The following is a 115,343-nucleotide window of genomic DNA, read 5'->3' on the forward strand; positions in this document are numbered from 1 at the left end:
GAATATTTATCTATCAGCTGGTAGCCATACAGGCGCTCCACCCCATCAATTACCGCTTTGATAGTCACGATGCCAGAAGGCGCCTGAGCCAATGCTGTGGTAATGACGTAGCTCTGGGCAAGGTGTTTGCCCACCAGATATTCGTCTTTGAAGGGGCGTCGACTCAGAATCGTGCCGTCCGGCATCGCCAGCACAATGGCACCTGAAGGCCCTAATTCTATGTGCCTGTAGAAATCGAGAAAATACTCCATCCTGACCGTAGCCAGCACTACACCCGCAAAACGCCCTTGTTTGTCGGTAACACGCCGGGATATCGGGATAATCCAATTGCCTGTAGAGCGGGAGTGAATGGCACGGCTAATGAAGGGGTCTTCAGTTGTGTTCTGATTGTGAAATCTAAAGTAGCCTCGGTCTGAGTTCTGACCTTTCCATGGCGTTTCACCTAAAGAGGTTGCCCTCCAATTGCCCTGCTCGTCAAAAACAAACAGGCCCTCGACCTGCTCTAGGGAGCCCGCATATTTCTCAAGCAGCGTATGCAGCGCGTCTGGTTTAAACGATATCTCATTACCCTGCTCCAGCAAGTGCTGAAGGCTCATGAGCGCTACATCCACTTCCTGGAACGAGTCCTCAGCATGTTGGGCCAATGCGCGAGTCAGGTTGAGCGTTGTGCTCTCGGATTGCTGCAGTTGAACGTCTCGCGCATGCCAGCTTTGCCAGAAATCAAACCCTACCAAGGACACAAACACCAGGCCCAGAAAGGCCATCGTTAACGTTTCCAGAGGTAGGCGTTTGAGTTTCTTCGAAACCATTGAATCAGGATGAGACATAAACCTACCTTAGGGCATGGACTGCAACGAGGGCTTACAAACGCCCTTCCATAAAGGGCGCATTTATTACATTCCGTTGCGTTACCTAGCCGAAACGTAGGGCAGAACGATGTCTGTTAATCAGCATCATCCTGCCGGTCGGTCAGACTTTGAACCGGCGAACCATCCCGCTTAGGTCTCCAGCCAGGCGAGAAAGCTCCTGGCTGGCTGTATGGGTCTGTTCTGCACCCGCGGACGTCTGGATAGACAGATCACGAATACGAACCAGATTACGATCCACCTCTCGGGCCACCTGTGCCTGCTCTTCAGCAGCGCTGGCAATGACCAGGTTACGCTCATCGATACCGTTGACTGCATCGTTGATTGTGCCTAGTGCATGACTTGCCGCCTCAGCCTGCTCCTGGGTTTGCCTGGCCTGATCCGCACTGGTCAGCAAGGCGTCTACGGTATGAGTAGTCCCCTGCTGAATGCTACCAATCATGGCCTCGATTTCGCGGGTAGAATCACTGGTCCGGTGTGCCAGTGAGCGTACCTCGTCTGCTACAACAGCAAACCCGCGACCCGCGTCCCCTGCTCTGGCCGCCTCGATTGCAGCGTTCAGCGCCAGCAGGTTGGTCTGCTCCGCTACGGACCGGATGACATCCAGCACCTGGCTGATGTTGCGTGTCTGTTCGGCCAGCTGACGTGCCTGCTCAGAAGCGCTCAGAACGTTGTCCGTCAGGACACCAATAGCACTGAGGGTATCGTTAAGCTGACGCTGCCCTTGGCGCGCGGTTTCGGCTGCTGCCTTGGAGGCGACTGACGTCGACGTCGCGTTACCCGCTACTTCTTCAACGGCCTGGCTCATCTCGGTGACTGCAGTAGCTGCCATCTCAATTTCGCTGTTCTGCTGTTGCAGTCCCTGCGTACTTTCGCTCATGACTGCGCTCATTTCTTCAGTCGCAGCAGCCAGCTGCTCAGCCGACCGGTTGATCTGCTCAAGCGTATCGCGCAGATTGCCCTGCATTTTTCCCATAGCCTTGAGCAGCTGAGCGGCCTCATCTGTACCGGTTGTTTCCAGCCGGTGGGTTAGGTCACCCGACGCGATGGCCTCCGCGGCCTGCACAGCTTCGAGAATAGGCTTGGACAGACTCAAGGTCAGACGCCAAGCCAGCAGAATCGTAAGGCCCAAGGCGCAGCCGATAACCGTCAGGGTAATGGATACGGAGCTGCTATACACCGCTTGTGCATCTTCGCCGAAGGCTTTGGCTGCCTGCTGGTTCAGGGTACGCAATTTCTCGGTCTGCTCGTTCATGCTCAAGCCAAGGCTGGCCATGCCACCCGTGACCTGCTTACGGGCATCATCGATCCGGCCGCTGACCATTAATGATACAAGCTGATCCGTATTGGTCATGTAGTCACGGTAGATAGCCTGCAAATGCTGTAGCGCCTTGCCCTCTTCCGGCGTGCTGACCAGAGGCTCATAGCGCTTGAAGCCAGCGTCAACCAACTGTCCTAGATCCTTAATTTTCTGCTGAGTCTTCCGCAGTATTTCAGCATCTGGCAAGGCAATCAGGCGCAACGCCTCTATACGAATACGGGCCATTTGCAGGGCCAGATTGTCACTTTCAACAATACTGGGCAGTGAGTTCAGTTCCACTTTCCGAGATTGATCCTGGATATGAGACATCTGTGCCAGGCTGAACACCCCCAGCCCGGTCAGGATGACCGCGATAACGCCAAAGCAAAACAGGCTCCGGTATGCAATTTTCAGGGAGCGAAGGCTCATAAACATAACCTTGATAAGGGGGCCAGAGAGGACATGCAAAGTGATACGTATTGAAGCGGCATCAGTGCGGAATTCTTGAGTCAAAAGTTGCCGGATGGTCTGTTGATCCGCCCGGTTGTGCCTCACATCGCCTGCACCGGATTATTTGCTACAGCGGCGAGAACGGAAGCCGATATAAAACAACCTGATAGCAGATTATCGAATCGCCTCCCTGACCATGCCTATTTCTCCGCCCCCGCCAGCCATGAAAAAGGACGAGCCGTTTCGTTCACAAAGCCACACAGAGCTCACCCATCGCTCCGTGCTGATGTTTACCGTCCTGATGTTGAGCCTGTTCGCCCTGGCAGGCGCCGTCACGAGCTATATTGCCTGGTCGTTAGATAATAAGGCCATTACCAGTGGGGAGCAGGCCTTGCGCAATGCTATCGATGCCCGCAAGAAATCCACGGTGGCGACACTCATGGACTATGCCCGTTGGGACGAGAACTTTACCCATCTCTACCCTGCCGTCGATACGAAATGGGCGCGTGAAGAAGATAAGCTGGCCGGCTCGCTGCTGTCGCAATATGGGCTTGACGCCGTCCTGGTTGTCGACGGCTCGCAAAACACTCGTTATGCCTTTTTAAAGGATACGGTCGACCCCAAGGATGCACTCCAGTGGATCGAAGGCGACTTGCCGGCAATGCTGGAGCGACTCCGAGGCGAGCCTCCGCTTACGCATGTTCAGGGCTTTTTTCAGGTGGAGGGTGCACCGGCGATTGTTTCGGCAGCTCTGGTCCAGCCCGCCCAGACGACGTATCTACCCAGGCGAGACCAGCTTCCCATCCTGCTCTTTGTTGAACGGCTGGATCAGCCGAAGCTGGCGTCGATAGGTGCGGCCTCTGGCATTGTCAATCTGAAGGCCGGGCCGGCAGAAAAGGATAGCGCTAGCCTTATCATAAGCGAGAACTATGGCGTTCCTTTTCTGCTCAGCTGGCAGGCAGAGCGTCCTGGCGGTGTACTGCTAAGCGTAATGCTGCCTCTGCTGGTACTTACGGCATTTGCCCTGTATCTGGTTTTAATCAAACTCAAGCGCCGATCACTGCGTGCGGCTGCATTGATCGATAGCAGCCATGAAGCCCTGGAGCATAGCGAGGCCCGTTTTCGGGATGTTGCCGAGGCTTCTTCAAACTGGATCTGGGAGACGAATGCCCGACGTGAGCTGACCTATCTTTCTGACCGGTTCGCAGTTAGCACCGGCTTTAGTGTTCACGAGTGGCTGGGGAAGCCGCTACAGGAGCTTATTGATTTCAGCGAAACGGACTTCCAGGCAAGCGCCCAACAAGATCAGGAATCAGCAGGTACTCCAAAAGCCCTGGAATGCTTTTACATGGACCGCGAAGGACATAAACGTGTGGGGCATCTTTATCTTCGGTCTGTTTGGACGGAGGGCGTCTTATCCGGATATCGCGGGACTCTCAGCGACATTACAGACGAAATGGAAGCTCAGGCCCATTACGAGCATCTGTCCAAGTATGATCCGCTGACGCAGCTTCCCAATCGGACGTACATGTACCGGTATCTCAAGGAGCAATTGGGAAACGGACCTACGCCAGAGAGTCCTTTGACCATCTTTTATCTGGACCTGGATGACTTCAAGCACGTTAACGATACTCAAGGGCACGGCTTTGGTGACAAGGTCCTGATCGAAGTGGCCAACCGGCTCAAACGGTGTATGGATAGCAGCGTATTCATTGCCCGTCAGGGTGGCGATGAGTTTGTCCTTGTGCTTACCGGGCAAATGCAGCCAAACACTCCTGTATTGGCAGAATGTCTGCTGGCCTGCCTTTCTGCTCCGATCATGATTGACGAACTTGAGGTTCGTGTCAGCGCCAGCATTGGTATTGTGCAGGCGCCTGCCCATGGGGTTATCAAGAGCGAGCTGCTTCGGTTTGCGGACATTGCACTTTATGAGGCCAAGGGGGCAGGCCGTAATACGTGGCGGCTGTACGACAGCGCGATGAACGAGCGGCTGCTTCAACGCCAGCAGATCGAGGAAGACCTGCGGGCCGCCCTGCAGCGCGATGAGTTACGACTCGTCTTCCAGCCGCGCTTTAGTATCCAGAACGGGAATATCATTGGCGCAGAGGCGTTGGTACGCTGGAGCCACCCTACCCGCGGTTTGCTGAGTCCTGCTGTATTCATACCGGTGGCCGAGCAGAGCGGGCTTGTAGTGCCTTTGAGCGACTGGGTTTTGCGCAAGGCATGTCGCGAGGCGCTCGAATGGAAAGATCCTATCTTCGTCTCGGTCAATCTTTCCTGTATCGAATTTCAGCGTAATGACCTAGTAGAGCGTATCCGGCAGGTATTGGAAGAAACGCAACTTGAGCCTGCGCGGCTTGAGTTGGAAATTACCGAAAGCGTGATGTTGGATAATGCTGAAAGCGCACTGGCCCTGATGCATGAACTCAAGGCGCTGGGTGTGAAGCTTTCCATGGATGACTTTGGAACAGGCTACTCCTCGCTTAGCTACTTGAGCCAGTATCCATTCGATGGCATCAAGATTGATCGCAGCTTCGTCATGAGCTTAAGCGAGGGTGACGACAGCAATCAGGCCATCATCAAGGCCATTGTTGCACTGGGCAAGGCGCTCTCGATGTCCGTGACCGCAGAAGGTGTCGAAACAGCCGAGCAGCTTAATGCACTAGGTATCCTGAGCTGTGATCAGGCGCAGGGGTTTCTGTTGGGCAGACCGGTTCCGGTGGAACGCCTGGTTGAGCAGTTGAATGAGCAGCTTACCCCGGAGGGCAAATCTCAAAGCTGATGCGATTCCAATCGCGCCTCCAGACGGGCGATCTGCCTGATCAGGTCCTTGCCGGTGGCGCGCTCCAGATCGAGTTGACGGGCCAAGTCATCCAGATGCCGGGCCTGTGTGGTATGCAAGGCCTGGAGTCGCTCATTATCCCGAATCAGCTGGATGTTCTGCTCCCGCAAGGAGGCATTCTCGGCCAGAACCGCTTGATGCTGGTTGCGTAAGTCACTGACGGCGGAATCCGACTGCATCTGATCCTGCAGCCGCTGGCGTTGCATCACTTCCTGATAACCTTCCAACGCATCCCGTGCCGTCTTGAGTTCAGCGCTTAGCGTTTCGATACGCTGGGCACGGGCAGCCGACTCACGCTGGCTATGAGTCAAGTCTACCGCCTGCCTGGCCAGCTCGTTATTGGCTGCGTTGTATCGGTTTGCGTAATCTCCTGCGAGCGCTTCGGCTTTCGCTAGTCTGGCTTCCAAGTCCTTGATACGCTCTTGCTGGGCGTTCGCACGCTCATCGGCAAGTTGGAGCTTTTCATTTATCGACTTCGCCTGAACCGCGAGCGTCTGCTCAGCCTCGTCTATTTCCAGCTGGGCCCTCTCCAGCAACTTGCGTTCGAGTTGTTCGATCAGTGCCAGCATGTCCGCCCTGATCCGTCCGCTCGGTCCTGAAAGGCTTTGCTCGTCAGCTTCGATTTCTTTTTTATAGCGTTGAATAGTTGTAAACGAGCCTCCTGTCAGCGCCCGGATTTCAGGTACAGAGGCAGACCGGCCCGCTTCCTTTAGCTGCCGAATGGCAGTGGCCACCTTCTCCCTGTCTATACCGTTACGGCTCATGGCTACTCGCTTTACGTAAAGAATAAAAATCGTAAGGATAATCGTAGCGCAACTCTGTGCTCATCCCAAGTAGGGGATGGCGTAGCCAGAAAAAGGCAGGACTATATTTAACACTTTGATTTACAGCGCTTTTCGCCAGACGGTGCTCTCCTGCGCATTACGATGTCAGCTATGATGGAGTGAAATCAACTCAGGAGCGCCCATGGCTACCAACATTGAACGGTTCGATAATCTGGTCGGTCGGCTTTTTGGTGAGTTGTACGAGGCCTTCCCTATTCCGCGTAATCTCTTTTGTACCGATATGCAAAAGCACATCGAGGCGGCAGGCCTGAATGAAATAGATGACTTTAATCCCTGTGCGGATGAGGCTCGATTCTTTACCGCCTCGGTCAGATGGCTTGGCAATGCAGGCTTGATCGAACATGGCGATGTAGTGGCTGGAACCGCTCATGATTGTGTCCTCACTGCCAAGGGGCTCGAGATCTTGAAGGCAACGCCTGCATGCCTTGAAGGTGCTCTGGGTGATCGCCTTGTTCAGGCAGCTAAACATGACGCTGACGAGGAGCTTCGCCAACTGAGCGGGCAGGCCTTGAGCTATGGGATATCCCTCGCGCTTCATAAATTCTGACCCATTACAAACCTTTGCACCCTTGCAGATAAACCGCTTTCGCTGTGGTCCAAGTAGTAGCGCGTTTGATAACTGAGAAGCCTTTTAAAGGCAGTGTTCATCCGACGAAAGGTCAGGCAGTTTGGGGCTTTCAGCTTGGTTTTAGCCCGCTTGCCCCCATATAGGATGGACTGCCTGAAACACCTCTTTAAACCCTTCTCATCAGTTCTCGACGTTCACCCCTGTCCCGTCGGTAAGGGGTATGTTGCCTTGGAGATATCTGTATGAAAATGTCAGAAAACATCGACGCCCTTGCCAAGGCCCTGGCCGCCGCACAGGCTGAGATTGAAAACGCCACAAAGGGAAGCATTAATCCGCACTTCAGAAGCAAGTATGCGGATCTGGCTGAAGTATTGAATACAACCCGACCGATTCTGAGTAAGTTCGGCCTTTCGATCGTCCAAATGCCGGGCTTTGAAGATGGTAAGGTCAGTGTCGAAACGGTATTGATGCACGAGTCGGGTCAATGGATCAGCAATACCCTGCTGGGCCCCTGCATGAAAATGGACCCTCAAGGGGTTGGTAGCGCGATTACGTACTATCGCCGTTATTCCCTGGCAGCCTTTGCAGGCATTGCCCAAGAGGATGACGATGCCAATGATGCTTCTCAGACCAATGCCAACCGCCAGCCTGCTGTTTACATTAACAAGAGTCAGCTCAAGCGTATCGAAAATGCGGTAAGCGAGTGCAGCCCGGCCGTTCAGAAGAAGTTTGAAACGGATTACCCGGACGCCAGCAAGATGACCGTTGACGTCTATGACAGCATTGTCAGCAGTCTCGAGTCAGCCGCCAAGAAGTACCAGGAACGCAAGAGTCAGGACAACGCGGCATGATTTCCCTCACCTATCCATTGGCAAGCCTGCAGGGACGCTTGGCTTAGCTCTAACACTAAAAAATAGCAGACTGATTTTTACTAGCCCGCATCAAATGCCCTTTTGGCTATCCAATGAGCCAGCACCGCTTAGACGGTATATGCAGCTTCTACGGTAGCCTGTCCGTTTTCCTTGGTTATAGTGATGCTGTTACGAATCCAATCGCGTAGATCCGTATGGCTGATAACCAGGACCGTTCCCTTGTCATGGGACTTTTCCTCCAGCAAAAACATTAATCGCTCAAGACCGGCCTCATCAAGGGCCTGATCAATCTCGTCTGCCATAAACAACCTGATGGGTTTACTGGCTCGCGATGCGACCAGATCTTGCAGTGCCATGGCGGTTGCTAACCTGACTTTACGCTTTTCTCCTCCTGAGAGACTTTTAAAGGTCTCACCCCCGGTTGCGCTGACCACATCGATAGAGAACTTCTCGCGTAACTCTCCCTTGGCCGTCAATGCAATGGTAGACCACACTGCGGTCACGTTTCCGTCCGTCAATGTAGACAAATAGTGAGCCGTCCGAGCATTCAGGTAGGGGGTTACGTTATCCAGAATATGCGCACGAACGCCTGACGGGCTGAATACCCGGGCGGCTTCTTCCGCCAGTGCAAGCCGTTGCTGCGCTGCGCTCAATGTAGCCGTCAAGGCTTCTTGTCTCACCCTTGCCTGTACCAACTGCTCACGTGCACGCTGTATGGCTGAATCGTGCGGATTCTTTGCTGATTCGAGCTGCGCGATGCGCTCCTTCAGCACCTGTAGCTGCCTGGCCTGTTCCTGCCAGGCGTGCTGTTCAGCCTGGGTTTTTCGTCTTTGCTGCTCAAGCGCTTCCAGGGTTGCACTTTGCTCGGAAACATCAGTCATTTGCTGGCGATAATTCCATAGGCTGTTTTCCAACTGGTCAAGCGCCTCTTTCGCTGTCTTCGCTTGATCTTGTAGCGCAAGTACCTTTTCCTGCTGCGTTTTCACGGATTGCCGGGTCATGTCTCGTGAGGCATCAAGATCCTGTGGTTCGATGACATGACCGCATTGAGAACACGTAGTACCTACTTGATCGTCAATGTGCTCCAACGTGTGAGCGAGCCGCTGGGTCTTGGCTTGTTCACGCTCCAGGGTCTGTTGGATTGCGGCATAAGCAAGCTCCGCCTCCCGAAGCGCCTTGGCATGGATACGCTCCTGCCGGCGTTCCTCATCGGACGCGGTGATCCTGCTACGAACGGCCGCGGCCTGCTCGTCCAGGCTTTTCAAGCGTGCCTGAAGATACTCTCCCAGGCTTGTATCAAACGCATCCCGAACGGCATGGTAGTGCTGGGTAGCGGTCTGGACGGCGGCGCTCTGCTGACGTATCCACGCCTCGCGATCCTGCTCAGCCGCCTCGACATTGGCGGTAAAGGTAGTGATGGCTGTTTCCAAGGCCTTGGCCTGAGTGGTGAGCTCTCCTACCTCGACCTTGCATTGATTAAGTCGGGCCCGAGCGATCTCATAAGCCTGTTGCAACTGATGGATACCTGCGGCCTCCTCTACCAGGAGCTTGAGGTTTCGGTCTGTCATCCCAGGTAGGTCGGGCATAGCCTCCTGACCCAGATAGATCGCGTTAACGAACACTTCGCGCGAACAGCCCATGACCTTATCGACCAGCACCTGGGTCAGCTTATCCGAGCCCTTGGTCAGGTCCTGCCATTCGCCCTCCATGAAATGCTCAAGGCGCAATTGATTCTTGTATTGGCGATGCTTGCGATGACGACTGATGCGATAGCGTGCGCCCGTCTCGTCAAGCAGCTCAAGTCTGACCTCTGTACCCTTTCCTGCGGTACGGTTGATCACCGCATCACCAGACTCCTGACGAGCGGTTTCGCCATACAGGGCCCAGCACAGTGCGTCGGCAATTGACGACTTGCCAGCGCCGTTACTCTTTTGGCTCGTATCATCCAGGTTCTCGCCCTGGATCAGTACCAGACCTTTGTCGCTCAGGGGAAGCGACTCGACATGTCCAATCGCCATGAAGTGAGTAATCGAAAGGCTCTGTATCCTCATGGATCGATCGCCTCGGCTTCGCTGAGTATGTCGTTGCACAGTGCTACCAGCGCGTCACCATGCGTGCTGTTTTCCTCCACCCACCCGCGGATCGATTCGCGTAGTGTCGGTGCGCTGGAGACCGGCGAGCGACGCTGCATAACAGCAGAGCGTGGCAAGGGGATGGCCTGTACCAGGCTTCCCAGCGCACCCCATGTCTTGAGCTGATCACGAAGGTGGGAAATCTCCTCCTCGGTCGCCTCGCCCAGCCGTGCCCGCACATAATTACCTTTGCACTGCTCCCTGGCTTCGTGCTCATCCCAGCGAATATCCAGATCCATGAAGCGGGGCGCAGAAGAGGTACGAAATACCACGTCGGTATCGCTGACCAAGAGATAGCCTGCCCGGGTCCCTATATCGTTCCAAGTCTGATGGGTGGTGGCGCCTACGCTATAGACCTCACCCTTGAAGCGCTTATGGTTATGGTAGTGCCCACTAAAAACGCGCTTGAACCCGTATCGGGCCAACTCTGCTGCGTTAAAGCCATGGTCTGGCAAGCCGGTTAGAACACCATTGACTGGCGCATGAATCATCAGGGTCCATGCGTTGGGGGCTTCCCCTTTTGCATTCAAATCTGTCAGGCAAGCGTCGATATGCCGGCGGACATCATCGAGTCGGTCATACCAAGGCACCATGACAACATGGTCATCCTCGAACAACGTTGGCGTTGAAATCACTTCAATACCAGGAATGGTACGCAAGCTCTCGCAAGCATTGCCCAGCGCGCTACTGTCACGGGACTCAAGGTCATGATTACCTGGTAACACACGAATGTTCAGATCCAGGTCTTTCGTAAGCCGTGTGAACAGGTCGATAGTTGGATTAAGAACCGTGGGCGAAACGGAGCCACGTACATGAAAAAGATCACCTGTAATGTAGAGCGTATGTCCTCCTGCCGCACGAAGGTCATGCGCCGCCACCTGAATCTGATCCAGAATATGACCGAGACGGCTATTGAGCCCATTCTTGTCGACACGGGAAAACGCTGACCAATTATGCAAATGTGCATCCGAGCAGATGCCATAGACGAGGCTCATAGGCTGTCAGATCCTGCTGTAGGCGATAATACGTTTGACGTCGAGAAGAGACAGAGGTTGAACACCTCTACTGTATTACAGCGCCAACGGTGCAACGGCACGCAGCGGTAATGGAATCAAGATGGGGGCAACGGCAAAAAAATAAACGGTAGCAGGTGATCTGATGAGCCTTTAGCGAGACACCTGCCCTACGGGCGTTCCTACCAGGTCGTCTATTTGCAACTGCGCCTTCTGCTTGTTGTGTTTGAGCAGCTCATGCTCTATATCGTCCAGCAGCGTCTGGAACAGCGCACCATTTTTCAAATACCGGGCGGAAAAACGCCAAGTATAAGGCTCGCCTCCATCAAGAGGCTCTGCGGTAATCGTCAGGCTACCCTCTTGGTCGATGATGCCTTTAAGAGCAAATGAGTCAGCAAAAATGTAGGTAAGGCGAGACAGACACTTCATGATGCAAGCAGAACCAGGCAGTAGTGTTTGTTAGAGGCAGCGTTTTGCTATTTATTCGCCACTACAGCGTGCCGTCTGTCTAAAGGGATAAACGGTTAGCAAAAAAATCATCTTTTTTAAAAAGTTGCTCAAGTTATTGATTTGGCAGCCGATGAAATAGGCAGGCAGACAGGATACCCTGCCTAGCTGAGCATGCTGCCCCAGGGACGGGGCCCTTTCTTCCCGCCCAGTCCCTTCATTCCCATGAACATCTTCGGGTTTCGATGTTCAATGTCATCGTGGTGCTATCGCTGCCGTTGCAGTCGATACTGCCTTTTCGGAAAGTCTACCAAGCTAACGCAATGATCTTGGCTACACTTGCCACAAGCCGGAATCGCCCGCTGCGCTGAGGGGCGTCATGGTTGTATCACCTTGTCCCACTGCTACAAGGAAGGCTGTTATGGAATTCAAATGGCTACTCCGTGAGCTACAACGAGATCCCAACGACCAGGACTGGGTCAAAGGCTGGGGAGTTTATCGGAACACTCCATGGCATTTGGCTTGCGTTTACAACAGCGAGGCGGTAGCTGTCTCCGAGGCGGTAAGGCTTGGCCAGGGCTACGCCGTTTCCTGGGGAGCACACAAATTGGGCACCAACCAATTCATTATTACTGAAAAATCCTGATCTCCCTGCCTGGGTGCGATATGGCTCTGCCCAGTCGCACCGATTCATCTGGCAGACACGCGCGTCATAAACCTGCCTATAAATTCCAGATCGTTTCGTGGTGTCATATTTCTGCTACTTGCTACCCGTACAAATATGTAACGAGTTGTTCCGGCTAACCACCTCAGCACGTACAGGGAGCGAACGAGTCATGCCTTCTCTCACCCGCAGAAATCTATTGCAGGCAGCGGCCGTCGGGTCGGCCATCGCCATGCTACCCGCCTCGATCCAACGGGCATTGGCCATTCCCGCCCACAACCGTACCGGTACTATTCAGGACGTCGAGCATGTAGTCATCCTGATGCAGGAGAACCGATCATTCGACCATTATTTCGGAACGCTGCCGGGCGTACGCGGCTTTGCTGACCGGCTGACGATCCCATTGCCGGGCGGACGCACTATCTGGCAGCAGCAAGGTCAAGAGCGCGTTATCCTGCCTTATCACCTCGACAGCCGAAAAGGTAACGCCCAGCGTGTGCATGACACGCCACATTCATGGGCAGACACCCAGGCGGCCTGGGACAGCGGTCGTTTGAGTGCATGGCCAACCTATAAGACGCTGACTTCGATGGGATACTACGAGCGTAACGAGGTGCCCTTTCAGTTTGCCCTGGCCAATACCTTCACGCTGTGTGACGCCTACTATTGCTCGCTGTTAGGTGGAACAGCACCAAATCGCCTGTTTCTTTGGACCGGTACCAACGGCCCCACTGGCTCTAACGTCGCAGCGGTTGTCAACGAGTGGGATGCTCCGGGGCCGCCCGATGAGGGATATGACTGGACGACCTATGCAGAGAGACTTGAGGATGCGGGCGTCTCGTGGAAGGTCTATCAGTACCTGCCGGACAACTTTGGTGATAATGCCTATGCAGGCTTTCGCCAATACCGTGCCGCAAGCGTCAAGGTTGACAACCCCGCCCAGCCCTCTGCAGACTTTAACGACTTCGTCGTCTATCGCGAAGCGTTGGAGGCCGTCGCCCCGTTGTACAAAGGCAACGGTAATACGATGCCAGCAGCGAACAGCAACGACCTTGAAACCATGTTCGAGAGCTTTAGACGCGACATCCGACAAGGCAAGCTGCCTCAAGTGAGCTGGCTGATCGCACCGGCAGAGTATTCGGAGCACCCCGGTCCCTCCAGTCCTGTTCAGGGAGGCTGGTATACCCAGGAGGTCCTTAATGCACTGACTGAAAATCCAGAGATCTGGAGCAAGACGGTACTTCTCGTCAACTATGACGAAAACGATGGCTTCTTCGACCATGTGCCGCCACCTGCCGCTCCTTCCCTACGCGCAGATGGAACACTGGCGGGTAAATCAACCATTGCTTTCGATGCCGAAGTGTTCCAGCACAAAGCACCTCCTGGCTCGAAGGAACAGCCGGCCCCCGATGGACGTGTGTACGGACCAGGGCCCCGTGTCCCGATGTTTGTCATTTCGCCGTGGAGCCGAGGCGGCTGGGTGAATTCGCAGGTCTTTGACCATACTTCGGTACTGCAATTCTTGGAAAAGCGCTTCAACGTAAAAGAGCCCAATATCAGTCCTTGGCGGCGAGCGGTATGCGGAGATCTGACGTCTGCCTTTAACTTTGTCGATCCGAATCAGGAGTTGTTGCCGCCCTTGCAGACTACCTCTCGCCGTGCAGCGGATCAGTTGCGGGAAAAACAGGAGCAGCTACCGCAGGTCCCTGTTCCGCCTACTGACCAACAACAAGTCCCTGTGCAGCGACGTCTAGCTCGCCCTTCCCGAGCATTGCCGTATCGGATCGAGGTCGAAGCGGAAGCCAGTCCGGAGACGCGCCAGCTAACCCTGACCATGCGCAACACAGGCGAGCAAGGTCTCGTGCTGCATGTATACGATCGGCTGCATCTGGAGGATATCCCTCGCCGTTATACCATCGAGGCAGGGAAGCTGTTGAGTGATGTCTGGGTCCCCACTATTACAGATGATGGCACCTACGACCTGTGGTTGTTGGGGCCTAACGGCTTTCATCGAGCACTGCGTGGCAACCTCAAGGCTCCGCAGCCAGAAGTAAGGCTGCAGCGTGACGGTAAAAGCCACAATCTGGTCATGACAATCACCAATACAAGCCTGCAGGCTATGACCGTTCAGATTGATCGGTGTCCCTATACGTTTGAAAAGCCCCACGAGTTTCAGCTTGGTGCGGGTGCCACACATAAACAGCGTATATCGACGCGCGTGAGTGGTGGATGGTACGACATTACGGTTCGGGCTGATCAGGGCAGCTGGGAACGGCGTCTGGCTGGCAGACTTGAAACTGGCCGCCATTCGATTAGCGATCCCTTGATGGGCAATACCTGACCGTCGGAGGTGTCTCACAGGCATCCCTGAGCTGGATGCCTGCCTTCCAAAACCGGTTACGCCTTAAGCTCGGGAGGAACCGTCCCGTCGTGCTCGGCCAGCTTTTGCATAACGGCCTTGTGTAGCCAGTTGTTCATCTGCTCCGAATCTTCAAGCTTATCGGCAGGGCACCCAAGCTCGGCGGCCATCTCCTTGCGTGATTCATAACTGCTGTCCAGATTAAGCACCTTGAGCAGGTCGACGATGGAGGAGCGCCAGTTCAGGTGATCATTATGATTAGCAGCCATTGCATCGAGACGCGCCGAAATATCCATCGAATTTTGCACGCCGGTAGCTGCCGGAGCCTGTAGTTGCTCGGCACGAGCGCTGTGGGCAGCGTTGGTTTCTTCAGAATCGGTAACGATACGTGTAGACGTTTTGCTGGCATCAATGACGCCGACATCAGCCTTTCGCTGCTCTTCGTTACTAACGCCGTCCAAGCCAAGCTTGTCAAGAATCGAGCTAAACAGTCCCATGATTGACCCTCGTGATTAAACCTAGAGTACTTATGGACCCTAAGAGAGGGCCTGTGATTCAACGCTTTATGCAGCTGTAAGCGAGGCGATCACAAAAAACCATTTTTGCAAAATAATCTGTATAAAAATCAATAGCTTGAAAACATAACCTAATGTTGATCACTAATTTTAACGAGAAATCACTTTAACTCTTTGACCTTTTAACGCATTTTCTAAGATGTAGACGGCTTGGCCTCACGATAAATTGAAGGAAGATATCTATCACCTATCAACATAAATTTTTATCTTATAAATCAAGGGCATATAATGCTGTCCTAAGATTTCACTTTTAATGTAATGGTTCAGCTGAGGGTATGGCTGCTGTTCAGCAACGCACCATTACCGTACTTTGACATCGTTGAGTAACAGAGCGGCCTGAGAAGCCTTCCGCCATTATTGCCGCGCTCAATCGCCTACTACTCCGTATCCACTCGGGTGCAGAAGCGCAGCGCGCCTTGCTCGATAATATGGCGCACCCGTTGCGCACCCCGCTTGTCGGCTTGCATATCCAACGCCAATGGTTATGCGAACGATATGTGAGCGCTCTTGATAGCAGTCGCACGTTGAGCCTGCGAGCAGATGATTCACTAGACCAATCAACTACTGACCTTGGCCCGAGCCTCAACCTCCCACTTGCATACGTTCGCCCTCACCCCGCTGCGCCTGGACTAACAGGGCGGCAGATGCTAGACACCTCGATCTGGAGCTTGAGCTGCAGGCTGCCTCAACACAAGGCAATGCCTTTCTGCTGCGTCAATCTTGTCGACAATGCCATCCGCCGTATCCCGCCTGAAGGTTGCACCACAATGCGAGTCAAGCTGTCGGACCAGGCGGTCATCCTAGAAGTAGAAAACAGTGGGCCAGGTATTCCATCGGATGAACGTGAGCGTATCTTCGAGCGATTCTATTGGCTTGAGTGGGGTATGGTACGGGCGTTGGAATTGCCATCATGCGAGACATCGCCCATGCCCGTATTCAGCTGAGGATGGAAAAGGGCTTATGGTTCATCTGATATTTTCCTTCGCTACATATTTCGGATTTCCGTCTACGCTCATAAGGCCAGATAACACCGGCCCTGTAATAGCAAAGCGCGTACAGGTCATTACTAGATCGTAGGGATATCCGTCATGTTCAGGTTGAAACCACTCGCACTGCTTATCGGACTACTCGGCACCACCCATAGTTACGCCGCGTCAAATACGGCCGACTTGACTCAGAGCGGTGTGCAGAATACGGCCGCGCTGACACAAACCGGGCAAGGCAACCACAGCGTTCAGGTCCAGCTGGGCACCGACACCCGTCAAACGGTGCTGCAAACGGGCGAACTCAATGCGGCATCGATCTACCAGGGAGAAAGAACTCGCGGGACTATTGATATCGATCAGAGTGGTGAAAGCCACCTGGTGGAGATTTATCAGGACACTCGAGGATGGTCTACCGTGGCGGTTACACAGCGAGGCAGCGTGAACGAGGCGCGTATCGATCAGGGCAGCAATAACGCCGGGCGTGTCACGAGCTACCAGGAGGGTACTCACAACCTGCACGACTTCCGGTTGGAAAACATGAGTGGGACGCCCAGCCTCAGTGCCCGCACCCTGGGCAATGGCAATACCATGAGGGTTGTGCAGGGCGAGGATGCCCAATACTTCATGGATGCAGACCTTGTGCAAAACGGTGACAACAACCTGATCGACCTGCAACAGCAATGGCGTCGTCAGGAGGCCGAGGTCAATCAGCAGGGTAATGGCAATATCGTTCAGGTGCAGCAGAGCGGCTTGGGGCCTATCGAGGGCGAGCTGAGCGGGTCTCTGACGCAGGCCTCCCAGAATGGGAACGACAACGTTATGAACGTCCGCCAGGGAAGTGACGGCAATAATCTCATCTCCAGCCAGAACGGTGACCGTAATACTCTGGATGTGCAGCAATGGGGGTGGTCTGGCTACCTGACCACCAAGATGACCAACCGCCTGGAAGCTACGGTAAACGGCAACGATAACCGCATGACCGTGGTGCAAATGGGGGGTGCGGGTGCCCATGAGATTACGGCCGAGCAGACCGGTAACAACAGTGAGATGAACTTAAGTCAACGAAACACGACTGACAGCTCCCTGGATATGGCGCAGCGCGGGGATGGGCTGGTCATGACAGTGACTCAAATGAATACTCAGAATGACCATTTCGCGCTAGTGCAGGAAGGCACCAACCACACCCTAAGCCTTGAGCGCTCAGGCATAGGTAATGAAGCGATCGTTTCTCAACTGGGTACAGCCAATATGGCCTCGATGATTCAGCAATGATCGCCTGAGCCAGGCGGGGTATTCTCCCCGCCTTTTGTTTTACAGACCGGATACAGTAGTACCGTCTTTCAACGGATCACGTGGCCTGTTCAACATGAGTTCCTGGTACGAGCGCCGTGTTTTGCCTTATCTGCTCGATATTGCCTGCGGGATTAAACCCGTACGCCTGCAGCGGCAGTCTCTTATCCCTTTGGCGTATGGTCAGGTGCTGGAAATTGGCATCGGGACCGGGCTCAACCTTGAGCACTATGACAGGTCTCGGGTAGCGCGTATCGTTGGGCTGGACCCCTCCCTGGATATGCACCGGCTGGCTCGGTCTCGTGCTCAACGCGCAGGCCTTGACGTCGAGCTGGTTGATCTGTCGGCCGAGCGGATTCCCTTTGAGAATCGCTCCTTCGACACGGTTGTGGTGACCTATTCGCTGTGCACGATTCCAGATCCGGCCGCTGCACTTAAAGAGATGCATCGCGTACTCAAGCCGGAAGGACAGCTCCTGTTCTGCGAGCATGGACAAGCCCCCGATGAAGCGGTGCGTGTATGGCAAGATCGGATGACGCCGCTCTGGTCCCAAGTAGTGGGAGGCTGCCACCTGAACCGGGAAATAAGCAAACTTATCCATGACGCCAAATTCGAAATGATTGAATTCAAAACGTTTTATTTAACGGGCTTACGCCCATTAACGTACCATTATTGGGGCGTTGCCCGTCCCTTAGCCTGAGTCTTACAACGAGAAAACCTGCTGATCGCTACGGCGTTTGAAGAACAGGCCCAAGTAGCCCGGGCCGTTGACTACAATCTGCTCAGCATCCGTGAATTGTCGATACAGACGTCCGCAGGTGCCAACCAGACCACTATGGCCAGCGCGGAACTGCCTCGCCTAGCTGTGGATATGAACCGACTTGTGATGCGGTTTGCGACGCAAAGCCAGATAGAGAAAGCCCCGGAACACCGGGGCTTTTCTTTTTCAGTCCACCAGCACAACCTGAAAATGACGCTTCTTGCCCAGGCTCAATCGGCTGCCCTCCAGCGTGGGAGACAAGGGCTCGTCCGGATTCTGGACCTGCACGTCGTCCAGGCGTAGCCCACCGCCGTCCGCGAGTCGGCGCACGGCACTGCGCGAACCCTGTAGTCCGCTAGCCACCAGAAGATCGGTCAGGGTGAGGCCCGTTTGCAGTGCGGCGCGGCTGGCTTCCACTTTGGGTAGTGTGTCGCTCTGGCTGCCCTCACTGAACAACGCCCGTGCCGCTGTCTCCGCGTCACGCTGGGCCGCTTCGCCATGGCACAAACGGGTCGCCTCGTTGGCCAGAACGATTTTCGCCTCGTTAAGCTCTGCACCCTGCAATGCGCCTAGGCGTCGTACTTCGTCCATAGGCAGTTCGGTAAACAGTGCCAGGAAACGCTGTACGTCCCGATCATCGCAGTTGCGCCAGAATTGCCAGAAATCATAGGCAGAAAGCTTATCGCTGTTGAGCCATACCGCGCCTTGTGCCGACTTGCCCATCTTCTTGCCGTCACTCGTGGTCAACAGCGGCATCGTAAGCCCGTAGAGCTGCGGGCCATTCTGGCGACGTGACAGCTCAACGCCATTGATAATGTTGGCCCACTGGTCAGCGCCGCCCAACTGCAGAGTGCAGCCATACCGATGGGCCAACTCGACGAAATCATAAGCCTGAAGCAAGGTGTAGCCAAATTCCTCGAAGGACAGAGAGTGCTCACGATCCAGGCGATTGCGGATGGCATCGAACGTGAGCAGGCGGTTGATCGAGAAATGCCGTCCTACGGTATTGAGGAAATTCAGGTAACCCAGCCCATCAAGCCACTCGGCATTGTCTACCACCCGGGCTTGCCCGTCCGTATCGCCCACTTCCAGGTAGGTCGTAAATGCCTTGGCAATACCGGACATATTCTGAGCGATCTGGGCGTCGTTCAGCACCGGGCGGCTGCTGTCCCGAAAGCTGGGATCGCCAATGCGCGTCGTGGCGCCACCGATCAAAAGCAGGATCGGATGCCCTGCACGCTGCATCCAGCGCATGAGCATGAGACCTTGCAGATGCCCGACGTGTAGGCTATCAGCCGTTGCGTCAAAGCCTAGGTACGCGGTCACTGGTCCGTTATTGAGCGCTTGGCCAAGACCGTCACGGTCGGTGATCTGATGGACGAAACCACGTTCTTCCAACAGGTGAAGCAGGTCTTGCTGGGGCTTGTTCATTGAGTACGTCTCCTTGGCTTTCTGGCCTGCGGAGACTGGGAGAGGTTGCATTCACCGAGCCGCCACAGGCGGTTCGGAATGCAGCGCAGCACCTACCACCCGAAAGAGTTCAGGTAGTAATAATACGCAGCGATGGGTGTAATAAAGGTATTCATGGGTGACAAAGCTAACCGGTTCAGCAGGAAAGTCAAGCGAAACGGCAAATCACTAGAATTCCTTTCTTTCAACAGCCTATGACTTTTTCTCGTTTGTAGTGAGGGAAGCGGCAGACGCATAGTCTTCGCATCGTGATTAACGGCGAATCCCTCATGCGTATCTTCAACCCTGTCTTCGAGTCGCCACAAGGTTCTCCCATACGTGAGCTGTTCAAGTATCTCTCCGTCCCTGGCATGATTTCACTGGCGGGCGGCTACCCTGCCTCCGATCTGTTTGATGAAGCAGGGCTGGCAGAGGCGATGACAGTGGCCTTTCGCAATCCCGTCGGCTGCCTGCAATATTCCGGCAGTGAAGGTCTGCCGGGACTACGCGAGGCACTGGCCCAGTTGAGCCGCCAGCGCGGTATTCCCTGTAAGGCGGAGGATCTGATCGTCACGTCTGGCTCGCAACAAGGGTTTGATTTGCTGGTTCGTGTCCTGCTGTCGCCGGGTGACGCCGTTCTGGTAGAACAGCCTACCTACCCCGCTACGCTTCAAGCCTTACGGTTGGTTCAAGCACGAATCGAAACCGTTGCCTCGGATCTGGACGGTATCGATCCTACGCAACTGGATAGTCAGCTGGCCCGCTATACGCAGGAGCAACGACCGAAGTTTCTCTATCTCTCCCCCACATTTGCCAACCCTACCGGACTTACGCTTGGTCTGGAACGCCGCCGCGCCTTGCTGGAGGTGGCGATGCGTCATGACCTGCTGATTATTGAAGATGATCCGTATGGTGATCTACGCTTTACCGGTGTTGCCATTCCTACGCTGGCAGAGCTGGCTCGCACGCAGCCGGAAACCCGAGATCAGGTAGTCTATTTGTCCAGCCTTTCAAAAATCGTGGCGCCTGGGGTTCGTATTGGCTGGATGATAGGGCCTGCCGAGGTACTTAAACGCTGTACGATCGCCAAGCAAACCGCTGACCTGTGTACCTCCGGCTGGATGCAATCCATTGCCGAAGCCTACTTGAAGCAGGGTTTACTGGAGCGGCATCTACCGGTGCTTACCGCGGCCTATCATGAGAAGTGCCTGGCGCTAGTGAGTGGTCTACAGACACACCTTGGCCAACGATTCGAATGCCGGATGCCGGCAGGCGGGCTGTTTGTCTGGGGGCGTTGGTCAGAGGGGCTGGATGCCAAGGCGGTCCTTGAGCAGGCTATTGAGCATAAGGTCATGTACGTTCCAGGCAGCGCCTTCTACGCCAAAGCCCCTGACCACTCTACGGTACGGCTGTCGTTTGCTGCGCCATCGCTTGAGCAGATCGACCACGCAGTAGAGCGGTTGGCCTTGGCCGTTCAGTCATTCGGGCGTAAAGGCTAACCGACTATACCCGCCTGCCTCCAGGCGTTGATTCTGGCATCGCCGTGACCCAGAAGATACCGCAACACCTGCTCGGTATGCTCACCGAGCAGCGGTGGAGGACGTCGGTACTCCACGGGCGTTCTGGAAAGACGCATCGGGCTTGCCACCTGCGGAACGGTTTGTCCCAGCGGATGCGCCATCGTAAAGGCCAGATTGCGTGCCGCTACCTGCTTATCGGCAAAAACTTGGGCCACTGAATTGATCGGACCACAGGGCACCCCCACCGCTTCGAGCAGGGCGATCCATTCTTCAGTACGCCTGAAAACGGTAACCTGCCGAATCAGCGGAACCAGTTCCATACGATGGACGACCCTCGCCTGGTTGGTGGCAAAACGAGGATCATTCACCCAATCCAGCCGGTCTGCCACCTCGCAGAACCGGCGGAACTGAGCATCATTGCCAATCGTGAGGATCATATCGCCATCGGCTGTTGGAAAGGCTTGATACGGCACGATGTTGGGATGGGCATTGCCAAGGCGCGTTGGCGACTCACCGGAGACCAGATAATTCATGGCCTGGTTGGCCAAGCAGGCCACTTCAACATCGAGCAGCGCCATGTCGATATGCTGCCCTTCACCGGTCTGAGTCCGATGGTTCAGCGCAGCCAGAACAGCAACCGTGGCATACAGCCCCGTCAGGATATCTACCAGCGCAACCCCTGTCTTGACCGGGCCACCGCCCTCGTCATCATCCGGATGGCCTGTCAGACTCATAAGGCCGCCAAGACCCTGTATCAAGAAGTCATAGCCTGCCCGCTGTGCATAAGGGCCGCTCTGACCAAAACCGGTAATCGAGCAGTAGATCAATTTCGGGTTAAGAGCACTGAGCGAGGCGTAGTCCAGGCCATAGGCTGACAAGCCTTCAACCTTGAAATTTTCTAGCACCACATCGGATTTAACAGCCAGATCCCGAAGGATCTGCTGACCGTCGGGCTGGGTGAAGTCCACGGCTATCGACTGTTTGTTGCGATTGGCTGACAGAAAATAGGCCGACTCGCCCGTGTTCGCCCCTAGCGAGTCTTTTAAAAAGGGCGGCCCCCAATGGCGTGTATCATCTCCTCGCCCGGGGCGCTCGACTTTGATGACTTCTGCCCCCAGGTCCGCCAGGATTTGTCCTGCCCAAGGCCCGGCAAGAACCCGTGACAGGTCCAGGACTCGTAAGCCTGCAAGTGCTCCAGCCATGAGCCAGGCCTCCTTGAGAGTGATCAAAAGAAGGCCTGGATGCCGGTCTGTGCCCGTCCCAGGATGAGCGCGTGCACATCATGGGTTCCCTCGTAGGTATTGACTACCTCGAGATTGACCAGATGCCGCGCAATGCCAAATTCGTCAGAGATACCATTGCCTCCAAGCATGTCCCGGGCCATACGGGCAACGTCCAGTGCCTTGCCACAACTGTTGCGTTTCATGATTGAAGTGATCTCCACAGCGGCCGTCCCCTCGTCCTTCATTCGTCCCAGACGCAGGCAGCCTTGCAGGGCCAACGTGATATCGGTTTGCATGTCGGCCAGCTTCTTTTGAATGAGCTGATTTGCAGCAAGAGGTCGACCAAACTGCTTGCGATCAAGGGTGTATTGTCGAGCGGTGTGCCAGCAGAACTCGGCCGCACCCAATGCGCCCCAGCTGATCCCGTACCGGGCGGAATTGAGGCAGGTAAACGGACCTTTCAGGCCGCGTATTTCTGGAAATCGGTTTTCCTCAGGGACAAAGACGTTATCCATTACGATTTCACCCGTTACCGAGGCACGCAGCCCCACCTTGCCGTGAATGGCAGGTGCGGTGAGACCTTTCCAGCCTTTTTCCAGAATGAATCCGCGGATATCACCGGCCTCATCCTTGGCCCATACAACAAACACATCGGCAATCGGACTGTTGGTAATCCAGGTCTTGCTACCGGTGAGGCGATAGCCGCCTTCTACCTTTTTTGCGCGGCTGGCCATTGATCCTGGGTCGGAGCCATGATCCGGCTCTGTCAGCCCAAAGCAACCAATCCATTCGCCTGAGGCCAACCTTGGCAGGTATTTCTGGCGTTGTGCCTGAGTACCAAATTCATAGATAGGCACCATGACCAGAGACGACTGGACACTCATCATGGAGCGGTATCCTGAGTCGATCCGTTCTACCTCACGGGCGATCAAGCCGTAACACACATAATTAAGTCCACTGCCGCCGTATTCACTAGGGATTGTGGCGCCAAGCAAGCCTGCCTCCCCCATTTTGCGGAAAATCGAAGGGTCGGTCTGCTCATGCCGGAACGCCTCCAGGACACGAGGTGCCAGTTGGGCCTGTGCAAATTGCGCGGCGCTGTTGCGTACCATCCGCTCTTCATCGCTGAGCTGTTGCTCAAGCAGGAGAGGATCTTCCCAATTGAACGGTGCATTGGCTGCCATTGCAGGTCACTCCGGTGATCTTGTTGTGAAGCAAGCCTAGAAGACGCCCAACTGTGCTGCAATCGAGCAATGTGCACAGGGTTGTGCGTAAAACTCACTTCACGCCATGATAATTACCGCTGCTGTAGGCATTTGTCTGTGAGCAAGAGGTACATGTGAGAAGAAAAATACCCAGTACGGCTGCGCTGATTGCCTTTGAGGCTGCTGCCAGACACCAGAGTTTTACCCGGGCCGCAGATGAGTTGGCTCTGACACAAAGTGCGGTATGCCGGCAGATTGCAGGTTTGGAAAGCTTTCTGGGCATTGAGCTGTTTCGCCGTACTCGCCGGGGTGTTCTACTTACTGAAGCGGGATTATCCTATAGCCGGCAGGTAGCCCAGCACCTGGATGCAGCCGAGCGGGACGCGCTGGCTGTTATGGGTAAGCATGGCTCAGGCCGGCTCGAACTCGCAGTAGTACCCACCTTTGGTACACAATGGCTCCTGCCACGCCTTAAGCGGTTTCAAGTACTTCATCCAGACATAACGGTCAATCTGACCAACCGTACCCGCCCTTTTCTCTTTGCCGACACTGACTTCGATGCCGCGCTTTATTGTGGAGACGGTGAGTGGTCAGGCACACAAACCCATTTTCTCATGCACGAATACCCGGTGCCGGTGTGCAGTCCGGCACTGGTCGATTACAAGGATGGCATTACCGCTCAGGCTGTTGCAGCGCTTCCGCTACTGCAACAGACCACACGGCCTTATGCCTGGCGACAATGGTTTAATGCGCAGGGCCTGTCATTCCCCCATGACCTGCATGGTCCGCGTTACGAGCTGTTTTCCATGTTGGCTCAGGCCGCCATCCATGAAATGGGGGTTGCGCTGATTCCGCCGTTCCTTATCCAGAACGAGCTGGAGCAGGAGCGGCTTATCATCTTGAATACCTCTAGCTACCGCAGTGACCGTGCGTATTATCTTGCTATCCCCGAGCGTACGACCACATCTCAAGCATTACAGTCCTTTCGCGACTGGCTGCTTGGCGAGGCACAGGAGTACCGCACGGGCAGCTTATTATCAGAACACGGCATGGAAGAGCCAGTACAGCAACCCTGAAAGCATCATCGCGGCGGGTAAGGTAAATACCCAGGCCAGGGCCAGGTTGCGTACCGTAGACATCTGCAGGCCACTGCCATTGGCTGCCATGGTTCCCGCTACACCCGAGGACAAGACATGCGTGGTCGAGACAGGCAGGCCATACAGGTCGGCTGCGCCAATAGTAGCCATAGCGACCAGCTCGGCACTGGCGCCTTGAGCATAGGTCAGGTGCGTCTTACCAATGCGCTCGCCCACGGTAATGACGATCCGTCGCCACCCAACCAGGGTGCCCATACCCAGCGCAATGGCCACTGCCACCTTTACCCAAAGCGGAATGAACCGTGTCGCCTCATCGATCTGGCGCTTGAATTCATTGAGATTGTTGCGCGTGTCGTCGGAAAAGGTATCGAGCTTTTGTTTCTTGAGCAGGCTGATGCTTTCTGAAGTCAGGTACATGTCGTTACGCACGTTCATCATGGCCTGGGCAGGTACGTTGGCCAGCGTGCCGTAACTTTTCACCTCATCGGCGATCAACCCGGTCACTGCACCCAACGCCGGAATGACCTCCTCCGTGGACTTGCGGGTACGTACATATTCCAGAAGTACGCCACGTGGATCGGCCGGTGCAGCGCCAGGTACGTCCTTTACAATTCCTTGTTGAGTCACCTGAGCTACAGCAACGAACTGCGGCGTTTGCGTGGCGGGCACTGCACGGTTCAGCGCATAGGCCATTGGCAAGGTACCTACCAGGATCAGCATGATGAGCCCCATTCCCTTCTGACCGTCATTGGAGCCGTGGGCAAACGACACGCCGGTGCAGGTAAGGATCAACATCCCCCGAATCCAGAACGGGGGCGGTTGAGTGCCTTTGGGCTCCTGATAGAGTGCCTTTTGCTTGACCAGCATGCGCAATGTCAGCAGCAGGAGCGCCGCACAGATAAATCCTACCAGGGGTGAGAAAAGAAGCGCATAACCCACCTTCAGCGCCTGGCTCCAATCTACCCCGCTGCTGCCGTCTCGCCCTTCCAGCCAGGCATTGGTCAGTCCGACGCCCAGAATCGAACCAATCAAGGTATGGGATGACGACGCTGGCAACCCAAGCCACCACGTTCCCAAATTCCAGACAATGGCGGCAATTAGCAAAGCAAAGATCATTGCAAAGCCATTGCTGGAGCCGACCTGCAAGATGAGGTCAACCGGCAACAGTGCAATGATGCCGAATGCCACGGCGCCGCTGGAAAGCATCACACCCATGAAATTCCAAAAACCGGACCACACGACAGCGACCTGGGCAGGCAGTGAATGCGTATAGATAACGGTAGCAACTGCATTGGCCGTATCGTGGAACCCATTGACGAATTCGAATCCAAGCGCAATGACTAGAGCCAGGCCCAGCAATGCGAACGGCAACCAAGTGGTGGCTACCGATCCGGCTTCACGGACGTCGCTGACGATACCGTAGGAGCTGATGAGAATGCCGGCAAAAAGCAATGAGAAAAATAGGAAAACACTTCGGCGACTGAACGTCTTGTCCAGCCGGGGACGCGTGGCTGCGGGGGCCGCATCATGAGCCTGGATCGTCGACATACGAGGGGACCTTATAGGACTGTTCACCTCACGCTATGCCCTCTTTGTGACATTTTGTATGCAAATATCGACCGTTTGTCCTTAAAGCGTCATCTTGTCATGAATGTTTCTTCTAGACATTTTGGGTACTGCTCAGACCCGCCGCCAATGATCGAAACCTAGTGTCAGGTCTTCAGACGCCATTTATTGCAAAAGACGCTAGCCACTTATAAGTCAGGCCTTTCATCAGTAGTGCGTCTGGTAAACCAGGCGGGTCGCTGATCTCAAGCGACCCGCCTTGCCGGCTTATCCAGCCGGCAGCTGTTTAGAAGATACTGATTGGGTAGTCGATGAAGATACGCACTTCGTTACCGTCATCGTTGTAGGAGCGGACATTGTTTGACGTGCGCAGGATGGAGTTACGCAGACGTACCGAAAGGTCCTTGGCCGGACCGTTCTGAACAACGTATTTCACCTGATTGAACAGCTCGCGCTCCTTGCCACGTCCATCTCCGGCATCGATATGATCACCGCGAACATAAGCCAGCTGATAGCTCAGGCCCGGAACCCCATAAGTGGAAAAATCCAGCCCATAGCCCAACTGCCAGGAACGCTCGTCCTTAGCGTTGAAGTCCGACCAGTAGGAGTTGGCAAGAAAGATCGTCATGCCACCGTCACCTATGCCGCCCGCGTTCTGATACCAGCCGTAGGGATAGCCAATATCACCCGTGCTGCGCTGGTGCGCCAGAGTGAAGGAGTGAGGCCCTACCGAGTAGGTAGCCGCCAGACTCCAGATCTTGTTGTCGCGGGCATTGGCATCACCTGAATAAGTCTGGGCAAAGCTCTTGTCCAACCGCGTCTTATAGCCATTGAAGTCAAACGTCAGAGACTGGTCCTTATCGATGGGCAGGACGTAGTTCAGGTTGATGTACTGCTTTTTCAGGACGTCTTTGACATCGGACGCATAAAGCGATGCCATGAACTGATCTGTGAACTTGTAGCTGCCACCGATGACATCGATCTTTTTCAGCCCACCGCTATCACGTCCTTCGGCACTCTTGCGGGACTCCTCGGTGAAGCGCCCTACGTTGAGGACAAGCCCATCGATTTCTTTCGAGGTAATCAGCGTACCGGTATAACTTTCCGGCAGTAGGCGTGAGGTGTCCGAGTTCAGGACCGGCAGCGCCGGCATCTGATCACCGTAGGTGATGGTCGTGTTGGAGAAACGTGCCTTGATCGAGGCGCCGCCCTTGGCGATATCGCTGGCCGCCTCACCGCTGTCGCCCTGTTTGAAGAAATCGATACCGCCAGCACCCGAGCGGCCCTTGCCACCGTCCAGGCGCAGACCGTACAAAGCAAATGCGTCGACGCCAAACCCTACGGTACCTTGTGTAAATCCAGATGCAAAATTGGCCGTTACGCCCTGCCCCCACTCCGCCTTGTCTTGATTACCGTGCTTATAGTCACGGTTCATGTAGGCGTTGCGCAGGAACAGTTTGAGGCTGCTGTCCTCAATGAACCCGTTGGAGGTCTGGGTTTCAGCCGCCAATGCCTGGGTAGCACTCAATACGCCACAAGCAATCAAGGTAATCCGTTTGTTTAACATCTACTGCCGTTCCTTTCTGACTAATACGGTGTGACGATCAGGCTTGTTTCTATAGGTCTTTCCTGACGGACTGGAAGGATTCCCGCACACGTGAGTGACAGGAATGCTCATGGCTTACCGGTTGGGTGTCGCCTCGGCGGGTAAGCCTACGCGAGCGCTCCAAAAGCCTCATAAGGCCTGGCAAATCATGAGCTCTCTCGTGAAAGGGTATGTACGAGAGCAGCCACCTCGCACCCGCAAGAAAACAGGTGCCTGTTCTTCTCTACTGGTGATCGCAAAGCGATAGGCCATTGTACTGCCATATCAGGGGGTTATGTAACTGTAAGAAAAGGTTGCCGAACATGAATAGGTTTCAGGTTAACGCCGACGCCAAACGTGCTTGCCGACGCGTTTGGCCCGGCCATATCAAGCCGTATAAACGGCCCGGTTAGTGCAGCAAGCGTGGAATGTGAATCCTCCTGTGCCAAAAGATGTCTATACCTCATCAAGGGCGCCTGTTCGCGCTTGGAGTTTGGCAATCTAATTATCACGGGAGATACGATGACGGCACATCCAGCACCGGGCATCCTCAATACAATAGAAGGTCAGCGGCTTTCCGGCGTCGATGCCGAGCACTGGCGGAAATGGGGTCCCTACCTGAGTGAACGCCAATGGGCAACGGTGCGTGAGGACTATAGTGCCGATGGCAACGCCTGGAGCTATTTCCCGCACGAACATGCACGCAGCCGTGCTTATCGCTGGGGCGAGGACGGGCTGGCCGGTTTCTCCGATGTAGCCCAGCAGTGGTGTCTGGCGCTAGGGCTCTGGAATGAGCGCGACCCTTTTATCAAGGAACGTCTGTTCGGCCTGACGAACGCCGAAGGCAACCATGGCGAAGACGTCAAAGAGCTGTACTTCTATCTGGATGGCGTTCCAAGCCACTCCTACATGCGCATGCTCTACAAGTATCCTCACGCCGAGTTTCCTTACGCTGACCTCGTAGAAGAAAACGGTCGCCGTGGGCTGGGAGATGCAGAGTACGAAATTCTCGATACGGGTGTCTTCAACGACAACCGCTATTTCGATGTAACCGTTGAATACGCCAAGAACACGCCGGACGATGTGCTGATGCGTGTCACGGTGGTAAACCGCTCTACCGAGGCGGCACGCCTACATGTCATGCCCCACCTGTGGACACGCAACACCTGGGTATGGACCGGAGCGCCGCAGCGACCGCTGCTATCCATCATGGACGATGGAAAAGTCAAGGCAACTAACTACAACTGGGCGGATTATGTCGCTACTGCATGGGGTGACGTCACGCCCGAATGGATCTTCTGTAACAACGAAACCAACAAACCAAAACTGGAAAGCGTTGAAGCATCCGGTCCGTTCAAGGATGGTATCAACGATTATGTGGTGAGTGGTGACGAGCAGGCGATTCGCCGAGACTCCGGCAGCAAGGTGGCTGCACGGTTCGTCCTGGATATGCAGGGAAATAGCCGGTCGGTCATCTATCTGCGATTCGCACCAGAAACCGCTGACCCTCATCTCGATGTAAAAGCGGTCTTCGCCAAACGCCGTGCTGAAGCAGACGCGTTTTACGCAGAGTTGCAACACAACATCATTGATGAGGACGCCCGCAACGTACAGCGGCAGGCCATTGCCGGCCTGCTCTGGTCCAAACAGCTCTACTATTTTGAAGTCAACCGCTGGATTGATGGTGATCCCAATCGTCCTGCCCCGCCCCAGGAACGCAAGAGCGGTCGCAATACTCAGTGGCGGCATCTCGTCAATTTCGACATCGTATCGATGCCAGACAAGTGGGAATACCCTTGGTATGCGTCATGGGACCTTGCGTTCCAGGCGGTGGCCTATGCCATGATCGATCCGGGTTTTGCCAAACAGCAACTTCTTCTGTTAGTCAAAGACCGCTTCATGCACCCCAACGGGCAGCTACCGGCCTACGAATGGAACTTCGAGGATGCCAATCCTCCCGTACACGCCTGGGCCTGCTGGCATGTTTATCAGCAAGAAAAGGCATTGACGGGACACGGTGATCGCGAGTTCCTGGAGCGCGTTTTCCATAAGCTTTTGCTCAACTTTTCCTGGTGGGTCAATCGCAAGGATGCCGAAGGCCGCAATCTCTTCCAGGGGGGCTTCCTGGGCCTGGATAACATCGGCATTTTTGACCGTTCCGCCGTCTTGCCGCCCGGCTCTCACTTGGATCAGGCCGATGGAACTGCGTGGATGGCTGCCTACGCGCTTGACCTGATGCGCATTGCACTGGAGCTGGCCAAGGAAAACCCGGTATATGTCGACATTGGCGTGAAGTTCTTTGAGCACTTCCTGCATATTGCCGGCGCGATCAACGCGGGTGAAGAGCGCCATGATGGACTCTGGGATGAGCAGGACGAATTCTTCTATGATGTGCTGCACCGTGGCGATGGCACCTGTGAGCCGATGCGGCTGCGCTCGATCGTAGGACTCATCCCGCTGTTCGCCGTACAGGTTTTAGAGTCCAAGGAATATGAAGGCCTACCTGGGGTGCGGGATCGTCTGAAGGAGTTCGTACGGCAACGTCCTGATTTGGCACGACTGGTTTCCCGTTGGACCGAGCCCGGTCAGGGCAACCGATTCCTGCTGGCGCTGCTGCGTGGCCAGCGGACCAAGAGTCTCCTGGCGCGAATGCTGGATGAGAAGGAGTTTCTGTCACCATTCGGCATCCGCTCACTGTCCAAGGTACATGCCGAGGCCCCCTTCGAGATGCGGCAGGAAGACGGCTCCATGCTTAGTGCACGTTATCAACCCGCCGAATCTGACTCCCGGCTGTATGGTGGTAACTCCAATTGGCGGGGGCCGCTGTGGATGCCGATCAACTATATGTTGATCGAATCGCTGCACGAGTTCTATCTGTATTACTCGGACAACTTCTCGGTGGAGTATCCGACTGGATCCGGCTACCTCGCCTCCCTGGAAGAGGTCGCCAGCGGCCTGAGCGAACGTCTGACGCGGATGTTCCTCAAGGATGAAAACGGCCACCGTCCCAGCATGATGGCCTATCCACAGCTTCAGAATGATCCGGACTGTGCAGACCTTGTGCTTTTCCATGAGTACTTCCATGGTGAGAACGGGCGCGGTCTTGGAGCTTCCCACCAGACCGGCTGGAGTGCACTGGTCGCGCTGCTGCTTCAGCCTCGTTGATAGCGGTGCATGAAAGGCCGGACCTCGTCCGGCCTTTTTACAACCGGCATTTCAATGCAACCCAGCAGCCTTTAGTATCCATAGCGATGTGCACGCGCGGTTCCACCGGTTCAATGTGCTACGCCTTATAACAATCCCAACAAGGAGACCTTGATGTTCGCCCGATGGACATTGCCATTTGCTGCAGCGGTATCACTTTCCATCTCCATGCTTCTGTCACCTGCACTTACGTTTGCGGCCTCAAGCCCTGCCGTGGAGGCCAGGCATGGAATGGTCGTCTCGTCGCAACAGCTGGCTTCCCAGGTAGGCGTGGATATTCTCAAGAAAGGGGGTAACGCCATCGACGCCGCCGTTGCTGTCGGTTATGCGCAGGCCGTGGTCAATCCCTGTTGCGGCAATATCGGTGGCGGTGGCTTCATGACAATCCACTTGGCGGATGGCAAAGATACCTTTATCGACTTTCGCGAAAAGGCGCCTGCTGCCGCCAGTGCAGATATGTATCTCGATAGCAACGGCAAGGTCCGTAAAGACGCCAGCCTATATGGCTATCTGGCCGCTGGCGTGCCCGGTACGGTATTGGGCCTGGACACCGCTCACCAGCGGTACGGCAAGCTAACCCGAGAGCAGGTCATGGCGCCGGCGATCCGGCTGGCACGGGAAGGCTTTGTATTGACCCGGGCGGATACCGATATCCTCGACACTACCGTTGAACGCTTCAAGCATGATCCGGAAGCCGCACGACTTTTCCTGCGCAAGGACGGCTCTCCACTTCAGCCGGGTGACCGTCTGATACAGACCGACCTTGCCAACACCCTCGCTGCCATCGCCAAAGAGGGACCGAACGCCTTCTACCAGGGACGCATTCCCCAGGCTGTCGAAAAGGCGGCCAAGGCAGGGGGCGGCATCCTGACGGCAGAGGATTTTGCGCGTTACACCATCAACGAAACCGCACCGCTTACCTGTACCTACCGAGGCTACACCTTTGTGTCTGCCCCACCGCCCAGCTCGGGAGGTGTGACCTTGTGCGAAACCCTCAATATTCTTGAAGGTTATGACCTGAAAAGCATGGGCTTCAATTCGGCGGATTATATCCATACCCTGACCGAAGCCATGCGGCAGGCCTATCTGGACCGCAACACGTCCCTGGGCGATCCGGCCTTTGTCGATAACCCCATCGAGCAGCTCACCAGCAAGGACTACGCCGCCCAGGTACGCAACCGGATTATTCCCAACAAGGCCACCCCGTCGGCGCAGGTCATTCCAGGCATGGAAACACGAGAAAAGCCAGAGACCACGCACTATTCCATCATGGATGAACACGGAAATGCCGTTTCCACGACCTATACCATCAATGGCCGATTCGGATCAGTCGTTATTGCGCCCGGAACTGGGTTCTTTTTGAATAATGAGATGGATGATTTTACCGTGAAGGTGGGTGAGCAGAACCTGTATGGTCTTGTTCAAGGCACAGCCAATGCGATAGCTCCTGGCAAGCGGCCGCTGTCGTCGATGACGCCCACCCTGATCAACAAAGATGGCAAAACCTTCATGGTCCTGGGCTCACCCGGTGGTTCGCGCATCATCTCCATCACGTTGCAGACCGCCCTTAACGTCATTGATCACGGAATGCCGCCTCAGGAAGCAGTCGATGCGCCACGAATTCATCATCAATGGATGCCGGATGAGGTGTATTACGAGCAACGCGGTGTATCAGCCGACAGCCTCAAGCTCTTGCAGGACATGGGCTATACCATGGTGCAGCAAACGCCATGGGGCGCAGCCGAGCTGATCATGGTGGGCCTGCCGGGTGCGCCTGGCGTCACGGCAGATGACTCCGGCAACGACTCGGCAGTATCCGGGCGGGTGCGGGAAGGCTTTCTTTACGGCTCCAACGATGTACGCCGTCCCGCAGGCGCCGCAATCGGCTATTGAGCCCTCCAGGCGGCGCTACCAGTCGCCGCCTGCCTCTGGCATCTCGTATTCCCGGTACTGGGTTACTGCCATGCCGATCTCCGGATCGTCATGGAGGGTTGGCTCCTGACTCAGTCGTTCGACCAGAAAGTCGATAAACACCTTGAGCTTGGGTTGCAGGTGCCTGGTTGCTGGATAGAGCAGCCAGGCTCCTCCGCAGTATTGCGTCTGGAATGACCACTCAGGCAGCACTTGAACAATCAGACCCTTGCGTAAGGCGTAGCGCGCAGTGAAATAGGGAAGACTGCCGATACCGATATGGTGCAGCACAGCGTCCAGTCGCGCACCAGTATGATTGGCGGCATAACGGCCGCGAACGTTGACGCTCACGCTCTTGTTGCCTTTTCTGAACCGCCAACGTGAATCGGCCGGCTCCTGCCCAAGGTAAATGCAGCTGTGCGTTGTCAGCTCCCGAGGGTGCTCCGGCGTGCCATGCTCTGCCAGATAATGGGGTGTCGCCGCCAGTAGATGGTCGATCTGCACCAGTTCTCGCCCCATCAGACCGGGCGGTGGCTGATCGGTAATGCGGATAGCCAGGTCCACATCACCATCGATGAGATCAACATAGTGGTCGCTCAGATTCATCTGCACATCCACATGCGGGTAGAGCCGCAAAAATTCGGGCAGGTGCGGATGAATCAGAAATCGCCCTACTGCCTTCGGCACACTCAGGCGGATAACACCCTCTGGCGTCTGGCTGAACTGCCCGCTGACCTCCATGACGGCGCGCGCAGCGTTCACCATGTCGACACAGCGCCGATAGACCTCTTCTCCGCTTTCGCTCAGACGAAGCTTGCGTGTCGTCCGGTTGAGCAGGCGTGTCGCCAGGGCCTTTTCAAGCCGAGCTACACTTCGGCTGGTGGAGGACGGTGTCGTGCCCAGCTGACGTGCAGCCTCGGAGAAGCTTCCAGTTTCGACGACCTTGACGAAAACAACCATCTCGCCCATTAGCATGATTGATAGATTTGTGCTCACCGCGCAAAAGTCCTTTGGAATGCAGGCGGATTATCACAATATCACCCCTTCCCTAGAATGGGGCAGGCATCTGCTTTGCAAAGGGCTTTAGACATGACTCAGCGTCTGTATTATTCGAGTGACATTCTGGTCATGGAGGTTGAAGTTACCGCCTGTGCCCCTTGGGAAGATCTCTATGCGGTGGAGTTGGCCGCCACGCCCTTCCATCCCCAGGGCGGCGGGCAACCCAGCGATACCGGCTGGCTGGGCGACACAGAGGTCGTCATGATCAAACAGGACGGCGAGCGTATCGTCCACTACACACGAGAGCCTGTAACACTGGGCTCCGTGCAAGCCCGTGTCGATGAGAACCGACGTCGACTGCATACACACTTGCACTCGGCCGGTCATCTGATCGGTCATATCGGAGAGGCGTTTGGCTGGCGACCCGTCAAGGCACACCATTGGCCAGGAGAAGGCCGTATTGAATTCATGCCTGGTCAGGAGGCTCGGCCTCTGGATGCAGAGCAGCTGGAATCCTATTTCGACCAGTACGTGCAACAGGATCTACCGGTCAGCATCACCCTCGATGGCGAAGGCCAGCGTAGAGTTGGCTTTGGCGATTTTACGCCTTACGGCTGTGGCGGCACGCATGTTCGCTCCTCGCGGGAGCTTAACGGACTGAAGGATCTCCTGCTCAAGGAAAAGAAAGGAAAACTCTCCGTTCATTACGATGTGACTTCCCCATGACGTGATCACACAATGGTCAGGGTCTGCGGCGTGTAACAACCATACGAGCACACCAGGAAGTCACCCTATCACCCAAGGAACCTGCTCATGATGCTTGAAAAGCAGCGTCTCGAGACGTCGTCCATCAACGCTCTCGCTAACGAAGAGGTCATGGCGATCCACGTCAGGCAGTTCATTCCTCAGGAACTGGCGTCGAAGATAGCTCAGCAAATTCTCGGACAGGGTTTCGAAAGCTACCTTAACGCACCCAGTATCGGCCGTATCGGCATGGCCTTTTACGAGGCTGAAAATCAGCCGCCCCGGCTGGCGGACTATTTTGAAAGCGTCTACGAAAACATCGAAGAACTGCGACGGCGTTGCCAGCCGTATCTGTCCCCTATCGATCTGCTGCGCTGCACGCTCGATGAAGTCTGGCCTGCGGGCGCCCGGCTGCAAATCCTGTATGGACGCAAGATGTATGTAGGGCTTTCCCGCGTCGTCAAACCGGGCGTTCGCTTCCTTGCCCATCACGACATCTTTGCCAAGGATGCTCCGCAGAGCACCGAGGCCATGAGCCTTGAGGCCCAGATGGCCTGCAACGTTTACCTGAACATGCCAAGCGAGGGCGGCGCCCTGCAGCTCTGGCGAACCGAGCTTACGCCCGATCAGTTCGACGCCCTGCGTGGCACAAGCTATGGGATAGACCCCACCCTGCTGGGACCACCCGATGTTGAAATCCGACCGGAGCCGGGTGACCTCATTCTCTTCAACTCAAGAAAGATGCATGCGGTCACTCCCGGTTCGGACCATTTACGCCTCAGCCTGTCGTGTTTTGTTGGATACCGAGGCGCTGGCAGTCCGTTGACCTTCTGGAGTTGAAATTGACGTCCTCTTACTTCACCGAATTTTTAAGCCTTGCGATCATCCATTTTCTGGCGGTGGTCGCACCAGGACCCGATTTTGCCATCACGGTACGCCAGAGCGTTCGCTACGGACGTCTGGTCGGGCTGTTTACGGCGTTGGGCATCGGAGCAGGCATTTCGGTACATGTGCTCTATACGCTGCTGGGCATCGGTGCCCTGATGCACGCCACTCCCTGGCTGCTCAGTGTTGCAAAAGTGGTTGGGGGCGCCTACATCCTTTATCTAGGCATCAGCCTGCTCAAAAGCAAGCCGACCCAAGCATTGGATGAAGTGCAAGGCGGCACGGTGGCTATGGATGAGCAAACCATTGGCAAGGCATTCCGTATTGGGTTCCTCACCAATGCTACCAATCCCAAGGCAACCCTGTTTTTTCTGGCGATCTTTACTACCGTGGTGAGCGCACAAACCCCAATGAAAATCCAGGCGCTGTATGGCTTGTGGATGTGTTGTGTGAACGCAGCCTGGTTCATGATCGTCAGCTTTCTGTTTTCGAGCCCTCGTGTGCGACAACTGTTCCTGCGCATGGGGCACTGGTTCGAACGTACGATGGGGCTAGTGCTGGTGTTCTTCGCCGGCCGGTTGTTGCTGTCGATCATCTAAGTGTTTCACGGCTCGATAGCCACAAGCTGCCGGGCCGTGTCGAAACCTGGCTGGAGCGGTTCACTGCACAGCTGTTTGTCCCTACCCCAGCACGGAGCTGAATAGACTCATGCCACAAGCCATTCGATCCTACTCGACCCGTACCGCCGAAAAATTCGTCCTCCGGCTGCCTGAAGGCATGCGTGAGCGTATTGCAGAGGTTGCTCGCAACCACCACCGCAGCATGAACTCCGAAATCATCTCGTACCTGGAGCATAGTCTGGTGCAGGACGGCCTTCTGGAAGCTGATCCCGACATGCGCATGGACAGCCCGACCCTGAGTCTGCACGAACGGGAACTGCTCCAGCGCTTCCGCCAGCTTTCCGGTCGACAGCAGAATGCACTTATCTCCCTGATCGCCGACGACCTTGAACGCGTAGGCGAGCACTGAATCAAGGTTCTCCCTCCAGGGCTCCCGACTGCTTTACCAGGCTGCCCAACACCACCGGGCCAGCCAGGGGCACGCGACTATCCGGCCACCCAATCGTGCTCCAGAGGATATGGAGATGCGCCTGGCGACAGCATAAAAAGCTGTCGCTTTCTTTAATGTAAGGCCCGCGCTGGCGGGCTTTGCTCTACGCGCAGAAACCTTGCCTGAAAAGCCAGAAACCCATTCAGGCGAAGGCCATGGCCTCATGATGGATTCTCTTTTCCTTCCCGGACAGGCTGGGTACTGTAGCCATGGGTGAGGAATCGCCTGAACCGATCCATACAATTCATGTTACAACCCGCTACGCCCTGATCCGAACATCTGCAAACCTCATGGGGTCGGACCCCAAGGACCGGCCGTAGGCCAGCATGTATCTGGATCATTAGGACGACTTATGCCGTTGTTGAAGCTGCTGCATTTTCTGGGATTGATTGGGTGGTGCGGCAGCCTGCTCTATCTACCGGGCCTGTTGATGGCCCAGGTTCATGACATACACAAGGCCGACAGACCTTATCGGTCTGGTACAGGCGACATTACTTCAGAGCTAGACGCTCCCGTTCCGGCCCTACAGCTGCTAAGGCCTGAGCTGCTGCGCTATGTATTCACGCTCATTGCCACCCCTTGTGCGTTGGTAGCGATTATCAGCGGAACACTTCTGTTCATCCGTCACAGCCTTTTCGATCCCTGGTTGATCCTGAAGCTCAGCCTGGTAGCCGTCATGGTAGTAGGTCACGCCTTATGTGGTGCGCTGATTCTGAAAAGCGATAACCTGGCGCCCAGGACCATACGGGCATGGAGCATAGGCCTGGCGGTTGCGCTCAGTCTGGCTATCGGGGGCACGCTGTATCTTGTCCTGGCCAAGCCAGGTTGGAGCGGCGCATGACTAACCGATCAGCTTTCCACGTCCACCCCAACCGCATGCTCGTAGACCAGACGGCCTCCCAGATAGCTGGCAAGGGAAATCAGTACAGCGGTAACGCCGGTCAGGTAAAAGCTCCAGAGCACGAGCTCTTCACCCCCCTGATACCGCACCATCCAGTTGAGCGAAGCCAGGGACAACATCATTACGGCCAGAATGGCATGACACCATGCTGTAATACGTCGGCGTATATCCGCCACGGTAGTAATGTCGATCAGTCCGGCGATACTGGCTACCCAACCACCCGCAGCCCCTACACCTGCCAACCACAGTCCGGCTCGTGCCCAGAACTCATCACCCGTCCACCAGAAGCCGAAATCGGCACCCACCAGTGCGATCAGTGCCGCGACGGGAAAGTGAATCAGCATGGGATGAATCGGGTGGCCCGCTACGGCGGCGCGGCTTTCGATGTTGTCGGTCGCAGGCATGCAGGACTCTCCAGTCGATGGCAGACCTTTAAATGGACCGCATGGGGACTGACAGTTCCCTTGGTAAGCGGCTGTAGCGGTACACAGTCCATGCTCGACCCCTATGGCCCAGCAGCCCGGGCCGTCGCCTGGACCTGGTGGGCCATGTTTGGTTTCTCCGCCGTCGTCCTGATAGGTGTAGTAGCGCTCTGGTTGATCGGAATGCGTCGCCCGCCGGCAGCTGTACCGGAGGAAAAGGTTGCGCGCTACAACCGCCGCTGGATTGTCTGGGGAGGCATTGTGCTGCCTTGCGTCAGTATCGTGCTATTGCTCAGCTTTGGCATTCCTCAGGGTAAACGCATGCTGCCGCTGCCAGTGGAAGGCGTACAGCCGCTCAAAGTTGAGGTGATCGGTCATCAGTGGTGGTGGGAAGTGCGCTATCCCGAAAGCGGCGTGGTAACGGCCAACCAGATGAACCTTCCGGCCGGTCGCCCGCTGGATATTCACGTCAGCAGCGCGGACGTGATCCACTCCTTCTGGATTCCGCGCCTGGGCGGCAAGATCGACATGATTCCCGGCCGCACAAACGTCATCCGTCTGGAAGCGGACCGACCAGCGACACACCGCGGGCAATGCAGCGAATTCTGCGGCATGCAGCACACCCACATGATTCTCTACAGCGAGGTCCAGACAGCTGAGGATTTCGAAACCTGGATCCAGGCGCGACAGCAATGGCAGGCGCCTGCGCCAAAGCCCGAAGCCAGAGGCCTCTTTGAGCGCGAGTGTGCCGCCTGTCATCAGGTCAGCGGACTTGAGTCGCCGCTTGGAGGGATCACAGGCGAAACGTTGCTGATAGGGCCGGATCTGGGCGACGTAGGTAGCCGCAGCCACCTGGGCGCCGGAGTGCTCAAAAATGAACCAGGCGCCATTCGCCGCTGGCTTTCAGAGCATCAGACCCTCAAGCCGGAAAACCGTATGCCGCCGCTGGATCACCTGGGGAATACGGAACTCGATGTACTTGCCGACTGGCTGGAGACTCTCACCCCATGAGCGACATGACCACCCATACCCACGGTGAGCAGGCCGAACAGGATCGTCTTCACCAGGATCTTGATCAGGTCTGGGGTAATCCCCGTGGCTGGCGCGCACTCAGTATCGTCAACCACACCACCATTGGGGTGCGTTTTTTGGTGACGGGCCTATTTTTCTTTCTGGTTGGACTGCTTCTGGCCATGCTGATTCGCACCCAGCTGGCCATCCCGGGCAATACATTTCTGGGACCGGACGAATACAACCAGGTCTTCACCATGCACGGCACGGTCATGATGTTTCTGTTTGCCGTACCGATTCTGGAAGGTCTCGCCATCTACCTGCTACCCAAGATGCTGGGCGCACGCGATATGCTATTCCCACGCCTTTCATCCCTTGGCTACTGGTGCTACCTGTTCGGTGGATTGATCCTGCTGTCGAGCCTGCTATTGGATGTAGCTCCCAATGCCGGCTGGTTCATGTACACGCCCCTGTCGGACCGGGTGTACTCACCGGGACTTAACTCGGACTTCTGGCTGATCGGAATTACCTTTGTCGAGATCTCCGCTATCTCGGCAGGCGTCGAGATCGTCGTATCCATTCTTCGAGCGCGCGCCCCTGGCATGGGACTACACCAGATGCCCATCTTCGCCTGGTACATGCTCGTGGTGGCCATGATGATCCTGATCGGCTTTCCGCCCATGATACTGGCAAGCCTGATGCTGGAGATTTCCCGTGCCGCCGATCTGCCCTTCTTCGATGTGGCCCGCGGGGGCGACCCTGTGCTGTGGCAGCATCTGTTCTGGCTGTTCGGCCACCCTGAGGTTTACATCATCTTTTTACCGGCCGCCGGTATCGTTTCGACCATTCTCCCGGTGTTCTGCGGGCGTCCGCTGGTAGGTTACCGCTGGGTTGTACTGGGTGTGCTAACGACTGGTTTCATCAGCTTTGGTCTATGGGTACACCATATGTTTACCATCGGCATTCCCCAACTGGCGCAACTGTTCTTTTCGGCGGCCAGCATGCTGGTGGCAGTGCCAACAGGGATTCAGGTGTTTTCCTGGATTGCGACCCTGTGGCTGGGTAAGCCTCGATTCGAGCTGCCCATGCTCTGGCTGGTAGGGTTTATCGTCATCTTTGTTGCAGGTGGGCTAACAGGCGTGATGCTCTCTCTCGTGCCGTTCGACTGGCAGGTGCATGACACCTACTTTGTCGTCGCCCACTTCCATTATGTGCTGGTAGGCGGCATGTTCTTCCCGCTAATGGCCGGCATCTACTACTGGCTACCGCATTTCTCAGGCCGGATGCCCTCCATGACGCTTGGGCGGTGGGGCTTCTGGCTGACTTTCATCGGCTTCAACATGACCTTTCTGATCATGCACTGGACGGGCCTTATGGGTATGCCACGGCGGGTCTATACCTATGAAAGCGGCCTGGGCTGGGATTTGCCCAACCTGATCTCCTCGATTGGCGGCTTCATCATGGCCTTTGGTGTTGCGACGTTTCTGCTCGACCTGTTCCTGCATTTTCGCTTTGGCGAGAAGGCCGGTGAGAATCCGTGGAAGGCGGATACGCTGGAATGGGCAACGCAATTGCCACCCACTGCCTATAACTTCATCAGCTTGCCGGAAGTGACGACCCGCCATCCCTTGTGGGACCAGCCGCATCTGCCGGAAGCGATCGCCAATGGCGAATATGGCCTTTCGGTCAGTAGTCATGGTCGCCGGGAAACTTGGGGTGTCGATCCGGTTACCGGACGGGTACGCCATGTGATTCACCTACCCGGCAATTCGATGTGGCCCTTTGTGCTTTCGGCTGTACTGGCTGTGATGTGCATCTGCCTGTTAGTCAGTGCCTATACGTTAGCGGGTCTGGGTGCGCTGGCGGCGCTGATCATCTGTCTGCGCTGGAGCTGGGAAAACGGCGCTCATCCCAAGGCAGCGCCTGATGCGCATACCCAGCCGGATGAGCCTCCCTTGCACTCCCGTACGTTTGACGGTCCGGGCCTCTGGGGCATGGGAACCACATTGATTTCCAACGGCTCCCTTTACCTCTCGCTATTGTTCGGCTGGTTCTACCTGTGGAGCGTGTCGCCCAATTGGCAGATTCCTTCGCAGAACCCACTCAACCATGGACTTATGTTGGCCGCGTTGCTGCCGGCATTCATCGTCACCGGCTGGCTGCGCCGTGTCGTGAATCAGCTTAGGGAGAAGCACATTACGCACCTAGGGCCTCAACTGGCAGGTATCACTGTGCTTGGCCTGGTGCATACGCTGCTGCTGGTCTTGGTAATCATTGAAGCGCCTTTGAAGCCTACCGCAACAACCCACGATGCCGTGCTGCTGACCATGCTGGGTTACAGCCTACTCCACGCCGTGGTAGGTATCCTGGCTACTGCACTTCAGGCCTTGCGGGTGCATTGGGGGTATGTCGGGATCAATGCACCTTATGAGCCCAAGATCGTGCTGCAGTGGTGGGTTTATACCACAACGGTAGTTACCATCAGCTACATCGCCACGGTGCTGTTTCCCCTGACCTGGAATCCTTACTGATGCGTCCAGCCCATCCCTTGCAGTTGGTTGCAGGCCTTGTTGTCTGGAGCTTGTGGTTTATTACTATTTACGGGGGGCTTACAGTAGCCTGCCAGATCGCGCCGCCCGCTGCAGAAGCTGGTGCCCTCAATCGTATAAACCTCATGCTGGGTTTGCTTACGCTCGCCACACTGATTTTTTTGCTGTGGAATGCGCGGCGCTGCTGGCAGGCTATTGGCCTCGGCGATTCCGAGGAGGCGCGTCGGCAACGCTTCCTGGCAACGCTGGGCGCCGGACTGCACCTGGTCAGCGCAATCGCCACGCTGTTTGTGGGTATTCCCATTCTGTTGATGCCGCCATGCCTCTAGCCCTGATAATCCTGCTGGGTATTGCACCTTCGGCCTATGGTCATGGGTTACTAGAGGGTCATCTGACCGAACGTCTACCTATATGGGGCTGCGCTGTACTGCTGGCTGCCATGTGGGGGCTCTATTACATAGGGCAGCGCCGGGTTCCGCCTCATCGAGGCGAGGCGCTCTGGTTTCATGCCGGCATGGTCGTCGCAGCCCTGGCAACGTTTGGCCCGTTCGATGGCTGGGCGGAAACCAGTACAGCCATGCATATGGTCCAGCATATGCTCTATATGATTATCGTTGCGCCCCTGTGGGCGCTTGCCAGACCACTGCCCCAGTGGCAGGCTGCGTTACGTGGACGCGGCCGACGCATCTGGCATCCTATCCTGAAGGCCGGTCGCTATCCAACGGCTGCAGCCCTGCTCCATGCGCTGGCGATCTGGGGCTGGCATGCCCCTAAACCTTACCAGCTCGCCCTGGATAACCTCTGGTGGCATGTCACCGAACACATCTGCTTTCTATTTACCGGTTGGTTATTGTGGTGGTCGTGCCTGCATGCCAGTCATGCGCGTGTTCCTCAGGCGTTGCTTGCGCTTCTGCTCACACTCATGCATACCGGATTACTGGGCGCGCTTCTCACCTTCAGTACCCAAACGCTTTACCACGAATCAGGCGACCTGCCTGACCAACAGTTGGCAGGCCTCATCATGTGGGTGCCTGGCAGCCTCGCCTATATGCTGGGTCTGGGCTGGATTGCCTGGCGATGGCTGAGCCGTCAATGGCGACGGACGTCGGAGCGGGCCACTTGAGAGCCTGCCGTCAAGATTGACAGGCTTTCAGGTGCTCACGGCAAGGCGAGCCGTACGGAATGCCGCTTGTTTCCTGAGTGGTGTTGACAATAGCCATGGGCGGAGGCGGGCTCGCCATGTCTCACATCAACGATGCGGGCTACTGGATCTTCACTAAACTGGCTGGGCTGAACGTGGGCGACGGCCTGCGAACCTGGACCGTACTGACCACACTGCTGGGCTCCCTGGGGTTTATCTTGACCCTGTTGCTCTGGCCCTTTGTCTGAACACTCGAAGGAGAGACCATGCCCCGCTTCGCTGCAAACCTGAGCATGCTATATCCCGAACACGACTTTCTCGACCGCTTTGCTGCGGCCGCGGCCGATGGCTTCAAGGCAGTCGAGTACCTGTTTCCTTACGACTACCCAGCTGCCGAGCTCAAGGCACGGCTCGACGACTACGGACTTGTCCAGGTGCTGTTCAACGCACCGCCTGGGAATTGGGCGACCGGGGAGCGCGGTCTCGCCTCCCTCCCCGGCCGCGAAGCTGAATTTCGGGATAGCATCGCCCGTGCGCTGGACTATGCTGCCGCTCTGGGTAATGACCGCTTTCATGTTATGGCCGGGCTGCTGCCGGCAGGCGCAGATCGCGCAACACACCGTGAGGTATACCTGCAAAACCTCACCTATGCGACACAGGAAGCGGCCAAGAGTGGCCTGACGGTAGTCATTGAGCCTATCAATACGCGTGATATGCCCGGTTTCTTCCTGAACCGGCAGGATGAGGCTCAGGCCATCTGTTCAGAAGTGGGTGCTGCCAACCTCAAGGTCCAATTTGATTGCTACCACTGCCAAATCGTAGAAGGAGATATCTCTGCAAAACTACGTCGTTACATAGCAGGTATTGGGCATATCCAGATTGCTGGCGTACCGGACCGCCACGAACCAGACAGCGGCGAAATCAATTATCCCTATCTGTTCCAGCTGATTGATGAATTGGGATACACCGGTTGGATCGGTTGTGAATACCGTCCCCGTGGAAATACATCTGAAGGCCTGGCATGGATGCGTCATCTGAGCGCTTAGGTCCTTTCTTCATGTCGGCGGGCGTTTCTGCGTCCGCCTCCTCTCATTACGCGTTACGCTTGCTCGGTTGCATTGGGCCGACTCCTACAGACCGCTTACGTTCCTGTAAATCTTCTGGTTTTAGACACAGCTCTCAAGCAGTCTAGAACCGGCCCTACCGCTCGTAAGTTTCTCTGAACGAACCGTTCGTGACTCACTCCATTTTCACGAAGGGCATGAAAACACCCAGCTAAATCAACAGCAGGATAGACGGATGAACAACGACCAGTCTGATAGGCAAGCAACCGAAACGATACCTATCGTTGAAGAGCGTGCTGAGCTTCATAAAGAGACTGTCGAATCCGGCCGCGTCCAGATCAACAAGACCGTCGAGTCTAAGGAATACACCGTTTCTGACGCCTTGCGGTATGAGGAAACGGTTATCGAACGGGTTAAATTCGACACGCCAGTCGACCCCGCTCACCTTCCACAGGTGCGACAGGACGGTGATGTCACCATCATCCCTGTTTTCGAAGAAGTTCTGGTTGTTGAAAAACGCTTGATGTTGAAGGAAGAACTTCATGTCCAACGCGTCACTCGTGAAGCACAACGTACCGTGCCGGTCACATTGAAACGCGAAAACGTGACTGTGGAACGCAGCCACTCTCATCCGGAGTCAGATCACTCCGGTTCCGCGCGGTAATCGCAGTCTGCACCGCCCAATCGAATCGCAGCACAGCTGCCGAAGAGAACGAAAGGTGACCTTATGAAACAGCACATTCTAGTTGCAGCATTTGACCACGTTAACGAAGCAGAACAGGTTAAGCGTGAGCTTTTGTCCAAAGGCGTATCCCAAACGAACATCCGCATGGCCGCCTCTAACGAATCCCCCGTGCTCGACGGCACGACAGATACTTCCATGCGGTCCGACACCCGTACTCACGACGATGAATCGATGACCGACAAGATCGGCGGCTTCTTCCGCTCAATCTTCAGCGACAGCGACACCCATAATAGCCGCTACGCCGATACCTATCCTGAAGCGGTACGCCGTGGATCCACTGTAGTGACTGTTACCGTCAATGACGACGCACAAGTAGGTGTCGTTGAAGAAATCATGGAGCGCAATGGCGCAATTGATATCGACGAGCGCAGCGCCAATTGGAGCAACCAGGGTGCGATCGGCTCTTCAGCGACCACCATGGGCACCAGCGCCGCTACCGGGCCGGTATCGAGTGACTACCCCAACACAGCTTCTACACTGGGTGCATGGTCCACTACCCTCGCTGACCAGACGCCTACTGAAGCGACTGACCGCACGGCCATTCCAGTCATGGAAGAAGAGCTGAAGGTCGGCAAACGTGAAAACAGCCTGGGCCGTGTACGAGTGGTATCACGTATGAGTGAGCGTCCCGTTGAAGAAACGGTCAACCTCAGCGAACAGCATGCCGTTATCGAACGTCGCCCTGTCGACCGCCCAGTCTCCACTGACGATCTTTCTGCCTTCAAATCTGGAACGGTAGAGATCCAGGAAACGGCAGAAGAAGCCGTTGTTGAGAAAACCGCTCGTGTTGTGGAAGAAGTCATGGTAGGTAAGGAAACGACTCATCATAACGAAACGGTTCGTGACACAGTACGCCGTACCGATGTAGACATCGAAAATGACAATGTCGCAACCCGGGCTGGCATGCGTGGCACCGATCATATGGACGATGTCGATCCTACCACCCGCACCAAACGCTAATCGTCTGTTTAGCGAAAAGGCCACCTAATGGTGGCCTTTTTGTTTTTACGTCTCTGATTACTTGGTTATGTGCATGGGTTTGGTAGTTTTCTTAAACCATTAATAGGGCTGGTATTATTGCGTAATTCCATTATTTGTTTTAAGGAGCAACAACAACCGCGCCCCATTTATGAGTGATAGCCGTCACAATTTATGGGCAATCTGGTAAAGACTCATTAACAGAACATTAATAAACGGCGCTTTTCTTTCCACATAAAGCAAACTAGATCACACAAATAAGCAAATCTTCCGCTTGAAGCGGCGAGCTTTTTTGGCAAGCGCTAAGCATAGGTGCTACACGGAGATATAGGATTTTTCTGTGGCCGAGCGCACAAACGTTCTGGATCAAAATCCCCGTACGCGACGGTGAAAGGCACTTATGCGCGGTCGGTAGTAGATGGCCGCGGTGGATATCAGTGATAGCCATTCATGATGCAGTGCCAAGGAAACCACCCCGCTCTGGCTTGTCGCCGGGCGAGCCCTTGGCCATGGAACGGCGTTGTTAAGAGGATCAGGACGATGCTTTTTAACTCGTTTGCGTTTATAGCCGGATTTCTTCCAGTCGTACTGTTAGGCTTTTTTGTATTGGGTGGGACGGGTCGACAACGCCTGGCGATCGTCTGGCTGACACTCGCCTCCCTGGTATTTTATGGTTGGTGGAACCCAGCCAACGTTCCGCTGTTGGCCGCAAGCATGATCTTTAATTACCTGCTGGGTGGCTATCTACTTCGCAACCCTTCCCGCTGGGCCCTGACCCTAGGTATTACTGCCAACCTGGCACTGCTGGGGTACTACAAATACACCGGTTTTCTGCTCGGTACGCTTGACGATGTGCTCGATACAGGCTGGACGGTCAGTGACATCATTCTACCCTTGGCCATTTCGTTCTTCACGTTCCAGCAAATTGCCTATTTGGTCGATGCACACGACGGTGAAGTTGTTGAACATGATTTTCTCAACTACTGCCTTTTCATTACCTTCTTTCCGCACCTGATCGCCGGACCGATTACCCATCACCGTGAGATGCTGGAGCAGTTTCGCGAACGCAACAACTTCAAACCCCGCCTGGATAATCTCACTATTGGCACCACTATCTTCCTGCTGGGGCTATTCAAGAAGGTTGTTATCGCCGACCCGCTGGGTGAAAAAGCTTCGCCGGTGTTTGCATTGGCAGCCGACGGCGTGACGCCCTCTTTCTTCGACGCATGGACCGGCGCGCTTACGTACACCCTCCAGATCTATTTTGATTTTTCCGGCTATAGCGACATGGCGATCGGCCTGGGGCTTCTTTTTGGAATAAGCCTACCGGCCAACTTCAACAGCCCGTTCAAGGCACGCAACGTGATCGACTACTGGTCTCGCTGGCACATGACGCTGACACGCTTTCTGACCGCCTATACCTACAATCCCATCGTCATGCGGATTACCCGTGCACGGCTGGCTGCCGGTAAGCCCCTGCCCAAGCGCGGAAAAATGTCGCTTGGTACCTTTGTAGCGCTGGTGGCCTACCCTACCCTTTTCACCATGTTCATTTCCGGCGTCTGGCATGGGGCCGGCTGGCAATTCGTAGCGTTCGGGCTACTCCACGGTTTTTACCTTGTGGTCGCCCATGGCTGGCGCGCCTATAAGGTCAGTAAAGGCTGGAAGCTCGACAGTGACAACCGAATCCATCAAGTCGCTGCATTGCTGCTCACCTTCACCTGTGTGGTGGTGGCCATGGTGTTCTTCCGAGCCGAAAGCGTGTCCGCTGCCATGGCAATCCTCACCGGCATGGTGGGCCTGAGCGACGTCTCGACCAAGCTCGACAAGTCCGATTTCCTGGCCATCGCTATGTTGCTGGCCTTTGTCTGGACCATGCCCAATATCGGCCAGTGGATGCATCACTTCCGCACTGCCCTGAACTTTCGGCCAAAGGAAAACTGGATCGAACACTGGTTCCCCTTCGTGGCGTGGCGACCTACGCCGGTGCTAGGCGCTGCCTTGGGTGTACTGGGTTTTTTTGCGTTGGCCTCTGCGTTCTCTGCGGCCCCGACCGAGTTTCTTTACTTCCAGTTCTAAGTGTCGAAACAGGAGCATTCCATGATGGACCTATTACCCTGGCTTCCCCCTCATCCAGATCTCGGCGCAGCGATCAGCGAGGCCAAGCGAGAGGCAGACCCTGCCAAGCGGCTCAGTCAGGCGGCTTATTTATCCGGATTTCGACGCGACTTCACCCTTACCGCCCGACTGGATAAACTTGCCGCAGAAGGACTGAGTGATCTCACCACAGCAGGAGATCTGGCAGCACTGGGTTGGCGTCCCTTGCGCATCGCCCTGCTTTCCTCCCATACCGTGGATCATCTCGTTCCTGCCATTCGGATCGCAGGTCTCTCCCGGCGTCTGGCCTTGTCCGTGTATGTTGCCCCGTATGGCATGTATCGACAGGCCTTACTAATGGACGACCCTGCGCTATCGTCCTTTGCCCCTCAGGTGATTCTGTTGGCCGTGGATGCAAAAGACACTGCCCTGCAGCTGCCCCTGGATGCATCAGAGGCGCAGGTTTCAAGCGCCGTTGAGACGCGTATCGAGGAGTTACGCCACCTCTGGCGCCTCGCCCGGGAACGTTACGCAGCGCAGGTTATTCAGCAAACGCTTGTCACTACAGAACCCTTGCTCTTCGGCTCATTCGAAGCCCATGTTCCAGCCGCGCCCTTTGCCGTAATCGAGCGGCTCAATACCGCCATCCGTGCAGCGGCAAGGGAAGAAGGTGTACTGCTGATGGACCTGGCGTGGCAAGCTGCACAAGGGATGTATGGCACCGGTCTGGCTGAGCCTGTGCGGTGGCACCAAGCCAAACAGCTGGTCAGCCCAACGCTGGCCCCCCTTTATGGCGATCAGCTGGCAAGGGTTGCTGCCGCTGGGGTTGGTCTCTCACGCAAATGCCTGGTCCTGGACCTTGATAACACTCTGTGGGGCGGCGTGATTGGCGACGATGGTGTTCATGGCATCCAGATAGGCCAGGGATCGCCGGCAGGTGAAGCATTTCTGGCATTCCAGCATTACGCAGGGAATCTGGCCAAACGAGGCATCATTCTCGCGGTCTGTAGCAAGAACGATCTGGCAGTAGCTGAAGCGGCGTTCGACCACCCGGAAATGGGTCTCAAGCGCTCCGATATCGCCGCCTTTGTCGCCAACTGGGAAGACAAGGCCGGCAACCTGCGGCGTATCGCCTCCATGCTCAATATCGGCCTCGACAGCCTGGTCTTTGTCGACGACAACCCGGCCGAGCGTGACATTGTTCGCCGTGAGCTACCCGAGGTGGCGGTGCCGGAACTTCCCGAGGATGTAGCCGACTACCCTACCCGCGTAGCGGCTGCCGGTTATTTCGAGACAGTCTCGTTCACCACAGACGACACTGCACGCAGCCGTCACTATGCCCTTAACGCCGAACGCAAGGGTGCCATGAGCCAGGCAACCGACATGGAAGGTTACCTACGCGGTCTGCAGATGGTTCTTACCGCTACCACTATCGGTCCGGCAGAGTTGATCCGTACTACGCAGCTGATTAACAAGACCAATCAGTTCAACCTTACGACGCGCCGCTACAGCGAAGTGGAGGTCGAACGCCTTGCAGCAGATAATCGTGCAGTTGCCCTTGCGGCGCGCCTGAGCGACAAGTTTGGTGATAACGGCCTGATCAGTGTGGTCCTTGCACGCGCAGATACCGCATGGGCTCAGGATGAACTTCTTATCGATACCTGGCTGATGAGCTGCCGCGTCCTGGGCCGTCAGGTAGAAGAGGCCGTCCTCGACGTACTGATCAAACGCGCGACGGCAGCTGGCTGGGCAGCGCTCATCGGCGAATATCGCCCTACCGACCGGAACGGCATGGTTGCCGAGCATTATGCAGCGCTGGGCTTCGATCATTGCCCAGCACCTGAAGGCGCCATCCCCAACGCCAGCTTCTGGCGTTATGACCTGCTCTCACCCCGTACTTCCCGCCACTTCATCGAGGTTACTGACGTATGAACGATAAGGACATTCTCAACGCACTGACCCAGGTCTTCCGCGACGTGTTCGATGACGACGACATTGTGCTTGCCCCAGACATGACCGCTGACAACATCGACGGCTGGGACAGCCAGACGCATGTCATCCTGATCGTGGCGGCAGAGCAGCGTTTTGGTATCAAGTTCAGGACCGCAGAGCTTGAGTCACTCAAGAATGTAGGCCATTTCGCTCAGATGATCCAATCCAAACTCGAAGGAGCGGCGGTGTCATGAAGACTTCAGCAGCGGATGACAAGCCCACCTCCAGTTCCGGCAGCAGGATTTCTGCCGGCTACCTGCTGGCACTATTTGGCGGAATGGCGGGTGCCCTCGCGGCGTTCTGGATGCTGCTGCTCGGCCTGCGCGGCACAGATAACCTGCCCCCACCGGCATTCTCCAATAGCCTGTGCGTTGATGAGAAACTCAGCTTTCTACGTGAAAACCCCATCGAATCGCCAGACCTGCTGGTGATAGGGTCATCTGTAGCCTGGCGGCATATCGATGGTGATGCCATCGTCAGGCATTCCCCAGGTACGCGCCCGCTGAACGGCGCCTTCTGTGGTCTGCATGCCAATCAATCGGTATACGTTGCCAACTGGCTACTTGACCGGGAACCTACCGTCAGGCATGTCCTGATGGTAGTCGACCCCCAGGACTTTGCGGGTTGCTGGCGTGTTTCGGCTGCCGTATTCAATCGCAACGATGTTGATCAGTACGTGTATGAGAAAACGTCACCCTGGCTTTACTACATGCACTATTTCTCCCCCGGCTCGCTGATGCGCAATGCCTTGAAGGTAAAAGATCAGCGCGCCAACCGTATCGAGTTCGATCCCTTGGTGTTCAATCGCTACGGGGACGGCCCGCTCAATACGGTGAACAGTCGTGAATTGCTTTATGGCCGCCCGGAAGCGCTGGATTCAACCTGTTTCAATGCCCTGCAAACTCTGGCTACCCGTTTGTACCAGGAGGGACGGCAATTAACGGTCGTATCCACGCCATTACATCCTGACTGGAAAGCCCAGCAAGATCCAACAGGTGTATTTCTGGCTAATTTCGACCAGCAGCTTGCTACCGCCCTGGCGCCAACCAAGGCCCAGTATTGGAATGGTGACAAGGAATGGATTACCGCCAAGACATCCTTCATCGATGCAATCCATCTGCGCTGGTCAGCCGCCCAGAAGTTCTCCGAGGCCATGGTGCAAGAAATCCGAATCGCCAGAAATGACGTCGCGCCTGGAACCTGAGCGTTCTGAAATACGCCGACACGGAGGTCGGCAAGTCTCATGCTCACCACCTTACAGCCATCTGCGATATACACTATGTCTTGATACTGGTGCGGCACCAATAAATAGAGGCATTTGTGGATTTACTATTTCTGGGCACGTCCGCCGGCGTACCGACCAAGAAACGCAACGTGACCGGGCTTGCCCTACAGGAAGAGATGGGCAGTGACTGGTTTCTGATTGATTGCGGCGAGGCCACTCAGCACCGGCTACTGCGTACACGTCTGTCGATGCACGACCTGCAGGCCATCTTCATCACTCACGTCCATGGTGACCACTGTTATGGCTTGCCAGGCCTCCTGGCCAGCGCAGGCATGTCAGGCCGAAAGAAGCCACTTCCCATCATTGCCCCGGCGGGCATTGCCGAATGGTTTAACGCGACTCGACAATTCACCCAGCTGTACCTGCCCTTTGACGTAGAGTTTCTGCCGGCTGAGGCGCTGGGGCAGTGGGCATTTCCACGATGGACGGTCGATGCTACGCCCCTCTCCCATCGCGTGCCCTCTTTCGGCTATCGGTTTACCGAAACAGCCCGTGAACCTCATCTAAACACTGAAAAATTGAATGCCGAAGGTATTGCACGCGGCCCAATCTGGGGACAGCTGCGTAAAGGCATTGATGTGGTACATGAAGGCCAAACGTTTAAAAGCGCCGATTATGTGTACTACCCCCATGCGGCTCGCTGCCTGGTCGTCTGCGGTGACAACGATCAGCCCGAGCTGTTGCGGACCTTTTGCCAGCCAGCTCAGGTGCTTGTTCATGAGTCGACATATACACAAGATATTGCAGACAGGGCTGGCGATACATTCGGACATAGCTCAGCGGCCGGGATTGCGAGCTTTGCCCAATCCAGCGGGCTGCCCAATCTTGTCCTGACGCACTTTAGCGCCCGCTATCAAGCCAATCCGGAGCAGTCTCCCTCCATTGAGGATATCCGTAGTGAGGCTGCACACCATTACCAGGGCTCGCTGTTTCTGGCAGAAGACCTTGCTCGATATCGGCTAGCCAAAACAGGGGTACTAAGCCTTGTTTCTGTGTGATTACTAGGTAGATGAGACCGGTAGCATCGTATGTCCTTGAACGCTCACGCCATTGGCTCACTGCTTACCTCCAGCGTCGGCAGAAAGTAGCAGCCGTAATCCGGAATTAAAGCTTATCTGTTTCAGCTACGTAGTCGTATATAAAGATTGATGAATGTTTCAAGATATTACAGGATTAAGACCTAACAGATAGGTCCATAGTTATACACGTACAATTTTCATGTAGAAGATTAAAAAGCAAATCTGCACAATTGCGACGTTCCAACGAAGCGCTATCTTAATCAGCGTCTGGTATCTACTTAGCAAAACTTGTATTTGAATAAAGTTCAAAGAATTTAATAACTTAGCAATTCTGCAACTTATCTTTTACCCAGCTTTCCATTGAATACAGGTTGTATTTGAACCTGTTCTGTAGTGATGTCATAGCTCATGAAGTGTGCTCCTCTGTATCGCCGCGTTTAGTGTGTTGGCGAAGTTGTTGTACTCGCGGCGATACAGTTTTTTATTCCCGTTGTTTTTCCGTCTGTACGCAGCCGCATACGGAGCGTGAGGGCAGTAAGCCGGAGTTACCTTTTCATCAGGACATGCTTTCACAGCGTTTTGCATGAGAAGTTTAAGATGAGCTCAATCAACAACATTGTAGTTATTACCTCCCCCCTTCCTGGTCTTAGAGCCTTATGCCAGCTCGCCAGCACGTTTCCTTCCCGTCTGGAAACCTGTGTCGTTGTGATGCTTCGTGTAGCAACCGACAGCCCTGTAGAGGCGCTCGTAATGCTTATGGGACGCTATACCTTCCTTCCCGTAAAAGTATGCACACCCGGCGAGCTACTCGTGTCGGGCTGCGTCTATCTCACTCCGCCTGGGTATCAAGTCACTATAGAGCCCAAGGGCATGATCAGGCTTAAACGGCTTGATTCCGAAAGGCATGAGCATGCCTCAGCAGATGAACTGTTCACGTCTGCAGCCAAGGTATTTGGGCCGTGTACAATAGGCGCGGTGTTATCAGCATCGGGACGAGACGGCGTCGAGGGCTTGCGCGCCATCAAAGGCGCCAGGGGGATCTGCATTGTAGAGGATCAAAGACAGGCTATTAGCTCGACCACGGCTATTCATGAACTTAGCGCCTGTAACCCGAACTACTGCGTGCCGGTAAAAGAAATGGGGCTTTTGCTTGCCCAACTAACGACTCAGCACTAACCCGCTTCATGTGACATCGCGACGGATCGTATTTAACCGTTTTTGCTTAATGATCAATGCTGCAAGAGGTATCTTATGTCCGTGCCTGAGTTTTCTGACAAGGAAATCCTCACCTACACACTGGATGTCTTGAGAGAGCAGATTTGCCTGTATCGCGAACAGGTACCTGCCCCACTGCTTAACAATATCGAACAGGTTCTGGGTAGGCCGGTATGCAAGCCAGCCGAAGAACTCGAACAGCTGCGTTTCAACCAGTGGCTAGCATTGCACGCGTTCGATGCTCCTCTGGATGTTCATGAGAGAAAATGGTTATGGAAGGGCTGGCTGGCTCGAGCCAAATATCCTGAAAGTACTACATGAAGACAGCCATAGTTAGGCCAGGCAGTTGTCTGGCCTAACTATGGGACAAACATCAAAGCAGGCTCAGCCAAGCCGATCCCAATAACAGCAGGCCCATGAGACGGTTGAAGTATCTGACACGGGTGGCAGAATCGAGCCAGCGCGAAACGCTTGCGCCTAGCACTGCCCATGCCGTCAGACACGGAATCGATATCGCAAAGAATACAGATGTCAGCTGTACCACCTGCGCGGCCTTGTCTGACCCGGCTTGCGTAAATACGCTGATAACGGCGATCGCCATCATCCAGGTCTTTGGATTTATCAGCTGCAACCCGGCCGCGCCGCCAAACCCGACGCGCTTGTCATTGGCCATGGACTCACTCATCTCATTCAATGGCGTGGCTGGGCTGCTAAAGATCTGCCAGGCCAGATAACTTAACCACAGCACGCCGGCCGTGCTCATCACGAGCTGGATCAACGGGTAGCTCGTCAGGCTTTCGCCAATCCCCACGCCTGTTACCAGCACGATACCGGCCGCGCCCGCACACCCGCCCAGCACAATAGGTAATGCTTTCCAGAATCCATAGCGGGCACTGTGACTTAGCACCAGGATGTTGGTAGGCCCTGGAGTGATGGAGGCTACCAGAGAGAACAGAATGAACGGCACAGAAATCATCATATCGACTCCACAGTTATACGGCTGAAGTCGATTGTGGTGTTAGCTGCGTGAGGCGTCTGGAAGATTTGAGCAACGCTTGCGGTAGCTGGCTGGAGTCAGCCCATAGGCGCGGCGGAACCAACGGCCCATGTGGCTCTGATCCGCAAAACCGAGTCTCATGGCAACCTCGGCCGGTTGATCGCCTTTCGCCAACATAAAACGAGCCTTGGCGAGTCGCAGCTGGATGAGGTAAGCATGCGGTGCCAAACCAAAGGCGGCCTTGAAGGCTCGGGTCAAGCGAAATCGATCCACACCTACGGTATTAGCAAGCTCATCCAGGCCTACATCGTCCTGCATGTGAGCGTGAAGATAATCTCGAACGCGATAAGCCACCAACGGAAGTCTGGGATCATAAGCTCCCCGCATTCGCCATTTCACATGGTCGGTCAGCTTGATCAGCAATTGATCCAGCGCGGTCTGCCTTACTATTCTCAACTCATTGTATTCGAGCGCCTTGAACGCATCGGCAATAGCGATCATGAGTTCGGTCTGATCGGTCAGTGTCGCGCCAAAACTGGGAAGGCATTGTACAGGCGCATCCTCATGCAACATCCTCAGCTCACGCTCGATCCACTGCGGCTCCAGATAAAGCATGGAGTAGGTAAACCCACCCTCTGCCGGCGCATGGCCATCGTGAATCTCACCCGGCTCAAGCATGAAGACCTTACCAGGGGTGCTGACGTGCAGCGCATTCCGGCAGCTGAACTGCTGCACGCCTTGCTCGGTAAACCCTACAAGATAGCTGTCATGCCAATGGGGATCATAGGCATGACCCTCAAAATGAGCACGAATGGTCTCGATACCGGTTTCGGCGTCCTGGTTCAGGTGAACCCAGCTTTTCCTGTCGTCTGTCATAGTTAGGACTTTCGCCTTGATATCATGGACGGCAACAAACAGATCGTCTTGGGATCGTATCAGCCTCTTTCCCATTGAATCTGGAACATTTGTGCAGTCATATTGAGCGTTGACTTAATTGGCGCAGCCAGGACCAACCCAGGAATCTGTTCAAACGACATGCGTGCAGACCAACATCCCGCTTGTTTCTTGGAACAGTAACGGTTAGATCTCGAAGCGATCTAACCCGGTTTCTCGAGCCAGTCTTTCCGTCTGGAAAGAGTACCATCGAAAAACACGGGACGTATTGGTGCTTACGCCTAATAGCCGTAGTGTGCGATTTCTTGCTCTCCGTGAATAAACAGTAAAGTAAATTCTATGTTTGACAGACGATTGTTAACGGCGGTTAAAAGCGAAAAGTGCATGCGTCTGCAGCTAAATTTCCTTTGCAGACTTAGCGCCGCTTGTTGGGGCCGGAACAGCCCTTATATAGGAATGTGTAATGAGCGATACTTGGGAAATTATCAAGGCCACTCTATGTGAGGAGTTCGCCGACTTTCTTGATCCTGCGCAGACAACACGTCTTGTGCTTCGCCTAACGCTGGCAGCCTTTTTAGGAGGGCTACTGGGTTTAGAGCGTGAACAATCTGGCAAGGCGGCAGGTATTCGTACCCATATGCTAGTTGCCTTGGGTTCAGCCCTCTTTGTCCTCATTCCTTCGATGATGGGAGTTGGTAGTACCGACCTTAGTCGTGTCATACAGGGACTGGTTACAGGAATAGGCTTCCTTGGCGCAGGCACAATAATAAAAGGCCACGACTTGAATCATGTGAAGGGCCTGACGACCGCTGCCGGGATCTGGTTGACCGCTGCGATCGGCATGGCGGCGGGTTCGGGCCGGGAAATGGCAGCTATCTTTTGTACCCTCCTAGCACTAAGCATTTTTTTCCTGCTACCGCGGATACTCCCACTAAATGACCAACCCTCCACCAAGTCAGACGATATCTAATCCTATGGGCTTAAAGCCTGCCTGAGGTGATAAACCCCGCGGGATGGCTTACTGCTTCCGGCTTGCCAAAACCTGCATGCATGAGCATTAGGGACGGGATATCGGCCGCTTATGGAAAGGCGCCTCTCAAGGAATCTTCACGCGTCTAAGTACGTCAGTATAGAAGTAGGTAAGCACTCGGAGCGCTGAGTAGACAGCATTATCCAGTTTCCGACTGTTTTGATTTAGGCGTTGTCAGGAGTTTTCATGAGAGAGGATTCGTATCGTCAGTACGTCCTGACGCTAACGGTTGTATTTGGAGCGATCTGGGTTTTACTGGCGATTTCTCCCGTTAAACGGGGGGATTGGCTGATGGAAAATCTGCTTGTCGTGCTGTTTGTGTTGGTTCTAGCGATTAGCCACCGGAAATTCATGTTTTCACGTACCTCATTCAGCCTGGTTTTTCTGTTTCTCTGCATTCATGAGGTAGGTGCTCACTATACATATGCTCAGGTGCCATACAATGCCTGGTGGCAGGCATTAACTGGCCAGACGCTTGATGAGGCCATGGGGTTTCAACGTAATCAGTTCGACCGCTTGGTGCACTTTAGTTATGGTTTGCTGCTGGCTTACCCTATCCGCGAGGGTTTACTGCGACTAGTCCCGGTGCGTGGTTTTCTAAGCTACTTCCTGACGCTCAATCTCATACTCTCGTCGTCGGCCGTGTACGAGCTTATCGAATGGATCGGAGGTGCCTATCTGGGTGGCGATGCCGCTAAGGCATTTGTAGGCGCCCAGCAGGACCCATGGGACTCGCAAAAAGACATGGCAATGGCGACGGTAGGAGCGATTGTCATGCTCTTAGGTGCTGCGACAGTCAATGCATTTCACCGACAAGATTTTGCCCTGCAGTGGGCAAACCGCTTCAAGCAACGGTAGAGCTGCTTGATATAGGGGCTCTCTTTGCACCACAGGTAGCCGAAGGACATGGCTACGGGCGGTACAAAATTTTCACATCGCTTCCTTGATCCCCCGCTTGATCAACCAGGCATTAACCGGATAACTCACACAGAACCCTACCAGCATGGCGATCTGCATCATGAACCAGAACGCGGGCTCATGCTTGGGAAGCGCTTCTTGACTGAACACGGCAAACAGGCAGATCGCCATCCATCCATACATCCCAACTTGCCAGGCAATTAGTGAAAGCGTGTCAGCTTTAACAGCAGCGACCAATCCTTGCTTAGGGCTTAATTCGCGCATCGGCTTGATGCTGAAGTATTGAAAAATAATGCCAATAAGAAAAGCCAGAATAAAATCGATAATCCAAGTAGCGAAAACAGGACTACCAAGAACGGTGACAGGAATAGCGATAGTAAGCGTCTCGGCAATCAAATCCCCCAATGTGCAACCACTTCCACAATGACTTGCTCCTAAGGCGACGCGTTGCCTGAAGGATCGTTGTTCATGGTTTCGCTGGTGACTCATCTTTACCCGGCCTACAGTGAGATAGCCCCACAAACCCAAAGGGCCAGCCCACAACATAGTGATGGGCCAGACGACGTTCATGATTCTCATATGCTGTGGATGATGGTAAATATCAAACACAACCCACAGGGCACATACCACCGCCACAATAAGCGAAACTGCCGAAACACAATGCAACCAGTCCGGTACGGACATAAAAGCTCCTGCTGATAAAACAGCTATTTAGTTTCAACAACCAGCCATAAAGACTGGTTATCAAGCGTTGCTCAGCGTACTGCTGAGCTTTTATATGGATATCGTGATCACGCGACGGGCACTTCCAGTAAGGAAGAAAGAGTCTTCGACAGGTGTTCCAAGGCTATATGTAGTCTTTCTATTAGGTACTGCTCACCCTCAAGGTGTGCCCGCAGCCCTCGCGAAATCAGACCAATGGCGTCTGTGTGGCTGAGCATTAAGGTCGGAAGTCCTTTCCAATTAATACAACTTATCTACTCGCCATGTGAGGTAGTCATGACCAATGAACGTAATCAGCCAGTACACCAAAGCCCACGCGGAACGCCTGATACACCGGCTGGCGATACGGCTGATACCGATGATGATCGGGTTGGGCCGGCGCCTATTCCAGGAGGCTGCGACATGACTGAAAAAAACAGTTAGCCTTATAGATAGGCGCATATCTTAGCTATCGCTTGTATGCACCTGGTTCTTTGGCCTGATCTTTCCACGAAAAACCCAGAAGCCAAAGGTGCTATACACCAGCGTAACGGGTATCAGAATAGCAAAGCCTCCTAGCACAAGCATTTGGCTCAAAGGGGCCGAGGAGGCCTGCGAAATTGTGAGAGTGGGCGGTATAACCAAAGGGTACAACGCAACGATCATTGCCCCATAAGCCACTATGAACCAACCGAGTACAGCAAATAGGGGTAGAAAATGATGCGTCCAAGAGAAAGCGCGCCAAAAGACGATCATCAGCCCTACCAGCAACAGCGTAATTGGTCCTCCAATTGACGGCTCCAGCCAGCGCTCCTCATTTACCGTATTCAAGCCAAACGTCCAGGTGACAATACCGGCAAGCAAAACCAATGTGGCCGGGGCAAGGATTCGTGCCTGACGACGCGACCTCAGCTGGAGATCATCTGCGGTGCGCCAGTACAACCAGCAAGCCCCCAGCAATGCATAGCCCACAACAAGCACGAAACCGCAAAAGAAAGCGAAACCACTGCACCATTCCCAACCGTTGCCACTGTATTGTCCCTTTTCGTGGGGAATGCCCTGAATTAGCCCGCCGAGTACAATGCCTTGGCAAAAGGACGCTACAAGAGAGCCGCCCATAAACGCCATATCATGCAGTCGTTGCCTTCGCTCTGTCTTGGCACGGTCACGAAACTCGAGTGCAACGCCTCTAAATATCAGCGCCAGCAGCATCAGGATAATGGGCGCATACATCGCAGATAAAAATATGCTGTAGGCCGCAGGAAACATAGCGAGCAACCCACCACCTCCCAAGACCAACCAGGTTTCGTTACCGTCCCAGATTGGCAGGATAGAGAACGCCATGACATGGCGATGCCTTGCCTTGCGATTGGCCGCAAATAAAATTCCAACGCCCAGGTCAGTGCCATCCAGAATAACGTACGTCAGTATGGAGAACGCCAGGGCGCCTGCAGATAACAGATGTATAAGCTCATCAGACAACGGCATATAGGCCCCTTTGAAAGCATATGCTTAGTTGCTTGTATTACTGCCCGTCTCGTTTGCCAACTCAGGCTCCGGTCCTGGTTCGTCCCGTTTCGGCTCTCTTGCAATGGCGCGCATCAGGTATACGAGTCCGATGCCAAATACCAATAGGTAGACGGCGATGATGCTAATGAACGAAGTAGTTACAAACGATAAAGACACGGGAGAGCTACTTTCAACGGTACGGAGCATCCCATAAACCGTAAAAGGTTGCCTTCCTACTTCGGTAACTACCCAGCCACAAAGCATGGCTACAAAGCCTGCCGGAGCCATCATCAATACAAGGTTATGCAGCCATCGTGCACTGTATAAATGACCGCGCTTGCGTACCACAAGACTGGCGACACCAACACCTGCCATTAAAAATCCCAGCCCAACCATAATGCGAAAAGCAAAAAACACGATAGGAACCGGGGGGATATCCGCAGGCGGAAATTCGTTGAGACTTTTGATCGTGCCCGTCCAGTTATGACGCAGGTATAACGAGCCGATATGAGGAATAGCTATCTCATAGTGATTGCGCTTTTCATCCATATCAGGAATAGCAAACAACCTTAAAGGCTCACCTTTTCCTGTCACAGGCCTGTCCCATGAGCCCTCCATGGCCGCTACCTTTTGTGGCTGATGCTCAAGCGTATTTTCGCCATGCAAATCACCTGCGATGAGCTGCATGGGTCCTACGATAGCGGCAACCCACATCGCCATAGAAAACATGATGCGGGCACGAGCGTTACGTGAATTCCTCAACAAATGCCAGGCTCCGGCAGCGCCTACCAAGAACGCAGTTCCTAAAAATGCAGCAAGGGTCATGTGAGCCAGACGATAGGGAAAAGATGGATTGAAGATGATTTCAAACCAGTTCTCAGGCAGAAATCGACCATCTGGGGCGATGACGTAGCCAACCGGGGTATGTAGCCAGGAGTTAGCCGACAATATCCAGAAAGCGCTGAACAGCGAGCCCAATGCCACAGCACAGGTGGAAAAGAAATGCAGCTTTGGGCCAACTTTTTTCAGGCCAAACAGCATGATGCCGAGAAAGCCTGCTTCCAGAAAGAAAGCCACCATGACTTCAAAAAACATGAGCGGCCCAATAACTGAGCCGGCCTTGCTGGAAAGCCTGCTCCAGTTGGTTCTAAACTCAAACTCCATGACCAGGCCTGAAGCAGTTCCTACTGCCACGTTCAGTGCGAAGATTTTCAGCCAGAACTTGTACACATCCATGTAAGCCGAATTTTTCTTCCACAGCCAGAGCGCCTCGAGCGCCATGAGAAAGTTCGCCAAACCTATGGAGAATGCTGCCAGCACGATATGAAAACCAATCGTGACGCCAAACTGAGCTCTAGCGACCAGCAATGTTGGGTCAGAAGGGTCCATCAGCTACTCTATATCCAGACATGAATACTTGGTAATGCCCGCCTCATAAGTACCGCGGGCGGGCTTGCCATGAATGAAAGCTATGCACTGCTAGGCTTTCCCGTAAACTCGGAGATGGGCTTGTCTACATCCTTGTCCAGCCGCTCGGCAAAGACCTTGAGCCCTTCGATAATAGGCGTGATGGCCTGCCACAACGCGTCATCATGCAGCATCTTGTAGGCTCCCGTGACGCCGGGCGCTTCGGTCTCGCCCTCTCCGGACTTGTAGCCACTGACATGGGTGAAGGCATCTTTGAAAGCGAATGTCACCTTATAGAACTGCTCGGGCGGGATGCGAGACAATGCCATGGCCAGAATCGACATGTTTTGAATGGCATTAAGCGTACCCTCCTTGTTAAGACCATCCACCAACACCTTGGCTACCTGCGTATTGGCTGCTATCAGGTCGTTGGCAAAACGTAAGACCCCATGCTCGTGCATCGTCTGAAGCAGACGTTCCAACTCTTCGTGAGCATCGGGGCCGATCTTGGGTGGTTTAACATCGTGACTGATACGTTCGGCCATTAGAATCTCTCCGGGTGAGGGGCTTGTTCGAGCGGCGAAACATAATCATCTCGCGCCCACTTAACCTGAACGACCTGTGTGGGTACCCCCTCAAGTGGGGTACGATTGCCGTGCCGGAAATTTCCATGAGGAATCGGCTGGTTGAATTTCTCTTTCGGGAGAACCTCCAGCCTGACTGCCGTCTCCTTGTACGCCGGTGTATTAACGTCGGGATCATGATGTTCACCGGTCAGTTTGTTGAGACCAGGCTTACCCTGGTGAATCGGCATAAAAAGCACGTGCCCTTTTACTCGATTCGTTACCACAACAGGTACTTCAACCGATCCGCGACGTGAAATAAGACGTACCCAGGAACCCTCTTCAAGACCGCGTTCGGCAGCCAGTTCAGGGCTGACTTCTACAAACCAGTTTGGAGAGAGTGAAGTGACCCGCTTCCCCTTGTCGGTCTGGTTCATGCTCTGAAAGTGCTCAAGCATGCGCCCGTTATCAAGTATCAGGTCGTACTCGCTGTCAGTGTCTTCCTCAGGTGCTTTCCATTCCAGCGGGTATAACACCGCCTTACCATCATCGGTATGAAAGCCATCAGTGTAGAGAAGCGGCGTGTCGGTCCCGTCCGGCTTCATTGGCCACAGTAACGACTTCCAACCTTCAAGCCGCTCATAACTAATCCCGTTGAAAATAGTTGCAATGCCGGACACTTCATCCATGATCTGAGAGGGATGGGTATAACCCCAGTCATGTCCCATACGTGCAGCCAGATCAGTCAAGATACGCCAGTCAGGGCGACTGTCACCCAACGGAGGCATAACTTCATAGAAGCGTTGAATACGTCGCTCGGTATTCACAAAGGTGCCGTCTTTTTCGATGCTCGGACAGCCTGGCAGTACCACGTCGGCGAACTCGGCTGTGCGACTCAGAAAAATATCCTGAACGACGAAAAAGTCCAGCTTGGTAAAGGCCTCATGGACATTCTTGGAATCGGCATCGGAAAACGCCGTCTCCTCGCCAATGATATACATCGCCTTGATCTTGCCCTCATCGGCATCCTGTACCATCAGAAAGTTGTCCTGACCAACCTTGTTGGACAGTTTGTCCGGTGGCACTCCCCAGGCCTTGGCCCATTTGGCACGTGCCTTCTCGTCTGACACTTTCTCGTAGCCGGGATACATGTTTTTCAGGCAACCGAAGTCACTGGCACCCTGTACATTATTATGCCCCCGCATCGGATAGCCACCGGTGCCTGGCTTGCCATAGTTGCCAGTCACCAGCAGCAGGTTGGATAGGGCTGTACTGGTATCGGCACCATGGCTGTGCTGGGTAATACCCATTGCCCAACAGATGCAGACCGACTTGGCCGTACCGATCATTTCAGCGGCCTCGATCAGTTGTGACTGGGAAATGCCTGTCATCCGCTCGGCAAACTCCAGGGTAAAGGGCTCCAGCGAATGACGATACTCATCCACTTGATTGACTTGACTCGTCAAAAAGGCCATATCGGCATAGCCATGTTCGAACATATAGCGAGACATGGCCGAAGCCCAGATAAGGTCGGTGCTCGGCTTTATGCGCAGGAAAATGTTTGCACGTTCAGCCATCTCATGCTGACGTGGATCAACCACGATCAGTTTTTGACCGTGATGCTTTTGAGCGGCCTTGATCTTCGAGGCAATGACCGGATGATTCTCCGACATATTGCTGCCCACAATGATGACCAACTCGGCCTTTTGCAAATCTTCAATGGTGCCCGAGTCACCACCATGTCCAACGGTACGGAATAATCCCTTAGTGGCTGGGTTCTGACAGTAGCGTGAAGAGTTGTCTACACTGTTGGTGCCGATAATCAGACGGGCAATCTTTTGGGTTAGATAGGCCTCTTCATTACTGGCCTTGCTGGAGCCAATAAAACCTATGCTGTCCGATCCATAAGTATTACGGATTTCCAATAGACGACGAGCAACCAGATCCAGTGCCTCGTCCCAACTGGCTTCACGAAAACGGCCATTTTCACGGATGAGGGGCATCGTGAGGCGTTTGGGATCGTTGACGAAGTCCCAGGCAAATTTACCTTTGACGCATGTGGAAATACCATTGGCCGGTGCGTCGACCACAGGCTGCACCTTGAGAATATTACGGTCCCGTGTCCACATCTCGAAGGAGCACCCTACGCCACAGTAGGTGCAAACCGTTTTGGTGCGCTTTATTTCCGGCTGCCGCCATTTCATATCCATGACCGAAATGGCCGTAATGGGCGGCGCGCCAATGGTATTTTCAAGTGTCTTGATCGCATCGATCATGGGCCGCTTAAGCTCTTGCGGCATTGAAGTAAACGGTCCGGCATTGGGCTGCATGGTTTTTTCCAACAGCGCATTGCAGGGGCAAACCGTGACGCAGTGGCCGCAGCTTACACAGCTTGACCCCTCGATTTGTTCACCGCCATCCCAGAGCACCCGGGGATGCTCCATGGAAAAATCTATGCTTAACGTCTCGTTGACTTCGACATTCTGGCAAGCCTCCACACAGCGCCCACACAGAATGCATTGATCGGGATCATAAGTGTAAAAAGGATTGGAGTGGTCCTTGTCGTAAGGCTTACGCTGAAACTTGTAGCGCTGAATTGGAAGATGCATGTCCGCTACAGTGTTATGCAACGTGCAATCGCCCGTATTGTGTTCGCAGACAGTGCAGTAGAGTTCGTGCTTGGCCAGAATGCGATCCATTCCCTCATGCTGCGCCTTACGTGCCTCACCCTGGCTGGATAGCGTCATTCCATCAGCGGTGCGGATTGTGCAACCACGTACCAGCTCGCCATCCTGTTCCACCCAGCATACATCACAGGTCTTCAATGGCCCCAGCGCACGGTGATAGCACACATGAGACAAATGAATATCGTGCTCAGCCAGAAAATCAATCAGAGGGATGTCTGCTTTTCCAGTCAGTAATTGCCCGTCATAGGTGATGGTGCATTCGGTTGTATCGCTATTCATCAGGATTGCCCTGTCGCTGAAGCTCGGTGGGTTAGCGCACTTTTTGGTGCAAGCATCACGGTTAGCAGCCCTCACGACGTTGCTAATACACTAAAGACGGAACTGCCTGGGTATTAGCAATTGAAAAGCCACTATTGTTGTAAGTGTTTCTTACAGACGCCCTTGTTTAAGGAATTGTTCCAACAACTTTGGCTTATCAGACCCAAGGTGATGACATGTGAGGGTACCGTCCCCATACGGTTGAATCATGGGCATCAGATCATTACCCGGAGCTCTTTTCTGTTACATGTCTTACCAGCCGACCAATGGTGAGCCCTTGAATCAGGATTGAGAACAGAACAATCAGGTAGGTTAGATTCAGCACCAGATTACGTTCGTCGCCTGCTGGCAATGACAACGCCAACGCCACTGATATACCGCCGCGTAAGCCACCCCATGTCAGTACCTGAGCCGATCCTTTAGGCATTTCCTCACGCCAAAACCTGACTAGCAGAAGCGGAGGTGCCACAGTCATGAAGCGCACCGCAAGGATGGTTAGCATCAAACAGAGGGCAATGAATAGATATAACCAGTCGAACGGACGCAGGATCAATTCCAGCCCAATCAGTACAAACAGCACAGCATTGAGACTCTCATCTATCAGCGTCCAGAAAGTGTCAAGGTTGCGTCGGGTCTTGTCTGACATGGCCATGGCGCGGCCATGATTGCCGATAATCAGCCCAGCGATGACCATTGTGATAGGGCCCGAAAGCTGGAGATGGGTGGCCAGTGTGTAGCCCCCGATGACGAGTGCCAGCGTTAGCAATACTTCAACCTGATATTCATCGATGCTTTTTAGCATCCAGAAAACCAGGCCCCCAAGTATCCCGCCAAAGAGGATACCTCCTCCGGCCTCTTCGGCGAACAACCATAGTGCCTCACCAAACCCAGGCACCTTGTCTGCCTGCAGCACGCCTACCAAGACGGTAAACACAACTACCGCCACGCCGTCGTTAAAGAGCGACTCTCCGACAATGGTGATTTCCAGGCTTTTGGGCGCGCCTGCCGATCGCATGATGCCCAATACGGCAATCGGGTCCGTAGGCGCGATCAACGCACCAAAGACAAGGCAATAGATAAGCGAAAGGTCCATCTCGAAGGCCTGGAGTATCCACCTGGAGGCCAAGCCGATCGTCAATGTAGAAATGATGACGCCTATTGTTGCCAGCAGACCAATGGCCCATCGGCGCTGGTGCAACTCACCCAGGTCAACATGCAGGGCACCGGCAAACAGGATAAAGGAAAGCATGCCATCCATTAGCAATCGGTTGAAGTCGACGCGGGACATTACGTCCTCGACCCGTTCTTCCAGACCAGGCATCCCAGCAAGGCTTAAACCATGCAGCAGAAGCGAGCAGGCCAGTGCAATAGTCATCACGCCAATAGTGGGCGGCAATCCTACAAAGCGATAATTCAAATAGGCAAACAGTGCCGTGAAACTGACAAAAATAGCGGCCAGCTCAAGCATGATGATGTCCTTGCGCGTTCGGCCTAGCTTCGACGTCAATACAGAGAAATACTAGGTAATGCGATGGCTGATCACTATCCAAAAACAATGACCAGCCCAAGGGAAAAGTAGCTTATTGTGGCAACAACTCCACCTTGATCCACCCCTCTTTGCGCTTGTCGAAAGTTTTGAAAGCGCTCAAGGCATCCGTCAGGTGCTGGTGTTGGGTAATAATCTTGGACGGGTCGATTCGGCCTGACAACGTGAGGTCAATCAGCTTGGGAATATATTTGCGGTGATGGCAATTGCCCATGTTGATCGTCAGGTTCTTGTTCATCGCCGCGCCAATAGGGAATCCACGAAACTCGGGCGGATATACTCCGATGATCGAAAGCGTACCGGCCTTGGCCAATCCTTCCACAGCCCATTGCAGTGCCTGGCTAGGTGCATTACCAGGAACCCAATTACCATTCTGCGGGTTCTGCTCAGGTGCATTAGCTTTAGCCTCCTGCTCCTGCCCTTCTATGTCGCTACTTTCGACGGCTTTTCCACTGTGTGCATGGACGGCATCGATGCCAACTGCATCAATTGCGCGATCGGCACCGATTCCTCCGGTTAGCCGCACCAGGGTCTGTACTGGATCTTCCTTGTCGAAATTGATGCATTCAGCACCCAACTCGCGCGCCTTTTCCAAACGGTCCTCAAGACAATCGATTGCAAAGACACGCCCGGCGCCCAGCAGCTTGGCGCTAGCAACAGCAAAAAGGCCTACGGGACCACAGCCGTACACCGCCACGGTGTCACCATCCTTGATTTCAGCCATCTCGGCTCCAAAGTAGCCGGTCGGGAAGATATCCGACATGGCAATCGCCTGCTCATCGTTAATTTCGTCAGGGATCTTGATCAAGCCAATGTTGGCGTAGGGAATACGAGCCTTTTCTGCCTGCAGCCCATTGAAAGGACCAGTAGCTGCCGGACCGCCAAAAAATGACGTACCTGCCTGGTTGCCATTTGGATTGGCCACATCACACTGAGCAAAATAGCCGGCCCTGCAATAGGAACAGCTTCCACAGGCTATGGTGGAAGGAATGATCACCCGATCACCGACCTTCAGGTTTCGTACATCGCTGCCCAGCGCTTCAACAACGCCAACGCCTTCATGTCCAAGAATGGTGCCCTCTTTCATGCCGGAAAAGCTGCCGCGTATGAAGTGCAAATCAGTGCCACAGATGGCTGAAGCCGTCAGCCTGACAATGGCATCCGTCGGCTCCTGAATGTTGGGTTCGGGCACATCATCAACCCGGATATCACCGATACCATGAAATACGACAGCTTTCATTTTGCCTCCTGATCTAAGGGGGATGGAATGCCAGGGCTCTAACGATCCACGAGGCACACGGCGCCATCATGATCGAAACCGGTTCATATGCCAGCAGCTATGCCGTGGATACTGTAGAACTTGCGACTCCCAGGATTTCAGAGGCGTTCCCTGATTACATATATTTCAGACATGCGTAGACGTTCGTTACGTTTGAGAATTAACGTCTGGTACACCAGAAAGGTGGTTTGCAAAAAAGCCGGAAATTTTGCGGGCTGACACGTCCTTAACGAATCCGTTGAAGAACCTCGTGTTCCTCTACAGCGGCGCTAAGGCCCTTATCCTCCTGCTACACCTGTAATCGCTAAATAGAACGCTATCAGCGAAACAGCCATACCTAACAGGACGACTACGCCATCCTTTGCTGTCAACCCAAGACCAAAAAGACAAATAGCCGAGAATGGAGCCAGACTAGCAAATGGTATGAACTCCAGAGGCGGTACAGAGGTTGTCAATATCAGGCATATTGCCGCAATAAGACGAACAAAGGTTTTCTGCGTAGCCCAGCCGAGGCGCGGCCGGATGACCTTGTCCAGCCCTCGTATGACTTTACGAACCTTGTTCAGGCCTGACTCGATCTTCTGACTTTTAACAGAACGTTTAGCCAGGAACCGAGGCATCCAGAAATGATTACGTCCAAACAGCATCTGAAGTGCGAAGACCGCAACGATCAGCGCAAAGAAAGTCGATGCGCCCGGTACGCCGCCTACCGGACTGATTTCGATGATAGACGGGACGAATAAAAAAGGACCATAACTACGCTGCCCTATCTCACGTTTGATATCACCAACCGATACCTTATCTTTCTCTTTACCCAGCTCAATAACACCATCGATTACGTCTTCCAGGCATTCCGATTTTGCAGTGTTGTTTCCGTTTGACATCTATCCCCCCATGGCTCTCTGGCACAGACTCACTTTTTAAATATTAGTGTCTTGGGACAGCAGTACGGGTCAGCGTTGATCACGCACAGTGTCTTCAGCTAGATGAGGTTCAGGGGTAGAAGCATGTATCGGCGGGGCACTGGTCATGAAAGTCTCCAGATTCAAGTGTTGAAAGGCTTGGCTTGAGGTGCTGTTCAGACCATTGCGGCAGTAACATCAGCACCCATTGCTAAATGGCCCAGCTGCGGCTAGGCCATTTAGCATCCCATCAACAACTCATCAGCGTTTTGTACCTTCCTCATGAGGTGGTGCTGAGAAGTCATCATTGGCAATAGCGTCACCGTCTGGATCAACCTCGTCTCCAGGTGCCAACGGATCCGAACCCTGTGCTTTCGAAATGTCTTGGCCGTCGGTATTCATATGCCTGTCTCCCCTATTCATTGTTTATGCCTAAGGTTAGAGACCATGACCCTAGGGCTGTTCAACTTCTGCCATACCGGCGGTCTTACTGTTCGAATTCAATATCAAGCCATGGGTTATCCGACCAAGAGGTACTCAAGCGCTGATCTAAGCGAATGCGCCGAGCTGGTCCTCACTAACCTGGACGTTAGTGAATGATTAAGGTTTGGCAATTGCCTAAACGCTCAAAGAGTCGTTTTGACTTTTCCTACCTTATTAGCGAGAAAATAAAAAGGCTGCACCAGATCAGGCAAAGCCTGCAGCCGGAGGGCTCTTTTACCTGTGTCTCAAGCGGATCGCTCAAATCGGTACACATCCATCGCCAGTATTTGATGGTTTATCTCGCTGATCCATACGCGTGCCTCGCTTTGCTCACCCGCTGCACCCAATGCAACGAAAAGAGGTAACAAGTGCTCATCACTCGGGTGAGCCTGGACGCCCTCCAGTGACTGCTCACGGTAGCCCAGCAGAGCGGCTATATCTCGAGCCTTCAAGCGGTCTTGCATCCATGCCTGAAAGTCTGTGACGTAGCGGGGAACGGACCGGTGCGGCCTGCGAAAATCGCCCAGGTTATGTGTCAGACTGCCTGACGCGATAAGAAGTACGTCGTCAGCCAATGATGACGCTAATGCCTGACCGAGCTGGTAGTGATAGGCAGGGCCCTTGTTTTCATCAATGGACAGGTTGACGACTGGAACATCGGCATCAGGATACATGTAACGCAGTGGCACCCACGCGCCATGATCCAGCCCGCGATTAGGATCAGTACGTACCGGCAACCCTTGAGCCTGCAACGCCTCTGCCAGCTGAAAAGCCAGGTCAGGTTCACCCGGCGCGTTGTAGCGCAGCGCATAAAGCGCCTGAGGAAAGCCATAAAAGTCATGGATGGTGTCATGCTGCGCGGTCGTTCCGAGCACTGGATATGGCGCCGAAAAATGAGCAGATACCATCACAATAGCTCGCGGACGTGGTAACGCCGCGGCAAGCTCCGTCCAGGCCTGCCCTGCCCGCCCTGCATCCAATGCCTCCATTGGCGAACCGTGGGATATGAAAATCGTGGGAAGTCGGCTCATGGTGTTCGCCTCAAGGGTGCAGCGCGGTTTAGAACCTTAATCCTTACGAAGCGATGGCTTCAGAGCCAAGGCACCGGGCCCCAGGAGTGCCAACGCAGCGGCCGTGACCGCCAGAAAAACAGGATATTCCCAGCCGCCATCAGCTGCGGTAAATGACCAGCCGTTTCCAAAGTGTACGGAAGAGGCTGCCAGTAATTGTACCGCCGCAACGGCTGCAACCCAGCGAGGCAGGATGCCCAGTATCAGCATTGCACCCGCCAGAATTTCGAAGAACGTAACCGGATAGGCCAGCACGCCTGGAAAACCAACCGATTCAAAGAACTGTGCGGTACCCGGCAAGGTAAAAACGAACAGCTTTGTAAGGCCGTGGGCCAGAAACATGATACCTAGCGCTAAGCGCAACAGGAGCGCGGCATAGGGAGCGGTACGAGTATCCATCGTTAAATCCTTAGAAAAGGGTGTGATCGGTCAGATACCGCTATTCTTTGTATTTCCCTTTTAGAGATAAATAGGGTAAATAAAAATGAATTATTTACATTTTGGAAATCGATATGGATACGCTTTCTGCGCTATCTGCCTTCGTCAAAGTAGTGGAACTAGGGTCATTCGCTGCGGCCGCTGATCGACTTGAACTGTCCCGCTCGGGACTTACGAAACTGATCGCCTTTCTTGAGCGTAAATACGATTCGAGACTGCTTAACCGGACGACACGCAAGCTAAGCCTTACCGATGCGGGTCGTGCACTCTATGAGCGCATTCTTCCGTTGCTGGCCGAGTTTGATGACCTGGAAACAGCCCTGCAGTCTGATGTCCAGCATCCGCGGGGACGGCTACGGGTCAATGCCCCGTTCTCCTTTGGCATCCTGCAGCTGGCCCCGGTAATTGCCCGATACATGGAGCAATACCCAGAGGTATATGTTGATCTTGAACTGAATGACCGAGTCGTTGACCTTGTAGAGGAAGGTTTCGATCTGGCAGTACGTATTGGCCAGCTCGACGACTCCAGCTTGGTCGCACGTCAACTGGCCGTACTCGACGTAGTGGTGTGTGCCTCACCGCTCTACCTGAAACAGCATGGAACGCCAGCGCATCCACTGGAACTCAGACAACACCGCTGCCTCAACTATACTTACGCGCGCCAGGGTAATGAATGGCTCTTTCAACGCGACGAAGAAGAAGTACGAGTCAAGGTATCCGGGATGTTTCGGGCCAATAACGGCGATGTTTTGCGAACTGCAGCCTTGGCAGGTCATGGAATTATTCTGCAGCCAAGCTTCATCATTGGCGATGACATAAAAGCTGGCCGCCTGGTACCGCTACTGCAAGCGTGGAAGACCAGCTACACCCCCATTCTCTATGCTGTTTACCCTCACCGCCGCTTCCTTTCAGCCAAAGTGAGGACATTTATCGAGCATCTGCAACATAGTCTAGGAGGCGGTTTGCCTACAGGTTAGCGATGGATTTCACGATACTGGTCTCTGCAGGTGCAGCGGGTTCTACACGCACTGTTCGGATAGCTTCTACCAGATCCTCCTCCGCTACATGCGCTGCCGTTTCCTGGAGCAAAGAACGCAGATTCTTTTCAATCGTTGTGCACAGACTATCCATGGCGATCTGGTGCTGGCTGTCGGCAAAAGGTGCCTGAAGCTCGGTTCCTATTCGCTCTAATGCGAGCAGCATGAAACCTACCACAGAGGAAACAACAGGGGTGTACCAGCCTAATGTACTGACTAGCCCCATGGGCATGATGATGCAAAAGAGCGTTGTAAAAAGTCTTGGAAAATAGACATAGGGATAAGGTAATGGCGTGTTGTTAATGCGTTCCATGCCGCCCTGGCAGTTGGACATATCCACGAGAGTCGATTCAATTCGTGCCAACCGGATACTATCGAGGCGACCCTGGTTTAGCTCTATAACCAATAGTTGTGCGGTGCCGTTGAGTATGTCATTGGGGAAATTGCTGCTGCCTTCAGCCATTGATAACTCGTGCCGGGCCAGGTAGGGTCCCGCAGCTTCTGCGCATGAGGTACCCTTCAGATGTGCGCGCAGTGCATTGATATAGGCCATATGACGTAGCAGAAGAACCATCTTTACTCGATTACGCCCTATGCCCACATCATCAATAAGTGTCATCACCTGCCGGCCGAAACTGCGAGAGCTATTGACCATTGCGCCCCACAAGGTACGCGCTTCCCACCAGCGGTTATAGGCACTGCTATTACGAAAGCTGATCAGCACTACCAATGCTGAACAAAGCAATGTCAGGGGCGTGAGTGGCAAGTCAATCGGGTCTTTTACGTACAGCATGGCCTCTGCTGTGACGGCTATGTCCCACACAAGCAGCCAGAACAAAGACCAACCTACATAAAAGAAAGTCTTGCGTAACAAGGCGACTTTCTTATGGATCGACCTGGACATCGGAACACCTTTAGCAGCGCAATGAATGGTTGCCTATCTCTACTGGCTCGCCGCGGACTTGCCGTAAAAGAGTTTTCGAATCAGCAACCTGTTCTATTCAGAACGTGTCGGCCATCTGATTCATAACCTTTGGCAAGGCTCGACGGGTGGTTAGGCTAACTAGCGCGCTAAAAGCGTTTTATAAGGTCTAGCCAGGGCAACGGACCGCCTATCGATTTCTCTCAGCTTTCTGATTCATCAGTAATATTCAACCGATAAAACTCATGCAGCTTTTCCTGCAGTAGTTTCTTGTCGGGCAAATGGGTCTGGTATTCCGCTACAAGCGCAGGCGACAAAGATCGATTCAACGCGTACTCAACGACTTCATCATCCTTGCTGGCACAGAGCAGAACACCAATTGCCGGATTTTCATGCGCCTTGCGTACGGTGCGGTCCAGCGCCTCAAGATAGAACTCGAGTTTACCCAGATATTCCGGCTCGAATCGGCCTACCTTGAGCTCGATGGCCACCAAGCAGTTCAGGCCCCGATGGAAGAACAGCAGGTCCAACGCGAAATCCCGTCCACCCACCTGTAAGGGATACTCGGAGCCGACGAAGCAGAAATCCCGCCCGAGTTCGATCAGAAAATCCTTAAGTCGCTGCAGCAGTCCGTGGTGCAAATCAGCCTCTGCATGTCCCTCCGGAAGCCCAAGAAATTCGACCATATAGGCATCCCTGAACACACTCAGCGCCTCAGGATGACTTTGTCTCAGCGCTGCCGAGACTTTTGCAGGTTGCGTAACGGAGCGCTCAAAAAGTGCAGACTTGAACTGCCGCTCCAACTCACGGCTGGGCCACCGTTCCTGCATGGCCAGCCGTAAATAGAACTCACGCTCTTCGGGGCGCTTGCTCTGACTGAGAATAATGAGGTTGTGGGTCCATGGTAACTGCCGTACCAGAGCGGCTAGTGATGGTTCGTTACGGTACGCTTCATAGAACTGGCGCATTCTGAACAGATTGGCGCGAGTGAAACCCCGCAAGCCGGGTTGAGTCTGTGCAAGATAGCGCGCCAACTGATCAACGACCCCGTCTCCCCACTCCGCGGTTTCAAGCTTGGCGCTGATATACGCCCCTACCCGCCAATACAAATCGATCAACTCGATGTTGACGGCCTGAACCGCTCGCTGGCGAGCGGTTGAAATAAGACTGGCTACCTCAGCAAAACGCTTGTCATCCAGAGGCAGATTAGGCGTGGTCTGATCAGACATACCGTGGAGAACGTCCAGGATAATTATTGGAAACGGCCGATTTAAAGTGACTCTTTAGGTTATCTCGACCTGGTAACGAAAGCCTTCTGCCGCACCTCGAGACACTCTGTACTCGATGGGAAGCCGGTCATAGCCCAGCGCGATACGCTCGATCACGACAACCGGTTTGCCCTCCTCGATTTCCAGAATCCGAGCCGTTTCAGCCGAAGCCGATTCCACCGTCAGCGTTTCCTGCGCTGATGCGACATGCTGGCCGCATTGCTGCTCGTAAAAAGGATAAAGCAGATTGCCGAACCTGCCCGGGTCTACGTCTAGAAGCCTGGAAAACTTCGAGCCGGGAAGCCAGATATCCTCATAGAATTTCCGCTGCCCCTCGATGACACGGACGCGCTCCAGATGTACTACCTGCTCATGCTTCTTGAGGATTAGTGCATGGATCACGGCCTGAGGAGGCTGCTCGAGCGTGCGGCTGAGTACCTGACTGGTCGGCACAGCCTGGCTACCGGACGAATCTATCTGGCGAAAAAAACGAAAGAATGAGGCATTGAAGCTTGGCCGACGAACAAACGTCCCCCTGCCCTGGCTCCGTTCGAGCAAGCCCTCGCTCACCAGCGTATCCACTGCCTTTCTCACCGTCCCGATGGCAACACCATAGAGCTTGGTCAGTTCAGCCTCGGTGGGAATCGACTGGCCTGGCAACCATTCACCTGACGCAATCCTGGCCAGTATTTCATCACTCAACCGTTGATAGAGCGGTAAACGCTCATCCTGTCCCAGCTTTGCGTTGTTCATATCGTCATCCAAACGACTGGTAGACCTACTTTACCACGAGCACCGTCGGGTGATGCATTGACAGCTAACACGCATCGCTATACGTTCCTCTATTCATATAGATGAATATATGTTTTATGGGCAAGGGCGGTGGTGACCTTTGCCAAAAACACACAACAAGGGTAGTGCCCATGTCTCAGCCATATACGCCCATCACGGGTATCGATACCCATGCACATATTTTTTCTCGTGACCTTCCCCTGACCGAAAACCGCCGCTACAGCCCTGACTACGATGCCCTTGTGGAAAGCTATCTGGCTCATCTGGAGCATTGCGGGCTTTCCCATGGCGTGTTGGTACAGCCCAGCTTCCTGGGGACCAACAATAACTTCATGGTAGGTGCGCTGCGGGTCTATCCGGAACGGTTACGTGGGACAGCGGTAGTCGATCCCGAAGTCAGTGACGCCGAACTCAATGAATTGGAAAAGGCAGGAGTAGTGGGTGTAAGACTGAACCTGGTCGGGCTTCCGCTGGAAGATTACTCACAGCCACGGTGGCAAACTTTTTTCAAGAAGATGGCCGACCGAAACTGGTCGGTCGAAATCCAGCGTGCCATGGAAGACCTCTGCCTTATCGTTCCAACACTATTGGATGCAGGGGTCAATGTTGTCATCGACCACTTCGGCTTGCCCGCCGGCTGTATAGATCCTGAAACGCCAGAGCATCAGGCCTTCCTGTCGCTCCTGCCTGACTCGGCTATATGGGTCAAGCTGTCCGCCACCTATCGAAGCAAGGCCAGTCTAGAGCAAGCCACCCAGATGGTTGATATATTGCGCAACGCCTATGGGCACTCTAATCAACTGTTATGGGGTAGCGATTGGCCTCATACCCGCTTCGAGGACCAGACCGATTATGATGCCCAGTTTTCAATAATGACCTCCCTCCTCCCGGATGCGCTGGAAAGAAGGAAAGTGCTGGTGGACAACCCGGCCAGACTGTTCAAGTTCAAGCCCTGAAAACCAGACAATAACAACAAGGAAAGACAATTATGATGAGTCTGTTCGTCGTGACGGCGATTGCCGTTGCCATTGTTCTCGGGTACAAGACCCGGATCAATATCGGCCTGTTTGCTATCGCCTTCGCTTACCTGATCGGCTCGTTTGTGATGGGTATGAGTCCGTCGAAGGTCATCAACCTCTGGCCACTCAAAATCTTCTTTATCATTTTCTCGGTATGCCTGTTCTACAGTTTTGCCATCGTTAACGGCACCTTGGAAAAACTGTCGGAGCATTTGCTGTACAGCTGCAGAAAAGTACCCTATCTGCTGCCCTACGCCGTCTTTGTTACTGCCGCCCTGATTGCTGCCTTAGGCGCGGGTTACTATACCGTACTGGCCTTCATGGCGCCGATCACGTTGCTGTTGTGTGAACGTACGGGCATGAGTCTCATCGTGGGCGCGATGGCAGTGAACTACGGAGCCCTCGGAGGGGCCAATTTTGTTTCCAGCCAAAGCGGGATCATTTTCCGCAGCCTGATGGTGAATGCGGGAATTCCGGAAGAAACCGCCTTTATAAACAGCTTTGGTATTTTCGCCAGTACGATCGTGATTCCTTTGCTGGTCATCACCGGGTTTCTCTTGTTCAGCGGGCACAAACAATCCATGCGGGAGGCTGCGTTCAACATCAGTGCACCTACGCCGTTCACGAAAGATCAGAAAACCACGCTGTGGTTGACCCTTCTAATGATGGGGCTTGTCTTGCTGGCTCCTATCGCCCACCTTGTCTTCCCGCAGAATGACACGATCAGCTTTATCAACTCGAAGATGGATATTGGTCTGATCGCCAGTGTTTTCTCCGTGATTGCACTGCTGCTCAAGCTGGGCGATGAGCGCAAGGTCATGGCTACGCTCCCCTGGTCTACCATCATCATGATCTGTGGCGTAGGTATGCTAATCTCGGTTGCGATCAAGGCCGGCACGGTTGATCTCCTGGCGTCCTGGATCAGCGCCAATATACCGGCCGTCCTGGTACCTGTTGCTTTTGGTGTGGTCGCGGCGCTGATGTCCTTGTTCTCAAGTACATTGGGCGTGGTAACACCTGCGCTCTTCCCGATCGTGCCTGCAATTGCCGCTAATCTGTCCATTGATCCGATGATCATTTTCATCTGCATCGTGGCGGGGGCACAGGCAACCTCTATTTCGCCTTTCTCTTCCGGTGGAAGCCTGCTGCTGGGCTCATGCCCCACTGAACAAAGCCGCTCTGCTCTCTTTCCCAAGCTCCTGTTCAAGGCAGCGCCACTCGGCTTCATCGCCGCCCTGGTGTTCAACTTTGTTTTAACATTCTGCTTGTAACATTGGCGTGTTCGCTAAGCCCCGGGTTAAACACCCAGGGCTTTTTCGTCTTGATTACAGAAGTGTCATGGTAGTTTGGTTGTTTTATAATGGGCTGGTATTACTAAGAAAAATAAGCATTTAATGCAAAACGAAGGCACCAGGGTTGATTCAGTGGTTTAGACGCTTCACTCTAACGTCGAGCCTGTACTCGAGCGGTGAGTCCACTGTCTAACGTCAATTCTTCTCGCGCCCTACGCTGGTTTCGGCGTTTAGGCTGGGCCAGTGTAGTTTTCCTGTTATTGCTGGCATCCGGTTCGCTCGGCTTTGCGTTGTTGATTCGCTCGCTGGGTATTACACACTGGAATCTACAAGGGCTGTATCTGAATACTCACTCGATAGGGTTACAGAGCCTATCGCTTGTCCAAGCCGATAAAGATGGTACAGAGCAGTCACTCAACACCGGGCCACTGATGTTTGAGTGGACCGGGCGTCATCTCAGGATCGATCACGTTGAGCTCGCGCTGGCTGCTATTCCAAACGGTACCAGCGGTGAGCCTATTGGCCCTCTGCACCTTGACACTCCTCTCGCCATACCGACATGGCTACCCGATCGTCTGGATGCACCTGATTTCACGTTGTCTCTGCCCTGCGCACAAGGCCAATGCAGGTTAGAGGGCTCCTTGAGTGCAAGCCAGGCAAACAACCAGGCCTTGCCCCTCAGCCTGGAGCTCACGCTTCGTCATGAGGGGCGCACATTACAAACCCTGGCCTTGCTTGAGGGCACACCGGAGGCACCGCGCCTGACAGCCAACCTTGCCATTGATGATCAGCCAAGGCTTGTGTTACGGACTGCGCTAACGCCCCACGGCGACGGAGTGGCTTGGGGCGGTGACCTCCTGATCCCTGCCTTTAATGAAGGCTCCTGGGTTCTGGACTGGATCAACCAGTGGTGGCCAATGCCTGCCGTGAACGTTGAATCCCTGCCGGGTGCTCTTCGAGTACAAGGTGACTGGCAGTTGTCCCTACCTAACACAATTGACGACCTCCAATCCCTGCTTAATGCACAAGGTAGTATTCGGCTTGATGCGCATTTACCCCAAGCCTGGCCATTGCCAGGACTGGGATCACTTCAAGGCGATGCCAGCGTGGATGCTACAGTGGATCACGGCTATGTAATGCCTCGAGCCCTGCAAGCCGATCTGCAACTTGCAATAAGGAACCAACCTTGGCAGCTCCAACTCCCGCAGGGTATACGACCCGACCAACTCCATATCCGGGCGCAGACACCTGCATCTATTGATCAGCCGGACGTGCTGCTCCCCCTCGACTTTACCCTAGCCTCTCGTGGCGAAGCAGCTCTGGACCTGAAAGGACGCCTTAAGGTTGCTACTCAGGCCCCTTGGCGCCTCCGGGTGGATGGGCTTGATCTGCATGGAACCGTTCCAAACTTTAAGCAATCCAGCGTTGCCGTTCACACTCTCGACGTCAAACTAAAGGCGCAAGGGAAGATGGATCAGCGCAGTGCTGAGCTGACCTTCTCCAATATCATGCTAGGTGCGCGCCAGCTGGACATCGGTAGCGGTACTTCGGGGACACGCCTGGACAACGTATCTGCAACTTCGCCTGAGCTCAACCTGATGGGGCGGCTGGACGATCAGCAGGACGTGCATTTTACATTGAAGGGCAACACTCAGCTCAAGACCAAGCGCATTGCTCACCCGCAGCTCAAGGCTGCCAAATGGAACTGGGATGGACAGCTTGAGTTGACGGATCGGGCGCTAGGTTTAAATGGTACACTTAAGACCGATACAGGCCTCAGCCTCAAGACCCGGCTTCATCAGTCTCCTGATCAGTCGTTCGTCCTGGAAGGCACACTGGACACATTATTCATGCGGGCTGGAAATCCCTTTGCAGCCACATTTACCGCCTGGCCGGCCTTGCTGGAATTCAATACGGGACGTCTTGACGGCCAGCTTGCCCTTCGTATCCCTCAACAAGGCGACATGAACCTGCATATTGATCTGGATGCTCAAGGTCTGGGCGGCATTTACGATCGTCTGGAAATGAATGGCGTTGGTGCAAAGGTTGCGCTTGATTTGAATAACGATCAGCTGAGCGTAGCATTGCCTGCGTTCAAAGCCGATAGCCTTAACCCAGGGTTTACTCTAGGTCCTCTTGAATTGAGCGGCGCCTATCGCGCTCGGCTGGATGATCCACTGGCCGGCACGCTGTCCTGGCAACAGGCTCAAACGGCCATATTGGGAGGTCGCCTGTGGATACCGCCAGGCCAAGGCAACCTGGGCGACTTCACGCTTGCGCTGCCGGTGCATCTCTCAGGCCTGCAAGTCGCTTCACTATTGGAAGCCTACCCGACCGAGGGGCTCAGCGGCGAAGGTATAATTGACGGGCAGTTACCCCTGCACTGGACGCGCCAGGGTATTCGCGTCGAGCAAGGCGTTGTCGGCGCACGTGGAGCAGGCGTGCTACGCTTCCGCTCGGATCGAATCAAAGCGCTGGGGCGGAGCAACCCCGGGATGAAACTGGTAGCCGATGCGCTCGACGATTTCCATTACGAGGTACTGCGTAGCGGCGTTGATTACCGTGAAGACGGTACACTGATGCTTTCACTCCGCCTGGAGGGCCGCAACCCTGATATTGAAAAGGGACGAGCGTTCAACTTTGGAATCAACCTTGAAGAAAATATTCCGCAACTACTGACCAGCCTGCAACTGACTGACCGGGTCAGCGACACCATTCAACGTCGTGTGCAGGAACGCCTGCGTCGTGATCAAACTGGCCCCAAAACCGAGGAGAAGCCCTGATGGGGTTGCGCCCACTATTCGGCATATTGCTTTTATGCCTTCTGACAGCAGCCTGTACACCTACCGTACAGGTCGCGGTTCCAAACGAGCCGATCAACATCAACCTGAACGTAAAAATCCAGCATGAAATCTACATCAAAGTAGACAAGGCACTGGATAACGTTCTCAGCGAAAACAGCGGTCTATTCTAAGGAGCCAGCCATGCGAATCCGTGTTGCCAGTTTGATGCTGGCCTTGCTTTTCACCAGTCCCGCCTGGGCCATGGGCCTCAACGAGGCGATGGCCACCCTGAGCCATGCCAAGGCAAGTGGCCAGGTGGGCGAACAACCCAATGGCTACTTGGGCGCGGTTGACGGGAGCAGCCAAGGCACCGAAATTGCCAATCTGATCAATCAGGCCCGCCGCGATGAGTACCAGCGTCTGGCTCAGCAAAATGGCATCCAGCTGGGTGATGTAGAAGCCATCGCCGGCAAGAAGGCGATCGAGAAGACACCCGCGGGGCAATACATCCAGCTCAATGGAAAGTGGGTCAGAAAATAAACGGTACCTGCATGAAAAGCCAGCATCTTGCTGGCTTTTCTACATCTGTTTACTTGTAAGCTACTCGTCCAGATCCAAGCCTAACGCTTTGCCCAAGCCTGTACGGATACAACAAATTCGCCAATATCATGACTCCGGCTGGCACTTAATCACTCTCTTTGTGTCCATTTCTTCGAACCACATAGGGAATACGCCGAGTCCTCCGAGTACATCCGTTTGACGACGGCTTCTGGCAGATATCTGGAAAAGCACTGACATATGTATAGTCAACAATCGACACAAGGTACCAACCGCACCCCCTCCACTGTTCTCGTTGTAGAAGATGAGGAAGTGATCCGGGAATTCGTCCGTGAGCTTCTGGATGGTGAGGGTTTCAACGTCATGACCGCAGAGTCGGCCGACGTGGCTCATGCCCTTCTGCAGGACAAGGCGGCAGATATCGACCTGCTGATCACCGACATCCGTATGCCAGGCTCGATGGACGGTGCCCAACTTGCCAATCATGTAGGCGCTACATGGCCTCATATTCCCATCATCGTAATGTCCGGTTATGACACGCCAGCCACTGCCAGCATCAAGTACAAGGTCAGGTTTCTGCCCAAACCGTGGTCGATCGGCCAGCTAATCGATATGGTTACGGGTGTTGCGTACTCTGCAACTCCCAGTACCTGACCTTTCTTCAACGGGTTGAACAACACCTCTAGTTGATCAACCCGCTGCGGCACACGATTAAACCACTATCCATGAAGCATGCTCTGTGTTCGCCATAGCTCAGCTTGCTCTGCTGTTTTCCTAGCGCCTTTCGGGCAAATACGCCTGCTCGCTCAACGCTCTAAACAATCTTCACGGGCATATATGCGGACCTATGAGTATTGATACGCCTCCCTACCCCGTTACGCCTGATGGCCGCTATTTCGTGGTACGTGGTCAACTCTGGCGATGCACCAATCCTGCACTTCCAGAGGCGCAACGCAAGGTGCTTACCCACGAGTTGATGACGGCGCGCAGAGAGGTGGGCCAAGCGAAGCGCAACCACGACAAAGCGGCTGAACAGCAGGCGCGCCACCGGGTCGATGAAGCCAAGCGCGCTTTAGGTGAGCGTGGGCCCGTGTGGTGGACAGACGGAGCGCCCGACTATAACCGCCGACAAGTTGCCAACACGCCCTATGCAGGCTGGTTTGAAACATTGACGTCCTGAGAAATACCCAACCATTTCAGGCAATGGGTAGAATCAGCAGTAACCTCTAAAGGGGAATACTATGCTGACGGTTCTGGGAAAGGCGACATCGATCAATGTTCGCAAGGTCATGTGGACGTGCGAAGAGCTTGGCATTCCCTTCACTCTTGAAGAGTGGGGCACAGGGTTCAGGCCAACGGATGATCCGAACTTTCTAACTCTGAATCCCAACGCCCTTGTCCCGGTTGTCCAGGACAAGGGGTTCGTCTTGTGGGAATCGAATTCAATCATTCGCTATCTGGCGAACCACTATAATGGAGAGGCTCTATATCCGGTGGAGAATAAGGCTCGCGCCATCATTGATCAGTGGATCGACTGGCAGGCCTCTACGCTGAACCCCTCCTGGAGCTATGCCTTCCAAGCGCTGGTAAGGCGGTTATCCAGCCATCAGGATCCAGAACAAATCAGCCAGAGTCATCGCCAATGGTCAGCATGTATGGCCATACTTGACGCCCAGCTTCAGAAAACCAAGGGTTATGTAGCAGGTGAAGTCTTTTCGCTTGCGGACATTCCGATCGGTCTTTCTGTGAACCGATGGTTCGAAACGCCTGTAACACATCCCCACCTACCCGCCTTGAACACTTATTATGATCGGCTGGCTGAGCGCTCCGGTTTTCTGGTCTATGGTAGGAATGGCATACCGTAATGCAGCAAGGACCTCATAACTGTAATGTCCAATCTGCTGCGTTCTGTATATGGTTGTCTCTGGAGGCATACCGTTAAGGTTACGTTGATTCTCTGACGGAGCCTTGCGCATGTACCTTCCGCCCCCCTTCAAGGAAACGGACCCAGCCGTTCTGCATCGCTTCGTCAAGGAGCACCCGTTGGGTGCCTTGGTTATACAGGGAAGTCATGGTTTGTCTGCCGAACATCTTCCGTTTTTGCTGGAAAGCGAGGAGACGGGTCTAGGCATTCTCAAGGCTCATGTGGCGCGTGCCAGCCAGCTCTGGCAGGAAGCGCTTAATGGCCATGACGAAACGCTTGTCATCTTCCAGGGGCCAAGCGCCTATATTTCACCTTCCTGGTATGCCAGTAAACTTGAAACGCACCGGGTCGTGCCGACTTATAACTATGCCACCGTACATGCCTACGGACGGATCAAGGTCAGAGACGATGCCCAATGGGTCAGAGGCGTTGTGGCTCGCCTGACCCGTGCACATGAGGCTACTCAGGACACGCCCTGGAGAATGACCGATGCGCCAGCCGACTTCATTGACGAGCAACTGTCTCGAATTGTCGGTATAGAAATCCACGTTTCCCGCTTGGAAGGAAAATGGAAGATGAGCCAGAACCGCAGCGAAGCGGACCGTAAAGGCGTACTTCAAGGCCTACACCGTGAATCTACACCTCAGACCACCGAAGCAGCAGCCGAAATGCTCCGCACCTCACCAGAATAAGCTTAACCCCCCCCTAAAAAGCGGCAGGTTACGTCTGCAGACGATACCCCTTTAGAAAGAAGGCTACCGCCCTTTGCACGGCGGGGCCGATCAGGCTCGGGTCAATGGCGGGCTCTAATGCCAGCATAGCCTGCTCATGGAACTCGGCCTCCAGCAAAGCCTTGAGATGTAGCGCCGCTACCCAAGGATCAGAAGGTTCCAATACACCGTTATCCATGGCGTTACGGAGCACCTCTGCCATTCGAGACCAGCCAATCCTGGGTCCGTTCTCATAGTAGATAAGCCCTACCTGGCTGTTTCCGGCACTCGATTGCACCAGGCGTCGGCCCTGCATGATTTCGGGTCGAATAATGGTCTGGACATATTCATTACCAAACCGCTCCAGCATCTCGGGCAAATCGTCGTCTAGCGGAAGGTGCGCAAATATTGGCTCAAAATGCTTGGCAGCATTGGCGCGGATACATTCGGCAAACAGCTCTTCCTTGGAGCTGAAATAGTTGTAGAGCGTCGCTTTTGAACCGCCTACGCGGCTGGCAATTTCAGACATGGATGCCTGATCAAAGCCCAACTCCATAAAAACCGTCGAGGCAACGTCCACTATTTCGCGGCGTTTGCTTGGGCTTTTCGTTCTCATCCTGCGTCCATGATCACCAACATAATCCTGCCATGCTAAGGCAGATCGTTACACCAGGAAACTTAATAGCGTTTTAATACTCATAGGCCACCAGATAAAAGCAAAGTAATAGCGCTTTGCTTTCAAAAGTGTGAACTTGTCCAATAACTAAACTGAACAGTACGGTTATTTTAAGCGCCCTTCATATTCCAAATATGATCAGCCTCACGCTGATTATGTAAATCCTAGGATGGACCCCCACCAACATGCAGAAACCTACTCGTGTTTTTCCTGTGGCCAGCAGATCCTTGCTAGCCGTAGCCTTGGCAAGTGCCAGCTGCGCCTGGGCTGCCCCCCTCAAGCAAGGTCCGGAAGTCGAAAGCAGAGTCGAGTCGATCCTGTCCCAGATGTCCCTGTCGGACAAAATCAGCTACATCAATATCGATAACGGCTACATGATGCGTGCCATGCCCAAGTTTGGCTTGCCGGGCACTCTAGCCCGCGATTCCTCTCTTGGCGTAACCGTTGAAGGCACCATGTTCGGGGTGCAGTACCCTGCCCAGTCCGCGCTGGCAGCAACCTGGAGCGTGGACCTAGCCAAAACCTACGGTCTGGCTATTGGCTACGACACTCGCGCATCGGGCGGACAGCAACTGCTCTCTCCCGGCCTCAACATGTACCGTACGCCTTACAATGGCCGCTCTGCTGAGCACCTGACCGGCGAAGATCCCTTCCTGGGTGCCGTGCTGGCGCCTGCTGTCGCCAATGGCATCGAAGCTCAAGGTATCTGGACAGGTGCCAAGCATTTTGTCGCGAACGAGCAGGAGGCCAACCGCCATTACCTGAATGTGAAGGTCGACAATCGCACCCTGCGTGAAATCTACCTGCCCGGCTTCGAGTCTCTGGTCAAGAATGCCAACCCTGCGTCGATCATGTGCGGTTTCAACAAGATCAACGGCGATTATGCCTGCGAAAGCCACAGCATGATCGCCGACATGCTCAAGGGCGAATGGGGTTTCAAAGGTTTCGTTGTCAGCGACTTCAACTCCATCCAGAACGGCTACAAGGCGGCGATGGCTGGTGCTGATCTAGACATGCCCAGCGGCCTACAGATGAACGAATCCGTTCTGATGCCGTACGTGTGGAGTGGTCAGTTGCCGGTGTCAGTGATCGACGAGAAGGTCCGTCGTAACCTGCGCGCCATGATTGGCTTTGGCTTTGACAAAGGCCTGCCGACCGCATCGCACATAGGTAACGATCCGCGCAGTCTGAGCACGTCCCTTGATATGGCCCGGCAGGGCATCGTTCTGCTACAGAACGAGAAAGCAAAAGGCTCTTCCAATAACCTGCTGCCGCTGCCTAAAACCGCACGCATTGCTGTGATTGGTGATATCGCAAAGCAGCGTCCACCCTACCCCTTCGGTACCGGTTGGTCTGCCGCCAATACCTATACCACCGAGCTGCAAGGCCTGCAGCAACTGGCTCAGGATAAAAGCCAGATCACCTATATCCAGGCACTGTCTCTCGATCCGCAAACGTCGGAGTGGTACACCTCCAATGACAGCACCGGCTCCACCGAGACCGTAGCAGGTCTGACAGCTGAATACTTCAACAATCCAAACTTCTCGGGCGAGCCCGCCGTCAAGCGTATTGAACCCGGTATAAACTGGGATTTCCTGAAGGCACAGAACGTCACGGCCAATGGCGTCACTACCATTGATGGCTTCAGCCCGGACCAGGATAATTTCTCGGCCCGCTTTACCGGCAAAATCAAACCGACCGTCAATGGCGACCAGGTATTCAAGGTACGTGGTGATGGCGCTTACAAGCTATGGGTAGACAACAAGCTGGTCATCGACTTCGATGGCAAACCATTGTCCAACGACCTGGCGGACTCAATCTCTCACTCGGGCAAGGCATATAACCTCAAAGCCGGCCAGACCTACGACATCAAGCTCGAATATAGCCGCGTCAACGATCACTATATTCCAACGTCGGGTAGCCTGTATGGTCTGCAGATGAGCTGGGCGTCGCTGGCTGCGCCTAAAGACCTGAGCCAATATGACGCTGTCATGGTAGCCGTAGGCTTCAACAGCGAGTACGAAGGCGAAGCATCGGATCATGGATTCGATCTGCCTGAGTACCAGAGCGATCTTATCCAGAATGTCATCAAGGCCAACCGCAACACTATCGTTGTGCTGCATGGCGGTGGCGGCATGAACCTTGAGCCCTGGGTGAAGAAGTCCAAGGCCGTATTACATGCCTGGTATCCTGGTCAGTTGGGCGGTCAGGCCCTGGCGGAAATCTTGTTTGGCGATACCAACCCCTCTGCCAAGCTGCCGATCTCGATCGAAAAGCGTATCCAGGATAACCCTGCCTATGCCAGTTACCCGAATCCGGATTTGTACGTGGGTGACAATGCCCAGACCGAGATGACATATTCGGAAGGTGTATACATGGGATATCGTGGGTTGGATAAGCAGCGTACCAAGCCACTCTTCCCGTTTGGTTTCGGTCTGTCATATACCACGTTCAGCTTCTCTGACCTGAAGATTGGTCCGAAGTCGCTTACACCTGGTTCAACCATCGACGTCACCTTTACCGTCACCAACACCGGCAATAAGGATGGTTATGAAACAGCCCAGGTTTATGTCAGCCCCAAAAAGGCAATGATCGACCGTCCGAAGAAAGAGCTAAAAGGCTTTACTAAAGTGTTCCTGAAAGCCGGCCAGTCCAAGCAGGTCACCGTTCAGCTGGACGCGCGTTCGCTGGCCTACTTCGATGTGAACACATGGAATTGGCTTGCTGATGCTGGTCGTTACATGATCTCTGTAGGCGACTCTTCGGATAACCTGCCGCTGGAAGGTATGCTGACCAACCTGTACCAACAGTCACTGCCAACCAATACTAGCAACCCGCTGCCACCGAAGATGCAGAAGGCCGTACAGGTCGATACCTCACAGGCGTATTGAGTTAATCCCGCAACAGGAAAAAGGCGCCGCACGGGCGCCTTTTTTCATTGACGATGGAATCTCAATCATAAGGCCTATCGATATAAAAGAGGTTGGGCGGCCTCAAGAAAACAATATTTCGGGTAGCCTACCTGCTGTCATGAACGCTCAAGGATTGCCCAAGAATGCCGATCTGCTTATTAGGCAGTAGCCGCTGCCAATATCGCAGACCCAATCCTTGAGTCGTACCCATCATGACCACACACGTTATCAATTTCACTGGCCCCATCAACTCAACCACGTGTGGTCAGCTGATCGAGAAATGCTCCAATGCCTTGCAGCAGGACGCCTCTAGCCTGCTCATAAAGATTGCGACCATGGGTGGCGACTGCAGCTACGGCTTCTCAATGTACAATTTCCTGGTATCGCTTCCGATTCCGGTCCATACGCACAACCTCGGGACCGTCGAGTCCATGGGTAACATTCTGTTCCTGGCGGGACGCCACCGCACAGCCTGTCGCCACAGCAAGTTTCTGATTCATCCATTTCACTGGAGCTTGCATGGGGCAATTGACCATGCGCGGATGTCTGAATATGCCATGAGTCTGGATTATGACCTGGACCTCTATGCCGAGATCGTCATGGAGCGCACTGCGGGTGCGAGCGAGCGAATGGACATTCGTAATTATCTGAAGGCCTCTCCCCGAATCCTTAACCCCGAAGCAGCGTTGGCTACAGGCATGATCCACGCCGTGGATGACGTCGCCATGCCTGTTGAAGCCGTGCACAGCTGTATTCATCTATAAGAGGTTTCACTGCATGCAACCAGGCGCGGTTCAATAGATCGCTCCTGGTTACCACAAGAGGACGATCAGACACGTTTTTTGCGCTTTTCGTTAGTGGAACAGAACAGGTCCAGCGTCTCGCATGAAGATTTCCAACGTCTTTGGCCCGACGCCCTTGAAGGCTAACAGGCGCTTTTCGAAATCCGAACGACTTCCGCTTTGATTTTTGATATCCATGATGCTGCCACCGTATTCAGCTTGAAGTATCTGGCATACCTCCAGTAGCCGCGTGGCGGTAGACTCGTCATAGCGCGTGTAACGCCCCTCCCGTAACAGCCTTACCAAGCCGTGCCAACCACACGCCAACACTTTTAGCGGCGTATCATGGCCGTGAGACTTGAACATCAAACGCCATGTCTGAGCGGCAATCGTTTGCGAAATACGCTTGCCAAACAGGTAACTGGCCAGAAACCAGCCAAACAGCGCTTTCTCATCTCCACTATATAGATCCAGTCCCAACTCCTGAGCTGAAATCTCGCTTTTCATCTCGACGCCTTTTTCAGCCTTACCTTCTTGCGACTGGCATCAGACAGGTACGGTTCATCATAGAGGCCTTATACGGTCAATATCGAGACACGTTTTTACAAGTGTTTTCATGGATCTGCTTGGGATTGGGAACAACTCGATTGGGATGTCAGTCACAACCAGTAGGCTATATAAGCCCAGCATCATCGGAGATGAGACTAATTGCTAGTGCTGCCTCGCCAGGCACACCAAGCGATCCGGTGTTTTTTAAAGCTAGATCAGGAGAATCACCATGAGCCCAGCACTGCCTAAAAAATTTGCCTTCACGTGCGCCCTTTTGCTGTCAATGGGCACGGCGACTGCCTTTGCCCAAAACGCTACCCATGCTGATAGCGCACACGGCACTTCCGGCCATGCACAGTCGGCCAATGCTAACCAAGCTGAAGCCATGTCGCCTGAAGACTTCATTAACGATGCATCGGCAAAAGGCATTGCTGAGATAGAAACGGCCAAGCTTGCGCTTGAAAAGAGCCAGTCCCAAGACGTCAAGACCTTTGCACAGTCAATGATCGATGACCATACCAAGATGAATGAGCAACTTCAGCAACTGGCCCAGCAGAAAAAGCTGGAAGTTGCTGATAATGCGATGCTGATGGACATGGCCAAGAAGATGATCCTTCAAGTACGCGATGAGTCGTTCGATGCTGCCTATGCCAACAACCAGGTCGTCGCCCACGAGCAGACTATTGAAATCTTCCGTAACGAAGCCAATACCAGCAAGGATCCGGAGCTGAAAGCGCTGGCGCAGGCTGCACTGCCTAAACTGGAAGCGCACCTTGAGCATGCCAAAACGCTACAGAGCAAATATGCCGAAAAGAAATAATGGCATACGCTAACAAAAGGCAGCCCTAGGGCTGCCTTTTTTATTCTTGAGCATGTCCCATAGCTGTTGGCTACAACACCGACTCTCTGAGGAATGTAATTGTGCAGCCCGGCTGGTCTTCTTAAAACGATGTGAATGCACAATCAGGAAGCATTACTGTAAGGGGCTTCTCAGTACCATAGGTAACCATCTTTTAGCCTGCAACAGCAATGCAGAGCAAAACGTATCAGGCAAACATGATAACTGTTAGCAAAGCGCCTCTAATGCAGCGCCAGGGCAATGCCACGGAAGAAGGGATTCTACTTAAGGTGTTATGGATAACCAGGAGCACATGCAGGCCAAACATGCACTTAAGTAGGGCGCTCTGAATAGCGCGAAGACAACATCAATAAAGACGCAAAGGCCAGTCTACTAGGCTTGCATAGCTGCAATCAGGCGCGAGGTCTTACTGATTACACAGGCCCTTCGTGATCAGATCAACTCGCCTAGCGCCTCCTTCAATAAGGCAATGCTTGCCTCGTTACGCTTGTAGTATGTCCAGGGACCTATACGCTGAGAGGTAACCAGCTGGGCGCGCTGCAAGGTGCTCAAGTACAGCGAAACCGTAGGTTGGGAAAGCCCAGCTTTGTCCTGGATAATACTTACACATACCCCAGTGGTTTCAGGATCAACTTCCTGGCTTGGAAAGTGCCGGCGAGGCTCTTTCAACCAATTCAGGATCTTGAGACGGGTAGGATTATCGAGCGCTTTAAGCGCCAAGCTGACATCGATACTCATTGCTGGTATCCGGTAACGGTTCCTTTATAGTAAACAGCCAGTTAATGTTATCACAGCGGAACCCCTTGGCATTTTTACCAAGGGGTATTTGAACAATTTCTCAGGACTCGTATCGAGAATAGTCGATGTAGCCGACCTCTGTGCCCCCATACATCGTGGCAGGATCCACTGGAGTCCACGGCCAATCATTGGCAATCCGTTCAGGCAGATCGGGGTTGGCAATAAAAGGACGGCCAAACGCAATCAGATCGCCCCACCCGGCCTTTAGCACTCGCTCCGCACGCTCCAATGTATAGCGTCCCGCATAGATGATACGGCCCTTAAACGTGTTGCGGACCGCCTTGCGGAAATCATCGGGAAGCTCTGGTGCGTTATCCCAGTCTGCCTCGGCAATTGACAGGTAGGCTATTCCTACATCTTGAAGCACTTTAATGGCTTCCAGGTAGGTTTCCTGAGGATTTTCCTCAACCAGCCCCAGATACACCCGCGCCTCATCCGTTGTCTCAAAGAGCGGAGCAAAACGTACGCCCATTCGATCCTTGCCAACCACTGCAGCAACTGCTTCGGTAACTTCCCGCAGGAAACGCAAACGATTGTGCAGCGAACCGCCATACTCATCGGTACGCTGGTTACTGTGCGCCGAGATAAACTGATTGATCAGATATCCATTGGCGGCGTGTATTTCAACTCCGTCGAAACCAGCGTCCAATGCATTACGGGCTGCCTGCGCGTAAAACTGGACCAGCTCTTTTACCTCAGCCGTACTGAGCTCACGAGGCGTTGAAGGTGCACTGAGGACTCCAGTCCCAGGACCGGTTTCGATGAATACGCTGACGTTCTTAGCGGCTATGGCTGAGGGCGCAACAGGCGCGGCCCCCTCTGGCTGCAACGATGTATGCGATACACGGCCTACATGCCAGAGCTGAGCGAAGATAATACCGCCTGCCTTATGCACCGCGTCGGTTACCAGTCGCCATCCCTCGATCTGCTCAGGTGAGTATATGCCCGGCGTCCAGGCATAACCTTGGCCACGAGGCTCGATCTGTGTTCCCTCAGTGACCATGAACCCTGCGCTAGCCCGCTGCTGGTAATAGGTTGCCATTAGCGTGTTGGGTATGTTGCCTGGCTGGGTGCTACGCGAACGAGTCAATGGCGGTAATACAATGCGACTCTTAAGTGCATAAGGGCCTAGCGTGGTAGTTTGCAGTATGGATTTGCTCATTTAAATACTTCAATATCAACGAATAAATGTGACGCTTCGTCAAAAGCCTAAGCTCACGGCTGCCCAAGTGAATCTACAGAATGGCAACCATGAGCAAATGAAGTAACTACTTTACGCATCGCATTTATAACTTTCAATATCAGGATGTCTAGTACGCTGGTTTTACTCCTTGAATAATTACTCTAGGCTCTATACGAAAAGTACCTGCGCTCGGTGATGCTTGGTTAAAAAACCGATTTGGAATGCTCATTTACAACACGTAAACTCTGCTTCCTTACCGATCCTTGCCTCGCCTGACCTTCGCTCGAAGACTTTTCGTACAGAGCTTAGCGCCTTAACCTGCTTACTATACTAACGATGAAAAGCCCCGCGCCAATGACACAACGCGGGGTGGTCCATAAATCTTTCCTAAAGCTGAGCCTCTTGAGCCCAGCCTCATGTTGATGCGCTATTTTTGACAGTTGGCTCGGGCTGCTGACTGTTGCATTGTTCATTGAACAGTTTTTGTAGCTTCAACATACAAACCTGCGCATCCTGGGCGTTGTCACAAAGCTTTGCTACCTGAGGTGCAGAATGCATGACGCACTGTTCTACCGCATTGGATGAAATAGGTACCTTTTGATTTGGGGACGATCCGCGTGTAGCAAGGCCTACCAGACCGCCCATAACAATAAAGGCAGCAGTAATCAGGATCAGTCGAATGACTTTAGAAAAATCGTTGCGTCGCCAGTAAGCAACCAGCGCATCGAATGGGGTACTCCCGGCTGGCAGGCGTACAAAGCAGGCGCAAGTTACTAGCCCCATGATTCCAAGTGCAATAAGCCCGGCCTTTTGCCCCATAAATAAGGCCATAACGGCTAGGGGAATACCGTTGCGTAGTAGCGTCCAGCGCAAGGCTTCTGGGTTGAATAACCGCCCAGGTAGCACCTTATAGGTGAGGATCAAATCAAACGGTTCTAGCCATTTGGCTGCTGGCCGCCACAAGCGCGTGAGTAATTTGGTTACCCATACGGCAATAAGCGGCCAAAGCGTCAAGGAATAGAACAAGGTAAATACGTCAAGACGCCCTTCCTGCCACCGCTGTGGCAAGGTATAAAGAAGTGCAAATAGAGCAGCGCCTGCCCATACCCAGCCATATGAAAGTGGCTTGCCTTCTTTAGGTTCTACGTTGACAAACGCATCGAGTCGCGCATCTGGAAAACGCTGTTTCAAACCAGGGTAGCGATGATTCAGACTATCCCTTAGGGTCTCACGCGCCACGCTGTCTTCTGGCTTGAAAGCCTTGGCGAGACGGATCTGCTCGGAATGAGAGATAGGCCCCAGCAACAGATGAGCAGCCCGTCCCTCAGGGGTTGTCGGCTCTGCATTAAGGAGCTGTTGCAGGCGGAGGGCATAAGCCTCCTGCTCACAGCGCTCTACCAGGGCACACCATGTCTCGTACGGCGCAGGTACAATGCCCTTACGGTCATCCCAGCCAAACAGGCAACATACGCCCTCGAACAATGAAGGGGTAAGATAGTCGGCCTCGTCCAGCATCTCCAGCACCCAACCCTGCAGTTGTTGCTGTCTGTCGAATGAATTCGCCCAGGGTTGCTTACTCAGTACCCTGAGCTGCGCTAGAAAGCCTAGCTCGTTACCTGCTTCGCCAAGGTCATCGAGATGCTCACGCTGATGTCCCAGAAGCTCTGCAGTCAGATAGGCTTCCTGACCGGCGCTGAGCACGACACTCTGCCAAGGTGTCAGCCACTGCAGCAGTTCAACCGCAGCGAGCAGAAGCGCGGTTTCATCATGCCTAAGACAGCGTTCGAGCAGTCCCGCCTGGAATGGAGCTGCGCAATTCAACTCCTGTGCCTGAGCCCATTGCTGACGTAGGTTCTCGGCAACAGTTTCCTCCAGCAGACGCTTGGCATGATGTCCTGCCAAGGCTTCGGCATTCAGAGCCGGTTCGGGATAATCAGGCGCTGGGCGAGGCCGAGGTGCATCACCCGGAAAGAATGCCGGCTCTTCAACCTCGTCCGAGCCATGAGCCTGGGTTGCTTGTAGCCAGACACTATTGTCTTCAGGCAGCACGGGCTCAACGGCCGCACCGGAAAAGGTTTCTGGCGTGCGTATGGAGGGCCAAGGGGCATCCTCGACCTCCTCGACGGTTCGCTCTCTGGCCCAGCTCAGGGCTTCCTCATAAGCTTCGCGCAGCCGCTGAAACGCCTCGGCATCATCATCGGGGCGATGCACTTTGAGCAGCTTGGCGTACTGCCGCTTGATAGTACGCTCATCGGCCTCATCATCGAGACCCAGAATTTCCCAGCAGTCCATAGGGCTTACCATGTCCCCCGCTCAAGCCTGTCGAGCTGCTCTGCAATCTGCTTGCGCACTTCACTGATCTTGCGCTCGTCCTGCGTTTCCAGGATCTGTTGAAACTGGGTAGCCAGATACCCCGCGGTCTCGCGCTCGTCGCCCAACAACTCTTGGTACAGACGTTCCAGACGCGCCACCATATGGGTATTTACCTGCTGGTCGCGCGGGTGAATCTTGAGTTTTTCCAGGGCTTTGAGACGCTCTTGAATCTCATCGGGGCTCAGAACGCCGGGGTTGTTTTCAATGACCAGCCGATGGTTGGCACCCGTCAACGGAATGGTGACATCGGTTTCCAGAATACCGTTGTTATCGTAGGTAAAACGCACGTCAATGCTGACCTCGCCTGCCTTGCGAGGAGGAACATCAATCTCGAGTTCGCCCAACTTGATATTGTCCTTCACCAGTCGGCTCTCGCCCTGAAAGATCCTGAACAGGACCTTGCTCTGGTTGTCATGGAGCGTTTGTACCGACCTGACACGGCTGACAGGCACTACGCTGTTGCGCTCGATAATCGGCAGGTAATGCCCGCTTTCACTCTGCTGACCAAACGTGATTGAGGTTTCGATGCCAAGCGTATAGGGACAGACATCGGTCAGGACAACCTCCTCAAGGGCTGCGTCACGACTTTTGAGGGCCGCCTGAACGGCTGCTCCCTGAGCAACGACCTCATCAGGGTTGAGGCTGATGGAGGGGAAACGGCCAAACAGCCCTGCTGCCAGCTTGCGTACCAAGGGCATGCGGGTCGTACCGCCAACCAGCAGCACTTCATCAAGATCAGCCACCCGGATTCGCGCATCCCGCAGTGCACGCTCAATCGGGCCCCGCAGGCGCTCCAGCAGCGGAGCGAAGAGCTCGGCAAGCTGTGCCTGAGTAAACGTCTGGCGCCACTCCTGCTCGTTATACCGCAGGACAAATTCGCTACTGGATTCCTGCGCCAAGGCTTTACGTACGCGCTCCGCCTCACGGCGCAGCGGCTGGCGGACCTGCTCCAGAGCAGGAAAGCCGCTCTGCTGGCCTTGAAGCGCGACGAAACGTTCCATGAGCATGAGATCGAAGTCTTCTCCACCCAGGAAGTTATCGCCTGCACTGGCGCGTACTTCCATGACTCCGTCGTATAACTCAAGAATGGAGACATCAAAGGTGCCGCCGCCGAGGTCAAAGATCAGAAATGAGGTTTCGCTATCTTTCTGGTGAAGCCCATACGCCAAGGCCGCGGCTGTCGGCTCGTTGATCAACTTTTCGACCTTGAGCCCTGCCAGCTCGCCCGCGATACGGGTAGCCTTGCGCTGTGCATCGCTGAAATAGGCCGGAACACTGATGACCGCTTCGGTCACCGGCTCGCCGTATTGACGCTCGACGTCAGCCTTCAGGCTTTTAAGCACCAGTGCGGACAGCTCTTCCGGCCGGAAGGTGCGCTCACCCAGGCGAACCTCCTGCGCGCTTCCCATGTACCGTTTGAACAAGGCGGCCGTTCGTGCGGGGTGGGTATGCAGCCGCTCACGTGCTGTCTTACCCACCAGTATCTGCCCCTCATCGTCGAGGCCGACTACACTGGGCGTCAGCGTATCTCCCAACGCATTCCTGACCAGCTCCGGCGCACCCTCACGCCAGACGGCGACCAGACTATTGGTGGTTCCCAGGTCTATACCAACGATCATACCAAGCGAGCTCCCTGCTAGAGGCCCTTTCCCTTGCGTAGCCGAAGCGTCGGCACTCAGGAGACAAGACCCAAGACACTATCCCTATAAATGGGCGTATTGAAATGAGTGGCTATTGTAGCGAGACCACTGCGCGCAGGCATCTCTTTGATACAGAGATCAACCAGGGCGTGACAGACGCACACAATCGGATAGTCACCCTGGCTGTAAAGCCAACAGCGCTGAGCTGGATCTGTCCGCTTGGAGAGTCAGTGCACGGCGAGTACCGTGCACTGAAGAGAGGATCAGACGCGGAAGCGGCTGACCATGGATTGCAGCTCATTACCCAGGCGCGCCAGCTCAACGCTGGAGGCCGCGGTTTCTTCGCTTGCCGCCGCCGTCTGCTCAGACACATCGCGAACATTGACGATGCTGCGATTGATCTCGTCAGCCACGGCGCTCTGCTGTTCAGCCGCCGCCGCAATCTGCAGGTTCATCGACTGGATGTTGGATACCATCTGAGTGATGTTTTCCAGCGAGCCGCCTGCCTTGCGGGCAAGCTCGACGCTGCTGTCAGTCAGCTTGCGGCTATCGTTCATCATAGACGCGACCTGTTGCGTACCAACCTGCAATCCAGCCACCAGCCCTTCGATTTCCTCTGTAGACTTCTGAGTACGCTGAGCCAAACCGCGAACCTCATCCGCCACCACCGCAAATCCACGACCGGCTTCACCAGCACGCGCGGCCTCAATGGCAGCGTTAAGCGCCAGCAGGTTGGTCTGCTCAGCGACAGACTTGATGACATCCATCACACTGCCGATCTTGTCACTTTCCTTCTGCAGATTGGTCATGGCCTCGGAAGAACGGTTTACTTCAGAAGCCAGACGCTCGATTTGTACAATCGCCTCGTTGACCACCTTGTCACCCATGCGGGCCTGCTTGTCCGCCTCGCTAGCAGCCGTGGACGCATCACCGGCATTACGGGCTACTTCCTGTACGGTCGCGGCCATTTCATGCATGGCGGTAGCCACCTGATCAGTTTCGCTCTTCTGGCCGTTTACACCTGCGCTGGTCTGCTCGGTCACGGCGGAAAGCTCTTCGGCAGCACTGGCGATCTGGGTCACACCATCGCGGATACCGGTAATCAGCTCACGCAGTGTATTGCCCATGCTCTGGATACCCTGCTGAAGAACACCCAGCTCATCGCGGCGGGTAACACGGGCAGAAGCCGTCAGGTCACCCGAGGCAATACGCTGAACTTCACCCAGTGTTTCTTTCAACGGCTGGGTAATCTGGCGGGTAATCACCCAGGCAGCCAGTACACCCAACAGCAGAGCCAGAATCGTGCTGCCGATCTGCAGCTGACGCGCATGGCTGCTTTCAATTGCCAGACGATCCAGCTGGAACTGATACAACTCCTCACTGATCTTGACGATCTCATTGCCCTGATCGGTCATTTCCTTACGAGCCTGAGCAATATCCGCATTGGCCTTCTTGTAGCCGGCGACAGCCGTGCTATAGCGATTCAGCGAGTCCTTTACCTGCTGGGCCGTATAACTTAGCTCATCCTTGAACACGGACATCATGTGATCAATGCCCTTGCCCGTTGTCTCGATCTGGGCAAGCAGTGCCTGTTCATTCTCGGACGTTGAATTAGCGGCATAGACACTGACCAGGAACTGCGTTTTCAGCAAGTCTTCCTTGGTCTTTGAGATAGTCTGAAACTGGGAGAAGCGACGGTCATCATAGCTGGGAAGCAGCAGGACGCTATTGGTCATCTTGTCGATCAGCTTGGCCGCGTCAGCCGACTCGCTCTTGATGGTCTCACGAGCCGAATTCGCAACCTTGTATGCGTCACGCATGTTGCCCAGGGACTTCTGATAATCGCCGTTGATGCCGTCCTGCTTTTTCAGCAGCACAACATTGGCCGGGTTGGTAAAGCTACCCAAGAGCTTCTTTTGCTGCTCAAGGTAGATACCCAAGTTCTTCTGCAACCGCTCGGTGCTGGTTTCATCCCCATTCGCCAGCATGAACTGCAGGCGTGCGATACGCAGGTCTGTCAGCGTTCTGTTCAGCTTGGAAATCTCCGTCATCCAGAGGCTTCGCTGAATGACGCTTCCCAAACCACTCCAGCCGCTCCAGGCAAGAAACAGCGTCAATGCCAGTACCACACCGAACCCCAGCGTAAGCTTGCGCGTAACGCTGATATTCCCAAACCAGCTATTCATAAGTCCTTCCGTCAAATGTCGTTTTGAGTCATTCAGCTGGTGTGTTTGTTCTTTTTTGGGCCAGCCTATCTATCTATGCGGAAGGGCTATCGGCAGATGCCGGGATAACTGAAGAAGGAGATATCACAAAAATCTGACAAAATGCACCAGGGGCAATGCCTGCAGTGATATTTCGACACTGACGCTTGGCGGTCGCCTGCTCAGCTGCACGCCCTTTAGGTCGACACCGGGTGCCAGAAGCATGTGTCAAGCAATCACTTGCCTGCCGAGTTCTTGAGGGAATAACCCAAAAGCACTCTGGCCATAAGGCCTCTGCACTGCAGACAGGCGCTAAAAGAAATTAGTTTTAATACGCCTACTGTTTACTACTTAATTGAGCAAGAACATAAATCAGTTACGACAGCATAAATTCATTCATCAAGTTGCATTTCTTCTACCTATACAAAACTATCTTTTATAACGAGCATTACACGCTGCCTTGCTTGGCGCCCTTTCAATTTATTTTTTATTCATTAAGTGACCACTCAGTCATCTGAATATAATCCAAACCAAGTCAAAAGATATTGAAAAGAATTAATGCCGTTTATCGGATTTTTTAGCCATACGTTATACTGATCCATTCATACAAGAGAGCCAATAAAATTATAAATCCATTATTTATCAATAACTTATAATTAACATAACATGCGCTCATGCCATCATATTTTTTCATTTTGAATCTCAATTCAATATCACAAGAATGGCATTTAAAGAGACACCTCAAGCAAACAGTCAATACACCTGATTTAAAAAACGAGACGTTAATTCTATATTCGTATCAGGAAAAACGAATCTGGGCGTATCGTTAATCCTGCCTGGCTAAATCTCTAGATAAAGCGAAGGACCGGAATAATGCTCTCATCCAAACAACCTATTTTTTTATTAGTTTCGCTTTTTGCAGGGGGAGTCTGCGGTATTGCATACGCTGCCGAAGACACTGCATCGTCACAAGCCGCACAAAATGTTCAGAATGGCAGCGACCCACTGTTCATTTACCAGTGGCATTTACGCAATAGAGGGCAAAAGGTAATCGGTGATGTCACGCCACTTGCCGGCGTGGATCTGCGGATGGGTGTATTGCATGAGCTGGGTATACGAGGGAAGAACGTCATTGTTGGGGTAGTGGATGATGGCTTGGAAATACGTCATGAAGACTTGTCAGGTAACGTCGTGCCAAATGGCTCGAAGAACTTCGTAAACGGATCAAACGATCCGACGCCGAGTGTCGATACCGATGAACACGGCACCTCGGTGGCAGGCATCATTGCCGAAATGGGATGGAACGGAAAAGGAGGACGAGGCATCGCACCCGAGGCGAAGCTGAAGGGCTTTAACTTCCTGGCCAGCGATGCAGACCCGGCAAGCCAGGATGCAAACATTCTGTACGCCTGGGGCAGCGTCAACGAATCCAAGGATGTAGCCGTCTTCAATAATAGTTGGGGCAGCAGTACACCTTACTATCCTGCATTTTCTACTAGCGAGCAGGCCGCCTGGGAGCGTTTGATGCAGTCCACGCGTAATGGCAAGGGCGGAATTTATGTCAAGTCGGCCGGCAACTCCTTCAAGGAGTTCTTTACCTATACTGCGTTTGGCCGAGTCAATATCTGTTCTGAAAAGGCAGCCGAGCTAAATGTGACTTGCGCGTCTTCAACGGTTGATCCCAACAACAACCTGATCACGATTATTACCGCCGCCGCCGTGAATGCTCGAGGGCTCCGCTCGTCTTACTCCACAGCCGGATCGTCGGTGTGGATCTCAGGCTTTGGGGGCGAATTTGGCAATCAGAGGGCCTATAACCCGGACCTTACCAATGTACGGGAAGCGATCAGGCCGACCTACTATTCCCCTGCCATCGTAACCACTGATCTAATGGGCTGTTCCCGGGGAGCCAATACCGCGAATACTGTTTCCAATGCCTTGGAAGGCAGTCAGTCGCCTATCGACAACTCCTGCAATTACTGGGGACGCATGAACGGCACCTCTTCTGCCGCGCCCACGGTGTCGGGTGTGGTTAGCCTGATGTTGGGCGCTAATCCCAAGCTGACTCAGCGCGACGTGAAATATATCCTGGCCAGCACCGCGCGACCGCTTGATCCTTATCAGCCGGTAGTGAGCTACGGCGGCACAGTGATCGAGCCGGGATGGATCACCAACGCGGCAGGCCATCACTTCAGCAACTGGTATGGGTTTGGATTGGTGGATGCAACCGCGGCCGTCAATAAAGCCATGAGCTTCAAGCTACTGCCAGCGATGAAAGATACGCAGTGGAAAGCCTCCGGTGATCCTGCCAGCCCGATTGGCGGTGTGAATGCTCCGGCAACATTGCGCGTGCGGATCAATCAGAGCATCAAGGTTGAAGCGGTACAGCTCAGCTTCCAGACCAGCCATATGAAGCCATCAAACCTGAAGGCCGTTCTAACCTCGCCAAGCGGTACCAAAAGCTATGTCATGACGCCTTTCTCGACGCTATCGGATGTTACGTCCGGGACCGGGTTCACCGTTTCACTGGCGGCGAGCAACGCGTTTCTGGATGAGCCGGCGACGGGTGACTGGACGCTTTCGTTAACGGATGTGGTTGATGCGGGGGGTAATGCCGCCAAGCTGCAAGACTTCAAACTTCGCGTGGTGGGGCACTGATCATGAAAATAGCCACTTTATTCTTCTTAACCGTTACCCTGGCTGCAACATCTCTGGTACAGGCGCAGACCACAAACGCGGCGCGCCTTCAGCAAGCGGCAACCGGGGCCAGCTTCAATGTCGGAAACACCCCGTTTCGCCTCGTGCCCAACGCAACGGTTCAGCGTATCGACTCCACTGCCTCTGCTCAAACGCCGTCAACCACGCAAAGCCAGAGCCGCCAGCAGACGCTACAGGCAGACAGCAATGTGGTGGGACAGATAGGGCCTTATGCGATCAGGCTGCCGCAGAACAATCAGGCTCAGCTCAGATCGCAATCCGCAACGGCAGCCAGCACTGCCTCAGGTCCGAGCGAGATGGGCGTCGCAGTGAACCTGACCTCCGGGCAAGCCGTGCTCGTGCCTCCGCGCCTGAAGGTATTTGTACAGGATGCGGCTGTTATGGAGCGGGTTGCAAAAGCTACTGGCGGTACGATGGTGCAAGCCTCTTCGGCGGCAGGCATGGGCGTCATCCATTACAGTTCGGTAGACGCTGCTCAGACAGCCCTGAGCAAGGTGAAGGGCATGCAGGGTGTGAACGACGTGTCACTGGACATCATCCAGGGCTTCATTCAAAAGCAGTAAGTCCATGATAAACACCGCGCTGTCGTCGAGAGACGTTCAGCGCGGCATTTATTTTCATGGTTAAACGTTACTGCTGGGTAATTGTTGCGTGGTTTGCCGTACCTGTTTGCGTAATGCCTGCAGTGTTGCCATAGAAGGTATCGCCACCCTGAGTAATCAGCGCCCGGTTGGCGATGCCGTTCTGGGTAAGCGACACTGAGTTTTGTGTCTGATATCCCACCTGATCGATCTGGGCGATATTCAGATCCCCGGTTTGGCTGTAGTTGATAGTGCTGGTGTCACTGTACTGGTTGATTTCAACGTCGTTATCATTGCCAACAGTGGAGCCAGAAAGGTTGGAGCCTCGTGTCCCTTGCACGACATAAAGCTCGTTATTCGAGCCTTCTTGTGAGACACCCAGGCCGCCAAACATATTGCTCTGTCTGACAGAGGCAAAATTGTTATCACCCGACTGAGATATCCCACCGTTGGCGAACTCACGCGTGGACTGTTCCAGCGAAGCGCTGTTGCCATTGCCATATTGGCTAATGCCAGCACCACCACCGCCTGACTGTCTGAAGTAAGCCGTATTGTTATCGCCTTCCTGCGTAACACTGCCTGATGTGGTGCCGCCGTACTGCACAGCTTCGACCCAGTTGTTATTGCCACGAGAAGTAATACCGAGCACCGTATCAAACCCGTTTTGGGTTACGTGCATAGTATTGCCTGTTCCTTCCTGGGTGGCTCGCAAATCAGCGACTTGCGCTATTCCGCTACCCTGATTCAGGGTAGCCAGGTTCGAATCGCCCCGCTGCTCAAGCGCCACACTGTTATCTTGGCCGCCGCCCCCCTGGTAGATCTGCCCTTCGTTGGCAGTACCCTCCTGAGTAATTGATACCTGACCGTTATTGACCTGTTGCTGTTGGATAACCCCGATATGACTGCTTCCCAGCTGATTGATAGAGGCCTGGCTATTGATAGCGGTACCAGCCTGCTCAAGGGTTGCCGTGTTGTTTTCTCCGTCCTGCATAACGTCGGCAGTATTCATTTCAGCCCAAGAGGGCATGGCGAAGGCCAGCAGGATGGCAGCAGCGAGTGGTTTCAAGCGGGACATACGATTTCCTTTCCTTGTATCCATAGGGGTCGCTACCTGGCGACCCGGTAATCGACCAGATCAGCACCGGATGGCGTGCTGAAGAACGGCGTGTTCCTGGCTATCCGTAACGCGGTATTGCCCTGCGGTAGATGAACCTTGTGCATGGCTTCCACCTGCGAGTGCATCACCAAGACGCCGGTCGATTCTTCAAGGAAAAGGCTAAATATAAAATCGATCCAAAGGATGTAAACGAACCGCTTTTGAGCCTTCTGGTATTAATTCCTGTTACCGAACCTTTGAGATGCATGGCTATTTGAGGCTTTCAAACAGAACATGCATCTCGATAGGTGACTGTGTCGTCCAAGGGACCACGGCAGGCTATTGGCGATTACGCAACGGTGGCGCTAGGTTGATAGCTGAGTCGCCGTGGCATAAAGCCGAACTCCAGCCGCGAAGGCTCTTTGAACATGGAGGCCAGGTTCTTTTCGATATTGCTGCACAGCGAGTTCATCTGGATCTGGTGCTGGCTGTTGGCAAACGGGGTTTGCAGATCGGTCCCGATCCGCTCGATCGCCAGCAACATGAAGCCTACGACGGTAGAAACCAGTGGCGTATACCACCCCATAGACGACACCAGGCCAACTGGAACAATCAGGCAGAACAGCGAAATGAACAGCCGCGGGAAATACACATAGGGAAAGGGTAATGGCGTGTTGGCAATACGCTCCATTCCACCCTGATGGTTCGAAATTTCCACGAGGGTAGATTCCATACGGGCCAGACGTATGCTGTCTAACCTACCCGCCTGGTACTCCTGCGCCACAATCGCTGCGGAGGCGTTCAGGATATCGTTGGGAAAGTTATTGGTGTCATGTCGGCGGGCAAACTCATCGGCAGGTAGTAGCGTCGCGACATCCGCTGGGCAAGCTTGGCCTTTGAGGTGAGCGGAGAGCGCCTTGAGGTAGGCCACGTGACGGCGAAACAGCAGCGCTTTGATTGGATTACGCCTGTCGTCTTGATCATCGATCAAGGTCAGTACCTGGCGACCAAAACTCCGTGAACTGTTTACCATGGCACCCCATAAGGTACGCGCTTCCCACCACCGGTTATAGGCGCTTGTATTGCGAAAGCTGATCAGGACGACCAGTGCTGAACAGAGCAGCGTCAGCGGCATAAGAGGCAGGTTTAGCCGGTTGTTCATCAGCAACATCGAATCGGCCGTAACGATGACATCCCAGATAAACAACCAGAACAGCGGCCAACCGACGTAGGAAAAAACCTTGTGCATCCAGGTCAGCGTTCTCGAAATCCGAGCAATCATGAAACGACTCCCTTGTTGACAGTCTGGAGATCAGTGGCTGTATATCGTTCAGATCGGTGTTAACACAGCTGCTGCCGGGTCTTCCGCGTGTCGTCAGCAAAAGCCAGGACCCAGGTTGTCCAGATAGATATAGGTGATCTCATGTGATGCATCCTCAATGCGGCTTTTGATGTGATCACGCTAACGGGGCTGGCTTAATTCTTCCTTAAAGGTTGCAAAATGTTTTAAATCAGGAGGAGTAGTCGTTGCCCAATGGACATAAGAGGCATGCATCCCCATGGCGCCCACTGCGTTCTTGAACGGCCTGAACTTCTTTCTTGCGGATGTTCGTGACGGGCTCGGCCCGTTCCTTGGAATCTTTCTTCAGCAACAGGGCTGGACCGCGGACCGAATAGGACTGGTCATGACACTAGGCGGGTTAGCCGGTTTGCTCCTGACCACACCGCTGGGAATGCTGGTGGACGCACTACAGGCCAAGCGCGGTATGGTTGCATGGGCTGCCTTGTGCATTCTTGTGGCCTGCGCCCTCAATTATTTTCTACCTACTTTTCTCTTTACCAGCATCGCGCAGATGGTTGCCGGTATCGCCGGTGCCGCTATTCCACCCGCCATTGCAGGACTTACCCTGGGCCTTGTAGGAACACGAGGGTTCGACCATCAGCTAGGTCGAAATGAAGCATTCAACCATGGTGGTAATGCCTTTGCTGCAATCGGCGCTGGCGTATTCGGCTACTGGTTTGGTCTGGGCGCTGTATTCGTCCTGATGGGCATTCTGACACTAGCCGCCTTGTGCATGCTAGCAAGGATACGGGCTGACCAGATTGATCACGAGGCAGCCCGCGCTGGCTCGCCGGATCATGCGCAAAAGCTTTCCTGGTCAGCCCTTTTCCGCAACCGCCCCCTTCTAACCGTGGCAGTTACAGTGCTGCTCTTTCACCTTGGCAATGCGGCAATGCTCCCGCTGCTGGGCCAGGCAATGGTAGCGCGCGGCACCGCTGGCGACCCCAGTGCCTATACCGCGGCTACGGTAATCGTGGCTCAGGCCACCATGATCGTCATGGCACTGCTGGCGGCCAGATTGGCCCAGACCAAGGGCTATTACATCGTGTTTATACTGGCACTGTTGGCCTTGCCTCTTCGCGGCCTGCTGGCCTCATTCATCCAGGCACCCTGGGTTCTGATCCCTGTCCAGTTGCTCGACGGTATTGGTACGGGCTTGCTGGGCGTAGCCGTACCGGGGTTGGTAGCCCGCATTCTGGATGGTTCCGGGCGATTCAACACCGGCCTTGCTGCCGTCATGACAGTACAGGGCATCGGTGCTGCCTTGAGTACCAGCCTGGGCGGATTTTTCGCAGCCCGTTACGGCTATGCTGAAGCGTTTAAAATACTGGCGCTGGTCGCCAGCGCAGGTGTGCTGTTGTGGCTCTGTGCGTCTTCCTGGATGTACCCTCTCTGCACGCAGCAAATAGCGCCTCGTGGTGCCAGGCAATGAGTCCGTCCGGCTGCTCAATCAGAGGGGTCATAACGTGTTTCACATTCGCAAGGCAAACCGCGCAGACACGGCGGACACCTGGACAGTCCGCTGTGAGGCCATTCGTCATCAATGCCCATCGTCCTACAGTGACGAGCAGATCCGGATCTGGACCAGTGGCACCTTTACGCAAAGCTATGAAAATGATGTCGAGGACCATTTCCATGTCCTGGTCTCGGATGAGCGCATCATCGGAACAGGTATGGTTGACCTGACATCCGGCAAGATCGACGCAATCTTTGTATTACCCCACTACATGGGACAAGGGGCTGCGCGCCAGATGCTGGAGCATCTCGAAACGCTTGCCGTTCAGGCAGACCTGGACTACCTTCACCTGGACGCAACCCTTAACGCGGCGCCGTTCTATCGAAAGTGTGGTTTTGTAGGTGAAAAGGTATCCACTTACCATTCGCCTCGTGGTCTTACGCTGAACTGTATACCGATGTACAAGATGCTTCGGCCAACCGGAGATATCCCTCGGTAAGGCCACAGATAAAGTCTGCCAACGCACCACAACAGAGATCGTCCACGCATGTTAACCGTTCGACGTGCACAACCTGACGATGCCAGCTACCTCCAACGGCTATACAGCCAACTTGTGGACAGTGCGTTCATTACTGTGCTTCCGGCTCGTCTGGAGGAACTTCAACATGATCCTGTCCATGAGCTTTTAGTGGCCGAATATGGCGGCACCGTTATCGCCAGCGCGTTGCTGATCTTCTGCAAGGATGCAATGTTTGGTTTTCAACCGTTTGCGGTGGTAGAGAATGTAATCGTTGACGAGGCGCAACGCGGAACGGGCGTCGGCAGGCAGCTGATCAGGGCCATCGAGCAACGCTGTATCGACAAGGACTGCTCCAAGATCATGTTATTGAGTTCAGCCCACCGGACTCAGGCCCACGCCTTCTTCGAGCGGGCAGGCTTCAAGGGTGACAGCAAGCGCGGCTTCGTCAAATATCGGCGAGACTTGCTGGCATCTGGCTTGCCACCTGACTAGTCAAGCCAGACGCAGAATCATTGCCCCGATAGCCATGACACATACCGCTGCAATTCGACCCCGACTCATGCGCTCTTTCAGAACAAGCACGGAGATGAGCGCCGCAAATATAATCGAGGTCTCTCGCAAGGCAGCGATAACGGCCACAGGCGCCAGGGTCATCGCCCAAAGCGCCAAGCCATAAGAAGCCAATGTTCCAGCTCCCCCTACCAGTCCCACCAGCCATTGAATGCGGAAAAATGATACGAAGGCATGGGCATTGCGCCAAAGCATCCAGACCGTCATAACCGCGCCTGTCAGAAGAAAAATCCATAAGGTATAGGCCAGCGGTGCGCCCGATACTCTGACGCCCGCCCCGTCTACCAACGTATAAGTAGCAATAACCAGGGCGTTAAGTAGCGCCAGACCAACCCCTGCCCCGCGCCTGGATGCACGTTGGCGCGCCATCAATAAGATACCCAGACAAAGCGTGCCGATACCCACCCAGGCCGTCGTGCTCAGATGCGCGCCTAATCCCACCGTGCTGATGACCGCTACCAGCAGCGGCGCCGTTCCCCGCATCAACGGGTATGTCAGGTTCATTTCAGCGACGCGATAAGTCTGTGCCACCAGGTTGTAATACACCACCTGCAGTACAGCAGATGCTCCAATGAAAGCCCAGCTGGGCGCTGCCGGCGGAGGGACAAATGGCAGGATCAAGGCTGCTATCAATGCCGCTGCAGCGGTAATCACTGCAGTGATAAGGATCTTGTCGCTTCCACTTTTGACGATTGCATTCCAAGTGGCATGCAAGGCCGCCGCGAACAAGACGACACCATAAACGGTTACAAGCATCTGTACCTCTGCAGGGTGATTGGGCCTGTTGCACCAACGACTCAACCGCTTCAGGCGTAACGTTCACGCGCGGCGCTTTTGATTGCCTCCAGAAATGCGCGCACTCGCTGGGGCAGCTGGGTACTGGCATAAACGGCATGTATCTGTGGGTCATGCCCGGTTGAGGAAGTCAGTCGATAATGGCTGCATACCCGGACTAAACGTCCCGCCTGCACCGCCGGTTCTGCAAGCCAGTCTGCCAGCCGGCAGATACCAAGACCTTGGACAGCAGCGTTATATAACGCTACGCCTGAACTGAGACGGTAACGGGGCTGGGCCTTGTAACGGACCTGAGCATCGCCCTGCCTGAAATACCAATCCTTGAGAATTCTTGGGGAGGTATGCATCAGCAGGTCATGCTCGACAAGCGCCTCGGGCGCTTCAGGCACGCCACGTATGGCGAGATACGCCGGACTTGCATAGAGGTAACGCCGATAGCTCCACAATGGCGCGCCGATCAGCTCGCTGGGATAGGCAAAGCCACCACGAATAGCAAAATCCAGTTTGTCTGCAATGGGATCATGCGCCGCATCGCTTACCTGTATATCGATGCTGATCTGGGGGTTCCGCCGCCCAAACTCCGCCATGACGCTGGGCAAGAAATCCATCATCAGGCTTTCAGGGGCGGAGCAGCGAATCCACCCTTGCGCCAACGTACCCTGTACCGAGAGTGATTCCTCTGCCTCGGCCTGCAGCGACAGCATCTGCCTGGCGTAGCCATAATACGCCTCCCCCGCCTCGGTCAATCGGACCTGCTTTTGTGAGCGCTGCAAAAGCTCATGCCCCAGCTGTGCCTCAAGGCTCTGTATGGCCCGCGTCACTGTACTGGGAGAGCGTCCCAGCAGGCGCGCCGCACTCACGAAACTATGGCGATCCACTACTGCGCAAAAGGCTTGTAGCTCCCATAACTGAGCCAGTGACATACCGCCTTCCTTGTTGCGATTTCTGCAATACCACATTGCAACACAAAACCCGGCATTGCTCTATCGTATCCGTCTCGCGTCATCAAAGGATGTTGAAATGGATGTAGTGTTAGATCCCACCTTTCTGCTATTACTCGGGCTGGTTGCCTTTGCGGCAGGCTTTATCGATACGCTGGCAGGTGGCGGCGGGCTGATTACCGTGCCTACCCTGATGCTGGCTCAGATCCCACCGGTACAAGCCATTGCAACCAATAAACTCCAGAGCACCTTTGGGGCGCTAATCGCCACATTGACCCTGCTTCGTAAACGCAAGATCGCCTGGGCAGATGTCAAAAAGCCCTTCTTGACCTCCTTTATTGGCGCAGCCGTGGGCGCCGTGGTTATTCAGCGTGTAGATGCCTCCGCTCTTGAAGTCCTGGTGCCTTTCATATTGGGTGGTATTGCGTTGTACTTTCTGCTTGCGCCAGGCGCAGGTACTGTTGAGCGCAAGCCGCGCATGGGGGAGCGGCTGCACCGTCTCCTGGTTGTCCCCCTTATCGGGTTTTACGACGGTTTTTTCGGCCCTGGCACGGGCTCGTTCTTTTCACTCAGCGAGGTAGCCTTACGGGGCCGCGACCTTATTACCGCTACGGCAACTGCCAAGTCCCTTAACCTGGCGAGCAACCTTGCATCCCTTGCAATCTTCATCGTGGGCGGCAAGGTACTTTGGCTGGTAGGTGGCATCATGGCAGTCGGACAGCTTGCGGGTGCCTATCTGGGCTCACTGGCCGTTATCGGTGGCGGTGCCCGACTGATCAGGCCTCTCATCGTAGCCATCTGCTTTGTAATGATTGGCCGTTACCTTTATCAAAACGGTTACCTGTCTTTTATAGCGCATGTATAAGATCGCACTCAGAGACCATGCAGAGCGAGCCCAGCCATGATGAGCAACAGGATTCCGCACAGGGCATGGCTGGCTCTATGCCAGTTTGGCGAGCTGGCACGCCGGAATCCCTCAACAAGCGCTGCCGTCAGAAAGCAGCACAAAATGGAGGCACTCATGACTCCGCTAAAGAACATCGCTGTGTTTGCAATACTGGGAGTGTCGCCTGTTATACCCGACAAGGCGCTTCCCAACGCACCCCAATACACAATGTTTTTTGGATTAGTCAACGAGATGGCAGCACCCGCCATCAAGGCGCCCTGCTGCGGTTGACCTGATTCACCTGTACCGACCGGCAGGCGCCACGCATCCTTGAGACTCTGAACGCCTAGCCAGGCCAGATAAACCGCACAGAGTAGCGTTAGGGGTATGCGAATCGGCTCATGGCCCAGCAGGACTGACAGCCCTACCAACCCTAATACAGCCCACACGGCGTCGCCCAGCAAAGATCCTACCTGAACCATTAGGGCCGGCCTGAAACCATTGGACAAGCCACGACGCAACGTTTCAGCCAGGACAGGCCCGGGCGACAGGCAGAACGCAGCGCCAAACAAAAAGGCCGATAAGAAGATTGTCAGCATATCAGGCGTCTCGAAAAGAAAGGGCGATCAGTATGGGTTGCCCCTGCTCAATAATCTTGAACAGGATTGCAGGACTTGTAGAGGCGTTGATATTGGCCAGGCGGTATTCCATAAGCCGAACGAAAGTGGCGGCTCAAGTGGCTCTGATCAGCAAAGCCAAGCGTATAAGCAACATCCGTGGCGGGCATACCCTGCCGCAGTAGTCCCCGTGCTCGCCGCGTTCTCAGCTGCATGGCCCATTGATGTGGGCTTAACCCCGTTTCCTTTTGAAATGCTCTCAGCAATTGATACTTGGATCGCTGGGTCAAAAGGGCTAGTTCGTCCAAAGTAGGCACTTGCGCCAAGGAGCCGGCAAGACACTCCTGAATACGAAGAACCACCTCTGGCTCGGCTGAATGCGTGGTCAGTGCAACACCACTCAGTTCCGTGATCTCTGCGAGTAACAGGACCAACGCCTGATGAACGTGTGGGTTGCTCATGGAGCTACCTTGTAACGCCATTTGCACCACGCAGGCAAAGCGGTTTGCAATGTCTGGCTGATAGAGCAAAGGACGCTCGAACTCAACTTGATTGACCCCAAGGCTTTGGGCCAGCCAGTCCGCCGATACATAAAGCCCTACGTAGCGCCAGAAGGCTCCCTCATGGGCCCCGCCGCCTTGTATTTGGCCGGGGTTATACAGGGTGATGGATCCCTTGCCGGCATTGAACATCCTGCCATCCAACCAGATGTGCTCCTCGCCTTCCAAATTAACGCCAATTACACACTCATCATGGCTGTGCTTGGCGAATCGGTGACCCGTACCGCTGGCATCCACCAGCTCAACGGGACCTGACCAGGCATGCCGCAGGGTAAGCACGTTTTATAGCCTCTCATCCGATTTGAAGAGACTACAGCTTAAGCCAAACGAACGTACGATAGGTTGATTGGATACCCGCTCGCGTTCGGACCTACTGTTTCAGCTGATGTTCGGGGTTCTCGCTTTCTGCCTGCTCACCCTCGGTTGCATTGAACGTATCCCAGTCCTCACCAAACAGTTCAACCGGATGCATGGTACGGCTGGCGCCATTACCGCAGGCTAACGAGTTTGCAGGACAATACATATCGCACCCCCAACAGATGCGCTCCGGATGCTTAGGCTGCAGAGGAAATTTCTTGGCCATCCGAGACTCCTGAACATATGAGGTGAACCCTTAACGTATCGAAATCTGGATAAACGCTTTTGATCTCGCTCAAGTGTTACGACGATTATAGCGATGTTGATACCCACCCAATGACATAACCCTACTGTGTGATTTGTAGCAGCTTGGCATGCTACGACTGTCTAAGGACTCATCGCACCCAGCGAACAGCCATGCATTTTGTTCGATAGAAGTCGATGCTGACGATGTATCAATGGATTTAAACGTTAAGACAATGGGTTTGCACGAGGGAATGCATACGTGCCCATTTCATAGGCAAACGTGGTTTATCAAATGCAACCACAAACTATGTAGTGATCGTTTTGAGGGCCAGAATTTGGTTATGAGGCCACACGCTAGGAAACCTTTAAAGGTAACGTTAACCCGTTATCATCCCGAACGGTTTGCCAGAATTATTACACAACTGTCTGACTTTTAGTCTGGTTGAGTCGGTAGCATGTACGATAAATCCATGCCTTCCGGTATACCCAACCAAGCAATAGCGGCTATCTCAATGCTCAGGTTGCCAAACCTTAAAGATACGCCAACCATGGCACCTCACTGATTCAATACCTTCGACGTAGCTAAGTGATTGAAAAGCTGAATTTTCCAACTATTACACACTGGTCACCTATCTGGAATGAATGATAGCGCTTTTACTGTAGCGTCAAGTTGACTTCATCTGTAAACTTACCGCCCACCTTGAAGCTATGGACTGGCTTCTGTGAAAGATTATGGATGATCTGGGAAAGATTTCTCTTGCATTGCTTGCTCTCATGGCAAATAGCAGCTCTGTGCAATCATCTATTCTTTTACTGATTCCCTATCCTGAACTTCATTGTTTTTTAGGATGCTGGCGTTTTATGCCTGGCTTGTATAAGGAAGATGTAACACATGGAATGGTATCTCTCGGTAGTCAGTAACTACATTAAGTTTTATGGCCGTGCTCGGCGGAAAGAATATTGGATGTTCGCCCTGTTCAGCGCGATCATTACCGTTATTCTTGCCGTTGTAGATGGAGTAATTGGCTGGGGCCCTTGGTTATGTGGTGTCTATACCCTGGCTATGATTCTTCCAAATGTGGCCGTCACTATCCGACGCCTTCATGATACCAACCGAAGCGGTTGGTGGGCTCTTATCAGTGGCGTTCCAGCAGTAGGCGGAATCATTTTCCTGGTGCTTATGTGCCTGGAAGGAGATCTTGTCGATAACCGCTTCGGGCAGAACCCTAAAAACGTCTAAGCTAATATAGGGTTATGCAATTGAAGTTTTGAAAACCGCTCATTGCGTACCAGATCGGACATGAATTGATCATGTCCGATTATGCTCCATCTACTTTTCTTGATTGCTCGTCAAAAATATTCCCTGCTAAATAACAGGCCCCTCATGCGCAGATAAGAACAGTCTTATCTTCCAGGGTTATTTAATTCACGAGTAGCAACAGTGTTGAAAACGATAGCGCTTACACTAATGGGTGCGTCTTGATAGGCAGGCTTGTTGGTGGTGCGTTTCTATGGGTTGGACGCCAGCCCAGGGTATCGGCGGTAAACATTCAAACCCCAGGCGGCCAGTTAGATATAAGCCGAGATTACGCTTACTTAAACTCCACGACGATTATTGATTGCCGTCAGCCCTTTCACGATTCGATAAATCGTCCAGATTGCCCAGCCAAGCAGCACGAACCATCCGATGATAAGCAGGGTTGAAGCAAACCCCAGTACAAGCCACAGAAGCCCCCACCAGAATGTACGAATCTGATAATCCAGGTGCGAACGAGAAATCGGATCTGCCGTATCTCTGTTGACATAGGCCAGGATAAGTCCAATCAGCGCGGTAACGCCGTTGAAGAAACCTACGATGTACAGAACATAGACGATGCCAGCCATATTCGAATTGCTGACAATCGGCTGCTGCAATGGAGCAGGCTGGACGGTTTGATTGATATCGGTCATGGCTAAGTCCTTTTAATGATCAGGTGAAACGCGCACTCCAAATGCGCCTGTGCACATGATAATACGTTATAGGACATCAAACTACCCTGGCCTCTGTATTAGCAACCTGAAGAGTTGTTCTCGGAACATTTGACGGCCGTATTGAGGCGTTTTGACAAGCGATGGCGTCAGCCGGAATGCTTACCCTTTACCGAAAGGCTGAACCTAAAACGGCAATGTCATTGATCTTGGTCCGGGCTTGACAGTAGCGCATGTACCTTTCGTACGACTCAATGTTCTTTGGCTCCCTATGTGTTCTTTAAACGGTAAATAGACACCCCTAAGCGCAAATAACCACACAAAAAAAGTGTGTAATTACAAGAGCCTAGACGTATCTATCTTCCAACGTCCTCAAGTGCATGCTCGCCACAAAACGTGCCAACTTGCTTCGCTCGACCAATACCGCTTATCGGAATTAAACACTCCTATTCGCGAAGCAAAATAGTCGTTGCTAGGCTCGAAAGGACCGAGACAAGGGAGCCGACGTTTTGAGCCAGTTTGTTGATCGACTACTGTTCTTCAAAAAGTACAAGGGATCTTTCTCGGAAGGTCATGGAGTAACCACTGACGAAAATCGCGCCTGGGAGGACAATTATCGGTCCCGCTGGCAAAGCGAGAAGATTGTGCGATCTACCCATGGCGTCAATTGCACAGGCAGCTGTAGCTGGAAGATCTATGTCAAAAATGGATTGGTGACCTGGGAAACTCAGCAGACCGACTACCCGCGGACCCGTCCTGATCTTCCCAACCATGAGCCGCGTGGCTGTCCTCGTGGCGCCAGTTATTCCTGGTATCTCTACAGCAGCAACCGCATCAAATATCCGATGGTACGCGGTCGCCTTCTTGCGCTTTGGCGCGAAGCACGCAAGACGCTTTCCCCTGTTCAGGCCTGGGAATCCATCCAGAGCGATGCTGCCAAACGGCGGAGTTACCAGGAAGTGCGGGGCTTGGGTGGCTTCGTACGAGTGGATTGGGATGAGATCAACGAGCTTATCGCCGCTGCCAACATTCACACAATCAAGGCCTGGGGGCCTGATCGGGTGGTCGGGTTTTCACCAATTCCCGCCATGTCGATGATCAGCTATGCGGCCGGTACACGCTATCTCAGCCTGATCGGAGGCACGTGCCTGTCCTTTTACGACTGGTACTGCGACCTGCCGCCCTCATCACCTCAGACCTTTGGCGAGCAGACAGACGTTCCGGAAAGCGCAGACTGGTATAACTCTGGCTATCTGCTGCTCTGGGGCTCCAATGTGTCCATGACACGGACGCCCGATGCTCACTTCTACACCGAAGCCCGGTATCGCGGGGCCAAAAGTGTGGTGATCGCGCCAGACTTCATCGAGGTGGCCCGCTTCGCCGACTTGTGGCTACATCCCAAGCAGGGTACCGACGCGGCCCTTGCCCTGGCCATGTGTCATGTAATCCTCAAGGAGTTCTTCGTCGACCGGCAAGTGCCTTACTTTCAGGAGTACGTCCGTCAATACTCAGACCTGCCCTTCCTGATTGTGCTCGAACCTCATCCCGAAGGGCTCGTTGCTGGCCGCATGCTTCGTGCCGCCGACTTTGCCGATAACCTCGGCCAGGACAACAATCCCGACTGGAAACCCGTTGTGATTGACGAAACGACCGACGCTATCGTAGCGCCACAGGGCAGCGCCGGGTTCCGCTGGGGTCAGAAAGGCAAGTGGAATCTGGAACCCAAGGATGGCGCCAGCGGAGCAGAGATCTCCCCGCGCCTAACGCTGCTAGGCGAGGCGACTGCAACCGTTGCTTTCCCCTACTTTGGCAGCGAAGGCAAGTTTGGTCTTACTGACCATGCCCCTATTCAGAAACGCCGGATACCTGTACGTCGTGTGACGCTCAAGGACGGACGCGAGGTCGAAATCACGACTGTGTTCGACCTGATGCTTGGCAGCTATGGCGTCAGTCGCGGACTGGGCGAGGACGGCGCAAGCAGTTTTGACGAAAATATTCCAGGAACGCCCGCCTGGCAGGAGTCGATCACAGGCGTTCCGCGGGATCGTTGCATTGCCATAGCTCGTGGTTTTGCAGCCAATGCCGAAGCGACCCAAGGACGTTCCATGGTGATCCTCGGTGCGGGCTTGAACCACTGGTACAACATGGACATGACCTACCGCGGCATCATGTCGATGCTCATCCTGTGTGGTTGCGTAGGGAAGTCCGGAGGCGGCTGGGCGCATTACGTCGGGCAGGAAAAGCTGCGGCCTCAAGCCGGCTGGCTGCCGGTCGCGTTTGCGACAGACTGGTCGCGTCCCCCACGACAGATGAACGGGACGAGTTTTTTCTATGCCCACACTGATCAGTGGCGCTATGAGCGTATGGAGTTACGCGAGCAGATCTCGCCACTGGCAGATCCCACGGCGTGGCCTGGAACCATGCTCGACTGCAATGTTCGAGCCGAGCGCATGGGGTGGCTGCCCAGTGCGCCGCAGCTCAAGACCAATCCCTTGCACGTGGCGCGTGCCGCACGCGCTTCAGGCCAAGACCCGGCTGCGTACGTGGCCGACGCCCTTCATGCAGGCTCCCTGCAAATGGCCTGCGAAGATCCAGACGCGCCCGAGAATTGGCCACGCAACCTGTTCGTCTGGCGCTCCAATCTGCTCGGCGCTAGCGGCAAAGGTCATGAGTATTTTCTGAAACACCTGTTAGGTGCGCGCAACAATGTACTTAACGAGGAGAGTGATCAGCGGCCGGAAGAAGTGGTTTACCGAGAGCAGGCTCCCGAGGGCAAGCTTGACCTGTTGGTTACCATCGATTTTCGCATGAATACCACCACGCTCTTCAGCGATGTGGTCCTGCCAACTGCCACCTGGTACGAAAAGGCTGACCTCAACACCTCCGACATGCATCCTTTTATCCATCCACTGCAAGCCGCGGTGGACCCGGTTTGGGGCGCACGCACGGATTGGGCCATTTTTCGAGAACTGGCGAATACATTCCAGCGGCTTGCGCCTGGTCAACTGGGCGTTGAGGAAGACGTAGTGCTGACCCCAACCCTGAAAGATACGCCATCCGAACTGTCCCAGCCTTATGGAGGGCAAGACTGGAAGCAGGGAGGAACGGTTGGCATTCCAGGGCGCACCATGCCTGCTATTACCCTGGTTACCCGCGACTATCCCGCGACTTACGACCGCTTTGTCAGCGTGGGTCCCCTGCTTGAGGAACGCGGGAACGGTACCAAGGGCATGGTGTGGGATACGAAGGCGGAGGTGGCACACTTGCGTGACGTCAATCTACCTGACCCCGGCGCAAACAATCGCCCACGCATGCGGTCGGATCTCGACGCGATCGAAACGGTGCTGGCGCTGGCACCCGAAACCAACGGACAGGTAGCCTATAAAGCCTGGCAGGTCCTCTCGGAGGTAACCGGCCGTGATCACACTCACCTGATTGAACGACGTGTCGGTGAAAAGATCGAGTTTCGCGACATCGCTGCCCAGCCTCGCCCCATCTTGACATCACCGGTCTGGTCGGGCATCGAAAGCCATGAGATCTCCTACAACGCTGGCTGGACGAACGTGCACGAGCTGATCCCATGGCGAACACTAACCGGACGCCAACAGCTCTATCAGGACCACCCCTGGATGCGGGATTTCGGCGAAGGCTTCGCCACGTATCGCCCTCCGATCGATACGCGCTCGGCGTCTCTTGAGCTTGCTCAGGCGCATGACAACGGCAATCCGCCGCTTGCCCTCAACCTCCTCACACCTCACCAGAAATGGGGCATCCATAGTACCTATACCGAAAATCTGATCATGCTGACCTTGGCGCGGGGTGGGCCAATCGTCTGGATCAGCGAGCGTGATGCCGCCAAGGCAGACATTGAAGATAACGACTGGATTGAAGCATTCAACCGCAATGGTGCACTGGTCGCACGCGCGGTCGTCAGCCAACGCATACCTGAAGGGGCCGCGTTCATGTACCACGCGGCCGAGCGTACGGCAAATGTGCCGGGCAGCGAGGTTACGCAGAATCGCGGCGGTATACACAACTCCGTCACCCGTGTTGTGCTTAAGCCCACGCATATGATTGGCGGCTATGCCCAACTGTCCTGGGGATTCAACTATTACGGCACCGTTGGATCGAACCGGGACGAGTTTATCGTGCTGCGCAAGATGAGAAACGTCGACTGGCGCGACCGACCGCTGTCCGAAAAGATCGCCGTGATGAAAACCGAAGAGGAATCTCGCGTGGAAGGGCAGCGGACATGAAAGTCAGGGCGCAGATCGGCAAGGTTCTCAATCTCGACAAATGCATTGGCTGCCACACCTGCAGCGTGACCTGTAAACAGGTCTGGACGACCCGCCAGGGTATCGAGTACGCCTGGTGGAACAACGTAGAAAGCAAACCGGGCATTGGCTTTCCTAAGGACTGGGAAAACCAGGAGCGCTGGCGTGGTGGTTGGGTGCTTGGCAAGGGCGGTGAACTGCGACCGAAGACCGGCGGCAAATGGCGGATTCTGTCCAAGATATTTGCCAATCCGGAGCTGCCGGAAATCGATGACTACTACGAGCCGTTCGATTACGAATATTCCTATATTCATGGCGTAGGTGAAAGCGAGGCTGCCCCAACGACTCAGCCGGTTTCGATTGTGACTGGCGAGCGGATGGAAAAGGTTAGCTGGGGGCCCAATTGGGAAGAGTCACTCGGTACCGAGTTTCACAAACGCTCGCAAGACTACAACTTCAAGGAAGTCGAGAAAGCGATCTATGGAGAGTTTGAAAACAGCTTTCTG

The 115,343-nt window shown here is 54.3% G+C and carries 101 protein-coding genes and 3 pseudogenes (2 of these 104 cut by a window edge); 58 read left to right on the plus strand and 46 right to left on the minus strand.

The features are described 5' to 3' along the window. Positions 1 to 827, minus strand: the 5' portion of a protein-coding gene (locus JQR86_RS21290; RefSeq protein ID WP_434155450.1) for a sensor domain-containing diguanylate cyclase. The gene continues 715 nt to the left of window position 1, outside the view; only the first 827 of its 1,542 coding nucleotides appear in the window; its start codon is at positions 825 to 827; its stop codon lies beyond the left edge, outside the window. Between the two features lie 142 nt (positions 828 to 969). After that, positions 970 to 2,595, minus strand: a complete 1,626-nt coding sequence (locus JQR86_RS21295) for a methyl-accepting chemotaxis protein (protein ID WP_434155452.1) — start codon at positions 2,593 to 2,595, stop codon at positions 970 to 972. 217 nt (positions 2,596 to 2,812) lie between these two features. Here JQR86_RS21295 and JQR86_RS21300 point away from each other — a divergent pair, with 217 nt between their 5' ends. Then, on the plus strand, positions 2,813 to 5,398 hold the full coding sequence (locus JQR86_RS21300) for a bifunctional diguanylate cyclase/phosphodiesterase (RefSeq protein ID WP_434154973.1): 2,586 nt from the start codon (positions 2,813 to 2,815) through the stop codon (positions 5,396 to 5,398). Here the strand turns inward: JQR86_RS21300 and JQR86_RS21305 are convergent. Then, on the minus strand, positions 5,389 to 6,222 hold the full coding sequence (locus JQR86_RS21305) for a DNA-binding protein (protein ID WP_407363971.1): 834 nt from the start codon (positions 6,220 to 6,222) through the stop codon (positions 5,389 to 5,391). The genes JQR86_RS21300 and JQR86_RS21305 overlap by 10 nt on opposite strands. Before the next feature lie 202 nt (positions 6,223 to 6,424). Between JQR86_RS21305 and JQR86_RS21310 the strand changes: the two genes are divergently transcribed. Together JQR86_RS21310 and JQR86_RS21315 are read left to right on the plus strand one after the other, a co-directional pair. Next, positions 6,425 to 6,850, plus strand: a complete 426-nt coding sequence (locus tag JQR86_RS21310) for a hypothetical protein (RefSeq protein ID WP_407363973.1) — start codon at positions 6,425 to 6,427, stop codon at positions 6,848 to 6,850. A gap of 263 nt (positions 6,851 to 7,113) precedes the next feature. Further along, a complete protein-coding gene (locus JQR86_RS21315) occupies positions 7,114 to 7,722 on the plus strand; it encodes an ERF family protein (protein WP_010798482.1) in 609 nt (202 codons plus the stop codon). Positions 7,723 to 7,850: 128 nt separating this feature from the next. Here JQR86_RS21315 and JQR86_RS21320 read toward each other — a convergent pair whose 3' ends face one another. From JQR86_RS21320 to JQR86_RS21330, 3 genes are all read right to left on the minus strand, one after another. Next, entirely contained in the window at positions 7,851 to 9,794 is a 1,944-nt protein-coding gene (locus JQR86_RS21320) for an AAA family ATPase (RefSeq protein WP_434154974.1), read from the minus strand. Then, positions 9,791 to 10,870, minus strand: coding sequence for a metallophosphoesterase (locus tag JQR86_RS21325; RefSeq protein WP_074825737.1), 1,080 nt, complete (start codon positions 10,868 to 10,870; stop codon positions 9,791 to 9,793). Before JQR86_RS21325 ends, JQR86_RS21320 begins: the two co-directional genes overlap by 4 nt. Before the next feature lie 171 nt (positions 10,871 to 11,041). Next, positions 11,042 to 11,317 carry a hypothetical protein gene (locus JQR86_RS21330; RefSeq protein WP_019367104.1) on the minus strand — a complete coding sequence of 92 codons (276 nt, stop codon included), beginning with the start codon at positions 11,315 to 11,317 and terminating at the stop codon, positions 11,042 to 11,044. Between the two features lie 439 nt (positions 11,318 to 11,756). Between JQR86_RS21330 and JQR86_RS21335 the strand changes: the two genes are divergently transcribed. After that, positions 11,757 to 11,981, plus strand: a complete 225-nt coding sequence (locus tag JQR86_RS21335; RefSeq protein ID WP_010798486.1) for a hypothetical protein — start codon at positions 11,757 to 11,759, stop codon at positions 11,979 to 11,981. A gap of 190 nt (positions 11,982 to 12,171) precedes the next feature. Beyond that, positions 12,172 to 14,340: a phosphocholine-specific phospholipase C gene (locus tag JQR86_RS21340; protein ID WP_434154975.1), complete on the plus strand. Its 2,169-nt coding sequence runs from the start codon at positions 12,172 to 12,174 to the stop codon at positions 14,338 to 14,340. A gap of 56 nt (positions 14,341 to 14,396) precedes the next feature. Here JQR86_RS21340 and JQR86_RS21345 read toward each other — a convergent pair whose 3' ends face one another. Further along, positions 14,397 to 14,855 carry a DUF3597 domain-containing protein gene (locus tag JQR86_RS21345; RefSeq protein ID WP_010798488.1) on the minus strand — a complete coding sequence of 153 codons (459 nt, stop codon included), beginning with the start codon at positions 14,853 to 14,855 and terminating at the stop codon, positions 14,397 to 14,399. A gap of 722 nt (positions 14,856 to 15,577) precedes the next feature. On the opposite strand from JQR86_RS21345, the gene JQR86_RS21350 reads away from it, so the two are divergent. The 4 genes and pseudogenes from JQR86_RS21350 to JQR86_RS21365 all read left to right on the plus strand — a co-directional run. Beyond that, complete coding sequence (locus JQR86_RS21350; protein ID WP_434154976.1) at positions 15,578 to 15,877, plus strand: ATP-binding protein; 300 nt, start codon at positions 15,578 to 15,580, stop codon at positions 15,875 to 15,877. Positions 15,878 to 16,021: 144 nt separating this feature from the next. Next, positions 16,022 to 17,191 (plus strand): hypothetical protein, encoded by a 1,170-nt coding sequence (locus JQR86_RS21355; RefSeq protein ID WP_434154978.1) that lies wholly within the window; start codon positions 16,022 to 16,024, stop codon positions 17,189 to 17,191. 94 nt (positions 17,192 to 17,285) lie between these two features. Further along, positions 17,286 to 17,909 carry a class I SAM-dependent methyltransferase gene (locus JQR86_RS21360; RefSeq protein ID WP_434154979.1) on the plus strand — a complete coding sequence of 208 codons (624 nt, stop codon included), beginning with the start codon at positions 17,286 to 17,288 and terminating at the stop codon, positions 17,907 to 17,909. Positions 17,910 to 17,924: 15 nt separating this feature from the next. Continuing rightward, a pseudogene (locus JQR86_RS21365) lies at positions 17,925 to 18,104 on the plus strand (methyl-accepting chemotaxis protein); the annotation flags it as partial. Between the two features lie 51 nt (positions 18,105 to 18,155). Here JQR86_RS21365 and tyrS read toward each other — a convergent pair. Further along, positions 18,156 to 19,400: a tyrosine--tRNA ligase gene (gene tyrS / locus JQR86_RS21370; protein WP_407363429.1), complete on the minus strand. Its 1,245-nt coding sequence runs from the start codon at positions 19,398 to 19,400 to the stop codon at positions 18,156 to 18,158. Positions 19,401 to 19,708: 308 nt separating this feature from the next. Between tyrS and JQR86_RS21375 the strand changes: the two genes are divergently transcribed. Continuing rightward, positions 19,709 to 20,917 (plus strand): PLP-dependent aminotransferase family protein, encoded by a 1,209-nt coding sequence (locus JQR86_RS21375; protein WP_434154981.1) that lies wholly within the window; start codon positions 19,709 to 19,711, stop codon positions 20,915 to 20,917. On the opposite strand, the gene JQR86_RS21380 is transcribed toward JQR86_RS21375, so the two are convergent. Both JQR86_RS21380 and JQR86_RS21385 read right to left on the minus strand, forming a co-directional pair. Beyond that, complete coding sequence (locus tag JQR86_RS21380) at positions 20,914 to 22,140, minus strand: CaiB/BaiF CoA transferase family protein (RefSeq protein WP_407363431.1); 1,227 nt, start codon at positions 22,138 to 22,140, stop codon at positions 20,914 to 20,916. The genes JQR86_RS21375 and JQR86_RS21380 overlap by 4 nt on opposite strands. Before the next feature lie 23 nt (positions 22,141 to 22,163). Then, positions 22,164 to 23,345, minus strand: a complete 1,182-nt coding sequence (locus tag JQR86_RS21385; protein ID WP_286788517.1) for an acyl-CoA dehydrogenase — start codon at positions 23,343 to 23,345, stop codon at positions 22,164 to 22,166. Positions 23,346 to 23,500: 155 nt separating this feature from the next. Between JQR86_RS21385 and JQR86_RS21390 the strand changes: the two genes are divergently transcribed. Then, positions 23,501 to 24,442 carry a LysR substrate-binding domain-containing protein gene (locus JQR86_RS21390; RefSeq protein WP_434154982.1) on the plus strand — a complete coding sequence of 314 codons (942 nt, stop codon included), beginning with the start codon at positions 23,501 to 23,503 and terminating at the stop codon, positions 24,440 to 24,442. On the opposite strand, the gene JQR86_RS21395 is transcribed toward JQR86_RS21390, so the two are convergent. Beyond that, positions 24,404 to 26,011: an inorganic phosphate transporter gene (locus JQR86_RS21395; protein WP_434154983.1), complete on the minus strand. Its 1,608-nt coding sequence runs from the start codon at positions 26,009 to 26,011 to the stop codon at positions 24,404 to 24,406. The genes JQR86_RS21390 and JQR86_RS21395 overlap by 39 nt on opposite strands. Positions 26,012 to 26,315: 304 nt before the next feature. After that, entirely contained in the window at positions 26,316 to 27,596 is a 1,281-nt protein-coding gene (locus tag JQR86_RS21400) for an OprD family porin (RefSeq protein ID WP_286788520.1), read from the minus strand. Positions 27,597 to 28,136: 540 nt separating this feature from the next. Here JQR86_RS21400 and JQR86_RS21405 point away from each other — a divergent pair. Together JQR86_RS21405 and ggt are read left to right on the plus strand one after the other, a co-directional pair. Next, positions 28,137 to 30,779, plus strand: coding sequence for an MGH1-like glycoside hydrolase domain-containing protein (locus JQR86_RS21405; protein WP_434154984.1), 2,643 nt, complete (start codon positions 28,137 to 28,139; stop codon positions 30,777 to 30,779). A gap of 207 nt (positions 30,780 to 30,986) precedes the next feature. Continuing rightward, entirely contained in the window at positions 30,987 to 32,711 is a 1,725-nt protein-coding gene (gene ggt / locus JQR86_RS21410) for a gamma-glutamyltransferase (protein WP_434155472.1), read from the plus strand. Between the two features lie 15 nt (positions 32,712 to 32,726). On the opposite strand, the gene JQR86_RS21415 is transcribed toward ggt, so the two are convergent. Then, positions 32,727 to 33,725, minus strand: coding sequence for a LysR family transcriptional regulator (locus tag JQR86_RS21415; protein ID WP_026004127.1), 999 nt, complete (start codon positions 33,723 to 33,725; stop codon positions 32,727 to 32,729). A gap of 93 nt (positions 33,726 to 33,818) precedes the next feature. On the opposite strand from JQR86_RS21415, the gene JQR86_RS21420 reads away from it, so the two are divergent. The 5 genes from JQR86_RS21420 to JQR86_RS21440 all read left to right on the plus strand — a co-directional run bounded on the left by JQR86_RS21420 (position 33,819) and on the right by JQR86_RS21440 (position 37,308). Beyond that, positions 33,819 to 34,454, plus strand: a complete 636-nt coding sequence (locus JQR86_RS21420; RefSeq protein WP_404628645.1) for an alanyl-tRNA editing protein — start codon at positions 33,819 to 33,821, stop codon at positions 34,452 to 34,454. Positions 34,455 to 34,541: 87 nt separating this feature from the next. Next, entirely contained in the window at positions 34,542 to 35,312 is a 771-nt protein-coding gene (locus tag JQR86_RS21425) for a 2OG-Fe(II)-dependent halogenase WelO5 family protein (protein ID WP_434154986.1), read from the plus strand. 2 nt (positions 35,313 to 35,314) lie between these two features. Then, positions 35,315 to 35,956 (plus strand): LysE family translocator, encoded by a 642-nt coding sequence (locus tag JQR86_RS21430; RefSeq protein ID WP_407363439.1) that lies wholly within the window; start codon positions 35,315 to 35,317, stop codon positions 35,954 to 35,956. A 109-nt stretch (positions 35,957 to 36,065) separates the two neighbouring features. Continuing rightward, on the plus strand, positions 36,066 to 36,386 hold the full coding sequence (locus tag JQR86_RS21435) for an Arc family DNA-binding protein (RefSeq protein WP_010798506.1): 321 nt from the start codon (positions 36,066 to 36,068) through the stop codon (positions 36,384 to 36,386). Positions 36,387 to 36,819: 433 nt separating this feature from the next. Continuing rightward, positions 36,820 to 37,308 (plus strand): hypothetical protein, encoded by a 489-nt coding sequence (locus JQR86_RS21440; RefSeq protein WP_010798507.1) that lies wholly within the window; start codon positions 36,820 to 36,822, stop codon positions 37,306 to 37,308. Positions 37,309 to 37,316: 8 nt separating this feature from the next. On the opposite strand, the gene JQR86_RS21445 is transcribed toward JQR86_RS21440, so the two are convergent. Next, entirely contained in the window at positions 37,317 to 37,772 is a 456-nt protein-coding gene (locus tag JQR86_RS21445; protein WP_010798508.1) for a DUF2231 domain-containing protein, read from the minus strand. Between the two features lie 90 nt (positions 37,773 to 37,862). Here JQR86_RS21445 and coxB point away from each other — a divergent pair, with 90 nt between their 5' ends. The 15 genes and pseudogenes from coxB (at position 37,863) to JQR86_RS21520 (ending at position 53,207) form a co-directional block, all read left to right on the plus strand. Next, positions 37,863 to 38,801: a cytochrome c oxidase subunit II gene (gene coxB / locus JQR86_RS21450; protein ID WP_286788525.1), complete on the plus strand. Its 939-nt coding sequence runs from the start codon at positions 37,863 to 37,865 to the stop codon at positions 38,799 to 38,801. A gap of 5 nt (positions 38,802 to 38,806) precedes the next feature. Beyond that, complete coding sequence (gene ctaD / locus JQR86_RS21455; protein WP_434155474.1) at positions 38,807 to 41,332, plus strand: cytochrome c oxidase subunit I; 2,526 nt, start codon at positions 38,807 to 38,809, stop codon at positions 41,330 to 41,332. Then, on the plus strand, positions 41,332 to 41,679 hold the full coding sequence (locus JQR86_RS21460) for a hypothetical protein (RefSeq protein WP_434154988.1): 348 nt from the start codon (positions 41,332 to 41,334) through the stop codon (positions 41,677 to 41,679). Before ctaD ends, JQR86_RS21460 begins: the two co-directional genes overlap by 1 nt. After that, complete coding sequence (locus tag JQR86_RS21465) at positions 41,670 to 42,473, plus strand: cytochrome c oxidase assembly protein (protein WP_434154990.1); 804 nt, start codon at positions 41,670 to 41,672, stop codon at positions 42,471 to 42,473. Before JQR86_RS21460 ends, JQR86_RS21465 begins: the two co-directional genes overlap by 10 nt. An 80-nt stretch (positions 42,474 to 42,553) precedes the next feature. Beyond that, positions 42,554 to 42,739 (plus strand): annotated as a pseudogene (locus JQR86_RS21470) (transporter); the annotation flags it as partial. Between the two features lie 18 nt (positions 42,740 to 42,757). Continuing rightward, positions 42,758 to 43,537 carry a 2-oxo-tetronate isomerase gene (gene otnI / locus JQR86_RS21475; RefSeq protein ID WP_286788527.1) on the plus strand — a complete coding sequence of 260 codons (780 nt, stop codon included), beginning with the start codon at positions 42,758 to 42,760 and terminating at the stop codon, positions 43,535 to 43,537. Between the two features lie 253 nt (positions 43,538 to 43,790). Beyond that, the gene (locus JQR86_RS21480) at positions 43,791 to 44,219 is read left to right on the plus strand and encodes a YsnF/AvaK domain-containing protein (protein WP_407363442.1); all 429 of its coding nucleotides are present in this window, start codon (positions 43,791 to 43,793) and stop codon (positions 44,217 to 44,219) included. 63 nt (positions 44,220 to 44,282) lie between these two features. After that, entirely contained in the window at positions 44,283 to 45,260 is a 978-nt protein-coding gene (locus JQR86_RS21485) for a YsnF/AvaK domain-containing protein (RefSeq protein ID WP_434154991.1), read from the plus strand. A 558-nt stretch (positions 45,261 to 45,818) separates the two neighbouring features. Then, positions 45,819 to 47,357, plus strand: a complete 1,539-nt coding sequence (locus tag JQR86_RS21490; protein WP_434154993.1) for an MBOAT family O-acyltransferase — start codon at positions 45,819 to 45,821, stop codon at positions 47,355 to 47,357. Between the two features lie 24 nt (positions 47,358 to 47,381). Further along, positions 47,382 to 49,307, plus strand: coding sequence for an HAD-IIIC family phosphatase (locus JQR86_RS21495; RefSeq protein WP_312271904.1), 1,926 nt, complete (start codon positions 47,382 to 47,384; stop codon positions 49,305 to 49,307). Next, positions 49,304 to 49,561, plus strand: coding sequence for an acyl carrier protein (locus JQR86_RS21500; protein WP_312271888.1), 258 nt, complete (start codon positions 49,304 to 49,306; stop codon positions 49,559 to 49,561). Before JQR86_RS21495 ends, JQR86_RS21500 begins: the two co-directional genes overlap by 4 nt. Further along, positions 49,558 to 50,571 carry a hypothetical protein gene (locus JQR86_RS21505; protein ID WP_019363859.1) on the plus strand — a complete coding sequence of 338 codons (1,014 nt, stop codon included), beginning with the start codon at positions 49,558 to 49,560 and terminating at the stop codon, positions 50,569 to 50,571. Before JQR86_RS21500 ends, JQR86_RS21505 begins: the two co-directional genes overlap by 4 nt. Positions 50,572 to 50,687: 116 nt before the next feature. Beyond that, positions 50,688 to 51,650, plus strand: a complete 963-nt coding sequence (locus JQR86_RS21510) for a ribonuclease Z (RefSeq protein WP_434136626.1) — start codon at positions 50,688 to 50,690, stop codon at positions 51,648 to 51,650. A gap of 618 nt (positions 51,651 to 52,268) precedes the next feature. Then, entirely contained in the window at positions 52,269 to 52,847 is a 579-nt protein-coding gene (locus JQR86_RS21515) for a chemotaxis protein CheB (protein ID WP_434136625.1), read from the plus strand. Between the two features lie 75 nt (positions 52,848 to 52,922). Then, on the plus strand, positions 52,923 to 53,207 hold the full coding sequence (locus JQR86_RS21520) for a hypothetical protein (RefSeq protein WP_434136624.1): 285 nt from the start codon (positions 52,923 to 52,925) through the stop codon (positions 53,205 to 53,207). A gap of 52 nt (positions 53,208 to 53,259) precedes the next feature. On the opposite strand, the gene JQR86_RS21525 is transcribed toward JQR86_RS21520, so the two are convergent. Together JQR86_RS21525 and JQR86_RS21530 are read right to left on the minus strand one after the other, a co-directional pair. Beyond that, positions 53,260 to 53,865: a LysE family translocator gene (locus tag JQR86_RS21525; RefSeq protein ID WP_019363863.1), complete on the minus strand. Its 606-nt coding sequence runs from the start codon at positions 53,863 to 53,865 to the stop codon at positions 53,260 to 53,262. A 39-nt stretch (positions 53,866 to 53,904) separates the two neighbouring features. Next, on the minus strand, positions 53,905 to 54,759 hold the full coding sequence (locus tag JQR86_RS21530; RefSeq protein WP_010798525.1) for an AraC family transcriptional regulator: 855 nt from the start codon (positions 54,757 to 54,759) through the stop codon (positions 53,905 to 53,907). A gap of 481 nt (positions 54,760 to 55,240) precedes the next feature. Here JQR86_RS21530 and JQR86_RS21535 point away from each other — a divergent pair, with 481 nt between their 5' ends. Together JQR86_RS21535 and JQR86_RS21540 are read left to right on the plus strand one after the other, a co-directional pair. Then, positions 55,241 to 55,747, plus strand: coding sequence for an MgtC/SapB family protein (locus tag JQR86_RS21535; protein ID WP_010798526.1), 507 nt, complete (start codon positions 55,241 to 55,243; stop codon positions 55,745 to 55,747). 246 nt (positions 55,748 to 55,993) lie between these two features. Then, positions 55,994 to 56,665 carry a DUF2238 domain-containing protein gene (locus tag JQR86_RS21540; protein ID WP_073450702.1) on the plus strand — a complete coding sequence of 224 codons (672 nt, stop codon included), beginning with the start codon at positions 55,994 to 55,996 and terminating at the stop codon, positions 56,663 to 56,665. Positions 56,666 to 56,737: 72 nt separating this feature from the next. Here JQR86_RS21540 and JQR86_RS21545 read toward each other — a convergent pair whose 3' ends face one another. Continuing rightward, positions 56,738 to 57,409 (minus strand): DUF4396 domain-containing protein, encoded by a 672-nt coding sequence (locus tag JQR86_RS21545; RefSeq protein ID WP_404629421.1) that lies wholly within the window; start codon positions 57,407 to 57,409, stop codon positions 56,738 to 56,740. Between the two features lie 315 nt (positions 57,410 to 57,724). Between JQR86_RS21545 and JQR86_RS21550 the strand changes: the two genes are divergently transcribed. After that, entirely contained in the window at positions 57,725 to 57,871 is a 147-nt protein-coding gene (locus JQR86_RS21550) for a hypothetical protein (protein WP_181123501.1), read from the plus strand. A 21-nt stretch (positions 57,872 to 57,892) separates the two neighbouring features. Here the strand turns inward: JQR86_RS21550 and cydB are convergent, their stop codons facing one another. The 10 genes from cydB to JQR86_RS21600 all read right to left on the minus strand — a co-directional run bounded on the left by cydB (position 57,893) and on the right by JQR86_RS21600 (position 69,590). Beyond that, entirely contained in the window at positions 57,893 to 58,915 is a 1,023-nt protein-coding gene (gene cydB / locus JQR86_RS21555) for a cytochrome d ubiquinol oxidase subunit II (protein WP_181123500.1), read from the minus strand. 24 nt (positions 58,916 to 58,939) lie between these two features. After that, positions 58,940 to 60,325 (minus strand): cytochrome ubiquinol oxidase subunit I, encoded by a 1,386-nt coding sequence (locus JQR86_RS21560; RefSeq protein WP_434154995.1) that lies wholly within the window; start codon positions 60,323 to 60,325, stop codon positions 58,940 to 58,942. 80 nt (positions 60,326 to 60,405) lie between these two features. After that, positions 60,406 to 60,888, minus strand: a complete 483-nt coding sequence (locus tag JQR86_RS21565) for a DUF1641 domain-containing protein (RefSeq protein ID WP_010798533.1) — start codon at positions 60,886 to 60,888, stop codon at positions 60,406 to 60,408. Next, a complete protein-coding gene (gene fdhF / locus JQR86_RS21570) occupies positions 60,888 to 63,872 on the minus strand; it encodes a formate dehydrogenase subunit alpha (RefSeq protein WP_434154996.1) in 2,985 nt (994 codons plus the stop codon). Before fdhF ends, JQR86_RS21565 begins: the two co-directional genes overlap by 1 nt. Before the next feature lie 262 nt (positions 63,873 to 64,134). Then, positions 64,135 to 65,379 carry a cation:proton antiporter gene (locus tag JQR86_RS21575; protein WP_434154997.1) on the minus strand — a complete coding sequence of 415 codons (1,245 nt, stop codon included), beginning with the start codon at positions 65,377 to 65,379 and terminating at the stop codon, positions 64,135 to 64,137. A 112-nt stretch (positions 65,380 to 65,491) separates the two neighbouring features. Beyond that, positions 65,492 to 66,697, minus strand: a complete 1,206-nt coding sequence (locus JQR86_RS21580) for a zinc-dependent alcohol dehydrogenase (RefSeq protein ID WP_286788540.1) — start codon at positions 66,695 to 66,697, stop codon at positions 65,492 to 65,494. Between the two features lie 317 nt (positions 66,698 to 67,014). Next, positions 67,015 to 67,620 carry an exopolysaccharide biosynthesis protein gene (locus tag JQR86_RS21585; RefSeq protein ID WP_434154998.1) on the minus strand — a complete coding sequence of 202 codons (606 nt, stop codon included), beginning with the start codon at positions 67,618 to 67,620 and terminating at the stop codon, positions 67,015 to 67,017. 279 nt (positions 67,621 to 67,899) lie between these two features. Continuing rightward, positions 67,900 to 68,040 carry a hypothetical protein gene (locus tag JQR86_RS21590; RefSeq protein WP_313552442.1) on the minus strand — a complete coding sequence of 47 codons (141 nt, stop codon included), beginning with the start codon at positions 68,038 to 68,040 and terminating at the stop codon, positions 67,900 to 67,902. A 326-nt stretch (positions 68,041 to 68,366) separates the two neighbouring features. Beyond that, positions 68,367 to 69,152: a dioxygenase family protein gene (locus JQR86_RS21595; RefSeq protein ID WP_434154999.1), complete on the minus strand. Its 786-nt coding sequence runs from the start codon at positions 69,150 to 69,152 to the stop codon at positions 68,367 to 68,369. A gap of 36 nt (positions 69,153 to 69,188) precedes the next feature. Then, positions 69,189 to 69,590: a DoxX family protein gene (locus JQR86_RS21600; protein WP_150346423.1), complete on the minus strand. Its 402-nt coding sequence runs from the start codon at positions 69,588 to 69,590 to the stop codon at positions 69,189 to 69,191. A 113-nt stretch (positions 69,591 to 69,703) separates the two neighbouring features. Between JQR86_RS21600 and JQR86_RS21605 the strand changes: the two genes are divergently transcribed. Next, entirely contained in the window at positions 69,704 to 70,606 is a 903-nt protein-coding gene (locus JQR86_RS21605; RefSeq protein WP_150346422.1) for a LysR family transcriptional regulator, read from the plus strand. Here the strand turns inward: JQR86_RS21605 and JQR86_RS21610 are convergent. The 3 genes from JQR86_RS21610 to JQR86_RS21620 all read right to left on the minus strand — a co-directional run bounded on the left by JQR86_RS21610 (position 70,596) and on the right by JQR86_RS21620 (position 73,609). Further along, positions 70,596 to 71,570, minus strand: a complete 975-nt coding sequence (locus JQR86_RS21610; protein WP_434155000.1) for a bestrophin family protein — start codon at positions 71,568 to 71,570, stop codon at positions 70,596 to 70,598. The genes JQR86_RS21605 and JQR86_RS21610 overlap by 11 nt on opposite strands. A gap of 221 nt (positions 71,571 to 71,791) precedes the next feature. After that, positions 71,792 to 72,817, minus strand: a complete 1,026-nt coding sequence (locus JQR86_RS21615; RefSeq protein WP_434155001.1) for a PDDEXK nuclease domain-containing protein — start codon at positions 72,815 to 72,817, stop codon at positions 71,792 to 71,794. Positions 72,818 to 72,871: 54 nt separating this feature from the next. Next, positions 72,872 to 73,609, minus strand: a complete 738-nt coding sequence (locus JQR86_RS21620) for a GntR family transcriptional regulator (RefSeq protein ID WP_074825680.1) — start codon at positions 73,607 to 73,609, stop codon at positions 72,872 to 72,874. Between the two features lie 170 nt (positions 73,610 to 73,779). On the opposite strand from JQR86_RS21620, the gene JQR86_RS21625 reads away from it, so the two are divergent. The 9 genes from JQR86_RS21625 (at position 73,780) to JQR86_RS21665 (ending at position 81,916) form a co-directional block, all read left to right on the plus strand. Further along, positions 73,780 to 74,604: an amidohydrolase family protein gene (locus tag JQR86_RS21625; protein WP_434155002.1), complete on the plus strand. Its 825-nt coding sequence runs from the start codon at positions 73,780 to 73,782 to the stop codon at positions 74,602 to 74,604. 32 nt (positions 74,605 to 74,636) lie between these two features. Next, positions 74,637 to 75,938: an SLC13 family permease gene (locus JQR86_RS21630; RefSeq protein ID WP_434155004.1), complete on the plus strand. Its 1,302-nt coding sequence runs from the start codon at positions 74,637 to 74,639 to the stop codon at positions 75,936 to 75,938. 197 nt (positions 75,939 to 76,135) lie between these two features. Next, a complete protein-coding gene (locus tag JQR86_RS21635; RefSeq protein ID WP_434155005.1) occupies positions 76,136 to 78,742 on the plus strand; it encodes an intermembrane phospholipid transport protein YdbH family protein in 2,607 nt (868 codons plus the stop codon). Beyond that, positions 78,742 to 78,933, plus strand: a complete 192-nt coding sequence (locus JQR86_RS21640) for a YnbE family lipoprotein (RefSeq protein ID WP_010798549.1) — start codon at positions 78,742 to 78,744, stop codon at positions 78,931 to 78,933. Before JQR86_RS21635 ends, JQR86_RS21640 begins: the two co-directional genes overlap by 1 nt. 10 nt (positions 78,934 to 78,943) lie before the next feature. Then, complete coding sequence (locus tag JQR86_RS21645) at positions 78,944 to 79,282, plus strand: YdbL family protein (protein ID WP_434155007.1); 339 nt, start codon at positions 78,944 to 78,946, stop codon at positions 79,280 to 79,282. Between the two features lie 258 nt (positions 79,283 to 79,540). Continuing rightward, the gene (locus tag JQR86_RS21650) at positions 79,541 to 79,954 is read left to right on the plus strand and encodes a response regulator (RefSeq protein ID WP_019363877.1); all 414 of its coding nucleotides are present in this window, start codon (positions 79,541 to 79,543) and stop codon (positions 79,952 to 79,954) included. Between the two features lie 193 nt (positions 79,955 to 80,147). Continuing rightward, positions 80,148 to 80,480, plus strand: coding sequence for a hypothetical protein (locus JQR86_RS21655; protein ID WP_074825673.1), 333 nt, complete (start codon positions 80,148 to 80,150; stop codon positions 80,478 to 80,480). A gap of 61 nt (positions 80,481 to 80,541) precedes the next feature. Continuing rightward, complete coding sequence (locus tag JQR86_RS21660) at positions 80,542 to 81,165, plus strand: glutathione S-transferase family protein (RefSeq protein ID WP_434155010.1); 624 nt, start codon at positions 80,542 to 80,544, stop codon at positions 81,163 to 81,165. A gap of 109 nt (positions 81,166 to 81,274) precedes the next feature. Then, positions 81,275 to 81,916: an FMN-binding negative transcriptional regulator gene (locus tag JQR86_RS21665; RefSeq protein ID WP_434155011.1), complete on the plus strand. Its 642-nt coding sequence runs from the start codon at positions 81,275 to 81,277 to the stop codon at positions 81,914 to 81,916. A gap of 28 nt (positions 81,917 to 81,944) precedes the next feature. Here JQR86_RS21665 and JQR86_RS21670 read toward each other — a convergent pair whose 3' ends face one another. Next, the gene (locus JQR86_RS21670) at positions 81,945 to 82,550 is read right to left on the minus strand and encodes a TetR/AcrR family transcriptional regulator (protein ID WP_434155012.1); all 606 of its coding nucleotides are present in this window, start codon (positions 82,548 to 82,550) and stop codon (positions 81,945 to 81,947) included. A 245-nt stretch (positions 82,551 to 82,795) separates the two neighbouring features. Between JQR86_RS21670 and JQR86_RS21675 the strand changes: the two genes are divergently transcribed. After that, the gene (locus JQR86_RS21675) at positions 82,796 to 85,501 is read left to right on the plus strand and encodes a glycoside hydrolase family 3 protein (protein WP_434155014.1); all 2,706 of its coding nucleotides are present in this window, start codon (positions 82,796 to 82,798) and stop codon (positions 85,499 to 85,501) included. Positions 85,502 to 85,734: 233 nt separating this feature from the next. Next, positions 85,735 to 86,286, plus strand: coding sequence for an ATP-dependent Clp protease proteolytic subunit (locus JQR86_RS21680; protein WP_010798557.1), 552 nt, complete (start codon positions 85,735 to 85,737; stop codon positions 86,284 to 86,286). Positions 86,287 to 86,376: 90 nt separating this feature from the next. Here JQR86_RS21680 and JQR86_RS21685 read toward each other — a convergent pair whose 3' ends face one another. Next, positions 86,377 to 86,811, minus strand: a complete 435-nt coding sequence (locus JQR86_RS21685; protein WP_434136604.1) for a DNA methylase — start codon at positions 86,809 to 86,811, stop codon at positions 86,377 to 86,379. A gap of 271 nt (positions 86,812 to 87,082) precedes the next feature. Between JQR86_RS21685 and JQR86_RS21690 the strand changes: the two genes are divergently transcribed. Then, positions 87,083 to 87,673 (plus strand): DUF4142 domain-containing protein, encoded by a 591-nt coding sequence (locus JQR86_RS21690; protein WP_010798559.1) that lies wholly within the window; start codon positions 87,083 to 87,085, stop codon positions 87,671 to 87,673. Between the two features lie 471 nt (positions 87,674 to 88,144). On the opposite strand, the gene JQR86_RS21695 is transcribed toward JQR86_RS21690, so the two are convergent. The 6 genes and pseudogenes from JQR86_RS21695 to JQR86_RS21720 all read right to left on the minus strand — a co-directional run. After that, on the minus strand, positions 88,145 to 88,450 hold the full coding sequence (locus JQR86_RS21695; protein ID WP_010798560.1) for an ArsR/SmtB family transcription factor: 306 nt from the start codon (positions 88,448 to 88,450) through the stop codon (positions 88,145 to 88,147). 100 nt (positions 88,451 to 88,550) lie between these two features. Beyond that, complete coding sequence (locus JQR86_RS21700; protein ID WP_434155015.1) at positions 88,551 to 89,672, minus strand: alkene reductase; 1,122 nt, start codon at positions 89,670 to 89,672, stop codon at positions 88,551 to 88,553. Between the two features lie 435 nt (positions 89,673 to 90,107). Continuing rightward, the gene (locus tag JQR86_RS21705) at positions 90,108 to 91,985 is read right to left on the minus strand and encodes a J domain-containing protein (protein ID WP_434155017.1); all 1,878 of its coding nucleotides are present in this window, start codon (positions 91,983 to 91,985) and stop codon (positions 90,108 to 90,110) included. 5 nt (positions 91,986 to 91,990) lie between these two features. Continuing rightward, positions 91,991 to 93,685 (minus strand): Hsp70 family protein, encoded by a 1,695-nt coding sequence (locus tag JQR86_RS21710; RefSeq protein ID WP_434155019.1) that lies wholly within the window; start codon positions 93,683 to 93,685, stop codon positions 91,991 to 91,993. 284 nt (positions 93,686 to 93,969) lie between these two features. Continuing rightward, complete coding sequence (locus tag JQR86_RS21715) at positions 93,970 to 94,833, minus strand: methyl-accepting chemotaxis protein (protein ID WP_371106396.1); 864 nt, start codon at positions 94,831 to 94,833, stop codon at positions 93,970 to 93,972. Then, a pseudogene (locus JQR86_RS21720) lies at positions 94,825 to 95,892 on the minus strand (methyl-accepting chemotaxis protein); the annotation flags it as partial. The pseudogene JQR86_RS21720 and the gene JQR86_RS21715, both read right to left, overlap by 9 nt. Positions 95,893 to 96,783: 891 nt before the next feature. Between JQR86_RS21720 and JQR86_RS21725 the strand changes: the two are divergent. Both JQR86_RS21725 and JQR86_RS21730 read left to right on the plus strand, forming a co-directional pair. Then, positions 96,784 to 98,568 carry a S8 family serine peptidase gene (locus JQR86_RS21725; protein ID WP_434155020.1) on the plus strand — a complete coding sequence of 595 codons (1,785 nt, stop codon included), beginning with the start codon at positions 96,784 to 96,786 and terminating at the stop codon, positions 98,566 to 98,568. Between the two features lie 2 nt (positions 98,569 to 98,570). Further along, positions 98,571 to 99,191, plus strand: a complete 621-nt coding sequence (locus JQR86_RS21730) for a hypothetical protein (protein ID WP_434155022.1) — start codon at positions 98,571 to 98,573, stop codon at positions 99,189 to 99,191. A 67-nt stretch (positions 99,192 to 99,258) separates the two neighbouring features. Here JQR86_RS21730 and JQR86_RS21735 read toward each other — a convergent pair whose 3' ends face one another. Continuing rightward, the gene (locus JQR86_RS21735) at positions 99,259 to 100,284 is read right to left on the minus strand and encodes a hypothetical protein (protein ID WP_407363467.1); all 1,026 of its coding nucleotides are present in this window, start codon (positions 100,282 to 100,284) and stop codon (positions 99,259 to 99,261) included. Positions 100,285 to 100,654: 370 nt separating this feature from the next. After that, a complete protein-coding gene (locus JQR86_RS21740) occupies positions 100,655 to 101,587 on the minus strand; it encodes a bestrophin family protein (protein ID WP_150346405.1) in 933 nt (310 codons plus the stop codon). A gap of 277 nt (positions 101,588 to 101,864) precedes the next feature. On the opposite strand from JQR86_RS21740, the gene JQR86_RS21745 reads away from it, so the two are divergent. Genes JQR86_RS21745 through JQR86_RS21755 form a run of 3 tightly spaced genes read left to right on the plus strand, consistent with a single transcriptional unit; the run spans position 101,865 to position 104,115 of the window. Next, positions 101,865 to 103,079, plus strand: coding sequence for an MFS transporter (locus JQR86_RS21745; protein WP_434155024.1), 1,215 nt, complete (start codon positions 101,865 to 101,867; stop codon positions 103,077 to 103,079). Between the two features lie 34 nt (positions 103,080 to 103,113). Next, positions 103,114 to 103,602, plus strand: coding sequence for a GNAT family N-acetyltransferase (locus JQR86_RS21750; RefSeq protein WP_407363469.1), 489 nt, complete (start codon positions 103,114 to 103,116; stop codon positions 103,600 to 103,602). 48 nt (positions 103,603 to 103,650) lie between these two features. Next, on the plus strand, positions 103,651 to 104,115 hold the full coding sequence (locus JQR86_RS21755) for a GNAT family N-acetyltransferase (protein ID WP_407363470.1): 465 nt from the start codon (positions 103,651 to 103,653) through the stop codon (positions 104,113 to 104,115). Here the strand turns inward: JQR86_RS21755 and JQR86_RS21760 are convergent, their stop codons facing one another. Both JQR86_RS21760 and JQR86_RS21765 read right to left on the minus strand, forming a co-directional pair. Continuing rightward, positions 104,116 to 104,949, minus strand: coding sequence for a DMT family transporter (locus JQR86_RS21760; RefSeq protein WP_150346402.1), 834 nt, complete (start codon positions 104,947 to 104,949; stop codon positions 104,116 to 104,118). It abuts the gene before it with no gap. 50 nt (positions 104,950 to 104,999) lie between these two features. Next, a complete protein-coding gene (locus JQR86_RS21765; RefSeq protein WP_289925858.1) occupies positions 105,000 to 105,911 on the minus strand; it encodes a LysR family transcriptional regulator in 912 nt (303 codons plus the stop codon). A gap of 97 nt (positions 105,912 to 106,008) precedes the next feature. On the opposite strand from JQR86_RS21765, the gene JQR86_RS21770 reads away from it, so the two are divergent. Beyond that, positions 106,009 to 106,794, plus strand: coding sequence for a TSUP family transporter (locus tag JQR86_RS21770; protein ID WP_407363471.1), 786 nt, complete (start codon positions 106,009 to 106,011; stop codon positions 106,792 to 106,794). An 8-nt stretch (positions 106,795 to 106,802) separates the two neighbouring features. On the opposite strand, the gene JQR86_RS21775 is transcribed toward JQR86_RS21770, so the two are convergent. The 3 genes from JQR86_RS21775 to JQR86_RS21785 form a co-directional block, all read right to left on the minus strand. Further along, complete coding sequence (locus tag JQR86_RS21775; RefSeq protein WP_010798575.1) at positions 106,803 to 107,414, minus strand: LysE family transporter; 612 nt, start codon at positions 107,412 to 107,414, stop codon at positions 106,803 to 106,805. 47 nt (positions 107,415 to 107,461) lie between these two features. Next, the gene (locus JQR86_RS21780; protein ID WP_407363472.1) at positions 107,462 to 108,271 is read right to left on the minus strand and encodes an AraC family transcriptional regulator; all 810 of its coding nucleotides are present in this window, start codon (positions 108,269 to 108,271) and stop codon (positions 107,462 to 107,464) included. Between the two features lie 91 nt (positions 108,272 to 108,362). Next, entirely contained in the window at positions 108,363 to 108,575 is a 213-nt protein-coding gene (locus JQR86_RS21785; protein WP_434155025.1) for a DUF3079 domain-containing protein, read from the minus strand. A 912-nt stretch (positions 108,576 to 109,487) separates the two neighbouring features. On the opposite strand from JQR86_RS21785, the gene JQR86_RS21790 reads away from it, so the two are divergent. Beyond that, complete coding sequence (locus JQR86_RS21790; RefSeq protein ID WP_407363473.1) at positions 109,488 to 109,835, plus strand: DUF805 domain-containing protein; 348 nt, start codon at positions 109,488 to 109,490, stop codon at positions 109,833 to 109,835. Positions 109,836 to 110,191: 356 nt separating this feature from the next. Here JQR86_RS21790 and JQR86_RS21795 read toward each other — a convergent pair whose 3' ends face one another. Continuing rightward, entirely contained in the window at positions 110,192 to 110,545 is a 354-nt protein-coding gene (locus JQR86_RS21795; RefSeq protein WP_125889290.1) for a DUF4870 family protein, read from the minus strand. Between the two features lie 527 nt (positions 110,546 to 111,072). On the opposite strand from JQR86_RS21795, the gene JQR86_RS21800 reads away from it, so the two are divergent. Next, positions 111,073 to 114,819, plus strand: coding sequence for a nitrate reductase subunit alpha (locus JQR86_RS21800; protein WP_434155026.1), 3,747 nt, complete (start codon positions 111,073 to 111,075; stop codon positions 114,817 to 114,819). Continuing rightward, on the plus strand, positions 114,816 to 115,343 hold the 5' portion of the coding sequence (gene narH, locus JQR86_RS21805; protein ID WP_434155028.1) for a nitrate reductase subunit beta. The gene runs 1,005 nt beyond the window's last position; 528 of the gene's 1,533 nt are visible here — the first part of the coding sequence; it begins with the start codon at positions 114,816 to 114,818; its stop codon lies off the right edge, out of view. The genes JQR86_RS21800 and narH overlap by 4 nt, the downstream gene beginning before the upstream one ends.

Source organism: Pseudomonas sp. JZ134 (genome assembly GCF_051027695.1).
Lineage (GTDB): Bacteria > Pseudomonadota > Gammaproteobacteria > Pseudomonadales > Pseudomonadaceae > Chryseomonas > Chryseomonas luteola.

What these genes read in the sequence shown, in the direction of transcription:
- JQR86_RS21295 (WP_434155452.1), bottom strand. Translation starts at nt 2,595, where the DNA reads ATGAGCCTTCGCTCCCTGAAAATTGCATACCGGAGCCTGTTTTGCTTT.
- JQR86_RS21300 (WP_434154973.1), top strand. Translation starts at nt 2,813, where the DNA reads ATGCCTATTTCTCCGCCCCCGCCAGCCATGAAAAAGGACGAGCCGTTT.
- JQR86_RS21305 (WP_407363971.1), bottom strand. Translation starts at nt 6,222, where the DNA reads ATGAGCCGTAACGGTATAGACAGGGAGAAGGTGGCCACTGCCATTCGG.
- JQR86_RS21310 (WP_407363973.1), top strand. Translation starts at nt 6,425, where the DNA reads ATGGCTACCAACATTGAACGGTTCGATAATCTGGTCGGTCGGCTTTTT.
- JQR86_RS21315 (WP_010798482.1), top strand. Translation starts at nt 7,114, where the DNA reads ATGAAAATGTCAGAAAACATCGACGCCCTTGCCAAGGCCCTGGCCGCC.
- JQR86_RS21320 (WP_434154974.1), bottom strand. Translation starts at nt 9,794, where the DNA reads ATGAGGATACAGAGCCTTTCGATTACTCACTTCATGGCGATTGGACAT.
- JQR86_RS21325 (WP_074825737.1), bottom strand. Translation starts at nt 10,870, where the DNA reads ATGAGCCTCGTCTATGGCATCTGCTCGGATGCACATTTGCATAATTGG.
- JQR86_RS21330 (WP_019367104.1), bottom strand. Translation starts at nt 11,317, where the DNA reads ATGAAGTGTCTGTCTCGCCTTACCTACATTTTTGCTGACTCATTTGCT.
- JQR86_RS21335 (WP_010798486.1), top strand. Translation starts at nt 11,757, where the DNA reads ATGGAATTCAAATGGCTACTCCGTGAGCTACAACGAGATCCCAACGAC.
- JQR86_RS21340 (WP_434154975.1), top strand. Translation starts at nt 12,172, where the DNA reads ATGCCTTCTCTCACCCGCAGAAATCTATTGCAGGCAGCGGCCGTCGGG.
- JQR86_RS21345 (WP_010798488.1), bottom strand. Translation starts at nt 14,855, where the DNA reads ATGGGACTGTTTAGCTCGATTCTTGACAAGCTTGGCTTGGACGGCGTT.
- JQR86_RS21350 (WP_434154976.1), top strand. Translation starts at nt 15,578, where the DNA reads ATGCTAGACACCTCGATCTGGAGCTTGAGCTGCAGGCTGCCTCAACAC.
- JQR86_RS21355 (WP_434154978.1), top strand. Translation starts at nt 16,022, where the DNA reads ATGTTCAGGTTGAAACCACTCGCACTGCTTATCGGACTACTCGGCACC.
- JQR86_RS21360 (WP_434154979.1), top strand. Translation starts at nt 17,286, where the DNA reads ATGAGTTCCTGGTACGAGCGCCGTGTTTTGCCTTATCTGCTCGATATT.
- tyrS (WP_407363429.1), bottom strand. Translation starts at nt 19,400, where the DNA reads ATGAACAAGCCCCAGCAAGACCTGCTTCACCTGTTGGAAGAACGTGGT.
- JQR86_RS21375 (WP_434154981.1), top strand. Translation starts at nt 19,709, where the DNA reads ATGCGTATCTTCAACCCTGTCTTCGAGTCGCCACAAGGTTCTCCCATA.
- JQR86_RS21380 (WP_407363431.1), bottom strand. Translation starts at nt 22,140, where the DNA reads ATGGCTGGAGCACTTGCAGGCTTACGAGTCCTGGACCTGTCACGGGTT.
- JQR86_RS21385 (WP_286788517.1), bottom strand. Translation starts at nt 23,345, where the DNA reads ATGGCAGCCAATGCACCGTTCAATTGGGAAGATCCTCTCCTGCTTGAG.
- JQR86_RS21395 (WP_434154983.1), bottom strand. Translation starts at nt 26,011, where the DNA reads ATGTCGACGATCCAGGCTCATGATGCGGCCCCCGCAGCCACGCGTCCC.
- JQR86_RS21400 (WP_286788520.1), bottom strand. Translation starts at nt 27,596, where the DNA reads ATGTTAAACAAACGGATTACCTTGATTGCTTGTGGCGTATTGAGTGCT.
- JQR86_RS21405 (WP_434154984.1), top strand. Translation starts at nt 28,137, where the DNA reads ATGACGGCACATCCAGCACCGGGCATCCTCAATACAATAGAAGGTCAG.
- ggt (WP_434155472.1), top strand. Translation starts at nt 30,987, where the DNA reads ATGCTTCTGTCACCTGCACTTACGTTTGCGGCCTCAAGCCCTGCCGTG.
- JQR86_RS21420 (WP_404628645.1), top strand. Translation starts at nt 33,819, where the DNA reads ATGACTCAGCGTCTGTATTATTCGAGTGACATTCTGGTCATGGAGGTT.
- JQR86_RS21425 (WP_434154986.1), top strand. Translation starts at nt 34,542, where the DNA reads ATGATGCTTGAAAAGCAGCGTCTCGAGACGTCGTCCATCAACGCTCTC.
- JQR86_RS21435 (WP_010798506.1), top strand. Translation starts at nt 36,066, where the DNA reads ATGCCACAAGCCATTCGATCCTACTCGACCCGTACCGCCGAAAAATTC.
- JQR86_RS21440 (WP_010798507.1), top strand. Translation starts at nt 36,820, where the DNA reads ATGCCGTTGTTGAAGCTGCTGCATTTTCTGGGATTGATTGGGTGGTGC.
- JQR86_RS21445 (WP_010798508.1), bottom strand. Translation starts at nt 37,772, where the DNA reads ATGCCTGCGACCGACAACATCGAAAGCCGCGCCGCCGTAGCGGGCCAC.
- coxB (WP_286788525.1), top strand. Translation starts at nt 37,863, where the DNA reads ATGCTCGACCCCTATGGCCCAGCAGCCCGGGCCGTCGCCTGGACCTGG.
- ctaD (WP_434155474.1), top strand. Translation starts at nt 38,807, where the DNA reads ATGACCACCCATACCCACGGTGAGCAGGCCGAACAGGATCGTCTTCAC.
- JQR86_RS21460 (WP_434154988.1), top strand. Translation starts at nt 41,332, where the DNA reads ATGCGTCCAGCCCATCCCTTGCAGTTGGTTGCAGGCCTTGTTGTCTGG.
- JQR86_RS21465 (WP_434154990.1), top strand. Translation starts at nt 41,670, where the DNA reads ATGCCTCTAGCCCTGATAATCCTGCTGGGTATTGCACCTTCGGCCTAT.
- otnI (WP_286788527.1), top strand. Translation starts at nt 42,758, where the DNA reads ATGCCCCGCTTCGCTGCAAACCTGAGCATGCTATATCCCGAACACGAC.
- JQR86_RS21480 (WP_407363442.1), top strand. Translation starts at nt 43,791, where the DNA reads ATGAACAACGACCAGTCTGATAGGCAAGCAACCGAAACGATACCTATC.
- JQR86_RS21485 (WP_434154991.1), top strand. Translation starts at nt 44,283, where the DNA reads ATGAAACAGCACATTCTAGTTGCAGCATTTGACCACGTTAACGAAGCA.
- JQR86_RS21490 (WP_434154993.1), top strand. Translation starts at nt 45,819, where the DNA reads ATGCTTTTTAACTCGTTTGCGTTTATAGCCGGATTTCTTCCAGTCGTA.
- JQR86_RS21495 (WP_312271904.1), top strand. Translation starts at nt 47,382, where the DNA reads ATGGACCTATTACCCTGGCTTCCCCCTCATCCAGATCTCGGCGCAGCG.
- JQR86_RS21500 (WP_312271888.1), top strand. Translation starts at nt 49,304, where the DNA reads ATGAACGATAAGGACATTCTCAACGCACTGACCCAGGTCTTCCGCGAC.
- JQR86_RS21505 (WP_019363859.1), top strand. Translation starts at nt 49,558, where the DNA reads ATGAAGACTTCAGCAGCGGATGACAAGCCCACCTCCAGTTCCGGCAGC.
- JQR86_RS21515 (WP_434136625.1), top strand. Translation starts at nt 52,269, where the DNA reads ATGAGCTCAATCAACAACATTGTAGTTATTACCTCCCCCCTTCCTGGT.
- JQR86_RS21520 (WP_434136624.1), top strand. Translation starts at nt 52,923, where the DNA reads ATGTCCGTGCCTGAGTTTTCTGACAAGGAAATCCTCACCTACACACTG.
- JQR86_RS21525 (WP_019363863.1), bottom strand. Translation starts at nt 53,865, where the DNA reads ATGATGATTTCTGTGCCGTTCATTCTGTTCTCTCTGGTAGCCTCCATC.
- JQR86_RS21530 (WP_010798525.1), bottom strand. Translation starts at nt 54,759, where the DNA reads ATGACAGACGACAGGAAAAGCTGGGTTCACCTGAACCAGGACGCCGAA.
- JQR86_RS21535 (WP_010798526.1), top strand. Translation starts at nt 55,241, where the DNA reads ATGAGCGATACTTGGGAAATTATCAAGGCCACTCTATGTGAGGAGTTC.
- JQR86_RS21540 (WP_073450702.1), top strand. Translation starts at nt 55,994, where the DNA reads ATGAGAGAGGATTCGTATCGTCAGTACGTCCTGACGCTAACGGTTGTA.
- JQR86_RS21545 (WP_404629421.1), bottom strand. Translation starts at nt 57,409, where the DNA reads ATGTCCGTACCGGACTGGTTGCATTGTGTTTCGGCAGTTTCGCTTATT.
- JQR86_RS21550 (WP_181123501.1), top strand. Translation starts at nt 57,725, where the DNA reads ATGACCAATGAACGTAATCAGCCAGTACACCAAAGCCCACGCGGAACG.
- cydB (WP_181123500.1), bottom strand. Translation starts at nt 58,915, where the DNA reads ATGCCGTTGTCTGATGAGCTTATACATCTGTTATCTGCAGGCGCCCTG.
- JQR86_RS21560 (WP_434154995.1), bottom strand. Translation starts at nt 60,325, where the DNA reads ATGGACCCTTCTGACCCAACATTGCTGGTCGCTAGAGCTCAGTTTGGC.
- JQR86_RS21565 (WP_010798533.1), bottom strand. Translation starts at nt 60,888, where the DNA reads ATGGCCGAACGTATCAGTCACGATGTTAAACCACCCAAGATCGGCCCC.
- fdhF (WP_434154996.1), bottom strand. Translation starts at nt 63,872, where the DNA reads ATGAATAGCGATACAACCGAATGCACCATCACCTATGACGGGCAATTA.
- JQR86_RS21575 (WP_434154997.1), bottom strand. Translation starts at nt 65,379, where the DNA reads ATGCTTGAGCTGGCCGCTATTTTTGTCAGTTTCACGGCACTGTTTGCC.
- JQR86_RS21580 (WP_286788540.1), bottom strand. Translation starts at nt 66,697, where the DNA reads ATGAAAGCTGTCGTATTTCATGGTATCGGTGATATCCGGGTTGATGAT.
- JQR86_RS21585 (WP_434154998.1), bottom strand. Translation starts at nt 67,620, where the DNA reads ATGTCAAACGGAAACAACACTGCAAAATCGGAATGCCTGGAAGACGTA.
- JQR86_RS21590 (WP_313552442.1), bottom strand. Translation starts at nt 68,040, where the DNA reads ATGAATACCGACGGCCAAGACATTTCGAAAGCACAGGGTTCGGATCCG.
- JQR86_RS21595 (WP_434154999.1), bottom strand. Translation starts at nt 69,152, where the DNA reads ATGAGCCGACTTCCCACGATTTTCATATCCCACGGTTCGCCAATGGAG.
- JQR86_RS21600 (WP_150346423.1), bottom strand. Translation starts at nt 69,590, where the DNA reads ATGGATACTCGTACCGCTCCCTATGCCGCGCTCCTGTTGCGCTTAGCG.
- JQR86_RS21605 (WP_150346422.1), top strand. Translation starts at nt 69,704, where the DNA reads ATGGATACGCTTTCTGCGCTATCTGCCTTCGTCAAAGTAGTGGAACTA.
- JQR86_RS21610 (WP_434155000.1), bottom strand. Translation starts at nt 71,570, where the DNA reads ATGTCCAGGTCGATCCATAAGAAAGTCGCCTTGTTACGCAAGACTTTC.
- JQR86_RS21615 (WP_434155001.1), bottom strand. Translation starts at nt 72,817, where the DNA reads ATGTCTGATCAGACCACGCCTAATCTGCCTCTGGATGACAAGCGTTTT.
- JQR86_RS21620 (WP_074825680.1), bottom strand. Translation starts at nt 73,609, where the DNA reads ATGAACAACGCAAAGCTGGGACAGGATGAGCGTTTACCGCTCTATCAA.
- JQR86_RS21625 (WP_434155002.1), top strand. Translation starts at nt 73,780, where the DNA reads ATGTCTCAGCCATATACGCCCATCACGGGTATCGATACCCATGCACAT.
- JQR86_RS21630 (WP_434155004.1), top strand. Translation starts at nt 74,637, where the DNA reads ATGATGAGTCTGTTCGTCGTGACGGCGATTGCCGTTGCCATTGTTCTC.
- JQR86_RS21640 (WP_010798549.1), top strand. Translation starts at nt 78,742, where the DNA reads ATGGGGTTGCGCCCACTATTCGGCATATTGCTTTTATGCCTTCTGACA.
- JQR86_RS21645 (WP_434155007.1), top strand. Translation starts at nt 78,944, where the DNA reads ATGCGAATCCGTGTTGCCAGTTTGATGCTGGCCTTGCTTTTCACCAGT.
- JQR86_RS21650 (WP_019363877.1), top strand. Translation starts at nt 79,541, where the DNA reads ATGTATAGTCAACAATCGACACAAGGTACCAACCGCACCCCCTCCACT.
- JQR86_RS21655 (WP_074825673.1), top strand. Translation starts at nt 80,148, where the DNA reads ATGAGTATTGATACGCCTCCCTACCCCGTTACGCCTGATGGCCGCTAT.
- JQR86_RS21660 (WP_434155010.1), top strand. Translation starts at nt 80,542, where the DNA reads ATGCTGACGGTTCTGGGAAAGGCGACATCGATCAATGTTCGCAAGGTC.
- JQR86_RS21665 (WP_434155011.1), top strand. Translation starts at nt 81,275, where the DNA reads ATGTACCTTCCGCCCCCCTTCAAGGAAACGGACCCAGCCGTTCTGCAT.
- JQR86_RS21670 (WP_434155012.1), bottom strand. Translation starts at nt 82,550, where the DNA reads ATGAGAACGAAAAGCCCAAGCAAACGCCGCGAAATAGTGGACGTTGCC.
- JQR86_RS21675 (WP_434155014.1), top strand. Translation starts at nt 82,796, where the DNA reads ATGCAGAAACCTACTCGTGTTTTTCCTGTGGCCAGCAGATCCTTGCTA.
- JQR86_RS21680 (WP_010798557.1), top strand. Translation starts at nt 85,735, where the DNA reads ATGACCACACACGTTATCAATTTCACTGGCCCCATCAACTCAACCACG.
- JQR86_RS21685 (WP_434136604.1), bottom strand. Translation starts at nt 86,811, where the DNA reads ATGAAAAGCGAGATTTCAGCTCAGGAGTTGGGACTGGATCTATATAGT.
- JQR86_RS21690 (WP_010798559.1), top strand. Translation starts at nt 87,083, where the DNA reads ATGAGCCCAGCACTGCCTAAAAAATTTGCCTTCACGTGCGCCCTTTTG.
- JQR86_RS21695 (WP_010798560.1), bottom strand. Translation starts at nt 88,450, where the DNA reads ATGAGTATCGATGTCAGCTTGGCGCTTAAAGCGCTCGATAATCCTACC.
- JQR86_RS21700 (WP_434155015.1), bottom strand. Translation starts at nt 89,672, where the DNA reads ATGAGCAAATCCATACTGCAAACTACCACGCTAGGCCCTTATGCACTT.
- JQR86_RS21705 (WP_434155017.1), bottom strand. Translation starts at nt 91,985, where the DNA reads ATGGACTGCTGGGAAATTCTGGGTCTCGATGATGAGGCCGATGAGCGT.
- JQR86_RS21710 (WP_434155019.1), bottom strand. Translation starts at nt 93,685, where the DNA reads ATGATCGTTGGTATAGACCTGGGAACCACCAATAGTCTGGTCGCCGTC.
- JQR86_RS21715 (WP_371106396.1), bottom strand. Translation starts at nt 94,833, where the DNA reads ATGGGCAATACACTGCGTGAGCTGATTACCGGTATCCGCGATGGTGTG.
- JQR86_RS21725 (WP_434155020.1), top strand. Translation starts at nt 96,784, where the DNA reads ATGCTCTCATCCAAACAACCTATTTTTTTATTAGTTTCGCTTTTTGCA.
- JQR86_RS21730 (WP_434155022.1), top strand. Translation starts at nt 98,571, where the DNA reads ATGAAAATAGCCACTTTATTCTTCTTAACCGTTACCCTGGCTGCAACA.
- JQR86_RS21735 (WP_407363467.1), bottom strand. Translation starts at nt 100,284, where the DNA reads ATGTCCCGCTTGAAACCACTCGCTGCTGCCATCCTGCTGGCCTTCGCC.
- JQR86_RS21740 (WP_150346405.1), bottom strand. Translation starts at nt 101,587, where the DNA reads ATGATTGCTCGGATTTCGAGAACGCTGACCTGGATGCACAAGGTTTTT.
- JQR86_RS21745 (WP_434155024.1), top strand. Translation starts at nt 101,865, where the DNA reads ATGGCGCCCACTGCGTTCTTGAACGGCCTGAACTTCTTTCTTGCGGAT.
- JQR86_RS21755 (WP_407363470.1), top strand. Translation starts at nt 103,651, where the DNA reads ATGTTAACCGTTCGACGTGCACAACCTGACGATGCCAGCTACCTCCAA.
- JQR86_RS21760 (WP_150346402.1), bottom strand. Translation starts at nt 104,949, where the DNA reads ATGCTTGTAACCGTTTATGGTGTCGTCTTGTTCGCGGCGGCCTTGCAT.
- JQR86_RS21765 (WP_289925858.1), bottom strand. Translation starts at nt 105,911, where the DNA reads ATGTCACTGGCTCAGTTATGGGAGCTACAAGCCTTTTGCGCAGTAGTG.
- JQR86_RS21770 (WP_407363471.1), top strand. Translation starts at nt 106,009, where the DNA reads ATGGATGTAGTGTTAGATCCCACCTTTCTGCTATTACTCGGGCTGGTT.
- JQR86_RS21775 (WP_010798575.1), bottom strand. Translation starts at nt 107,414, where the DNA reads ATGCTGACAATCTTCTTATCGGCCTTTTTGTTTGGCGCTGCGTTCTGC.
- JQR86_RS21785 (WP_434155025.1), bottom strand. Translation starts at nt 108,575, where the DNA reads ATGGCCAAGAAATTTCCTCTGCAGCCTAAGCATCCGGAGCGCATCTGT.
- JQR86_RS21790 (WP_407363473.1), top strand. Translation starts at nt 109,488, where the DNA reads ATGGAATGGTATCTCTCGGTAGTCAGTAACTACATTAAGTTTTATGGC.
- JQR86_RS21795 (WP_125889290.1), bottom strand. Translation starts at nt 110,545, where the DNA reads ATGACCGATATCAATCAAACCGTCCAGCCTGCTCCATTGCAGCAGCCG.